The 110,658-nt window shown below is 70.9% G+C and carries 107 protein-coding genes, 3 tRNA genes and 2 pseudogenes (2 of these 112 running past the window's edge); 39 read left to right on the top strand and 73 right to left on the bottom strand.

The window, feature by feature from the left end:
* The 4 genes in view from nikE to FHX53_RS11510 are tightly spaced (at most 34 nt apart) and all read right to left on the bottom strand, a layout consistent with a single transcriptional unit that may run on beyond the window.
* Window positions 1-987: the 5' portion of a nickel ABC transporter ATP-binding protein NikE gene (nikE, locus tag FHX53_RS11525; RefSeq protein ID WP_182491480.1), read on the bottom strand. The gene continues 699 nt to the left of window position 1, outside the view; the window shows 987 of its 1,686 coding nt (coding positions 1-987); its start codon is at window positions 985-987; its stop codon lies off the left edge, out of view.
* Entirely contained in the window at window positions 984-1,847 is an 864-nt protein-coding gene (locus FHX53_RS11520; protein ID WP_182491479.1) for an ABC transporter permease, read from the bottom strand. The genes nikE and FHX53_RS11520 overlap by 4 nt, the downstream gene beginning before the upstream one ends.
* The gene (locus FHX53_RS11515) at window positions 1,844-2,803 is read right to left on the bottom strand and encodes an ABC transporter permease (protein ID WP_182491478.1); all 960 of its coding nucleotides are present in this window, start codon (window positions 2,801-2,803) and stop codon (window positions 1,844-1,846) included. The genes FHX53_RS11520 and FHX53_RS11515 overlap by 4 nt, the downstream gene beginning before the upstream one ends.
* Before the next feature lie 34 nt (window positions 2,804-2,837).
* Window positions 2,838-4,496, bottom strand: a complete 1,659-nt coding sequence (locus FHX53_RS11510; RefSeq protein WP_182491477.1) for an ABC transporter substrate-binding protein — start codon at window positions 4,494-4,496, stop codon at window positions 2,838-2,840.
* A 121-nt stretch (window positions 4,497-4,617) separates the two neighbouring features.
* Here FHX53_RS11510 and FHX53_RS11505 point away from each other — a divergent pair, with 121 nt between their 5' ends.
* A complete protein-coding gene (locus FHX53_RS11505; protein WP_182491476.1) occupies window positions 4,618-5,220 on the top strand; it encodes a TetR/AcrR family transcriptional regulator in 603 nt (200 codons plus the stop codon).
* On the opposite strand, the gene FHX53_RS11500 is transcribed toward FHX53_RS11505, so the two are convergent.
* Genes FHX53_RS11500 through FHX53_RS11490 form a run of 3 tightly spaced genes read right to left on the bottom strand, consistent with a single transcriptional unit; the run spans window position 5,178 to window position 8,937 of the window.
* Complete coding sequence (locus FHX53_RS11500; protein WP_220476397.1) at window positions 5,178-6,827, bottom strand: amidohydrolase; 1,650 nt, start codon at window positions 6,825-6,827, stop codon at window positions 5,178-5,180. The genes FHX53_RS11505 and FHX53_RS11500 overlap by 43 nt on opposite strands.
* Entirely contained in the window at window positions 6,827-7,282 is a 456-nt protein-coding gene (locus FHX53_RS11495) for a DUF3237 domain-containing protein (RefSeq protein WP_182491475.1), read from the bottom strand. Before FHX53_RS11495 ends, FHX53_RS11500 begins: the two co-directional genes overlap by 1 nt.
* Complete coding sequence (locus FHX53_RS11490) at window positions 7,279-8,937, bottom strand: CocE/NonD family hydrolase (RefSeq protein ID WP_182491474.1); 1,659 nt, start codon at window positions 8,935-8,937, stop codon at window positions 7,279-7,281. The genes FHX53_RS11495 and FHX53_RS11490 overlap by 4 nt, the downstream gene beginning before the upstream one ends.
* 97 nt (window positions 8,938-9,034) lie before the next feature.
* Between FHX53_RS11490 and FHX53_RS11485 the strand changes: the two genes are divergently transcribed.
* Window positions 9,035-9,679, top strand: coding sequence for a TetR family transcriptional regulator (locus tag FHX53_RS11485; RefSeq protein WP_182491473.1), 645 nt, complete (start codon window positions 9,035-9,037; stop codon window positions 9,677-9,679).
* On the opposite strand, the gene FHX53_RS11480 is transcribed toward FHX53_RS11485, so the two are convergent.
* Window positions 9,638-10,075, bottom strand: coding sequence for a MarR family winged helix-turn-helix transcriptional regulator (locus tag FHX53_RS11480; protein ID WP_182491472.1), 438 nt, complete (start codon window positions 10,073-10,075; stop codon window positions 9,638-9,640). The two genes, FHX53_RS11485 and FHX53_RS11480, sit on opposite strands and share 42 nt — an antisense overlap.
* Window positions 10,076-10,121: 46 nt before the next feature.
* Between FHX53_RS11480 and FHX53_RS11475 the strand changes: the two genes are divergently transcribed.
* Genes FHX53_RS11475 through FHX53_RS11455 form a run of 5 tightly spaced genes read left to right on the top strand, consistent with a single transcriptional unit; the run spans window position 10,122 to window position 15,163 of the window.
* On the top strand, window positions 10,122-11,087 hold the full coding sequence (locus tag FHX53_RS11475; protein ID WP_425488315.1) for an SDR family NAD(P)-dependent oxidoreductase: 966 nt from the start codon (window positions 10,122-10,124) through the stop codon (window positions 11,085-11,087).
* A gap of 2 nt (window positions 11,088-11,089) precedes the next feature.
* Window positions 11,090-11,977 carry an amidohydrolase family protein gene (locus tag FHX53_RS11470; protein ID WP_182491471.1) on the top strand — a complete coding sequence of 296 codons (888 nt, stop codon included), beginning with the start codon at window positions 11,090-11,092 and terminating at the stop codon, window positions 11,975-11,977.
* On the top strand, window positions 11,974-13,179 hold the full coding sequence (locus FHX53_RS11465; RefSeq protein ID WP_343050990.1) for an acyl-CoA dehydrogenase family protein: 1,206 nt from the start codon (window positions 11,974-11,976) through the stop codon (window positions 13,177-13,179). The genes FHX53_RS11470 and FHX53_RS11465 overlap by 4 nt, the downstream gene beginning before the upstream one ends.
* A 41-nt stretch (window positions 13,180-13,220) precedes the next feature.
* Window positions 13,221-13,637: a MaoC family dehydratase gene (locus tag FHX53_RS11460; protein WP_425488316.1), complete on the top strand. Its 417-nt coding sequence runs from the start codon at window positions 13,221-13,223 to the stop codon at window positions 13,635-13,637.
* Window positions 13,637-15,163: an acyl-CoA synthetase gene (locus FHX53_RS11455; RefSeq protein ID WP_246335672.1), complete on the top strand. Its 1,527-nt coding sequence runs from the start codon at window positions 13,637-13,639 to the stop codon at window positions 15,161-15,163. Before FHX53_RS11460 ends, FHX53_RS11455 begins: the two co-directional genes overlap by 1 nt.
* Window positions 15,164-15,392: 229 nt before the next feature.
* On the opposite strand, the gene FHX53_RS11450 is transcribed toward FHX53_RS11455, so the two are convergent.
* Window positions 15,393-15,465 (bottom strand) — tRNA-Arg (locus FHX53_RS11450).
* Between the two features lie 125 nt (window positions 15,466-15,590).
* Here FHX53_RS11450 and FHX53_RS11445 point away from each other — a divergent pair.
* Window positions 15,591-17,264: a sensor histidine kinase gene (locus FHX53_RS11445; protein ID WP_182491469.1), complete on the top strand. Its 1,674-nt coding sequence runs from the start codon at window positions 15,591-15,593 to the stop codon at window positions 17,262-17,264.
* A 23-nt stretch (window positions 17,265-17,287) separates the two neighbouring features.
* Here FHX53_RS11445 and FHX53_RS11440 read toward each other — a convergent pair whose 3' ends face one another.
* The 9 genes from FHX53_RS11440 to serS form a co-directional block, all read right to left on the bottom strand.
* Window positions 17,288-17,620 (bottom strand): helix-turn-helix domain-containing protein, encoded by a 333-nt coding sequence (locus FHX53_RS11440; protein ID WP_182491468.1) that lies wholly within the window; start codon window positions 17,618-17,620, stop codon window positions 17,288-17,290.
* The gene (locus FHX53_RS11435) at window positions 17,620-17,949 is read right to left on the bottom strand and encodes a type II toxin-antitoxin system RelE/ParE family toxin (RefSeq protein ID WP_182491467.1); all 330 of its coding nucleotides are present in this window, start codon (window positions 17,947-17,949) and stop codon (window positions 17,620-17,622) included. The genes FHX53_RS11440 and FHX53_RS11435 overlap by 1 nt, the downstream gene beginning before the upstream one ends.
* Before the next feature lie 75 nt (window positions 17,950-18,024).
* Window positions 18,025-18,546 (bottom strand): DUF1877 family protein, encoded by a 522-nt coding sequence (locus FHX53_RS11430; protein WP_182491466.1) that lies wholly within the window; start codon window positions 18,544-18,546, stop codon window positions 18,025-18,027.
* Window positions 18,547-18,750: 204 nt separating this feature from the next.
* Window positions 18,751-18,840 (bottom strand) — tRNA-Ser (locus tag FHX53_RS11425).
* Window positions 18,841-18,888: 48 nt separating this feature from the next.
* Window positions 18,889-20,160 carry an LCP family protein gene (locus FHX53_RS11420; protein WP_182491465.1) on the bottom strand — a complete coding sequence of 424 codons (1,272 nt, stop codon included), beginning with the start codon at window positions 20,158-20,160 and terminating at the stop codon, window positions 18,889-18,891.
* 13 nt (window positions 20,161-20,173) lie between these two features.
* Window positions 20,174-21,454 (bottom strand): LCP family protein, encoded by a 1,281-nt coding sequence (locus tag FHX53_RS11415; RefSeq protein WP_182491464.1) that lies wholly within the window; start codon window positions 21,452-21,454, stop codon window positions 20,174-20,176.
* A gap of 37 nt (window positions 21,455-21,491) precedes the next feature.
* A tRNA-Ser gene (locus tag FHX53_RS11410) sits at window positions 21,492-21,576 on the bottom strand.
* A 35-nt stretch (window positions 21,577-21,611) separates the two neighbouring features.
* The gene (locus FHX53_RS11405; protein WP_182491463.1) at window positions 21,612-22,478 is read right to left on the bottom strand and encodes an HAD family hydrolase; all 867 of its coding nucleotides are present in this window, start codon (window positions 22,476-22,478) and stop codon (window positions 21,612-21,614) included.
* Between the two features lie 20 nt (window positions 22,479-22,498).
* The gene (gene serS / locus FHX53_RS11400) at window positions 22,499-23,764 is read right to left on the bottom strand and encodes a serine--tRNA ligase (RefSeq protein WP_182491462.1); all 1,266 of its coding nucleotides are present in this window, start codon (window positions 23,762-23,764) and stop codon (window positions 22,499-22,501) included.
* Between the two features lie 72 nt (window positions 23,765-23,836).
* On the opposite strand from serS, the gene FHX53_RS11395 reads away from it, so the two are divergent.
* Together FHX53_RS11395 and FHX53_RS11390 are read left to right on the top strand one after the other, a co-directional pair.
* Entirely contained in the window at window positions 23,837-24,973 is a 1,137-nt protein-coding gene (locus FHX53_RS11395) for a diacylglycerol/lipid kinase family protein (protein ID WP_182491461.1), read from the top strand.
* Window positions 24,974-25,018: 45 nt separating this feature from the next.
* Window positions 25,019-25,916 (top strand): IS5 family transposase gene (locus FHX53_RS11390; RefSeq protein ID WP_425488290.1). Its coding sequence is split into 2 segments (ribosomal slippage): window positions 25,019-25,356 and window positions 25,355-25,916, totalling 900 coding nucleotides; the frame shifts between segments, so codons are not numbered across the junction.
* A gap of 101 nt (window positions 25,917-26,017) precedes the next feature.
* On the opposite strand, the gene FHX53_RS11385 is transcribed toward FHX53_RS11390, so the two are convergent.
* The 4 genes and pseudogenes from FHX53_RS11385 to FHX53_RS11365 all read right to left on the bottom strand — a co-directional run bounded on the left by FHX53_RS11385 (window position 26,018) and on the right by FHX53_RS11365 (window position 31,420).
* The gene (locus FHX53_RS11385; protein WP_182491538.1) at window positions 26,018-26,671 is read right to left on the bottom strand and encodes a sugar-binding protein; all 654 of its coding nucleotides are present in this window, start codon (window positions 26,669-26,671) and stop codon (window positions 26,018-26,020) included.
* A 21-nt stretch (window positions 26,672-26,692) separates the two neighbouring features.
* Window positions 26,693-29,116: pseudogene (locus FHX53_RS11375) on the bottom strand (endo-1,4-beta-xylanase).
* A 598-nt stretch (window positions 29,117-29,714) separates the two neighbouring features.
* On the bottom strand, window positions 29,715-30,665 hold the full coding sequence (pheA, locus tag FHX53_RS11370) for a prephenate dehydratase (protein WP_182491459.1): 951 nt from the start codon (window positions 30,663-30,665) through the stop codon (window positions 29,715-29,717).
* Window positions 30,666-30,760: 95 nt separating this feature from the next.
* On the bottom strand, window positions 30,761-31,420 hold the full coding sequence (locus FHX53_RS11365) for a pentapeptide repeat-containing protein (protein WP_182491458.1): 660 nt from the start codon (window positions 31,418-31,420) through the stop codon (window positions 30,761-30,763).
* A gap of 214 nt (window positions 31,421-31,634) precedes the next feature.
* On the opposite strand from FHX53_RS11365, the gene pgm reads away from it, so the two are divergent.
* Window positions 31,635-33,245: a phosphoglucomutase (alpha-D-glucose-1,6-bisphosphate-dependent) gene (pgm, locus tag FHX53_RS11360; protein ID WP_182491457.1), complete on the top strand. Its 1,611-nt coding sequence runs from the start codon at window positions 31,635-31,637 to the stop codon at window positions 33,243-33,245.
* The gene (locus tag FHX53_RS11355; RefSeq protein ID WP_182491456.1) at window positions 33,229-34,482 is read left to right on the top strand and encodes a MalY/PatB family protein; all 1,254 of its coding nucleotides are present in this window, start codon (window positions 33,229-33,231) and stop codon (window positions 34,480-34,482) included. The genes pgm and FHX53_RS11355 overlap by 17 nt, the downstream gene beginning before the upstream one ends.
* Window positions 34,483-34,504: 22 nt before the next feature.
* Here the strand turns inward: FHX53_RS11355 and FHX53_RS11350 are convergent, their stop codons facing one another.
* Window positions 34,505-35,449: an amidase domain-containing protein gene (locus FHX53_RS11350; RefSeq protein WP_182491455.1), complete on the bottom strand. Its 945-nt coding sequence runs from the start codon at window positions 35,447-35,449 to the stop codon at window positions 34,505-34,507.
* Window positions 35,450-35,681: 232 nt separating this feature from the next.
* Here FHX53_RS11350 and FHX53_RS11345 point away from each other — a divergent pair, with 232 nt between their 5' ends.
* From FHX53_RS11345 to FHX53_RS11335, 3 genes are read left to right on the top strand one after another with little or no spacing between them, the layout of a single operon-like run.
* A complete protein-coding gene (locus FHX53_RS11345) occupies window positions 35,682-35,828 on the top strand; it encodes a hypothetical protein (protein ID WP_182491454.1) in 147 nt (48 codons plus the stop codon).
* A gap of 32 nt (window positions 35,829-35,860) precedes the next feature.
* On the top strand, window positions 35,861-36,883 hold the full coding sequence (locus tag FHX53_RS11340; RefSeq protein WP_182491453.1) for a LacI family DNA-binding transcriptional regulator: 1,023 nt from the start codon (window positions 35,861-35,863) through the stop codon (window positions 36,881-36,883).
* A 55-nt stretch (window positions 36,884-36,938) separates the two neighbouring features.
* A complete protein-coding gene (locus tag FHX53_RS11335; RefSeq protein ID WP_182491452.1) occupies window positions 36,939-37,226 on the top strand; it encodes a GNAT family N-acetyltransferase in 288 nt (95 codons plus the stop codon).
* 121 nt (window positions 37,227-37,347) lie between these two features.
* On the opposite strand, the gene FHX53_RS11330 is transcribed toward FHX53_RS11335, so the two are convergent.
* From FHX53_RS11330 to FHX53_RS11320, 3 genes are read right to left on the bottom strand one after another with little or no spacing between them, the layout of a single operon-like run.
* On the bottom strand, window positions 37,348-37,749 hold the full coding sequence (locus tag FHX53_RS11330) for a hypothetical protein (RefSeq protein WP_182491451.1): 402 nt from the start codon (window positions 37,747-37,749) through the stop codon (window positions 37,348-37,350).
* Between the two features lie 12 nt (window positions 37,750-37,761).
* On the bottom strand, window positions 37,762-38,811 hold the full coding sequence (lplAB, locus tag FHX53_RS11325) for a lipoate-protein ligase LplAB (protein ID WP_182491450.1): 1,050 nt from the start codon (window positions 38,809-38,811) through the stop codon (window positions 37,762-37,764).
* Between the two features lie 9 nt (window positions 38,812-38,820).
* Window positions 38,821-39,711 (bottom strand): sulfurtransferase, encoded by an 891-nt coding sequence (locus FHX53_RS11320; RefSeq protein ID WP_182491449.1) that lies wholly within the window; start codon window positions 39,709-39,711, stop codon window positions 38,821-38,823.
* A 46-nt stretch (window positions 39,712-39,757) separates the two neighbouring features.
* Between FHX53_RS11320 and FHX53_RS11315 the strand changes: the two genes are divergently transcribed.
* Window positions 39,758-40,021 carry a cupin domain-containing protein gene (locus FHX53_RS11315; protein WP_182491448.1) on the top strand — a complete coding sequence of 88 codons (264 nt, stop codon included), beginning with the start codon at window positions 39,758-39,760 and terminating at the stop codon, window positions 40,019-40,021.
* Here the strand turns inward: FHX53_RS11315 and FHX53_RS11310 are convergent.
* The gene (locus FHX53_RS11310; protein WP_182491447.1) at window positions 40,018-40,890 is read right to left on the bottom strand and encodes an alpha/beta fold hydrolase; all 873 of its coding nucleotides are present in this window, start codon (window positions 40,888-40,890) and stop codon (window positions 40,018-40,020) included. The two genes, FHX53_RS11315 and FHX53_RS11310, sit on opposite strands and share 4 nt — an antisense overlap.
* 113 nt (window positions 40,891-41,003) lie before the next feature.
* Here FHX53_RS11310 and FHX53_RS11305 point away from each other — a divergent pair, with 113 nt between their 5' ends.
* The 3 genes from FHX53_RS11305 (at window position 41,004) to FHX53_RS11295 (ending at window position 43,060) form a co-directional block, all read left to right on the top strand.
* On the top strand, window positions 41,004-41,426 hold the full coding sequence (locus FHX53_RS11305; protein WP_246335670.1) for a MarR family winged helix-turn-helix transcriptional regulator: 423 nt from the start codon (window positions 41,004-41,006) through the stop codon (window positions 41,424-41,426).
* Between the two features lie 5 nt (window positions 41,427-41,431).
* On the top strand, window positions 41,432-42,748 hold the full coding sequence (locus FHX53_RS11300) for an MFS transporter (RefSeq protein ID WP_220476396.1): 1,317 nt from the start codon (window positions 41,432-41,434) through the stop codon (window positions 42,746-42,748).
* Window positions 42,749-42,820: 72 nt separating this feature from the next.
* Window positions 42,821-43,060, top strand: a complete 240-nt coding sequence (locus FHX53_RS11295; RefSeq protein WP_182491444.1) for a hypothetical protein — start codon at window positions 42,821-42,823, stop codon at window positions 43,058-43,060.
* A 7-nt stretch (window positions 43,061-43,067) separates the two neighbouring features.
* Here the strand turns inward: FHX53_RS11295 and FHX53_RS11290 are convergent, their stop codons facing one another.
* From FHX53_RS11290 to FHX53_RS11275, 4 genes are all read right to left on the bottom strand, one after another.
* On the bottom strand, window positions 43,068-44,003 hold the full coding sequence (locus FHX53_RS11290; RefSeq protein ID WP_182491443.1) for an alpha-E domain-containing protein: 936 nt from the start codon (window positions 44,001-44,003) through the stop codon (window positions 43,068-43,070).
* Between the two features lie 81 nt (window positions 44,004-44,084).
* A complete protein-coding gene (locus FHX53_RS11285) occupies window positions 44,085-44,930 on the bottom strand; it encodes a transglutaminase N-terminal domain-containing protein (protein ID WP_182491442.1) in 846 nt (281 codons plus the stop codon).
* Window positions 44,927-45,856 carry an alpha-E domain-containing protein gene (locus FHX53_RS11280; RefSeq protein ID WP_182491441.1) on the bottom strand — a complete coding sequence of 310 codons (930 nt, stop codon included), beginning with the start codon at window positions 45,854-45,856 and terminating at the stop codon, window positions 44,927-44,929. The genes FHX53_RS11285 and FHX53_RS11280 overlap by 4 nt, the downstream gene beginning before the upstream one ends.
* Window positions 45,850-47,493, bottom strand: a complete 1,644-nt coding sequence (locus tag FHX53_RS11275) for a circularly permuted type 2 ATP-grasp protein (RefSeq protein WP_182491440.1) — start codon at window positions 47,491-47,493, stop codon at window positions 45,850-45,852. Before FHX53_RS11275 ends, FHX53_RS11280 begins: the two co-directional genes overlap by 7 nt.
* A gap of 158 nt (window positions 47,494-47,651) precedes the next feature.
* On the opposite strand from FHX53_RS11275, the gene FHX53_RS11270 reads away from it, so the two are divergent.
* The gene (locus FHX53_RS11270) at window positions 47,652-48,365 is read left to right on the top strand and encodes a GntR family transcriptional regulator (protein ID WP_343050988.1); all 714 of its coding nucleotides are present in this window, start codon (window positions 47,652-47,654) and stop codon (window positions 48,363-48,365) included.
* On the opposite strand, the gene FHX53_RS11265 is transcribed toward FHX53_RS11270, so the two are convergent.
* From FHX53_RS11265 to xylA, 9 genes are all read right to left on the bottom strand, one after another.
* On the bottom strand, window positions 48,362-49,123 hold the full coding sequence (locus tag FHX53_RS11265; protein ID WP_182491439.1) for an SDR family NAD(P)-dependent oxidoreductase: 762 nt from the start codon (window positions 49,121-49,123) through the stop codon (window positions 48,362-48,364). The genes FHX53_RS11270 and FHX53_RS11265 overlap by 4 nt on opposite strands.
* A gap of 24 nt (window positions 49,124-49,147) precedes the next feature.
* Complete coding sequence (locus FHX53_RS11260) at window positions 49,148-49,717, bottom strand: acetate uptake transporter (protein ID WP_182491438.1); 570 nt, start codon at window positions 49,715-49,717, stop codon at window positions 49,148-49,150.
* A 79-nt stretch (window positions 49,718-49,796) separates the two neighbouring features.
* On the bottom strand, window positions 49,797-50,798 hold the full coding sequence (locus FHX53_RS11255; protein ID WP_182491437.1) for an acetamidase/formamidase family protein: 1,002 nt from the start codon (window positions 50,796-50,798) through the stop codon (window positions 49,797-49,799).
* Window positions 50,799-50,815: 17 nt separating this feature from the next.
* On the bottom strand, window positions 50,816-52,009 hold the full coding sequence (locus FHX53_RS11250) for an alpha-hydroxy acid oxidase (RefSeq protein ID WP_182491535.1): 1,194 nt from the start codon (window positions 52,007-52,009) through the stop codon (window positions 50,816-50,818).
* A 212-nt stretch (window positions 52,010-52,221) separates the two neighbouring features.
* Window positions 52,222-53,214: a 1-phosphofructokinase family hexose kinase gene (locus tag FHX53_RS11245; protein ID WP_182491436.1), complete on the bottom strand. Its 993-nt coding sequence runs from the start codon at window positions 53,212-53,214 to the stop codon at window positions 52,222-52,224.
* A gap of 10 nt (window positions 53,215-53,224) precedes the next feature.
* Window positions 53,225-53,740: a DedA family protein gene (locus FHX53_RS11240; protein ID WP_182491435.1), complete on the bottom strand. Its 516-nt coding sequence runs from the start codon at window positions 53,738-53,740 to the stop codon at window positions 53,225-53,227.
* A 92-nt stretch (window positions 53,741-53,832) separates the two neighbouring features.
* Window positions 53,833-55,395: an alpha-N-arabinofuranosidase gene (locus tag FHX53_RS11235; RefSeq protein ID WP_343050987.1), complete on the bottom strand. Its 1,563-nt coding sequence runs from the start codon at window positions 55,393-55,395 to the stop codon at window positions 53,833-53,835.
* Window positions 55,386-56,813: a xylulokinase gene (gene xylB / locus FHX53_RS11230; protein ID WP_182491434.1), complete on the bottom strand. Its 1,428-nt coding sequence runs from the start codon at window positions 56,811-56,813 to the stop codon at window positions 55,386-55,388. Before xylB ends, FHX53_RS11235 begins: the two co-directional genes overlap by 10 nt.
* A gap of 91 nt (window positions 56,814-56,904) precedes the next feature.
* Window positions 56,905-58,095 carry a xylose isomerase gene (gene xylA / locus FHX53_RS11225; protein WP_182491433.1) on the bottom strand — a complete coding sequence of 397 codons (1,191 nt, stop codon included), beginning with the start codon at window positions 58,093-58,095 and terminating at the stop codon, window positions 56,905-56,907.
* Window positions 58,096-58,187: 92 nt separating this feature from the next.
* On the opposite strand from xylA, the gene FHX53_RS11220 reads away from it, so the two are divergent.
* Window positions 58,188-59,420 (top strand): ROK family protein, encoded by a 1,233-nt coding sequence (locus FHX53_RS11220; RefSeq protein ID WP_246335669.1) that lies wholly within the window; start codon window positions 58,188-58,190, stop codon window positions 59,418-59,420.
* Between the two features lie 41 nt (window positions 59,421-59,461).
* Window positions 59,462-60,457 carry a LacI family DNA-binding transcriptional regulator gene (locus FHX53_RS11215; RefSeq protein ID WP_343050986.1) on the top strand — a complete coding sequence of 332 codons (996 nt, stop codon included), beginning with the start codon at window positions 59,462-59,464 and terminating at the stop codon, window positions 60,455-60,457.
* Window positions 60,458-60,625: 168 nt separating this feature from the next.
* Here FHX53_RS11215 and FHX53_RS11210 read toward each other — a convergent pair whose 3' ends face one another.
* From FHX53_RS11210 to FHX53_RS11180, 7 genes are all read right to left on the bottom strand, one after another.
* A complete protein-coding gene (locus FHX53_RS11210) occupies window positions 60,626-61,915 on the bottom strand; it encodes an endo-1,4-beta-xylanase (protein WP_182491431.1) in 1,290 nt (429 codons plus the stop codon).
* A complete protein-coding gene (locus FHX53_RS11205; RefSeq protein ID WP_182491430.1) occupies window positions 61,912-64,299 on the bottom strand; it encodes a beta-xylosidase/alpha-l-arabinosidase in 2,388 nt (795 codons plus the stop codon). Before FHX53_RS11205 ends, FHX53_RS11210 begins: the two co-directional genes overlap by 4 nt.
* Entirely contained in the window at window positions 64,296-65,207 is a 912-nt protein-coding gene (locus FHX53_RS11200) for a carbohydrate ABC transporter permease (protein ID WP_343050985.1), read from the bottom strand. The genes FHX53_RS11205 and FHX53_RS11200 overlap by 4 nt, the downstream gene beginning before the upstream one ends.
* Before the next feature lie 2 nt (window positions 65,208-65,209).
* On the bottom strand, window positions 65,210-66,196 hold the full coding sequence (locus tag FHX53_RS11195; RefSeq protein WP_246335668.1) for a carbohydrate ABC transporter permease: 987 nt from the start codon (window positions 66,194-66,196) through the stop codon (window positions 65,210-65,212).
* A 4-nt stretch (window positions 66,197-66,200) separates the two neighbouring features.
* Window positions 66,201-67,520, bottom strand: coding sequence for an ABC transporter substrate-binding protein (locus FHX53_RS11190; protein WP_182491429.1), 1,320 nt, complete (start codon window positions 67,518-67,520; stop codon window positions 66,201-66,203).
* Between the two features lie 165 nt (window positions 67,521-67,685).
* On the bottom strand, window positions 67,686-68,528 hold the full coding sequence (locus tag FHX53_RS11185) for an aldo/keto reductase (RefSeq protein ID WP_182491428.1): 843 nt from the start codon (window positions 68,526-68,528) through the stop codon (window positions 67,686-67,688).
* A 142-nt stretch (window positions 68,529-68,670) separates the two neighbouring features.
* On the bottom strand, window positions 68,671-69,666 hold the full coding sequence (locus tag FHX53_RS11180) for an SDR family NAD(P)-dependent oxidoreductase (protein WP_182491427.1): 996 nt from the start codon (window positions 69,664-69,666) through the stop codon (window positions 68,671-68,673).
* 50 nt (window positions 69,667-69,716) lie between these two features.
* Between FHX53_RS11180 and FHX53_RS11175 the strand changes: the two genes are divergently transcribed.
* From FHX53_RS11175 to FHX53_RS11160, 4 genes and pseudogenes are all read left to right on the top strand, one after another.
* Complete coding sequence (locus FHX53_RS11175) at window positions 69,717-70,289, top strand: TetR/AcrR family transcriptional regulator (RefSeq protein WP_182491426.1); 573 nt, start codon at window positions 69,717-69,719, stop codon at window positions 70,287-70,289.
* A 44-nt stretch (window positions 70,290-70,333) separates the two neighbouring features.
* Window positions 70,334-71,258 (top strand): annotated as a pseudogene (locus FHX53_RS11170) (LLM class F420-dependent oxidoreductase).
* Window positions 71,259-71,291: 33 nt separating this feature from the next.
* Entirely contained in the window at window positions 71,292-72,269 is a 978-nt protein-coding gene (locus FHX53_RS11165; protein WP_182491425.1) for a serine hydrolase domain-containing protein, read from the top strand.
* A complete protein-coding gene (locus FHX53_RS11160; protein WP_182491424.1) occupies window positions 72,266-72,937 on the top strand; it encodes a dienelactone hydrolase family protein in 672 nt (223 codons plus the stop codon). Before FHX53_RS11165 ends, FHX53_RS11160 begins: the two co-directional genes overlap by 4 nt.
* Before the next feature lie 28 nt (window positions 72,938-72,965).
* Here the strand turns inward: FHX53_RS11160 and FHX53_RS11155 are convergent, their stop codons facing one another.
* Window positions 72,966-73,550: a TetR/AcrR family transcriptional regulator gene (locus FHX53_RS11155; protein ID WP_182491423.1), complete on the bottom strand. Its 585-nt coding sequence runs from the start codon at window positions 73,548-73,550 to the stop codon at window positions 72,966-72,968.
* A gap of 65 nt (window positions 73,551-73,615) precedes the next feature.
* Between FHX53_RS11155 and FHX53_RS11150 the strand changes: the two genes are divergently transcribed.
* Window positions 73,616-73,972 (top strand): DsrE family protein, encoded by a 357-nt coding sequence (locus tag FHX53_RS11150; RefSeq protein WP_182491422.1) that lies wholly within the window; start codon window positions 73,616-73,618, stop codon window positions 73,970-73,972.
* Window positions 73,973-74,045: 73 nt separating this feature from the next.
* Here FHX53_RS11150 and FHX53_RS11145 read toward each other — a convergent pair whose 3' ends face one another.
* The 3 genes from FHX53_RS11145 to FHX53_RS11135 form a co-directional block, all read right to left on the bottom strand.
* Window positions 74,046-74,921: a hypothetical protein gene (locus tag FHX53_RS11145; RefSeq protein ID WP_182491421.1), complete on the bottom strand. Its 876-nt coding sequence runs from the start codon at window positions 74,919-74,921 to the stop codon at window positions 74,046-74,048.
* 181 nt (window positions 74,922-75,102) lie between these two features.
* On the bottom strand, window positions 75,103-75,429 hold the full coding sequence (locus FHX53_RS11140; RefSeq protein WP_220476395.1) for a thioredoxin domain-containing protein: 327 nt from the start codon (window positions 75,427-75,429) through the stop codon (window positions 75,103-75,105).
* Between the two features lie 93 nt (window positions 75,430-75,522).
* Entirely contained in the window at window positions 75,523-76,875 is a 1,353-nt protein-coding gene (locus tag FHX53_RS11135) for a dihydrolipoyl dehydrogenase family protein (protein ID WP_182491420.1), read from the bottom strand.
* Window positions 76,876-77,001: 126 nt separating this feature from the next.
* Between FHX53_RS11135 and FHX53_RS11130 the strand changes: the two genes are divergently transcribed.
* A complete protein-coding gene (locus FHX53_RS11130) occupies window positions 77,002-77,406 on the top strand; it encodes a heavy metal-responsive transcriptional regulator (protein WP_182491419.1) in 405 nt (134 codons plus the stop codon).
* Between the two features lie 29 nt (window positions 77,407-77,435).
* Here the strand turns inward: FHX53_RS11130 and FHX53_RS13895 are convergent, their stop codons facing one another.
* Together FHX53_RS13895 and FHX53_RS11125 are read right to left on the bottom strand one after the other, a co-directional pair.
* Window positions 77,436-77,558 carry a hypothetical protein gene (locus tag FHX53_RS13895; protein WP_281364408.1) on the bottom strand — a complete coding sequence of 41 codons (123 nt, stop codon included), beginning with the start codon at window positions 77,556-77,558 and terminating at the stop codon, window positions 77,436-77,438.
* Between the two features lie 141 nt (window positions 77,559-77,699).
* Window positions 77,700-78,890: an acyl-CoA dehydrogenase family protein gene (locus tag FHX53_RS11125; RefSeq protein ID WP_182491418.1), complete on the bottom strand. Its 1,191-nt coding sequence runs from the start codon at window positions 78,888-78,890 to the stop codon at window positions 77,700-77,702.
* Between the two features lie 96 nt (window positions 78,891-78,986).
* Here FHX53_RS11125 and FHX53_RS11120 point away from each other — a divergent pair, with 96 nt between their 5' ends.
* Window positions 78,987-79,970: an ATP-binding cassette domain-containing protein gene (locus tag FHX53_RS11120; protein WP_182491417.1), complete on the top strand. Its 984-nt coding sequence runs from the start codon at window positions 78,987-78,989 to the stop codon at window positions 79,968-79,970.
* The gene (locus tag FHX53_RS11115; RefSeq protein ID WP_182491416.1) at window positions 79,967-80,854 is read left to right on the top strand and encodes an ABC transporter permease; all 888 of its coding nucleotides are present in this window, start codon (window positions 79,967-79,969) and stop codon (window positions 80,852-80,854) included. Before FHX53_RS11120 ends, FHX53_RS11115 begins: the two co-directional genes overlap by 4 nt.
* Before the next feature lie 22 nt (window positions 80,855-80,876).
* On the opposite strand, the gene FHX53_RS11110 is transcribed toward FHX53_RS11115, so the two are convergent.
* The 8 genes from FHX53_RS11110 to FHX53_RS11075 form a co-directional block, all read right to left on the bottom strand.
* Window positions 80,877-82,016 carry a sensor histidine kinase gene (locus tag FHX53_RS11110; protein WP_182491415.1) on the bottom strand — a complete coding sequence of 380 codons (1,140 nt, stop codon included), beginning with the start codon at window positions 82,014-82,016 and terminating at the stop codon, window positions 80,877-80,879.
* Window positions 82,013-82,762, bottom strand: coding sequence for a response regulator transcription factor (locus tag FHX53_RS11105; RefSeq protein ID WP_182491414.1), 750 nt, complete (start codon window positions 82,760-82,762; stop codon window positions 82,013-82,015). The genes FHX53_RS11110 and FHX53_RS11105 overlap by 4 nt, the downstream gene beginning before the upstream one ends.
* Window positions 82,762-83,520 carry a cytochrome c biogenesis protein CcdA gene (locus tag FHX53_RS11100; RefSeq protein ID WP_182491413.1) on the bottom strand — a complete coding sequence of 253 codons (759 nt, stop codon included), beginning with the start codon at window positions 83,518-83,520 and terminating at the stop codon, window positions 82,762-82,764. Before FHX53_RS11100 ends, FHX53_RS11105 begins: the two co-directional genes overlap by 1 nt.
* Window positions 83,521-83,529: 9 nt before the next feature.
* Window positions 83,530-84,060: a thioredoxin family protein gene (locus tag FHX53_RS11095; RefSeq protein WP_182491412.1), complete on the bottom strand. Its 531-nt coding sequence runs from the start codon at window positions 84,058-84,060 to the stop codon at window positions 83,530-83,532.
* 104 nt (window positions 84,061-84,164) lie between these two features.
* Window positions 84,165-85,430, bottom strand: a complete 1,266-nt coding sequence (locus FHX53_RS11090; RefSeq protein WP_343050983.1) for a kynureninase — start codon at window positions 85,428-85,430, stop codon at window positions 84,165-84,167.
* A gap of 196 nt (window positions 85,431-85,626) precedes the next feature.
* Window positions 85,627-86,682 (bottom strand): ATP-binding cassette domain-containing protein, encoded by a 1,056-nt coding sequence (locus FHX53_RS11085; protein ID WP_220476394.1) that lies wholly within the window; start codon window positions 86,680-86,682, stop codon window positions 85,627-85,629.
* Entirely contained in the window at window positions 86,679-88,334 is a 1,656-nt protein-coding gene (locus tag FHX53_RS11080) for an ABC transporter permease (RefSeq protein ID WP_220476393.1), read from the bottom strand. The genes FHX53_RS11085 and FHX53_RS11080 overlap by 4 nt, the downstream gene beginning before the upstream one ends.
* Window positions 88,335-88,397: 63 nt before the next feature.
* Window positions 88,398-89,459, bottom strand: coding sequence for an iron ABC transporter substrate-binding protein (locus FHX53_RS11075; protein ID WP_182491411.1), 1,062 nt, complete (start codon window positions 89,457-89,459; stop codon window positions 88,398-88,400).
* Between the two features lie 129 nt (window positions 89,460-89,588).
* On the opposite strand from FHX53_RS11075, the gene FHX53_RS11070 reads away from it, so the two are divergent.
* A complete protein-coding gene (locus FHX53_RS11070) occupies window positions 89,589-90,026 on the top strand; it encodes an Lrp/AsnC family transcriptional regulator (protein WP_182491410.1) in 438 nt (145 codons plus the stop codon).
* 41 nt (window positions 90,027-90,067) lie between these two features.
* On the opposite strand, the gene aceB is transcribed toward FHX53_RS11070, so the two are convergent.
* Together aceB and aceA are read right to left on the bottom strand one after the other, a co-directional pair.
* Window positions 90,068-91,711 (bottom strand): malate synthase A, encoded by a 1,644-nt coding sequence (gene aceB, locus FHX53_RS11065; protein WP_182491409.1) that lies wholly within the window; start codon window positions 91,709-91,711, stop codon window positions 90,068-90,070.
* A gap of 142 nt (window positions 91,712-91,853) precedes the next feature.
* The gene (gene aceA, locus FHX53_RS11060; protein ID WP_182491408.1) at window positions 91,854-93,164 is read right to left on the bottom strand and encodes an isocitrate lyase; all 1,311 of its coding nucleotides are present in this window, start codon (window positions 93,162-93,164) and stop codon (window positions 91,854-91,856) included.
* A gap of 172 nt (window positions 93,165-93,336) precedes the next feature.
* Between aceA and FHX53_RS11055 the strand changes: the two genes are divergently transcribed.
* Complete coding sequence (locus tag FHX53_RS11055; protein ID WP_182491407.1) at window positions 93,337-94,803, top strand: helix-turn-helix domain-containing protein; 1,467 nt, start codon at window positions 93,337-93,339, stop codon at window positions 94,801-94,803.
* A 155-nt stretch (window positions 94,804-94,958) separates the two neighbouring features.
* Window positions 94,959-95,315: a GntR family transcriptional regulator gene (locus FHX53_RS11050; RefSeq protein WP_182491406.1), complete on the top strand. Its 357-nt coding sequence runs from the start codon at window positions 94,959-94,961 to the stop codon at window positions 95,313-95,315.
* Between the two features lie 277 nt (window positions 95,316-95,592).
* Here FHX53_RS11050 and FHX53_RS11045 read toward each other — a convergent pair whose 3' ends face one another.
* Window positions 95,593-99,153, bottom strand: a complete 3,561-nt coding sequence (locus FHX53_RS11045) for a proline dehydrogenase family protein (RefSeq protein WP_182491405.1) — start codon at window positions 99,151-99,153, stop codon at window positions 95,593-95,595.
* A gap of 161 nt (window positions 99,154-99,314) precedes the next feature.
* On the opposite strand from FHX53_RS11045, the gene FHX53_RS11040 reads away from it, so the two are divergent.
* Window positions 99,315-100,211, top strand: a complete 897-nt coding sequence (locus tag FHX53_RS11040) for a LysR substrate-binding domain-containing protein (protein ID WP_182491404.1) — start codon at window positions 99,315-99,317, stop codon at window positions 100,209-100,211.
* A 196-nt stretch (window positions 100,212-100,407) separates the two neighbouring features.
* A complete protein-coding gene (locus FHX53_RS11035; RefSeq protein WP_182491403.1) occupies window positions 100,408-102,030 on the top strand; it encodes an NAD(P)-binding protein in 1,623 nt (540 codons plus the stop codon).
* A gap of 41 nt (window positions 102,031-102,071) precedes the next feature.
* Here FHX53_RS11035 and FHX53_RS11030 read toward each other — a convergent pair whose 3' ends face one another.
* From FHX53_RS11030 to FHX53_RS11010, 5 genes are all read right to left on the bottom strand, one after another.
* Window positions 102,072-102,422, bottom strand: coding sequence for a hypothetical protein (locus tag FHX53_RS11030; protein WP_182491402.1), 351 nt, complete (start codon window positions 102,420-102,422; stop codon window positions 102,072-102,074).
* The gene (locus FHX53_RS11025; RefSeq protein ID WP_343050982.1) at window positions 102,422-102,838 is read right to left on the bottom strand and encodes a YidH family protein; all 417 of its coding nucleotides are present in this window, start codon (window positions 102,836-102,838) and stop codon (window positions 102,422-102,424) included. Before FHX53_RS11025 ends, FHX53_RS11030 begins: the two co-directional genes overlap by 1 nt.
* Before the next feature lie 55 nt (window positions 102,839-102,893).
* Window positions 102,894-103,436: an acyl-CoA thioesterase gene (locus FHX53_RS11020; protein WP_246335684.1), complete on the bottom strand. Its 543-nt coding sequence runs from the start codon at window positions 103,434-103,436 to the stop codon at window positions 102,894-102,896.
* Window positions 103,437-103,513: 77 nt separating this feature from the next.
* Window positions 103,514-104,545, bottom strand: coding sequence for a DNA-3-methyladenine glycosylase family protein (locus FHX53_RS11015; protein WP_182491400.1), 1,032 nt, complete (start codon window positions 104,543-104,545; stop codon window positions 103,514-103,516).
* 67 nt (window positions 104,546-104,612) lie between these two features.
* Window positions 104,613-105,065, bottom strand: coding sequence for a DUF4190 domain-containing protein (locus tag FHX53_RS11010; protein ID WP_182491546.1), 453 nt, complete (start codon window positions 105,063-105,065; stop codon window positions 104,613-104,615).
* A gap of 149 nt (window positions 105,066-105,214) precedes the next feature.
* On the opposite strand from FHX53_RS11010, the gene FHX53_RS11005 reads away from it, so the two are divergent.
* A complete protein-coding gene (locus FHX53_RS11005) occupies window positions 105,215-106,240 on the top strand; it encodes a 6-phosphofructokinase (RefSeq protein ID WP_182491399.1) in 1,026 nt (341 codons plus the stop codon).
* A gap of 10 nt (window positions 106,241-106,250) precedes the next feature.
* Window positions 106,251-106,649: a DUF1304 domain-containing protein gene (locus FHX53_RS11000; RefSeq protein ID WP_182491398.1), complete on the top strand. Its 399-nt coding sequence runs from the start codon at window positions 106,251-106,253 to the stop codon at window positions 106,647-106,649.
* 21 nt (window positions 106,650-106,670) lie between these two features.
* Here the strand turns inward: FHX53_RS11000 and FHX53_RS10995 are convergent, their stop codons facing one another.
* From FHX53_RS10995 to FHX53_RS10980, 4 genes are read right to left on the bottom strand one after another with little or no spacing between them, the layout of a single operon-like run.
* Window positions 106,671-107,507 carry a uroporphyrinogen-III synthase gene (locus tag FHX53_RS10995; RefSeq protein WP_182491397.1) on the bottom strand — a complete coding sequence of 279 codons (837 nt, stop codon included), beginning with the start codon at window positions 107,505-107,507 and terminating at the stop codon, window positions 106,671-106,673.
* Window positions 107,508-107,559: 52 nt separating this feature from the next.
* Window positions 107,560-107,886 (bottom strand): DUF3618 domain-containing protein, encoded by a 327-nt coding sequence (locus FHX53_RS10990; RefSeq protein ID WP_182491396.1) that lies wholly within the window; start codon window positions 107,884-107,886, stop codon window positions 107,560-107,562.
* 9 nt (window positions 107,887-107,895) lie between these two features.
* Entirely contained in the window at window positions 107,896-108,312 is a 417-nt protein-coding gene (locus tag FHX53_RS10985) for a phage holin family protein (RefSeq protein ID WP_182491395.1), read from the bottom strand.
* Window positions 108,313-108,332: 20 nt separating this feature from the next.
* On the bottom strand, window positions 108,333-108,653 hold the full coding sequence (locus tag FHX53_RS10980; RefSeq protein WP_182491394.1) for a YtxH domain-containing protein: 321 nt from the start codon (window positions 108,651-108,653) through the stop codon (window positions 108,333-108,335).
* A gap of 172 nt (window positions 108,654-108,825) precedes the next feature.
* On the opposite strand from FHX53_RS10980, the gene FHX53_RS10975 reads away from it, so the two are divergent.
* The gene (locus FHX53_RS10975; RefSeq protein WP_182491393.1) at window positions 108,826-109,839 is read left to right on the top strand and encodes a siderophore-interacting protein; all 1,014 of its coding nucleotides are present in this window, start codon (window positions 108,826-108,828) and stop codon (window positions 109,837-109,839) included.
* Window positions 109,836-110,658, top strand: partial view of a FecCD family ABC transporter permease gene (locus tag FHX53_RS10970; protein ID WP_343050980.1) — the 5' portion only. 194 nt of this gene lie beyond the right edge of the window; the window shows 823 of its 1,017 coding nt (coding positions 1-823); the start codon lies at window positions 109,836-109,838; its stop codon lies off the right edge, out of view. Before FHX53_RS10975 ends, FHX53_RS10970 begins: the two co-directional genes overlap by 4 nt.

The raw sequence follows: 110,658 nt of genomic DNA, 5'->3' as shown, positions 1-110,658 counted from the left end.
GAGGCCGCAAATGATTCGGGCTGTGGTCGACTTGCCAGAGCCGGACTCGCCGACGATGCCGAGTGACCCCCCAGGTGCGAGCGTGAAGCCAACCTCGTCAACGGCGACGAACTCCTCGCGATGTCCGCCGCTTGCCGATCTCACGGAGTACGTCTTGCGCAACCCGTCGACAACCAGTACCGGCTCGGTCGCAGGCTCCCCCTGCATAAGATCCGGAGGCAGGGTCGCGGAAAGGAGGCGCTGCGTGTACGGGTGCTGCGCGTCAGCACGCATTGTCTCCGCCTGCAGCGTCTCGACGATGCGGCCGCCTTGCATGACTGCAATCCGGTCGCACACTGCGCCCGCGAGCGCGAGATCGTGCGTGATGAAGAGCATCGCGAGGCCCCTACTGCGCCTGAGGTCGGCGAGTACGGCCATGACCTCCTCCTGTGTCGTCACGTCGAGGGCCGTGGTGATCTCGTCGGCGAGAAGTAGCGGCGGGTCCATAGCGAGTGTCGCCGCGATCATGACGCGCTGGAGGAGCCCGCCAGACAGTTCGCTGGGCCGTTGCCGAAGCCGACGCTCCGGATCCGCGATACCAACCTCCGCGAGAAGCTCGGCCGCGCGACTCTCCGCAGCCGCTGGTTTCTCCCCGCCCACCGCGACGAGTGCCTCGATCATGAAGTCGCCGATCGTGCGCAGCGGGTTCAGGTGAGCTCGCGGAGTCTGGAAGACCATGCCGAGACGGCGAGCACGCACTGCGCGCGCGTGTTGCTCGGGGAGCTCGGCGAGGTTCTCGCCGTCGACTCGGATCGTGCCGCTGGCAACGAGGCCGTCGGAAAGTAACCCGGCGACTGCCCGCACGGTGAGCGTCTTGCCTGAGCCCGACTCGCCGACAAGCCCGACGACCTCGCCCGCCGACACTGTCAGCGAGAGATCGGCGACAAGCGCCTGGCCATCTGGCCCGGTCACGGCGAGCTTGTCGATGTCTAGAACAGTGCGTGTCATGAGCTCTTCGCCTCCGCCCAGACGGTGACGCGGGCGCCGACAATGTTTACGGACAGTACGGTGAGCACAACCAGGAGTGCCGGGAACAGGGACTGCTCGGGAGCACCGTTGAGAAGGGACGGTTGGCCAGAGGCAATCATGACGCCCCAGTCGGAGGAGGGCGGCGGCGCTCCCAGTCCGAGGAAGGAGATGGCCGCAAGGTCGAGCATCGCATAGCCGAACCCCAGCGCTCCCTGCGCGAGGATCGTGGGTAGCAGCGCCGGGATGAGGTGTCGGAAGAGTATGGCTGTTGAGCTGACGCCTTGGATGCGTAGAGCTGCCATGTAGGGCTTGCCGAGCTCGGCCCGCGCTCCTGCCCGCACAAGTCGCGAGACGACCGGCAAGTAGGCGATCGACAATGCGATGACCGGCGCCACCAGTCCCTTGCCAAACATCGACACTGCGAGGACGGCGAGTACCAGGCCGGGGATCGCGAAGATCACCTCGATGACGCGGGTCAGGATCCCATCGACCCAACCGCCGAACCACGCTGAGAGAAGAGCGACCGTCGACCCGAGGGTCGTCGACAGAGCGACCACAACAAGTGGGCCGATCACACTCGCGGGACCCCCAGCGATGACCCGCGCGAGGATGTCACGCCCGAGGTCGTCGGTGCCCAGGGGGTGCGTAAGCGAGGGCCCGCCCGAGATAGGACCCGCGTACAGCTGGTTCGGATCAAATGCGCTGATCAATGGGCCTGCGATGACGACCAGGGCTATGGCGCAGAGCGTCACCAGAGCGGCTACGAGTAGCGGATCGCGCTTGGCAGCCCTACGTGAGATCGCTGGCACCCGGCCGGCGGCGATTTGACCGACACTCATGCGTCCCTCCTCGGGCGGGCTGAATCGGGATCGATGATGGCGATCACCACGTCGACCATTGCGTTGAGGACGACGAACAATGCGACGAGCATCAGGGACAGCGTCTGCACGACAGGGAGGTCCTTGCGTGCTGCGGCCTCCGTGAGGAGGACACCGATGCCACCCAATCCGAAAGCGTGCTCGGCAATAGCGGCGACCGCGAAGAGGCTCGCGATGGTCGTGCCCGCGACGGAGAGCAGCTGTGGTGAGGCATTGAGAAAAACATGGCGTCGGAAGATCCTGCTCGGCGGGATTCCCCGCACGCGCGCAGTCTCGACGTGCTCGGAACTCAGCTGGGCGACAACGGCGCCTCGGGTGATCCGGCTGATGTATGCGATGTAGAGAACGGCGAGGGAGACTGCGGGCAGGGTCAGGTGGTAGAGGTTGTCGAGAAGGCCCTCCCCGGGTCCGTAGACAGGGAACCAACCGAGCACCCTCCCGAAGATCCAAATCAGAACGATCGCGACGACGAATGTTGGCATTGCGACGCCCAGCGACGTCCCGACGAGCACAGCCTGCTCAACCCGGCCACGTCGCACTGCGGCCAGAATCCCCGAGCCGACGCCGAAGACGACGATGAGCACGAGCGTGTAAATAACGAGCAGGAAAGTGATGCCGAACCGGGGAGCAATGAGGTCAATGACTTCGGTCTTATAGACGAAGGAGGTGCCGAGGTCTCCTGTCAATACCGACCCGACCCACGAGAGGTACTGCACCCACACGGGCTGATCGAGCTGGTACTGCTCGCGGATCGCGTCGATCATTTCTGGAGTCGGGCGCACCCCGCCGGCGAGTGCTACTACGGGGTCCCCGGGGGTCAACAGCACTGCGGAGAAGATCACGACGCTGGACAGGAAGAGGGTCAGGAGTAGCGCGCCGATCTTCGAGAGCAGTCGCCTCACAGTTCGTGCGCCCATCATCCCTCTTCTCCCCTGTCCAGCGTCGTGCGCATCACTGACCGCCGAGGTGCAGCGCCCAGGGGCTCGAGTACGAGGCGACGGACGTCACCACGCCAGTGAGACGGTTATTCAAGAAGGTGGTGTGGTAAGCGCCGGCCAGTGTCACCTGGAGGAGCTCGGGAGCGAAGATTTCCTGCGCGGCGACGTAGGCCTCGGCCGCGCCGACAGGATCTGGAGTGGTCCGCGCGGCCTGCACGGCGCCCACCACCTCGGGATCCGCGTACGCAGTCCAGTTGAAGATGCCGCCGATCTCAGGCGGAAGCACGAAGAGCTGCGGATAGGTCAGCACCCCGGGCGTCTCCTGGTAGCCGGCGGTCGCCAGGAAGTCCACGCTCTCTCTGGCGGCGGGATCGGGCAGGAAGAGGGAGGCGAAATCGGCGGCCTGTCGCTCGTCGATCTCCACGGTCAGGCCGATCTGCTGCGCAGCCGCCTGCACGATAGCCGCGGTCTGGGAGAGCTCCTTGCTGCCGGCCGGAATCGCGATGCGGATCGGTACGGAGGGATCTTCGCCGGATTCCTCGACCAGGGCTCGGGCCGCTTCGAGATCGAAAGCAGGCTCCGGCAGCGCGTCGTATGCCGCCTGATACACGCTCGCGGCCTCCGAACCCTCCCAGGTGAAGGGGGCGACGAAGGTGCTCTGCGCTTCGCCCAGTCCGTTGAGGACGGTCTGGATGTACTGCTCCCGATCGATCGCCATGCTGAGAGCCTGCCGGATCTTCGGGTTTGCGCCCGGCCCGTCAGTCCGCGTGGGCCCGAATGAGAAGGATGCGGTCGATGGGCCCACGATCAGTCGGCCTTCATCCGAATCCTCGAACGCGGCTCGGCTGGCCGGCGGCACGTTGAAGGCGCCGTCGATCTCACCTGCAAGAAGCGCATTCGTGAGCGTCGTTCCATCAGGAATGAAAGAGAACACCAGCTTCTGGACCAGCGGGGCACCGTCCCAGTAACCATCATTCGCGACGAGGGTGATGTCGCTGCCGGGGGTCCAACTTTCCAGGGCGTACGGGCCGGCACAGAGAATCTCTCCGGCGGAAGTGCCGAGTGCCGGACCCTGCTGTTCGCTGAAGGTCTTGCTGAGGATGGCGCCAGGACCGCCCGTCATCGCCTCACGGAAGATCGAGTCAGGTGCTGTGAAGTTCACCGTCACCTGGTTTTCGCCGGTGACCTCGATGGTCGAGACGAGGACGAACGCGCCAAAGTACGGCGACATGACATCCTGACGGCTGCGCTCCAGACTGAAGACGACATCCTCGGGGGTCACGGCGCTACCGTCCGAGAACGTCACCCCCTGTCGGAGATTGATGACGAACGTGACCGGGTCGACGAACTCTGCGCGCTCGGCCAGACCCGGCTCGATACCGAAGTCCGGCGAGACGCGCAGCAGGCTGTCGCAGATGTTCGGCCACACGAAGTTGTAGTCGGCGCCGGGCACGAGTGAGCGGGGCTCCCCCTCGACGAGGCCCCAGCGGACCTCGTCGACGGCAGTGGTCGCCGCGGGAAGCGAAGACGTCAACTCAGTGATCGGCGCGGGCTCGTCGGTAGGAGCTGCTTCAGGAGCCGAGCATCCAGTGAGAAGAAGCGCGGCGACCGCGCTCAGAAGCGCGCCATTGCGCCAGCGCCGGGCGACGACGTCGCCGTCGGAGATTCTCATGCGTTTCCTCCAGGGGTACGGGTGTCCCGGCACGTCACCGGTGACGATGAAAAGGACTGTACTACAACAGCGTTGTACATCAATGTTGCATTTGCGTTACGGTCGCAGATAAGCTCGCGACATGCCCCGCCCGGTTGACTCCGATCAGCGCCTTGCTGACATCGCGGACGCGACGGTTCGAGTGGCGCGCGAGAACGGAGCGCAGGCCGTAACGGTCCGGTCTGTCGCTCGAGCTCTCGGGGGTTCCACCACACTCGTGACGAACTATCTGCCCACGCGGTCGGCGCTGATTATGAACGCGCTCGACAGGGCTCGGGACCGGTGGAAGACCGAGCGTGAGGGTGCCGCCCGCAACGCCGACAGCACGCCACTCGAGGCGATGCTCGACGCCGTCCTCACCTCCAACGCGGACGACCCGGCCCTCCGTACACTCATCCTCGAGATCGTCGCCGACGCCACTCTTGATCCTCAGCTCCGGGACCGGATGCGCCGCGAATCGGAGGATTTCCAGGTGGAGCTCGCGGACGCAGCGACGCGCTCCGGTCACCGCAATCCTCAGTTGGTCGCGGACATCCTTTATCTCGCGCTCCGCGGTTCGATCATCGCGAGCGCTGAGGACCCAGCGCTCTGGGGGGAGGCGCGGTTGAGAAGCATTCTGCTTGAAGCCGTAGACGCCTTGCCTCACGATGGCCCGTCTCCGAAAACGCACCGGCCCTCGAGGTAGGTGCGTCGAGCCTGCACCTTGTGGAGCAACTCGGGAGGCGCGGCGAACGGGTCGGTCGAGAGCACCACCAGATCGGCCGCTAGTCCTCGACGAAGAGCTCCGCTAAAGCCCGCCCGCCCGCCCGCTGCGGCTGACCCAGCCGTGTACGCACTGAGCGCAGTCGCCAGATCGATCGCTTGAGACGGATTGATCCGGGAGTCCGCACGCCGACCGGGCAGGGCACGGTTTACGGCCACGTGGATCGCTTCCCACGGATTCGCACTAGACACTGGCCAGTCAGATCCTGCTGCAAGGGACGCTCCGGCGTCGCGAAGCTCGCGGAACGGGTAGTGGCGATCGATAAGGGAAGGAGACAGGAAGGGGAATGTGAGCTCCTCCAGCTGATCGTCGACAGCGCCCCAGAGAAGCTGGAGGTTCGCGAACGCGCCGACCTGGGCGAATCGATCAACATCCGAGCCCTGGACGACTTGGAGATGCGCAAGCTGATGGCGTCGGGCGGAGGGGCCATTTGCGGCACGGGCGGCTTCGAGCGCATCGAGCGCAATCGTCACCGCCCTGTCGCCAAGCGCATGCATGTGCACCGAGAAGTCCGCAGCGTCTAAGGCGATCACAGCCTCGGTGAGCTCGGCAGCGTCGAGGAATGTCGTGCCGCAGCCATGGGAGCCATGCCCATGCGGGTCGGTGTAAGGCTGCGACATCGCCGCGCTGAAGTTCTCGGCCACCCCGTCCACCATGATCTTGACCGTGTCAGCGAGGAGCACGTCGGGTCGACCGAGCGATTCGACCCGCGCCCGCCGATCAAGCAGGTCTTCCAGTTGGCCGATCCCGACGCCCCGCTGCCACCAGAGTGCCGCCGTCACACGAGCACTCAGCTGTCCTTCGGACAGCGCACTCTGGTAGGTATCGAGCAGATCATCCAGGCCGGCTGTCGCTCCCACGTAAGCGTCTTGCCACCCGACGACGCCGAGCGCGAAGAACTCTTCGTGTGCGCGTCTGAGGGCGCGAAGCGCGAACCCCGACTCCACGCGTGGGCGCACAGTGTCGAGAAGGTGCATCGCTCCCTCGTGGAGAACTCCGGCGGGAGACCCGTCGGGCTCGCGCTCGATCCGACCATCCGTTGGGTCGAGGGTGTGGCGATCTATGCCGGCACGTTCGAGCGCACGGGAGTTGACCCAAACCCCATGATGGTCCCGATTGAGTAGGGCGACCGGGCGATCGGGAACGATCTCGTCGAGGGCCTTCCGCGTTGGCGTGCCGCCGGCGAAGTGGGGCATTGACCATCCGCCGCCTAGGATCCATTCCTCCTCAAGGTGTGACGACGCATACGCGGCTATCCGTCGGAGGGCGTCATCGGCGTCGAGTGCCTGGGAGAGATCGCACTGCATCAGCTCAATCGCCCCCGGAATCGGATGGGCGTGCGCGTCATGGAAGGCAGGCATGATGAGTCCGCCCTCTAGCTCTATGACATCGCGTGCGCCCGCCTTGCGCAGGACGTCGTCGGGCTCGACCGCGGCGATGCGGCCATTCAGGACTCCGACTCCGACGGCGCGAGACGTCGGCCAGCCTGCCGTGAAGGCGAGCCCGCCGACGAAGATCGAGTCGTACATCAGCGCACGACGAAAACTCGGACGCAGACCTGGCCGTCCTCGTCTCGCGCGAGACCGAGGAACTGGTGCTCGGCGAGCCACCGGTGCTGGGGCGCATCGGTCTGGAAGACCGGCGCGGTCCGGAAGTAGTACTCCTCCTCCGGCACGTTCTCGCCACTCTCCACGCGAGCCATGACATCCGCGGTAGCGCGATAGTAGCCACGGTTCAGGATGTCGATGACTACACCATCCTGGGCTTCCAGTAGATACCGGGCTTCTAGTTGCGCGGTACCGCTGCGCTCGACCGCCCAATCCCCTCCGCCCGGAAGCACCTTCCCGCTAAGAAGGGGACCTGCAACGGTGCCGCCAGTCACCGGTGTGAAAGAGAGGTTTTCGTCCGGGCCGCGACCGATCGGCAGATGCGGGGCGATGTCGACACGAATCTCGAACGCGAACTCCAGTTGAGGTTGCATCATGATGCGGTTCCTTTCGTGTCAAGCACGCTCAGTGTCAGCTCCAAGCCGTGCGGGCCGCCCACCGTGAGTCGCTGCCGGTTGACGCGGGTTTCACGGGCCGACCAGGGGTGCTCGCCCGTGCCGGGCTGAGCGAGGTATTCGGGGTGGTCACTGCTCGAGACATGCACCCGCAGCTGATGGCCGGGCGCGAGTCGATAGCTGACTTGGCCGAGATCGATCGTCACCTCGGTGGGACCGACGATGGGGGGCCGGTTCACTTGTGCCTGACCTCGAGCGATCCGAAGCGCGGAGCCGTCTGGAGCTACGTCGAGCAGCCGGACGAAGACATCCATGACTGGCCCGTCCGACTGCACTTCAACCCGCGCGCGTGCCGGACCCACGAGATCGACAGGCGTGGCCTGCGCTCCCGCTGTAAAGACGACGACGTCATGGCGCTCCCCAAGCGGTGCTTCGTCTGGTCGCTCCATGAGGAATCCAAATGCGTTCGCTGCGCTCGACGGTACGAGGTCATCTGGATCATGAACCCACTCCACGACGCTTTCCTCTGCCTGCGCCACGCCGAGCGAACCATCGGCGGCGGCGTACACCACCCACTCGCGAAGGCCCGACGGGGGCCACCGTTCCGCGACGCGCATCCCCGGGGTTCCAGCCAGAGACCACGCGACGCGAGGGATGTCGTCAGGACGGCCGTTCCCACGCACGAACACTTCGAAAAAGGCGATTGAAGGGTCGAGCATTCGAGGAAGCTCGCTACGGATCTGATCGTCGGTGCGACTCTCAGTCCGCCGCTCGGGTCCGTCCTCGAAGTAGTACGACTCGTGGTCCATTGCTTCGATCCGGAGGTAGTGATTCAGCGCCCACGCCGGACGGGACTCGAGCTCCGCGACGTCAGCCCACGAAAGTGGCGCACAGTTGTCCCACAGTCCAATGGTGTGCAGCACAGGAACCGGCCGCGCGTCGAAAGGACTTCCATCGACGAATCGCGGAAGATGCACGGCCGATGGGAACCATTGGTCATATGAGATCGAGCGGGCTCCGATCGCGGACATCACCTCCTCCGCTTGCGCACTGTAGGGGCGCCGACTCGAGTCGAGTTCCCACGCAAACCCATCCTGGGAGTGGAAGTACGTCAGCGGATACAGGTAGGTGACTGCCCACTCGACGGGTCGTATCGCGCCGGGGTCGCGCACGGGCTCGCCGAGCTGAGTGCCGGTGACCCGAGGCGCGATCGCCTTCAGAGCAGGGTGCTGCGTTGAGACTGCCGCCCACTGCGTGTATCCGTAGTAACTGTCGCCCCACATCGCCACACTGCCGTTGGACCAACCCTGCTGGACAATCCAATCGATCGTGTCGTACCCGTCACGCGCCTCGTTGACGAAGAGCAGCGCCTCTCCGTCGGAGCGGAACTTTCCCCGAACGTCCTGCGCGACGACCCGGTAACCGTGCTCCATGAAGTACTCCGCCACAAGCGGGATGAATGTGTACGGGCCGCATTTGTCATAAGGCAGCCGAATCAGGATCGTGTCGCCGGGGCTTTCGTCGCCGTCTGGCAGGTAGACGTCAGTAGCGAGTTGCACGCCGTCACGCATCCGAACGCGGCGCTCGCGGGCGAGCTCGCTGACCGGGGCGGGCCCGACCCTTACGATGTCCGTCACGTTGATCCTCTCGATACGCGCGTTCCGGTAGATGGCCACACGCTAGAGTGATGAACGGTTCTTAGTCAAGACTGACTATAAAAATGGGAGACGAGACGTGGGAAGACCCTCGGTCGCCGAAGCTCGACGGCGGCAGATTTTCGAGGCGACGATCCGATGCCTCGCCTCGAGCGGACTCACAGGGGCAACGCTCGACGGCATAGCCGCGGAGGCTGGCATGGCGCGCGGACACGTTCGACACTTTGCTGGCAATCGCGAGGACATCCTCACGGGCGCAGCGCGATTGCTGTATTTCGGTGAGATTCCGGGACCGACGGCTCAGCCCGCCGCCGCGGATAGAAGCAGCTCGTTCCTCCCGCCGGCCGTGACTACCATCGATGCCGCGCTCGACTGGCTGTTTGGCGCGTTCGCGGAACCGGGTCCGGAGAATATCGCTGCACTGGCCTTCGTGGATGCGGCACGGACGATCGAAAGCGTGCGCGACGTGATCGTGGCCGCCTACCGGAGTTCCGAGCTGGAGCTCCAAGAGCTCCTAGCGCGCGCTGCGCCCAGCGCATCGCGAGATGAGATCGCCCGAACCGCGTACAGCCTTCTGGCCATGGCACTCGGCAACGTGTTCCTCTCCGATGTAGAGGTCTCACCGGAGCGCACGGAACAGGCCCGGCGCACTGCGGAAGTCGCCGTCGCCGCGCTCGCGGCGTCAGTCGCTGGAAACCGAGAAGGCGATCACGCGCAAGAGTGAGGTCAGCTGACGACGTTGTTCTGCGCTCAAGCCTGCGGTGCGGCGCTTCTCCGCGTCACGAACGTCGGGCTCCGCCCTGCTGAGAAGCTCCGTTCCGGCCTCCGTGATGCCGACGACGCGGGTTCGCCGGTCGGATGGGTGAGGAGACCTGCGCACGAGGCCACGGCTTTCCAGCTCGTCCACGAGCGCGACGATTTGACTCGGGTCCAGGCGAAGGTGATCGGCGAGCTCTCGCTGTGTTGGCGGTTCTGCCCCCGCCGACAGGGCAAGCACCGCGTATGGCCGGACGCGAAGATCGTGCGGCGCAAGTGCCTCGTTCGCCGCGTGGACCGCAAGCGCACTGGCCCGAGCGAGGAGGAAGCTCGTATCTTCTTCCAGCGGCGTTGGGGCGGTCATGGTCCAATCGTATCGTCATGCCGAGGATCAATGATTGACAAGTTCAATGATTGTGTTCTTCAATGAGACTATGAATGCATCGCTCGTCGACCTCACTGATCGCGCTGTCATCGTCACAGGCTCGGGGCGGGGGCTCGGCCTCTCCTACGCTCAGGAACTCGCGCGCCGCGGCGCTGCGATTGTCATCAATGATGTGGATGACAAGGTCGCAGCAACAGCCTGCCAAACCATCATCGATGCCGGCGGGCGGGCGGTGGCGGTCGTATCGCCGGTGGGTAGCACCGAGACCGCGGACCAGTTAGTCGCGGCTGCGCTCGACTCCTTCGGGAGGCTGGACGCACTCGTCACGAACGCAGGAATCCTGCGTGATCGCTCACTCTTGAAGATGACCGATGACGACTTCGACCAGGTGATCGAAGTGCACCTTCGCGGAACATTCACCTGCGCGAGGGCCGCTTTCGCGCACTTCAAGTCCCGGGAAGTGCCGGGACGCATCGTCGCGATCGGATCGCCGACGGGCCAGCGAGGCAACTTCGGGCAGACCAACTATGCCGCCGCGAAAGCAGGCATTGTCGGAATGGTTCGAACCTGGGCGCTTGAGATGACGCGCTCGGGCGTGATGGTGAACGCGGTCGTGCCTGTGGCGGCGACCGCCATGACACGCACGGTTCCGTACTTCGCCGCCGCGATCGAGGCGGAGGACGCGGGTCGGCCAATGCCTCCGTTCTTCCGCGAACAGCTCGGATTTGGTACGGCGGATGACGTAGCGGGCCTCGTGGCGTTTCTCGTATCCGACGCAGCGGCAGGCATCTCCGGCCAGGTAATCGGCGTCGGAGGCGACCGCCTGCAACTCTGGTCGCACCCCGAACCTGTGCTCACGGAGCTGCATGCAGGGGGCTGGGGCGCCGACGATATCGCAAGCAAGCTCGCCCCAGTACTGAGGGAGAAACTGCAGTCCGTAGGAGAGCGCCTGCCGTCACTCCCCGCCGACCTCGATCGCACCAGCAACTGACCATGTATCGCCCCGAAGTCGACACCGCGCGCATCGACGCAGTTGACATGCACGTGCACATCGAGCTGGACGATCACGGGAACGCGTCTCTGCCGACTGATCTCGCTGCCGCCGCGGCCCGTTACTTCAGGACCGACGGCGTCACCCCTGACCTGGCGTCCATAGCGGAGTCATATCGGAGGCGGCACATGGCGGCGGTCGTCTTCAGCGTGGATGCCTCGACACAGCTCGGACATCCGGCGCTCTCCAGCGCGAGCATCGCCGAGCAAGCGGCCGACCAGGCCGATGTGCTCATCCCGTTCGGGTCGGTAGACCCGCGGCGAGGCGAGTCGGCCGTCGACGAGGCCCGCGCACTAGTCGCCGACCACGGGGTGCAGGGTTTCAAACTGCACCCCACTGTTCAGGGCTTCGACCCGTCCAGCGAGGAGGTGCGGCCACTCTGGGCAGCCCTCGAAGGCATCGGGGTGCCCGTGATTGTGCATAGCGGACAGACCGGTATCGGAGCAGGCACTCCCGGCGGCTCGGGGTTCAAGCTCCGATTCTCGAACCCGATGCTTCTCGACGACGTGGCTGCCGATTTTCCAGACCTGAAGATCGTGCTCGCTCACCCTTCGGTGCCCTGGCAGGACGAGGCCATCTCGATGGCCACGCATAAGTCGAATGTGTCGATCGACCTCTCCGGCTGGAGGCCAAAGTACTTCCCCGCGCAACTGGTGCAGGCCGCGAAGACCTATCTGCAGGATCGTGTCCTGTTCGGGACTGACTTCCCGCTCCTGACCCCTGAACGGTGGATTGAGGACTTCGACGCTCTCGATATCCCGGGCGAAGTGCGCGCGAAGATCATGAAGCAGAACGCAGTGCGCCTGCTCAAACTTGAAGAGATCGCGTGACAGCGCCTCTCGGCGACCTGCTCGAGTCGTGGACCCTGCTTCCCTCAGATGAGCAGCAGGTCATGTTGCGTCTGCGGGAAACACTGATGACGAGGATCGCGCCCGTGCTCGACGGCGCGTGGGAGAAAGGGGAGCTGCCAGACGCCGTCCTCGCCTCGCTCATCCCATTGAGGCTGATGGATCCGCCCGAGCTCAAGGGCCGGACTCTTTCCGCGCTTTACTCGGGCTTCCGGAACCTTGAGATTGCCCGCGTCGACGCGTCCGTGGCGACCGTGTACAACCTCCAGGCGGGTCTTTTTCGCACCGTTGTATCTCGAGGCGGCAGCGGTGATCAGTTTGCCCGTTGGGATCCGATGATTCGCTCGTTCGCCATGGCAGGCGCGTTCGCTCTGACGGAGCCGGACCACGGGTCCGACATTGCGCGGGGGCTTCGAAGCGAAGTCCGCCGTGACGGATCGGACTGGATCCTGAACGGGGCGAAGCGCTGGATCGGCGGCGCCGATCGAGCCGATCGCATCGCCGTCGTCGCTCGGGAGCGCTCGGGCGAAGTGCGCTGCCTCCTCGTGGACCCGCGTAGTCCCGGCGTTACGTTACGGCGTATCGAGCGGAAGACCTCGCTGCGAATCGTGCAGAACTTCGATATCACCTTCGAGAACGTCCGCGTGAGCGACGATTGGCGCCTGGCCGAGGTGTCTTCGTTCGGCGATATCGCCCGGTGTCTGCGTGAAATGCGCGCTGACGTGGGATGGATCGCTACCGGGACTGCCCTCGGCGCCTACGAGGCCGCGCTCGAGTACGCCCTCCGCCGCTCCCAGTTCGGTCGACCACTAACTTCATTCCAGCTAGTCCAGGAGAGGCTGACGACCATGCTCGGCCACGTCTCCGCCTCGTTAGCTTTGATGCTTCGCCTTACCCAGCGCCAGACCTCCGGAAAGGTTCTCGACGAGGACTCCGCACTCGCGAAGTCCTGGATCACTGCTCGACTTCGAGAGGTGGTGGCCCTTGCTCGCGAGACGTGCGGCGGAAATGGCATCACCCTCGAATCTCGCGTCGCTCGTTTCCACGCAGACGCTGAGGGGATCTACTCGTACGAAGGCACGTACGACATCAACTCGCTCATCGTCGGTCGGGCGATTACCGGCTACTCCGCATTCGGCGGCGCACCTCACGACGTCGCCTCACCTCTTGAAAGGAATCGATGATGATCCAGAAAACGACCGTCGCGCTCGCCGACCTCCCCGCGATGATTGGCGAGGAGTTCGGGCCCTCCGAGTGGATGTCAGTGCCCCAGGACCGGATCGATCTGTTTGCCGATGCAACTGACGACCACCAATGGATCCACGTTGACCCGGAGCGCGCTGCTGCCGGGCCATTCGGCGCACCGATTGCACACGGTTTCCTCGTCCTGTCCCTGCTCATCCCTCTGTGGACCAGCCTTTTCGATGTTGACGGAGTCACCACGAAGGTGAACTATGGGCTCAATCGCGTGCGGTTCGTCAGTCCGGTCGCCGCCGGATCCCGGGTCCGGCTGTCCTTCGTTCTTGCCGACGTCGAGGAGGTGAAGGGAGGAGCGCAGCTCACTCTTGCTATGACTATCGAGCTCGAAGGCAGCGAGCGCCCCGCCGTCGCCGCTGAGTTCCTCGCTCGCTTCTACGTCTGATGAACCAGTTCCGACCAGGCGCGACGATGCCCTCGGGAATCGGGACCTGGGTCCGTAACCGCCGGACCAAATCTGCCCGGCAACCCGCGATCCTGTTTTCTGGGGAAGTCCAGACATACGACGCGCTATCCGACCGGATCGACAGGCTTGCTAGCGGTCTGAGCTCGCAGGGAATCGCCAAGGGGGACCGCGTCGCGTATCTCGGAAGCAACCACCCCTCGCTCATTGAGACGATGCTCGCCTCGGCCCTTCTCGGCGCCGTATTCGTACCGCTCAACACTCGGCTCACGGAGATCGAGATCAGCTATCAGCTGGAGCACTCCAGTGCTCGGATGCTCATCCTGTCCCCCGAACATCGCGCAACGGGCGAGGCGGCGGCGAAGACTGCCGGCGTCCGTGATGTCGTCCCTCTCGCGGAAGAGTATGAGCGACTCCTCCACAACGGACGTGCACCAGCGCCCGTCGAGGTGGATCTCCACGATCCTGCGGTCATCATCTACACCTCGGGCACGACCGGGCACCCGAAGGGTGCTGTGCTCACCCACGGCAACCTCACTTGGAATGCGCTCAACGTCATCGTCGACTATGACGTAACCTCCAAGACTCGCGCGCTGATGATCTCGCCTCTCTTTCATGCCGCGGCCCTGGGGATGGGGGCGCTCCCTACTCTCCTGAAGGGCGGCCTCCTCCTCCTTGAGGAGCGATTCGATCCCTCCCAGGCGCTGCGCGCAATCGAAGAGCACCGCGTCACTTCGCTCAGCGGGGTGCCGACCACATTCCAGCTGCTCATGGAGGACCCGACGTGGGATGCGACCGATCTGTCGTCACTTCAAAGTCTGACGTGCGGGGGTTCGGCCGTGCCGTCGCGTGTCCGAGACGAATATGAGAGGCGAGGTTTGCAGTTCTCGAGTGGTTACGGCCTGACAGAGAGCTCGCCTGGGGTGACGTGCCTGCCATCGCAGTACTCCTCTACCCACGGGCAGAGCAGCGGATTGGCTCATTTCTTTACCGAAGTCCGCATTGGCGAATCCGCGCACGATGCTGCGGGAGAGATCGAGGTCCGGGGCCCGAATGTGTTCTCGGGCTACTGGCAAGACCCGATTGCGACGTCGTCAGCGTTCACGGATGACGGGTGGCTGCGTACGGGAGATGTCGGCATCATCGATGAGGCCGGCTTCCTGACCATTGTCGGGCGCTCGAAAGACATGATCATCTCGGGAGGCGAGAACATCTACTGCGCCGAGGTTGAGCACGCGATCCTGACTATCCCTGGCGTGACTGGCGCTGCTGTCATCGGCGTACCGCACGAGCGATGGGGAGAGGTCCCTCACGCCTTGGTCACGCTCGAGCCGGGAGCGCGCCTCGATCGCGACTGGTTCGTCGAGCAACTATCGTCCACTCTCGCCCGGTACAAAGTTCCTCGGACCGTCGATGTGCTCGAGGATCTCCCCCGGACGGCAACCGGGAAAGTGCGGAAACACGTCCTGCTCGCTCAAGTACTCAACGGCCAAGCACCCAACCTCTAAGTCGCCGTGAGGAGGGCGCATTGGTGAGCGTGAGGCTCGCGGGGGCCCACCCGTTATCGTCCGAAGAGCACCGCTTTAGGCACGCAGGCACGGGCATTTTTCGGGTTTCCCCAACAAGCTGGAGCGGCCAAAGTGTTGCGTAGACGTGACTCCACCGAGATGCTCAGCCGCATGCGGAAAGAACCGCAACGAAAAACCCCGGAAGATCAACGATCCTCCGGGGTATCTGCGCGCCCGAAGGGACTCGAACCCCTAACCTTCTGATCCGTAGTCAGATGCTCTATCCATTGAGCTACGGGCGCACTGTCACTTTCGCGACTGAGCGAGCATATCAGCGACGCAAGAGGGTCGCGAATCGCGGCAACACGACCGGCTCGCGACCATGCCGGTGCCTATGCTGGGTCCGATCGTTCACCAAGGGGGGACATTGTCGACCGCCGTCGATCCGCCGACCACTATGCGCCCGTTGCTGAGCCCCCGATTCACTGGTCGTCTGCTGCAGACGACGTTCTTCCTGCTCTTCCTCATCGCAACGTTGCTCTTACTCGCGATCTCACCCGAAGTCGTCATGAGTGCGCCCTACGGCGTCGGATTCGCGCTCATCGTGCTGTCGACGATCGTTCCCTACCTGCCCGTCTTCGACGACACCGCATATCGCCCGTGGATGCTCGCGATGCCAATCGCCGATTTCCTGGCGTTTGTCTCTCTTCGACTCGAGGCAACCGGTGGCGTGACGAATCCGATGATCATGATGCTCATGATCCCCGCCGCGTGGTTCGGCTTAGCCGCATCACGTCGAACCCTCCTGCTCATGGTCCCCGCGGTGCTCGCCGTCGTCACGCCCGACATCGCACTCATCATCGCGGGAGGTCTCACCGACACGATGGCGGAGCGAACGATAGTTGTGATCGTCGTCTTCCCCGCCGTCGCCTTCTTCGCCGCAGCCGCCGCTCTCGCCATGGCAGAACTCATCGGAAGTCGCCAGGCTTCGCTCATCGAAGAGCAGCACCGCCGTTCGGAAGCGGCCCATGAGACGGAACGCGCCCGGACGCTTCTCAGCGAAGTTCTGGACTCGCTCGACGCGGGCATCGTTGTGATGTCGCCGACTGGAGACCTTCTCTTGATGAACCGCGCGCTGAGGGACAGCCCGGTACTCACGTCGCGCGGACGCGACCCCTGGGAGACGTTCCAGTCGGTCCCCACGTTCGGGATGGACCGAGTCACGGAGATCAGCGTCGAAGACCGGATGCTCAACCGGGTATCGCGAGGCGAGTACACCACGGACCAGCTCATCTGGATCGGCGATCCCGGTACCAGGCAACGCGCGATCTCCGTGTCGTCCTGTGCCGTGAGAACGAAAGCCGACGAGCACATCGCAAACGTCATCCTGGTGAGCGATGTGACCGACCTCATCGAGGCGATCGACGCGAAGGACGCCTTCATTGGGACGGTCTCGCACGAGCTCAGAACACCCTTGACGACACTCGCCGGCTTCCTCGAGATCATCATGGAGCGGTCCGACCAGTTCGACCCCGAGGTGGTCAGCTGGCTCGGGGTGATGGAACGCAACATCCGTCGTCAGCAGCTCCTCGTGCACGACCTCCTGCTGGCGGCCAGCACCCGTTCGACGTCACTATCAGTCTCGCGCTCACGAACAGACCTGGGGATGATCGCCCGAGATGTTGTGGCTGCCCTCCGACCGGAGGCGGAGGAGAAAGGCGTCTCGCTAGACGTCGTCGGGGGGCCCGTCGAGGGGCGATTCGACCCCTTGAGGATGGCGCAGGTCGCGGAGAATCTCGTCACCAACGCCGTGCGGTACACGCCGGCGGGCGGGAGCGTGAGCGTCTCCGTCAGCGGTGACGCCGACCACCTCCACCTCGTCGTGAGCGACACGGGTGTCGGAATCGCCCCGGAGGATCAGGAGCGGCTGTTCGAGCAGTTCTTCCGCGCGGCCCAGGCCCGAGCATCCGCCATCAGGGGCATCGGACTCGGCCTCGCGATCGTCAAGGCGATCGTCGACGCGCACGGCGGCGAGGTCGCCCTCGAGAGCGAGCCGGGCCGCGGCACGACCGTGACGGTCTGCATCCCGCACTCAGCTTGACCCGCAGGAGCGGGGCGACTCGCTCAGGTGACCTGGACGGAGTCGGCGGTGTGCGCGGAGACCTTCTCCGGGAACGAGAGGACGAGGTGACGCCCGAGTGCCGTGGCGAGCCGGGCGAGTGTGTCGATCCTGTTTCGCGCTCCGCCGCCCTCCTCGAGTCGCGAGATCACTGACTGGGTCGTCTTCATGCGCGCGGCAAGCTCTCGCTGACTGAGCCCGGCCGAGGTTCGCAGGTCGTAGATCAACTGCCCGAGCGCGAGATCCTGTTCGACTTCGCCGCGGACTTCGTCGCCCACCGCACCCCGCCGCTGCTTCACATCTTCCCAACGGGAGTAGTTCGCCATCATGCCCTCCATCACGGGTACTCGATTGCGCATTGTGCGGCAACGCGCTTCGCGCGAGCAACCTCATGCCGCTCGTTACCACGCTGCTTGCGGAAGGTCGTCAGTAGGACGATCCGCCCATCTTTCGTGAACCGGTAGGTGATGCGTCTCGCGGTCTGCCGGAGCGTGAACCGGAGTTCGAACAGACCATCGCCGAGCGAGCGAGATAACGGCATGCGAACTGCCGCACCCGAGGTCGCCAGCCTGTCGATGATCACCGCGACCCGGTCCCAGTCGCGTTGACCCAGACGGCTGAGCCACGCTTCGATTTCGTCGTGCAACTCGACGTCAGTCGGGTTCATGATCGCACTGGCGAGATCATCGCACAACTGCGATATGAGGAGACGTGCACGCGCGAACCCCGCATTTTCGCCCGATCACCCGATGAGGTAGACCATCCCGCGGCCCTCAGCCGCGAGCGACTCGACGAACTCCCGTGCTCGCTCCAGATAGTGGAGGACGTAGCGGCGTTCCTCCTCGTCGGTCGCGCCGTGAGGGCTACGCCACGCTCGAGCCCAATCGTCGATCCGCTTCTCATCCACCTCGCGCAGCTGGTCGCGGATGCCGGGCACCTCCTCCGGCAGGATCACCCGCACCCACGGTTCCCAGCCCAGCCCGTGCATGGTCACATTGCCCTCGAACATCCGGTACGCGGATTCGGATGCGAGCCCCCCAGGGCCCGGCCTCGTGAGTGCTTGAAGGGCCGACCACGCCTTGTCGAGATAGAGCATGTCGCACCGCGGAGGGACCTGCTCGAACACCGCGACGCTCGATCTCGCGTGCGGCTCCAACCCCCAGGCGTCGGCGAGCGGATCGCTGGAGAGGATGCTGTGCGGATCGTTGATCGCCTGCTGTGCGAGCTCGGCATCGAAGGCGTAGGCGTAGTAGCGGATTCCCATGACGCGATCGTGGCGTCGTCGTCGCGTCTCGAAAGCCATGACCGGCGAACAGTGGGCGCGGTGGATGACCCGCGCTCATGTGGAGGAGCCGCCACGCGGCGGGAACACCGTTGAAGAGGTCAGGCCGGAGCAGCGCCGACGACAAGGTCGGCCCCGAGGGGAGGCGTTCCGCCGCAGAAGCGGCGGCGGAACCAATAAACGCAGCGGAGACGGAGGGATTTGAACCCTCGGTCCCCTAAACGGGGACTCCACCTTAGCAGGGTGGTGCACTCGGCCGGACTATGCGACGTCTCCTGGCGTGAGCCTCCACCACTATAGCCGGTGCGGGGCGGATGCTCGCGCTCAGCCGTTCGAGGCCGAGCAGCGCCGATCGGCTGCCGTCTGACCCGGCACGTTCTCGAGCACCTCGGGGCCAGGGGCCGCGCTCGGTGAGCCGGAGGGCGCCGCCGACGGGTCGGTCGACGCGGACGGAGCAGGCTCGGCCGTCGCCCCGCCGGGCGCGCTCGGCGCCGGAGCGGGCGCGCTCGGGTCGGCGACCGTCCCGCTCTGGGGCTCGTCGGGGATGAAGCGCTCGTCGCTCTCGATGAGGCGCATGAGCTCGGTCGCCTCGTCCTCGAGGGGCAGCACGCGGCCCTCGAGCTGACCGGACACCACGACCTCGCCCGGGTACTGCACGAAGACGATGTTCTCAGTCGGCATGTCGGCGAGCACGCGCGCCATCGCCACCATCGTGTCGAGGGGCTGGAGGCTCGTCGACAGCTGCATCGACTCGGTGGTGACCTTCGCGAGCCCGTAGAGCGCGCCGAGATCGGTGAGCACGCCCTCGCTCTGCACCTTCCTGATCATCGACGACAGGTAGACCTGCTGGTTGGAGATGCGGCCGAGGTCGCCGCCGTCGCCGATCGTGTAGCGCGTCCGGAGGAACGCGAGGGCCTCATACCCCTCGACCGTGTGGGCGCCCGCCGTCGGAAGGTCCAGCCCGGTGAACGGATCGGAGATGGGGGCGTCGATGCAGACCTCGACGCCGCCGACGGCGGAGGACATCCGCGCGACCCCGTCGAACGAGATCGTGCCGGCGTACGGCACCTCGAGCCCGGTCAGGAGCTCGATCGTGTCGACGACGCACGGCAGGCCGCCGAGGTCGTAGGCCTGGTTGATCTGCGCGAGCTCGATCGCCTCGGTACTCGTGCCATCCTCGGACTCGCAATCGGGGATGGGCACCATGAGGTCGCGCGGGATCGACACCGCGACGGCCGACTGCTGATCCTCCGCGACGTGAACCAGCATGTTCACATCGTTGAGGGTCGCCTCGCGCTCGGCCGTGTCGGCCTGGCCCTCGGCGTTGTCGATGCCGACGATGAGGACATTGAAGCCGCCCTCCCAGTCGCCGACGGCGGGCACCTCCCCGCCGAGGTCGACCGAGTCGATGCCGCTGCCCAGCTGGTAGGCCGCGATCGCGGCGACGGATGCTCCGCTCACGAGCACGACCGCGAGCACCCCGGCCACCGCCGACAGGGCCGTGCGCCACCCCGATGAGCGTTTCAGCCGGCCGTGCCGCACCTCCGCCGCCTCGGCGCGGAGCCCGGAGCGATTCCGACGTCTCGACTCGGCCATCGTCGCAGGCCGCCTAGTTCGCGACCGAGCAGGTCTGCTGCGCGGCGGTCTGACCGAGGACTCCGTCGAGGACCTCGGATTCGGTGGGCTCCTCGCCGGGCGGGGGCGGGACGGCGGGGGATGCGCTCGGCGCAGGGGCAGCCGTCGCCGTCTCGATCGGGGAGGGAACGGGCGCCGGCGCGTTCGGGTCGATCGTCGACCCGGTGCCGGTCGAGCCCTCGGCGAGCAGGATCGGCTCGTCGTTGCGGATCTTCTCGAACAGCGCGTCGGCGAGATCCTCGAGCGGTGCAGCCTTGCTCGCGTAGACCCCGCCGAGCCCCGTCGTCGCGGGGTACTGCACGAACGTGATGCGCTCGGTCGGGATGTCCTTGAGCACGAGCGCCATCGAGACCATCGTGTCGAGGCTCGCGAGGCTCGACGAGAGCGACATCGCCTTGGTCGCCACCTGGGCGAGACCGTAGAGCTTCGAAGGATCGGTGAGCGTTCCCTCCGCCTGCAGCGTGCGCATGAGCGACGACATGTACACCTGCTGGTTGGAGATGCGACTGAGGTCGGAGCCGTCGCCGATCCCGAAGCGCGTGCGCAGGAACGCGAGGGCGGTGTACCCCTCGACCGTGTGCGTGCCCGCGGTCGGCAGGTCGAGTCCGGCGAACGGGTCGCGGATGGGCGCGTCGATGCAGACATCGACGCCGCCGACGGCGGTCGACATCAACGCGACGCCGTCGAAGGAGATCGTGCCTGCGTAGGGGATCTCCAGCCCAGTGAGCGCCTCGGCCGCCAGGACGACGCAGTTGAGGCCGCCGACGCCGAATGCCGAGTTGAAGGGCTGGGCGCTCATCGCGAACGAGGTGCGGCCGTCGGGCAACGGGCACTCGGGGATGGGCACGACCAGGTCGCGCGGGATCGACACGGCGACCGCCGACTGCTGGTCCTCCGCGACGTGGATGAGGATGTTGACGTCGTTGAGCGTCGCCTCCCGCTGCCCGGCGTCCCGCTGCCCCTCGGCGTTGTCGACGCCGACGAGCAGGACGTTGAAGCCGCCCTCCCACTGGCCGACCTGCGGGATCTCGCGGGCCTCGCCGTCGGCTCCCGTGAGGACGACCTGGTCGATGTTGGCATCGAGCTGGCCGAGCGTGATCGCCGCGACTGAGGCGCCGCTCACGAGCACGACGGCGAGCGCCGAGGAGATGACGGAGAGCGCGGTGCGCCACGCCGATGCGCGGGGCAGTCGTCCGTGACGGACCTGCGCGGTCGGCAGGGAGCGGATCGACCGATCGCGCTTCTGCTCCGTCATTCGCACTCCTCCTGGCACGGCGGGACCGCCGTCGCAGCGGAGGGCGTGGGATTCGAACCCACGAGACATCTCTGCCCACTGGTTTTCAAGACCAGCTCCATCGGCCGCTCGGACAGCCCTCCTCGGACACCAAGGGTCGATTCTAGCCCGAGATCGGCTAAGAACGGCCTGATCGGTCTGCTCCCGAACGAGGGGCACCCGCCGTGCGCAGGCCGGCGAGGGCGAGGGCGAGCCCATCGGCCGTGTCTCGCTCCGTCGTCTCGGACGACGCGGCGACCACTTCGGGCGGCGCCTGACCCATCGCGACACCGCGGCCGCCGAGACTCGTCGCCCACGCGAGCATCTCGATGTCGTTGCGGCCGTCGCCCACGGCCATGACGCGCTCGCCGGGAATGCCGAGGGCATCCCGGACCCGCTCGAGAGCCGTCGACTTGTTCACGCCGTCGGGCGCGATGTCGAGCCAGGCCGTCCACCCGACGTTGTAGCTGACCTGATGCAGGCCCATGAGCTCGACGACGGCGAGGAACTCCTCCATCGCGTGGCCGGGCGAGATCACGACGACGCGCGTCGCGGGCTCGCGGCAGAGCTCCTCGAACGGCACCTCGTAGCTGATCGCGCCGAGAGCGCCGTCCGGGAACCAGCCGGTGTAGCGGTAGACGCCCGTCTCGTCCTCGACGGCGTAGTTCGCCTGGGTCAGATGCGGGCGGATGCGCGTGAGCACATCCGTCGGATCGAACGTCTCGACGTGGTGGCGCCGGTAGCCCATGGGCGCCTCCGGATCGCGCCGCAGCGTGATCGCCCCGTTCGAGCACACGAGGTAGTGGGGCGCGATGTCGAGCCGGTCGAGCACGGGCAGCGTCATCGCGACCGAGCGCCCGGTCGCGAGCATGATCTCGTGCCCCGCGTCGCGGACGCGCTGCACCTCGCGCAGCACGGCGTCCGACAGCGTGCCGTCCTCGTGGAGGACGGTGCCGTCGATGTCGAGCGCGACGAGCCAGCGGTCGCCGGCGGGGATGCTCGGCATCGGATCGCTCGTCGCCGCGCTCACGCGGTCGGCTCCAGCACGGCGAGGCCGCCGAGGTACGGCTGCAGCGCCACGGGCACGGCGACGGAGCCGTCGGCGCGCTGATGCGTCTCGAGGATGGCGACGATCCAGCGCGTGGTGGCGAGCGTGCCGTTGAGCGTCGCGACGGGAGCGGTGCGGCCGTCCTCCCCGCGGAAGCGGGTGTCGAGGCGGCGGGCCTGGAAGGTCGTGCAGTTGCTCGTGCTCGTGAGCTCGCGGAACGCGTCCTGCGTCGGCACCCACGCCTCGACGTCGAACTTGCGTGCGGCGCTCGTGCCGAGATCGCCGGCCGCGGTGTCGATGACGCGATAGGCGAGACCCAGCGATTGGAGCATCCCCTCTTGGAGCGCCAGCAGGCGCTCGTGCTCGGCCTCGGCGTCGGCAGGGTCGATGTAGGTGAACATCTCGAGCTTCTGGAACTGGTGCACGCGGATGATGCCTCGGGTGTCGCGACCGTAGCTGCCGGCCTCGCGGCGGTAGCACGTCGACCAGCCTGCGTAGCGCAGCGGTCCGTTCGCGACGTCGATGATCTCGGCCGCGTGATAGCCGGCGAGGGCGACCTCGCTCGTGCCGGTGAGGTAGAGGTCGTCGTCGGGCAGGTGGTAGATCTCGTCGGAGTGCGCGCCGAGGAAGCCGGTGCCGCTCATGATCTCCGGCTTCACGAGCGTGGGAGTGATGAGCGGGGTGAAGCCGGCCTCGAGCGCGCGGTCGAGAGCCATGGTCATGAGGGCGATCTCGAGGCGCGCGCCCACGCCCTTGAGGAAGTAGAAGCGCGACCCGGAGACCTTGACGCCGCGGGGGATGTCGATCGCGTCGAGCAGCTCGCCGAGCGCGAGGTGGTCGCGCGGCTCGAAGTCGAAGGAGGGCTTCTCGCCGACCTCGCGGAGGGTGACGAAATCGCTCTCGCCGCCCTCGGGCACGCCCGCCAGGACGACGTTCGGGATGGACCCGGCGATGCGCGTGAACGCCTCGTCGGCCTCGGTCGCGGCGAGCTGCGCGGCCTTGACGCGCGCCGAGAGCTCCTGCGCGGCGGCGACGAGCGCGGCCCTCTCCTCCTTCGGAGTCTGCGCGACGCGCTTGCCATGCGCGTTCTGCTCGGCACGGAGGGCCTCGAAGGCGGTGATCGCCTCGCGGCGGGCGCGGTCGGCGGCGACGGCCTCGTCCACGAGCTCGACCGACGCCCGTCTCGCCCGCTGGGAGGCCGAGACGACGTCGGGGTTCTCACGCAGCAGCTGGGGGTCGATCACTCCCCTAGTCTGTCACGCGCTCGCGTGGCGACCCCCTCCGCTCGCGGGCCCCGATGCTCTAGCCTGACGACCATGAGCACCCCTCGCGCCGATTCCGCGCGCCCCCGCGCCGCGATCGTCTACAACCCCATCAAGATCGATGTGGATGCTCTGCGCGAGGCGGTCGCCGCCGCCGAGGTCGAGCACGACTGGGCCGAGTCGCTGTGGATCGAGACGACCGTCGAGGACCCGGGCGAGGGGCAGGCGCGCTCCGCCGTGGAGGAGGGCGTCGACGTCGTGCTCGCCGCCGGCGGCGACGGCACCGTGCGCGCCGTGGCCGAGGGGCTGCGGGGCACAGGAACACCACTGACGCTGCTGCCCGCCGGCACGGGCAACCTGCTCGCACGCAACCTCGATCTCACGCTCAACGACATCCCCGGCTCGGTGGAGGCGGCCTTCACCGGCTCCGACCGCGCCATCGACGTCGGCATCGCCGACATCGTCGACGGGGGCGGCGCCGCCTCCACTCACGTCTTCGTCGTCATGGTCGGCGTGGGGCTCGACGCCAAGATGATCGCCGCGACCAACCCGGAGCTCAAGAAGAAGGTCGGGTGGCTCGCCTACGTCGAGGCCGTGGCGCGCATCTTCAAGGACGTCAACGCGCTGCGCGTGACCTACTCGCTCGACGGCGCGTCGAGCCGCTCGACCACCGTGAGCACGATCCTCATCGGCAACTGCGGCATCCTGCCGGGCAACGTGCCGATCCTCCCCGACGCGAAGGTCGACGACGGGCTCATCGACATCGTGGCGATGCGGCCGAAGAACGTGCTCGGCTGGATCCGCATCGGTACGACCGTGATCTGGGAGAACGGCGTCCTGCGCAAGACCCGGTTCGGTCGACGCCTGATCTCGGCAGACAAGCGCGTGCGCCCCCTGCGCTACTTCCAGGGCCGCCGCGGCGACCTGCGGTTCCGCGGGCCGGAGGAGTTCGAGATCGACGGCGAGGAGATGGGCACCATCGTCCAGCTCGCCGTCCGCGTCGACGCCGCCTCGCTCATCGTCCGGGTGCCGCGCGACGCCGACGTGCACTCGGTGAAGCCCGACGCGCAGGCGGAGGCCGAGGCGAAGCGCATCGAGGTCGAGCGGCAGGGCCGCGTCGCCGCCGCCGACATCGGCGAGCCGCAACGCTCGGGCTCCGGCGTGCCGGCGACGCTCGGCGAGGACGACTAGGGCGTGTCTCGTAACCTCTGCGGGATGTTGCGGCAGGCTGGGAGCGTGACGCGTACTCGTACTTTGTCGGATTCTGCTTGGGCTCGGATCGAGCCTTTGATGCCGATCGCTTCCCGCAAGGGCGGGCGACCGTTTCAGGAGCATCGTCGGGTGCTGGAGGGGATCGTGTGGCGGTATCGGACGGGTTCGCCGTGGCGTGATCTGCCCGCCGAGTTCGGGCCGTGGCAGACCGCGTGGAAGCGTCATCGCCGGTTCAGCGGAGACGGCACTTGGGATCGTATCTACGCCGAGATCCTCGCTGACGCGGACGCAGCGGGCGAGATCGAATGGGCCGTCAGCGTGGACTCCACCATCAACCGTGCGCATCAGCACGCAACGAACCTCCCGCGCGACACAGGGGGCTCTATCGAGTTACAAGAATTTGCGGGAGGAGCCGCCTGACCACGCGATTGGCAGGTCACGCGGAGGGTTGAGCACGAAGATCCACCACCTCGTCGACGGCCGCGGGCTACCGCTGGTCGTGCTGGTCGGCCCCGGGCAGGCCGGCGATGCCCCGATGTTCCCCGTGCTCATGGACCACCTCAAAGTTGGCCGGCGTGGCCCGGGCAGGCCCCGCTCGAGACCGGACCGCGTCCGCGGCGACAAGGCGTATTCCTCGCGTGCCATCCGCACCCGCCTGCGCGAACGCGGGATCGTCGCCGTGATCCCCGAGCCCTCCGACCAGCAGGGACACCGGCAGCGTCGCGGCTCCCGTGGCGGGCGACCAGTCAGCTACGACGTCGAGGACTACAAGGGTCGCAACGTTGTCGAACGCGGCTTCAACGAAGACAAGCAATGGCGTGGGCTCGCCACCAGATACGACAAACTCGCGCTCACCTACCGCGGCGGCGCGGTCCTGCGAGCCATCACACTCTGGCTCAAACGCTTAGGAGACACGCCCTAGGCGCTCACGGGCTGACGCACGACGCATGACGCCCGCCGACCGGGAATCCGGTCGGCGGGCGTCATGCGTCCCGCGTGCGTCGCGCAGTCCGCGCGCCCGCGTCAGGCCGCGCCCGCTCCGTTCCGTCGAGCGCGCATCGCCGCACCCGCCAGGAGGAGGAGCAGCGCGAGCGCCGCGAGCGGTCCCATCGAGGCGGCTCCTGTGGTCGGCAGCCCTCCGGCGCCGGGCGCCCCCTCGCGGGGATCGCCGGCGGCGGCGGTGACGGCGATCTGGGCAGAGGCCACGCTCTCGCCGTCGATCACGACGCTCAGCGTGTACGCGCCGGGAGCGGTTGCCGCCGGGATCCGGACGGCTCCCTCGACGAGACCGTCGGCGTCAGCGGTGAAGGAGCCGAGCTCGACGACTGCGGCGGTGCGCAGACGGGCGGCGGCGGACTCGAGCGTGAGCGTGAGCTCCTGACCCGGCTGCGAGCCCCTCACGGAGAACGGGACGGTCGCGCCGGCGGCCACGGCGGGTACGGCGAGCTCGACCGCGACCTCGCCCGGCTCGTCGGTCGGAGCGGCGACGAGCTGCCCCACCCCCCAGCGCGCGGTCGACTGGAAGCCTGCACCCGAAGGGTCGGCCCCGGTGCGGATCGAGGTACGGTCACGGCCGCTCGCATCGTTGACCTGGAAGTCAAGACCGTGGACGGTGCCGAGACCGCTGCTGTCGAGGAGGCTGATCGACGCCTCGACGACGTAGCCGCCGTCGACGATCGCGGTCGAGCTCGCCGTCGATCACGCCGTAGCAGGTGGGCTTCGCCTGCAGTCGGAGCGCCAGCTGCGGTTGTCGGTGAGGCCCCAGATCGTGACCGAGTAGAGCTCCTCGGCGCGCTCGCGGAAGTCGCGGAACGCGTCGCGGTAGTAATAGCCCTGGTCGACGAAGCGCGCCTCGCTCACGGGCGTGCCCATCGTGACATCGAGCTCGGTGACGGCCTGCGTGATGAGCAGGTCGGCGAACCGGTCGATCGCCGCTCCGAGCGCGTCGACGGGGAACGACAGGCTCACGTGGAACTGGTGCCCGAGGCCGTCGACCGCGACACCGCGCTCGATCATGCGCTCGAGCAGGGCGCGCATGCGGTTCTGCTTGCCCTCCTGCTCGGTGTTGTAGTCGTTGATGAACAGCGCCACCGGGCGGTCGGCGCCCTCGGCGGCGTAGACGTCGTTGAACGCCTCGTCCGCATACAGGAAGGCGAGATCGATGAACTCCTCGCCGAGGATGCGGTACCACTCGCTGCGGCGCAGGCCGTCCTCGTACTGCGCGCCGTCGTTGACGACCTCACTGACGACGTCAAAGGCGACGATCGGGTTCTCGGCGCCTTACAGGCCGTGCGTGCCCGCGTAGTAGCCGGCGACATCGAGGATGTGCTGGCGCATGCGGTCGCGCAGGATCTCCTTGTCGGCCTCCGACGTCGAGAGCGGGGTGCCCTCGGCGTTCTGGAAGAACCAGGCGGGGGACTGCGCGTGCCAGACGGGCATGTGCCCCCAGACGCGCAGGTCGTTCGCCGCGGCGAAGTCCATGAGCAGGTCGCCCCCGGCATTCGGCGTGAACTCACGAGCTGCGTCGTAGAACGCCTCCGGCTTCATGAAGTTCTCGCTCGACAGCTGCGTGAAGTGCCGAGTCACGAGCTCGGCCTGGGCTCCCGACATCTCGCGCGGTTCGATCGCGACGCCCATCGGGAAGGGCACGGTGTCCTGGATCGGCGTGAGGTCCTGGACGACGAGCTGCTCGGCCTGCGTGATCGACACGTCGTCGAGGTAGAAGGTGCTCGTGTTGCCGGTCGCGCCGCCGTCGTAGGCGGTCTCGAAGTAGAGCAGTCCTGTCTCGAGCTCGCCGGCGGGCATGGTGATCGAGGCGGAGATCTCGCGCCACTCGCCGTTCGACAGGCCCGTGACCTGCGCCTGCGTGAGGAACGGGCTGTCGGCCTGCAGGGTCACCCAGATGTCGCCGACGGGCTGGCCGACCGCCAAGCGCACCCATGCCGAGAGGTCGTACGTGATGCCGGGCAGGAGCGTGCCGACGACGGGGAAGCCGATGCCGTCGCCCTGATTTCCGCGGTTCTCCACGACCGCCGACTGGATGCCCGTGCGGGCCTGGTCAGTGGTCACCGACACGGTCGGCGCGACGTCGAGCCGGCTCGAGCGCCGTAGCACCCAGCCGTCCAGGCCCTCCTCGAAGCTCGTCTCGAGCACGACGGCGCCCGGGGTGCCGGGGTCGCTCGGGGTCTCGCCGCCTCCGTCGCCGCCGCCGCCTCCGCCGCCGCTCGCGGTCGTCGTCAGGAGCAGGTCGTCCACGAGGTACGTGTACGCGCCGTCGAGAGCGCCGGTGCCGAGGTAGATCTTCGGCGCGGTCGCGCCGGCGGGCAGCGTGAAGGTGCCCGTCACGGTCGTCCAGGCGTCGGCGCTCACGGCCGTGGTGCTGCCGGGGACCCAGACGAACTGGCTCGCGCCGCCCTGCGTGAAGTTCTGCACGCGGTCGGCGACCTGGAGGGCGGGATCGCCCTCGACGTCGACGATCGACAGGGTCGGGCCGCCGCTCTGCTGCCACGCGTCTCCGAGGGGTGTGCTGAAGTCGTCATCGCCGAGGATCGTCTCCGTCGGCGGCGCGGGCTGGGGGCTCGTGATGACGAGGTCGTCGACGAGGTAGGCGTACGCCGCTGCCGGGTCGGAGTTCGCCGTGCCGATGTAGATTCTCGGCGCGGTGGCGACCTCGGGCACGACGACCGTGCCCGTGATCGTCGTCCACTCGCTCGCCGAGATCGTGCGGTTCGAGTCGCCCACGTGGCCGTAGCGCGGGTCGGCGGTCGCCCCGAAGTCGTGCACGAAGCGCGCCTCGCGCGTGCCGGTGACATCGGCGGCGAGGCGGATGCGCGCGCTCACCGTGTACGTCTCGCCGGCGACGAGCGTGCCGGGCGCCGTCTCGATGCCGTCGAAGTCGTTCGCCCGATCCCGCACCTGGAGGGCCGGGTCGCCCTCGACGTCGAGGATCTCGAGCATCGGGCCGCCGCTCTGCTGCCACGCCGCGCAGAGCGGTGAGGATAAGTCGTCGCTCGCGACGACCGTGTCGGCGGCGGCAGCCGAGGTTGCGGTGAGAGGGGCGAGCAGGAGAGCCGCGACGGCCCCCCAGGTCGCGAAAGTTTCGGTTAGTCGCAACCGACGCATGGCGCTCCTTTGCGCGAGGGAATGGAGGAGTCACGCGCACAGCAAGGAGGTCGACGGCGGTTGCTCAACGAATATGTTGAGATGAACAACTGGTTGTCATCGAATCGATGATCGAAACATTGTCGCGAAGTTTCGTGCTGTCTGCGCCGCTCGGGGCGTGAGAGCCCGACCACCCCTGCTGGGTCGCGGCACGGGCGCGCACTGTCGGGCCGACGCCGGTGGTACGCGCTGCAGGTGGGCACGCCCGCCGCACCCTAGCACGATGCCGGGCCAACGCCGGTGGCGCCCGCCGCAGCGGGGACGCCCGAGGTGAGCGCGCCGGAGGCGGAGGAGGTGGGCACGCCCGAAGCGAGCGCGCCGCAGGCGGAGGCGCCAGTTCGGCGTGAAGGCGGCACATCGATGCGGCGCCTTCACACCGAACCCGCGCCTTCGCGAGCCGGTTGGCCCGACCGCGCGCCAGTTCGGTGACAGCGCGCCGGTTAGAAGTGCGGCGGCCTCACAGAAGTGGCGCGTTGTCGCGCGCCCAGGGTGCGGTGTCGGCGGCGGGCGCGGGGCGGCGCGGCTCGTACGGCTCGCGCGGCGGCGCGGCCCGTCTCGACTACGCGGGCGCGCCGCCGTCTAGGATGCCGCGCAGCCAAGCACGGGCATCCGTGAAGACGTCGTCGCCGTACTGCGAGACGACCTCGATCTGCTGCTGGTCCGCGCGCGGGTACGAGCCGAGGAACATCACGTTCGGGCTGAACCTCTTGAGGCCGAGCAGGGCGTCGGCGACGCGCTCGTCGCGCACGTGCCCATCGAGGTCGATGACGAAGCGGTAGCGGCCGAGAGCATCCCCGATGGGACGCGACTCGATGAGGCTCATGTTGACCCCGCGCGTGGCGAACTGCTCGAGCATCTCGAGCAGCCGGCCGGGCGCGTTGTCGGGCAGCTCGACGATGACGCTCGTCTTGTCGGCTCCCGTGCGCTCGGGCAGCCCGAGCGTTCGGCTCACGAGCACGAAGCGCGTCACCGCGTTCGGGTTGTCGCCGATGCCCTCAGCGAGCACCTCCAGCTCGTGGTGATCGGTGATGCCGGGCGGCGCGACGGCGGCCTCGGCGAGCGTCGACTCCAGCAGGCCGGCGGCCGCGGCGACGTTCGACGCCGCCGGGATGTGCCCGTGACTGGGGATGGCCGATTCGAGGAAGCGGCGGCACTGCGCGTAGGCGACCGGGTGCGCGGAGACGACCCGGACATCCTCGATGCGGGTGCCCGGCCGGGCGACCAGCACGAAGTTCACGGGGACCAGGAACTCGCCGATGATGCGCAGGCCCGGGATGGTCGCGAGGGCGTCCTGCGTGGCGCTCACCCCGCCCTCGACCGAGTTCTCGATCGCGATCATCGCCGCGACGCTGCGCCCGGTCATGACGTCGTCGAGCGCCTCGCCGACGTTCGCGACGCTGCGCCACACCGCGCCCTCGGCATCGGGCACCTGTCGCATGGCCTCCCAGGTGAAGGTGCCGACGGGGCCCAGGTAGCTGTAGGCGGGCGTGCTGTCGGGGGCGGCGCTCATGCTCCGCAGTCTAGAGGCGGCGCGGGGCGCGACCGGCCCGCCGGGTGAATGCCGCGCGGGTGGCATGCGCGCGTGCGCCGGGCTGGCGGGGCGCGTCAGTCGACCAGTCGGAGGCCGAGAGCCGCGGCGACCCTGCCCCGCAGAGCGACGAGCTGATCGCTGGCGAGCGTCGCCCCGCGCAGGCTCGCGATGTCGTCGACGTCATCGAGCTCGGCTCCCGAGAGGTCTACGTGGGCGAGGGTCGCGTCGCGCACCGACAGGGCGCGGATGCTCGATCCTGGCACCGCGAGGCGCGCGATCGTCGCCCCCGAGACATCGAGCTCGTCGATCGTGCAGTCGACGAGCGCCACGTCGGTGAGCGCGGCCCCTCGGAGGTTCGCGAAGCCGATGCGACATCGCTCGAACCTGACGACGTCGAGGTCGGCGTCGAACGCCGCGAGCGACCCCACGCGCGAGTCGGAGACGACGACTGTGCGCCAGCGGCTGCGGGCCGCATCGAGCACAGGCGCATCCAGTCGCTCGATCGTCACCTCGGAGAGCACCGCCGCACGGAGCACGGCGCCGTCGGCGCGCACGTCGGCGAGAGCGACCTCCGAGAGCTGGATGCCCGTGAGGTCGCGGTCGGCGAGGTCGACGCCGCTCACACTCACGCCGGCGACGTCGGCGCGGGCGACGAGCGCGGCACCGTCAGCGGCCTCGAGGTCATCGAGCCGCAGGTCGGGTTCGAGCGGAGGGCGCAGGTCGTCGCGGGCCATCCGGCGAGGGTACTGAAGTCCCGAGCGCCGCCGTGGAATCGACGAAATGAAGGGAGCTGGAGCCTCCGGAACGGCGTGTCGACATCGACACGCCGGGAGGAGGGGCCGCGCTCCCTTCATTCGGTCGACGGGCGGCGCGGATGCCCGAGGCCCCGACTGCGAGGAGCCCGCGAGACACTGTGCCCCGCGTCGCCCCCGGTGGTTGGATGGGCGCATGACTCGCGCAGGAACGCCCGCCCAGTCCTCCGACCTCATCGACGTGGACGCACTCATCGCCGCGTACCACGACCGCGTTCCGGACCTCGACGACCCGGCCCAGCGAGTGGCCTTCGGCACGAGCGGCCACCGCGGCTCGAGCCTCGACGGCGCCTTCACCGACACGCACATCGCCGCCATCACGCAGGCGATCGTCGAGTACCGCGCGAGCCAGGGCACGACCGGCCCGATCTTCGTCGGCGCCGACACGCACGCGCTGTCCTCCCCCGCCCAGCGCACCGCTCTCGAGGTGCTCACCGCCAACGGCGTCGCCGCCTTCGTCGACGCGCACGACGGCTACGTGCCGACGCCCGCCCTCAGTCACGCGATCATCACCCACAACCGCAGCGGCCTCGCCGACGCCGACGGCATCGTCATCACCCCGAGCCACAACCCTCCCCGCGACGGCGGCTTCAAGTACAACCCTCCGCACGGCGGCCCAGCCGACTCCGACGCGACGAACTGGATCGCGAACCGCGCGAACGACATCATCGCCAGCGGGTCGACCGAAGTGAAGCGCGGTGCCGCGATCGAGACGCACGCCTACGACTACCGGCTGCACTACGTGTCCGATCTGGCGTACATCCTCGACATGGAGGCGGTGCGCGACGCCGGACTGCACATCGGCGCCGACCCGCTCGGGGGCGCGAGCGTCGAGTACTGGCAGTTCATCGCCGAGCACTACGGCCTCGATCTCACGGTCGTGAACCCGTTCGTCGATCCGGCCTGGAGCTTCATGACGCTCGACTGGGACGAGAAGATCCGCATGGACCCGTCGAGCCCGAGCGCGATGGCGAGCGTGCTGACCCACCAGCACGAGTACGCCGTGGTCACCGGCAACGACGCCGACGCCGACCGTCACGGCATCGTCACCCCCGACGGCGGCCTCATGAACCCGAACCACTACCTCGCCGTCGCGATCGACTACCTCTACACGCACCGGCCAGAGTGGCGCGCCGACGCGGCCATCGGCAAGACCCTCGTGTCGAGCTCGATGATCGACCGCGTCGCCGAGGGTCTCGGCCGTCGCCTGCACGAGGTTCCCGTCGGCTTCAAGTGGTTCGTGCCCGGCCTCATCGACGGCTCCGTCGCGTTCGGCGGGGAGGAGAGCGCCGGGGCGAGCTTCGTCCGCCGCGACGGCAGCGTCTGGACGACCGACAAGGACGGCATCCTGCTCGCCCTCCTCGCGAGCGAGATCACCGCCGTGACCGGGTCGACGCCGTCGCAGCTCTACACCGGGCTCACCTCGACGTACGGCGCGCCCGCCTACCAGCGGGTGGATGCCGCGGCTACTCCCGAGCAGAAGGCGAAGCTCTCGAAGCTGTCGGGCGACGCGATCGCGGCCGACGAGCTGGCCGGTGAGCCCATCACGGCCCGCCTGTCGGAGGCCCCGGGCAACGGTGCCGCGATCGGCGGCGTCAAGGTCGTGACCGAGAACGCGTGGTTCGCGGCCCGACCGAGCGGCACCGAGGACGTCTACAAGATTTACGCCGAGTCGTTCCGCGGCGGGGACCACCTGCGGCAGGTGCAGAGCGAGGCGAAGGCGATCGTGGATGCCGCCCTCCGCTGAGCCGGCCGGTGCGGGCGTCGACCGCGCGTCGGCCCCCGAGCCGCCGGCGATCGACCCTCGGCTCACGGCCGAGCGCGCGGAGCTCTTCGCGCAGTGGGACGCCCTGACGCCCGACGAGCTCTCCGCGCGCGGCGGACTCAAGTGGACGATGCACCCCGGCACGGTCGGCGCGTGGGTCGCCGAGTCGGATCTCGGAACGGCCCCGGCCGTGGCATCCGCCCTGCACGCCGCGATCGACGCCGGCCACCTCGGATACCTGCCGCCCGCGATCGCCCGCGAGATGTCGCGCGAGACGGCGAGACTGCTGCGCGAGCGCTTCGACTGGGCGGTGCCGTCGAGCCGCGTGCACCCGATCGCCGACGTCATCCGCGGTCTCGAGCTCACGATCGAGCACTACTCGCGGCCCGGCTCCGCGATCATCGTGCCCACTCCCGCCTACATGCCGTTCCTCACGGTGCCGGTCGCGATGGGCCGCGAGGTCGTCGAGGTGCCGCTCGCGACGCACGCCGGACGGCAGACGCTCGACCTCGTCGCCATCGAGGAGGCGCTCGCCGCGGGCGCGGGCGTCGTCGTGCTGTGCAACCCGCTGAACCCGGGCGGTCGCGTGTTCGACCGCGCCGAGCTCGAGGCGCTCAGCGAGGTCGTCGAGCGGCACGGGGCGACGGTGTTCGCCGACGAGATCCACGCGCCGATCGTCTTCGATGCCGCGCGCCACGTGCCGTACGCGAGCATCTCGGAGGTCGCCGCCGGGCACGCCATCACGGCGGTCTCGGCATCGAAGGCATGGAATCTCCCCGGCCTCAAGACCGCTCAGCTCATCACGTCGAGCGACGCCGCCGAGAAGACGTGGGAGGCCCTCGGCCCACTCGCGAGCCACGGAGCAAGCACCCTCGGGGTCATCGCGAACACGGTGGCCTACCGCGACGGCCTCGACTGGCTCGACCACACCGTCGCCTACTACGACCGCAACCGGCGCGTGCTCGGCGACCGCCTCGCCGCGCTCCTGCCCGAGGTCGGCTACCGCGCCCCCGAGGGCACGTACATCGCGTGGCTGGACGTGCGCGGGCTGGGTCTCGGAGAGGATCCGGCGACTCGGCTGCGCGGCCGGGCGGGCATCGCCCTGACCGACGGCCGCGCGTGCGGAGCGGCCGGCACAGGCCATGTGCGCATGATCCTCGCGACGCCGACCCCGATCGTCGAGCTCATCGTCGAGCGCATCGCTGGGGCCGTGCGCTGAGTTCGTGATCGCCAGGCGGGGCTCAGTCCGCCGGCAGGCTCCAGAAGTAGCCGGTGGCCCCCGGGTGGTCGACCGTGATGGTCTCGTCGAGGTCGCGGAGGTCGCTGTCGAGATTGTGGCCGACCATCTTGACGACGGTGCGGCCGTCGACCTGCTCGATGGCGGAGACGATCTGGATGTGATCGAGCGCGTTGTTGTTGTTCCAGTCGAAGACGACGAGGTCACCGACTTTCGCCTGGTCTCGCTGGTCGAGGCCGAGCTGGACGGCACCGAGCTGCGGGTTGTCTCGCAGGAACGCGTCGAACGACGGGACGTAGATCCACGGGCTCGTGTAGTCGGCGCCCACGTCGTAGCTGTGCCACTCCGGAGTCATCTCCCAGCCGCGCTCGATGAGCGTTTGACTCACGAAGTTCATGCAATCGCCGCCGACGGGGTTGAACGTGCCCCATTCGGCGAGGTTGTAGTCCTTCCAGTACCGGAAGGCGTACTCGAGCTGGCGGTCGACCGCGGTGCGCCTCTCATAGGTGTACTCGAGCGGACTCGCCATGTCGATCGTGGCCTCGGAGGCGACGATCTCGACGGGGACGGCGCCGGGGAGGTAGCGCTCGGAGCGCGGCATCTCGAATGTGAGCGACGTATCGGTCGCGATGAAGTCGGCGACGAGCATCGAGCCGATGCGGATCGCGGAGACCGCCTTGAGGCCCGAGCCCGTGATCGTCTGCTGCTCTCCCCCGACGAGCGAGCCCGCCGCCGCAGACAGGCCTGTGACAGCGATGACCGGGTCGGCGGTCGGCGGCTGGGGGGCGGCGGCAGGCGCCGAGACCCCGCCGGCTGCGGGCATCTGCTGCCGCGCTGACGCGAGGCCGAGGGTGCCGACCGTCACGCCCACGAGAGCCGTGATCACGATGACGGTCAGGGTCGTCCGCCGTCGCTCGCTCGAGCGTGGGAGGAATCCGTCTCGAGCCATGGACCCATGGTACGCGACTCTCGGCGCTCCGGCCGGGGGCCCGCCGGGCTCGATCGAAGCACGCATTCTGTCCAGCACCTGCCGTCTGACCTGCGGTTTCACATCCGTACCAGATCCGTTGTCGACAAGGCGGCAGCAGCTCGCCTACCGTTGCCGCAAGTGTGAGAGCACTCTCATGCCTTGCGATTGAGCGCGCTCTCACAAGCCGACCCCCACGCACAAAGAAGTGACCGTGACGCTTTCACGACGCCGCAGCACAGCAGCCGCCGCCCTCGCCGGCGCGACCGCACAGACCCTCTTCGCCACCGATTGCGCGAGCACCGGCGACGACGCACCCGCCGGCAGCGGGGGCGACGGCGAGATCCCGCGGGGTGCGTGAGAGCGACGGCGCGCCTCAATAGACTGCGGAGCATGACGATCGAGGCGGGTCAGGCACGCTCGGCGCCGACCCTCGAGATGGTGGCCGCCGCGGCCGGCGTCTCGCGCGCGACGGTGTCGCGCGTCGTGAACGCCTCGCCGAAGGTCAGCCCGTGTGTCGTGGAGGCCGTGCAGGCCGCCATCCTCCGACTCGGCTACACCCCCAATCGCGCCGCGAGGTCGCTCGCGAACCGACGCTCGATGGTCATCGCGCTCGTCGTCCCGGAGGACACCACGCGCCTGTTCGGCGACCCGTACTTCGCCGCGATCGTGAAGGGCATCACCGACGAGCTCGACGCCTCCGACTACGTGCTCAACCTGCACCTCGCCCGCTCGGAGTCGGCCCAGAAGACGCTCGCCTACCTCACCGGCGGCAACGTCGACGGGGCGCTCGTGGTCTCGCACCACAGCGGCGACGAGTTCCTCTCGACCCTCGGCCGGCACCTGCCCGTCGTGTTCGGCGGCCGCCCGGTCGACCCCGAGGCCGTCGACAGCATCTACATCGACATCGACAACGTCGCCGCCGCCTACGACGGCACGCGCTACCTCATCGACGCCGGCTGCACGCGCATCGCGACGGTCACAGGCTCCGGCGACATGCCCGCCGGCATCGACCGCCTCGAGGGGTTCCGTCGCGCGCTCGCCGAGGCGGGGATGCCCGCCGACCTCGTGGCGGACGGCGACTTCACGATGACGGGCGGCGCCCGCGCGGCGCGCGAGCTGCTCGATCGAGGCGAGAGCTTCGACGGCCTGTTCGTCGCGAGCGACCTGATGGCGGTCGGAGCCGTGACGGCCCTGCGCGAGCGCGGCCTCCGCGTGCCCGACGACGTCAAGGTCATGGGGTTCGACGACAGCCCCGCCGCCCTCACGGGCGAGGTCGCGCTGACGACGGTGCGCCAGCCGTCGGAGGAGCAGGGCCGCCTGCTCGCCCGCACCCTCCTGCAGCTGCTGGGCGGCGAGGACGCCGCGCGCCGCACGATCATGCCGACCGACATCGTGGTGCGCCAGAGCGCCTGAGCGGCCCCTGCACGCGCCCCGACTCCGCTCACCGAGCCTCGGTAGGGTGCCCGTCATGAGTCTCACCGTCACGCACGAGCCCGACGCCGACCGCTACGTGGTGCACGACGCCGCGGGCGAGCTCCAGGGCTTCATCGTCTACGACTCCTCCCCCGGGCAGCTGCGGCTGATCCACGCCGAGGTGCCGCCGTTCCTGCGCAGCAAGGGCGTCGGCGGTGAGATGGTGCAGGCGATCCTCGACCACCTGCGCGCCGAGAGCACCGACCGGATCGTGCCGTCGTGCCCGTTCGTGGTCATGTGGATGCGCCGCCACCCCGAGTATGCGGACCTCACGACCCGCTGACTCCCATCGCCCGCCCAGCCGCGGTTGAGGCCATCCGTCGCAGTTAGAGGTCGAAAGTTCGGCCGCGAGTGCGACGAACGCACTCACTCGTGCGTGGGATAACCGCGCGCGGGCCGGCGCGCTAGCGGTCGGCGGGGACGTCGATGCGAAGGCGACCCGCGTATCCGGTGGCGTCGGCGGGAGCATCCACGATGCCCAGGGGGCCGTCGCCGGGGGTCGGAGCGGGGGCGGGGAGGATGGTCTGCCGATCGAGCTCGACCTGCGCCTCGTGACGGGTCGGGTGGAAGACCTCGTCGCCGATGCCGAGCACCCCGGGGCCGGAGCCGCCGCGTCGCGACTTGTCGCTCAGATCGATCCATCCGCGGGCGTGCGCGAGGACGGCCACGGCCACGGCCGCGCCCACGAGAAGAATCCAACCCCACACCGGCACGAGGGTCAGGATACCCGGGTGGCCTGGGAGGGCCGCTGAACGCTCGGTGAACGCGGAGGCGGGCGCGCCGCGAACGGCGAGGCGGGAGGACACCGCGGGTGCCGCTCAGGGCACGCGGTAGAGCCACTCCTCGGTCGAGAACTTCTCGGCCACGAGGGCGTCGATGCGCTCCATCTCCTCGGGCGTGATGGCGCTCTCGGCCAGGCCGTTGCGGGCGCGGAAGGTCGCGACGAGGCGGTCGATGATCTCCTCGCGCGGCAGGCCCGTCTGGCTGCGCAGCGGGTCGACGCGCTTGTTGGCGCTCTTCACGCCCTTGTCGCTGAGCTTCTCGCGGCCGATGCGCAGCACCTCGACCATGCGGTCGCCGTCCATGTCGTAGCTCATCGTCACGTGGTGCAGCACCGCGCCCGAGCCGAGCCGCTTCTGCGCGGCCCCGCCGATCTTCCCCTTCGTGCTCGTGATGTCGTTGAGCGGCTGGTAGCTGGCCTCGATGCCAAGCCCCTTGAGTCCCTCGATCACCCACTCGTCGAGGAAGGCGTACGACTCGGCGAAGCTCATGCCCTGCACGAGGGCGACGGGCGCGTAGAGCGAGTAGGTGATGACGCTCCCCGCCTCCATGAACATCGCGCCGCCGCCCGAGATGCGGCGCACGACCTCGAAGCCGTAGCGGTGCGCGTTGTCGATGTCGACCTCGTTCCTCACCGACTGGAACGAGCCGATCACGACGGCGGGGCGCTCCCACTCCCAGATGCGGAGGGTCGGACCGCGGCGGCCGTCACCGACCTCCTCGGCGAGAACCTGGTCGGCGGCCATCTGCTGCTGCGGGGTGAGCGGCGGGCCGACGACGAGGCTCCACTCGTAGTCGGTGAACGCCGTCGCCTCGGCGAGCGCGCGGCGGATGGTCGTCGCGACGGCGTCGGCGCTGAATCCGAGCAGCACGGCGCCGGGAGGGAGCGCCGCGGAGATCGCGCGCGCGAAGGCGGCGTGATCGGAGTCGGCGGGCATCCCGATCACGGCCGCCTCGATGGCGGGGATGGCTTCGTCTGGCTCGACGAAGAAGTCGCCCGCGAGGCGGAAGGAGCCGATCAGGCCGCCGTCGACCTCGAGATCGACGACGACGAGCTTGCCTCCTGGCACCTTGTATTCGCCATGCATGGCCCCAGCCTAGGCACCCGTCGCAAGGGGGCGCTGGGCGTCGGCGGCGTACTGCGACCACGAGCCCGCGAAGAGCCGACCGCGGCCGAGGCCCGCGTGCTCGAGGACGAGCAGCTCGTGGCACGCCGTGACGCCCGAGCCGCAGTACGCGATGACGTCGGAGCCCGGTGCGGCGCCGCCGGGGGCGAGACCGAACTGCGCGAACCGGGCGCGCAGCTCGTCGAGGTCGCGCAGACGGCCGTCGCCGCCGATGTGATCGCGCACCGAGAGGTTGCGCGCGCCCGGGATGTGGCCCGCACGGGCATCCACCGGCTCGGTCTCGCCGGCGAAGCGATCGGCGGTGCGGGCGTCGAGCACGAGGGCGCTGCCGTCGGCGGCGCGGGCCTGGGTCTCGTCGATCGAGGCGAGCGCGGATGCCGGCCACGCGGCCGCCGTGAAGGTCGCGTCGGCGCGCGGCGCCGCTCGCCGCCCGGCGACGGCCGCGCCGGCTCCGAGCTCGCCCTGCCACGCCGTGATGCCGCCGTCGAGCACGGCGGCGTCGCGGCCGAGCACGCGGAGCATCCAGGCCAGACGCGCCGCGATCACCCCGCCGGCGTCGTCGTAGGCGACGACGGTCGAGTCATCGCCGACGCCGGCCTCGGTCATGCCGCGGGCGAAGCGCTCGGGGTCGGGCAGCGGGTGGCGGCCCTCGGTGGGGCTCGGCGGGCCCGCGAGCCACTCGTCGAGGTCGACGAAGACCGCGCCCGCGATGTGGTCCGCGTGGTAGGCGTCGCGCCCCGAGCGGCCGTCGAGGTACCAGCGCACGTCGGCAATGACGAGACGGCGCTCGCGGCGCCCCGCCTCGGCGATGAGCGACTCGAGGTCGGCGGAGGAGACGAAGGGAGGCAGGGTCGTCGGCATCAGGCCAGGCTACCCAGCGCATGCGGCGCGGCGTAGGGTGCGGGGCATGGACCCCCTCGCGCACGACCTCGACCGTCTCGCCGACCACCTGCTCGAGCAGGCGCTCGCCGCGCCCGACAAGCGCGCGACGCTGAAGCTCGAGCTCGGCCGGGTGCGGCTGTCGTGGGCGAGCGACAAGGGCGACCACGAGATCGAGGCGCTGCCCGGGATGCTGGTGCGCATCCCCGACGCGAAGCACCGGGTGGAAGCGCTCGAGCCGAGCGTCATGCTGCTGACCGCCGTATCGCTGCCGGGCAGCCACGCGCACTAGTCGCTCGGGAAGAGCCGGTCGTCCATCCACTCGATGAGGTCGCGCCGGACATCCTCCTGATTGAGCTCGTTGAAGACCTCGTGGCGCGCTTCGGCGTAGACGGCGAGCTCGATGTCGGTGAGGCCGCCGCGGCGCGCGTACTCCTCGACGAGCTTCACGGCGCTGGGCTCGCCGCCGAGCGGGTCGTCGTCGCCGACCATGACGAGCAGGGGGATGTCCCGCGCGAGCCGCTTCGGGCGGCCGTAGAGCCGCAGCCCGTCGCGCACCCCGAAGAGCTGGAGGATCTTCGCGTCGAAGGTGAGCGGGTCGGACCGGAAGAGCGCGTGCACCTCCGGGTCGCGGCTCAGCCACTCGACGCCCGTGTCGCCGAGGTGCGCGTGCTTGGCGTTGAGGTCGCCGGAGTTCATGTAACCGGGCATTCGGTAGCTCGTGCCCGTGAGCACCGCGGCGTCGTAGTCGGCGGCGTGGTCGTTGAGGATGATCTGCGCCATGAGCGAGCCCCACGAGTGACCGAGCAGGACGAGCGGGAGCTCGGGGTGGTCAGTGCGGATGATCGCGCTGAGGTCGCGGAGATCCTGGATCGTCGCGCGCAACCCACCCGGCCCGAGCTTGCCCATCTTCGAGGAGTCGCCGTCGGTCATCTCGACGCCCGTGATGCCGTGGCCGCGGTGGTCGTCGGCGTAGACGGCGTAGCCGGCGTTGACGAGCTCCTGCGCGAGGACCTCGTAGCGCAGCGCGTGCTCGCCGACGCCGTGAGCGAGCTGCACGACGGCCTTGGGCCGGCCGGGCGCCCACACGAAGTAGTGGATCGTCACCCCCTGGGCGTCGACGAAGGTGCGGTGGTCGCGCTCGGCGATGAACTTCACCATGGGTGGGCCTCCCTGCGTTCATCGTAGAGCTCGAAGGGGCCTCCGCGGAGCCTGGTGGAATGCTCCGCGACCCGAAGTCGTTAGCCAGGGTAATGATCTACGCTGACGATGATATGACGACTGCGAGCGACCCCGACGAAGAGCTGCGCGTGCTCATCCAGAAGGTGGCGCGGCGCATCCGTGCCGAGCGCGGCGGCGAAGGCATCACCGACACGCAGCTCGGGGTGCTGTGGCAGCTGGAGACGCACGGCCGCACCTCCCCCGGCGTGCTCGCCGAGCGCGAGCGCGTGAGTCCGCCGTCGATGAACCGCTCCATCAACGCCCTCGAGGCCGCGGGCCTCGTGCGCCGTGAACCGAGCGAGACGGATGCGCGCCAGGTCTGGGTGAGCCTCACCCCGGCGGGCGACGACCTGATCGCGGAGACCCGACGACTGCGCACCGCCTGGTTCCACCGCCAGCTGGACGCGCTCGAGCCCGACGAGCGCGCCGCGCTCGAGGCCGTGCGCCCCGTGCTGCGGAAGCTCGCCGACTCGTGAGGACGATGTTCCGCAGCCTCGGGCTCCTGAACTACCGGATCTGGTTCGTCGGGGCGATGGTGTCGAATATCGGCGCCTGGATGAACCGCACCGCACAGGACTGGCTCATCCTCACCGAGCTCACGAACGACGACGCCGCCGCCGTCGGGGTCGCCATGGCGCTGCAGTTCGGGCCCGCACTGGTCATCGGCCCCTACGCGGGCATCATCGCCGACCGCTTCGCCGGGCGAAGGCTGCTCGCCGCGACGCAGGCGCTGCAGGGTCTGCTCGCGCTCGGCCTCGGGCTCATCGTCATCCTCGATGTCGCCGAGCTCTGGATGGTCTACCTCTTCGCCCTCGGCCTCGGCATCGCGACGGCGCTCGACGCGCCCGTGCGCCAGACGTTCGTCGGCGAGCTCGTGGGCCCGACGCAGCTGCCGAACGCGGTCGCGCTCAACTCGGCGTCGTTCAACGTGGCCAGGCTCGTCGGCCCCGCCGTCGCCGGCCTCCTCGTCGCGACGATCGGCGCGGGCTGGGTCATCGCGATCAACGGCGCGACCTACGCCGCGACGCTGCTGGCGCTCGCGCTGCTGCGCGGCGATCAGCTGCACCCGCTGAAGAAGGAGAAGAAGGGGCGAGGCCAGCTCAAGGCGGGCATCCTGTACGTGCGCCGCCGCGGCGACCTCGTCGTCGTCTTCACGATGGTCTTCCTCGTCGGCACGTTCGGCTTCAACTTCGGCATCTTCACCGCGACGATGGCCAGGGTCGAGTTCGGTCGAGACGCCACGGCGTTCGGACTGCTGTCGAGCATCCTCGCGATCGGATCGGTGGCCGGCGCGCTCATGTCGGCCAGGCGGGAGCGCCCGAGGCTGCGAGTCATCGCGCTCGCCGCGCTCGGGTTCTCGTTCAGCGCGGCCGCCGCCGCCCTCATGCCGACGTTCGAAACCTTCGCGGTCGCTCTCGTGCTCGTCGGATTCACCTCGCTCACGATGATCACCTCGTCGAACGCGTACGTGCAGACGACCACGAGGCCCGCGATCCGCGGGCGGGTCACGGCGCTCTACCTCACGATCTTCATGGGAGGGACGCCCCTGGGCGCGCCGCTGCTCGGCTTCATCGCGAACGAGGCGGGGCCGCGCTGGGCGCTCGGCGTCGCCGCGCTCTCCGGGCTCGCTGCGGCGGCCGTCGCCGCACTGTGGATGCGCTCGACGCGCAACCTGCGCCTCGGGCGCGACGGCGGGCCGTGGTGGCGCGTGCGCGTGCGGTACGACGGGGACGACTACGACCTCGAGACCGCGACGCGCGAGATCGCGATCATAGAGGCGTCGGCGCGCAAGGGCTGATGCGCGCAGCTCGCGCCGAGCACAGGTTGTTCGGCCGCTGGCGGCACGCAGGACGGGTGGGAGGATCGGAGCATGGTGTCGAGGCTTCCGAACCCGTGGGCGGGTCAGCCCGGGTTCTGGGCCGCCGTGAACCGGTTCTTCTACCCGATCGCCGGGCCCGCCGCCGTCGGCATCGGCCGGCCGGAGGACCCGTACGTCGCTCCGCTCGACCCGACGTGCCCGCTCTGCGCGGCTCCGATGGCCGACCACGTGATCGAGCGCGGCGTCGGCACGACGGCCACGCGACTGCACTGCCCGCCCGCCGCGGTCTGAGCTCGGGCTAGTCGAGCACGAGGAGGATCTCGCGCGTCGCCTGCTCGACGGCTCCGTGCAGCGAGCGGAGGGCGGATGCCCGGCGCGGCAGGACGCGGTCGGCGTCGGCGGCCGCGGCCGCCTCGACGAGGCGGCTCAGCGTGGCTGCCGCCCGGCGGCTCTCGGCGAGCCCCGTCGCGCCGCCCTCCACCCCGAGCGCGCGGAGACTCTGCTCGGCGTGGACGAGTCCGTGCGCGACCGAGCGCGGGAACCGCTCGTCGAGGGCGAGGAGCTCGATCGCGGCCGAAGCGGTCGGCGCACCGCGATGGGCGCGCACGTGCGCCTCGTGCGCTCCGGCGCTGCGGAGCACGAACATCCACCCTGGGCCCGCCTCCGCGTCGTCGGCGTGCGCCGTCAGGAGACGGGCGGTCGCCGCAGCGCGCTCCAGCCGCCGGCCGAGGGCGATCAGCTCGAACGCGCCGTCGCGAGCGACCGCCGACTCGACGAGCCCGACGGCGAGCGCTGATCGCTCGCGCACCCAGGCGAGGAAGTCGCCGACGCGCGGCTCGACGACCTTGCGCGGCAGGCGAGCGCGGGTCGCGACGAGCATGTCGTAGAGCTCAGCGGGAAGCGCGTCGCGCGCGAGTCGCGCGGCGTCGCGGGCCTCGACGAGCGCGTGAGGGATCGAGGCGGGATGCGCGCGGTCGGCGGTGAGCAGATCGATCGCGGCTCTCCGGGAGAGCCCGTCATCGGCCGCGCGATCGACTCCGCAGGCGCGAAGGACGACCCCCGCGTCGGCCATGTCCGGCAGCGGATGCTCCTGCGCGAGCAGCAGATGCGCCTCCAGGATGCGCGCGGTCGCGTCAGCCCGCTCGATGCCTCGACCGAGGGCGACAAGGTGCGCGTGCGCGCTCGCGGAGACTCCCGCAGCGCCCCGCAGGAGGGGCTCGCCGATGCCCGTCATGCGGGGGAGCCTAAGCGGCGAGTGTTGCGCGAGTGTTACGCGCGCGTGGCCGGCGTCGACGCCCCCCGCGGGCGGGATGCGTCAGGACTCGCGGGTGATCTCGACGCGCACGAAGAGCTCCGAGCCGGAGCTGCCGGCGTAGACGCCGCGCAGTGGAGGCACGTCGCCGTATTCGCGTCCGCGGCCGACGACGACGTGGCTCTCCGCGATCTCGAGCGCGTTCGTGGGGTCGTAGCCCCGCCACTCGCCGTCGAACCACTCGACCCAGGCGTGCGACTCGCCGACGATCGGCTCGCCGAGCTCGGCATCGCGCCGCGGGTGCAGGTAGCCGCTCACGTACCGGGCGGGGATGCCCACCGCACGCAGCGCCCCGAGGGCGAGGTGGGCGATGTCCTGGCAGACGCCCGCGCGCTGCGCCCACGCCTCGGCCGCCGTCGTCTGCACGCCCGTGACGCCCGGCACGTAGCTGACCTCCTCGTGCAGGAACTCGCTGATCCGGAGGGCCGCGACGCCGGGATGCGAGGCATCGCGGGCGATGGCGCGTGCGCGCTCGACGACCTCCGCGGGCGGCGTCGTGTACCGGGTCTGGCGCGTCGCTTCGATGAGGCCGACGCCCCTGCTGACGACGCCGGGCAGGGCATCCCACGTCAGCGTCGCCGCTCCGACGTCGCGGCGGCGGACCTCGACGAGGCTCTCGGACGTGATCGTGAGCTCCCGGTGCGAGTGCAGCTGCTCGAAGAACACGACCCGCGTGCCCCAGTAGTCGAGGTACGGGTGCTGGTGCGAGCTCGGCGAGATGGAGAGGTGGGCCTGCAGGACGAGCTGACCGTTCGAGCTCGCGGGGAGCATCCTCGCCTCGTTGTAGGAGGCGGAGACGTCGCCGGCGTACGTGAACCCGGTCGTGTGGACGATGCGCAGTCTGCTCACGAGCGCTCGGCCACCCAGCTGGGCGCGGTGCTCGTCGGGAAGTAGCGCAGGCGCACCGCGTCGCTCGTGGCGCTCGTGGCCGACTGCACGGCGTCCATGAAGTGCGGCAGGTCGTCGATGATCTCGGTGATGGGCCGGTACTCGAGCTCGCTGCGGATCTGCCCGAGCCGGCGCAGAGCGAGATCGGCGACACCCGCACGGTCGGTGCGGGGCTCGATGTCGCGCAGGCAGCGCTCGGCCCGCAGGACGGAGTAGAGGATCGAGCGCGGGAAGAGCCGATCGAGGAGGAGGAACTCGGCGGCATTCTGCGCGCTCGGCACGCCCCGGTAGGTGCGCAGGTAGGCCTCGTACGCGCCGACGCTGCGCAGGATGGTCGTCCAGGCCGGACCGCTCGCCTCGGTGAGCGCGCGCGTGGCGAGCAGGCGGGCGGTCATGTCGGCGCGCTCGACCGATCGGCCGAGCGTGAAGAAGCCGTACACCTCGTCGCGGCTGCTCGAGCTCTCGACGATCCCGACGGCGAGCGCCGATCGCTCACGCACCCAGCCGAAGAACTCGGCGATCTTCTCGTCGCTCACCCGGCGCGGCATGCGGGCGGACGACGCGTTGAGGACCTCCCACAGCTCGGTGCTGACGATCTCGCGCGCGCGGCGGGCGCTCTCGCGCGCGGCGCTGATCGAGTAGGCGATCGATGCGGGATGGGTGCGGTCGATCGCGAGGATGCTGAGCACGTCGTGCCGCGTGAGGCGGGTCTCCTCCTCGATGTCGGAGCCCATGACGCTCAGCAGCGAGCGGCATGCGGTGTTCTCGTCGATCCACGGATCCTCCAGCAGCAGCTGGAGGTGCACGTCGAGGATGCGCGCGGTGCCGTCGGTGCGCTCGACGTACCGCCCGATCCAGTAGAGGCTCTCGGCGATGCGGCTCAGCATGGGCGGGCTCCCGTCGTCGAGTCGGGGGCGCGCGACTGCTGCTGCTGGCCCTGCTGGTCGCGGCGGGGATCGTCGAGCTCGCTCGTGTCCGGCGGGGGGAATCCGGCGACGATCGGGAGGCCGCTGGTCGCGGTGGACTGCTCGTCGACGATGCCGCGCACGTCGCGCCCGTGACTCATCACGGCGTCGCTGCCCACGACCCAGGTGTCCTTCGAGCCGCCGCCCTGGCTGGAGTTCACGACGAGCTCGCCCTCGGGGAGCGCAACGCGAGTCAGACCGCCAGGGAGGACCCACACGTCGGTGCCGTCGTTGACCGCGAAGGGCCGCAGATCGGTGTGTCGCGGCCGCATGCCGTCCTCGACGAGGGTCGGGATCGTGGACAGCTGGACGACGGGCTGCGCGATCCAGCCGCGCGGGTCGGCGATGAGGCGGGCTCGCAGCTCGTCGAGCTCCGCCGGGGTCGCCGCCGGCCCCACGACGAGGCCCTTGCCCCCGGAGCCGTCGACCGGTTTGACGACGAGCTCGTCGAGCCGATCGAGAACCTCGGCGAGCGCCGCCGGCTCCTCGAGCCTCCACGTGTCGACACTGGCGAGGATCGGATCCTCGCCGAGGTAGTAGCGGGTGAGGTCGGGCATGTAGGTGTAGACGAGCTTGTCGTCGGCGACCCCGTTGCCGACGGCGTTCGCGATCGTCACGTTGCCCAGACGGGCTGCGATCATCAGGCCGGGCGTGCCGAGCATCGAGTCGGCGCGGAAGCTCAGCGGGTCGAGGAACTCGTCGTCGACCCTGCGGTAGATGACGTCGACGCGCTGCGGGCCGGAGGTCGTGTGCATGTACACGCGCCCGCCCGAGCAGAACAAGTCGCGGCCCTCGACGAGCTCGACGCCCATGAGGCGGGCGAGGAGGGTGTGCTCGAAGTACGCCGAGTTGAACACCCCTGGGGTGAGTACGACGATCGTCGGCTCGTCGATGCCGGCCGGCGCCGAGGCGCGCAGGGCCGATAGCAGCCGCTGCGGGTACTCGCCGACGGGCCGCACGCGCATCGAGACGAAGAGTTCGGGGAGCGTCTGCGCCATCACTCGGCGGTTGGAGATGACGTAGCTGACCCCGCTCGGAACACGAACGTTGTCCTCCAGGACGCGCCAGCCGCCCGACTCGTCGCGGATCAGGTCGATGCCCGAGACCTGGATCCGCACGCCGTTGGACGCCTCGATGTCGTGAGCCTGCCGGTGGAAGTGGGAGGACGACGAGATGAGGCCAGCCGGGATGACGCCGTCGGCGATCGCGCGCTGCGGGCCGTAGACGTCGGCGAGGAAGGCCTCGAGCGCCCGCACGCGCTGGGCGATGCCGAGCTCGAGGGTCGCCCACTCGGAACGGCCGATCACGCGGGGCACCGCGTCGAGCGGGAACGGACGCTCCTCGCCGGCGAAGTCGAAGGTCACGCCCTGCGCGAGGTACGAGCGCGCCAGCGCGTCGGTACGGCCGCGCAGCTCGTCGGTGCTGAGCCGAGCGAGAGCCGCGTGAAGGTCTCGGTAGGGCAGCCGGACGGAGCTGTCGGGCGCGAACATCTCATCGATCGCGCGAGTCGACCCGCCGGTGGATCTGCGAGCGCCGTACTCGTGGAAGAGGTCGGCCATCCCCCGAGCATAGGCACCTCACGTTGCCGGGGTGTTTCCGAACTCCGCGCCTGCTTCACGTCGTGCTCGGATCGAGTGTCTGACAATGCTGTTAGGCTCCCCGCGCGCGGATCCACGGAGAGCTCCGGAGGCCGCTTGGAGACATCGAGAGGAGGGCTGTGGACGAGTCCCTGTCGGTGACGACCCTGCCCCACGCCGTCTACGAGGCGATGCGCGAGAGCATCCTGGCCCAGCGCGAGCCGCCGGGCGCGACCGTGACGGAGAAGGCGGTCGCCGACCGTTTCGGCGTGGCCCGACCGACCGCGAAGGCCGCCCTCGAGCGGTTGGTCGCCGAGGGATTGCTCCGTCGCAGCACCCACAAGACGGCCCGCGTGCCGCAACTCGATCGCGACGACATCGTCGACCTCTACGCGAACCGCGCCGTCATCGAGGAGGCCGCGCTGCGGCTGCTCGCCGTGACCGCCGCCGCCCCCTCCGAGGCCATCGACGCGCAGCGGATCATCGTCTCCGCAGCCGCGAGCGACGCCGAGGGGGCTGACACGGGTTCGCTCGCGCGCGCCGACATCGCCTTTCACCGCGCTCTCGTCGAGGCGCAGCCATCCCCTCGACTGGCGCGTCTGCACGCGCTGCTGATGGGCGAGATCGAGCTGTGCATCGGGCAGGTCCTCGCGCACCGGCTCCTCGCGCTCGACGACGTCATCGCCCAGCACCAGGGCATTCTCGACGCCGTCGCGCAGGGCGACTCCGATCTCGCGGGCCGGTTGACTCGCACGCACATCGAGGGGGCGCGCGATCGCCTGCTCGGCTACTTCGACGCGCAGCGCGATGCCCCGCCCGCCACGCTCAGCGACGGACGGGGCACCGACGCCTAGAACTGGATGCCGCGGGTCAGGGCGCCGTCGATGAGGAGGTTCGCCCCGCTGATGCGGCTCGCACGCGGGCTCGAGAGGAACACGACGCCCGCCGCGATCTCCTCCGCCGTTCCCATGCGACCGGTCGGGTTGAGGCCCATGGCGAACGAGAACAGGTCGGGGTTGCCCCCCTCGATGCTCTGCCAGACGCCGCCGGGAAAGTATGTGTTGCCCGGCGACACGGTGTTCGCGCGGATCCCCTTCTCGGCGACCTGGAGGGCGACGCCGGCCATATAGCCGATGATCGCCGTCTTGATCGTTCCGTAGGGGCCCGACGCGAAGTCCGCCTCGCGGCCGGACACGCTCGAGATCGCCACCGCCGACTTCACATCGCTCGCCTCGAGGTGCGGCAAAGCCGCCTTCACAAGGTTCACTGTGCCCATGAGGTCGACGCGGAACGACGCCTCCCAGTTCTCATCCGTGTCGGGGATGGCGAGGGCGCTGACGTTGGCGACGACCATGTCGATGCCGCCGAGGGCCGAGGCGGTGGCCTCCACCCACGATCGGATGCCCTCCGCGTCCCCGACGTCGAGCACGGTGCCGACGGCCCTGACGCCCGTGGCCTCGATCGCCGCCTGCGTGCTCTCCACCTCGGCGGCGTCCCGCGCGCAGAAGGCGACGTTCGCGCCCTCCGCGGCGAAGCCCTCCACGATCGCGCGGCCGATTCCCTTCGTGCCGCCGGTGACGATGGCGGTCTTGCCGGTGATTCCCAGATCCATGACGTTCTCCTTCGATTCGATCGATCAGGCGCGCAGGGGCGCGCCGACGGGCAGGACGGCCTTCGCGTACATCTCGTTGATGAGGAACGCGAACGCGAGGTAGATGGCGAGAGCGCCGGTGACGACTCCTTCGATCCCGCCGAACAGGCTGATGGCGGCGTTTCCCGTGAGCGCGCCGACGCCGAGGGAGCCGAGGAGGACTGCGGTGAGCGCGAGGATGATCGTGAGCATCCGCGGGGCGACCGCCGAGGCGACGACGAGGCCGATCGTGAAGACCATCCAGAGGAGCAGGTACCACCCGATGGCGACCGACGACACCGTCCACCACCCGTTGATGGCCCCGATGTTCAGGAAGGCGAACGACAGCCAGAGGAAGGAGTACCCGCCGAAGGCGGTCACGCCGAATGTGTCGCCCAGTCGGAAGGCCATGACGGCGACGATGGTCTGAGCGATGCCGCCGAAGAAGACGCCCATGACGAGCACCATCCCATCGACGGCGTACAGACCACTGTTGGCGAGACTCAGGAGCACGGTCGATACGCCGTAGCCCAGGAGCCCGAGGACGGCCGGGTTGGCGGACTTCTGTTCGTTCATGTGGTTCTCCACTTCATTGTGGGTCGGGGTGGATGGAGGGGTGGATCAAGGGGTGGTCCGCCGCAGTGCGCGGCCATCGCTAGCGCAGCTGACGAGCTGCCTGGCGAAGTTCGTGATGGATGCCGTCGTACGCAACGCCGCCCGGCATGAGCGACTTCGCGACCTTGACGACGACGCTGTAGTTGGCGTCGACGGCGTTGGCGATCGGGGCGAGGGAGGTCTGGGTCAGGAGCTGGTAGGCATCCATCGCGTGCAGCCCGAACATCTCGGTGAACCAGGTCACCATTTCGAGCTGGGCGATGCGCCACGAGTCCTCCATCGGCCGGGAGGAGCCGACGACCATCCAGTAGTCGTCGTTCTCGAGCCGCGGCCAGAGCGGCGCGGAGCCCTTGATGAGCTCGACGATGATGACGGAGTTCATCGCGCCTTCGACGGCGGTGCCGCACGCCTCGCCCTCTCCCTGGCGGTAGTGGCCGTCACCGATGGAGAACAGGGCGCCCTCGACGTTGACGCCGAGGTAGGCGGTCGTGCCGATCGTCATCTCGGGGGTGTCCATGTTCCCGCCGAAGCGCTCCGGCACGAGGCTCGTGCGCACCTCGCTCGCTCCGGGCGCGAGCCCGACCGTCCCGAGCATCGGCTCGAGCGGCAAGGACACCTCGAAGTCGCCGAACCGAGCCTGGAAGCCGACGGTCTGGCGAGCCGTGTCGACCTCGTAGATCCACGTGGCCTCGGGGAGAGCATCCTGCAGCAGAGCGGTGCGGTCGGTGCCGGTGAGCCCGCCGAAGAACGGGATCGTCGACGAGGCCCCGAAGCTGCGGGCGGGGGTGAGGTCGACGATGTGGAGGGCGAGTGTGTCGCCCGGTTCGGCGCCCTCGACGTAGAAGGGGCCCGTCTGCGGGTTCACGTAGCGGATGTCGATGTGCTGGCTCGGCAGGTGGTCGACGGAGGTGAGGGCGAAGTTGAAGGCGTCCTCCGACCAGAGCCGCATCGCGGTGCCTGGTTCGATGCGCATCGCCGGCTCGGCGCCGCCGAAGGTGTAGACGTACTGAGAGCGCTCCGGGGTGAACTCGATCTCGCGCATGAAGGCGGTCCTTCCGATCAGTCGGCGTGGTGGGAGGTGTAGGGGCTCAGTAGGGTGACGTGCTGCGGGCCGAGCTCGTCGAGGCTCGTGACGCCGAGCAGGCGCATGGTGCGCGTGATCTGATCCGAGAGGATGCTCAGCGCGCGCTCGACGCCCTCCTGGCCGCCCGCCATGAGCCCGTAGAGGTAGGCGCGGCCGATGAGAGTGCTGCGCGCACCCAGCGCGACCGCGGCGACGACGTCGGCGCCCGACATGATGCCCGTGTCGAGGAGGATCTCGAGGTCGGAGCCGACCTCCTTCGCGACCGAGGGCAGGAGCTGCAGGGGCACCGGCGCGCGGTCGAGCTGGCGGCCGCCGTGGTTCGAGAGCACGATCCCGTCGACGCCGAGGGCGGTGAGCGCAACCGCGTCGTCGAGCGACTGAACGCCCTTGACGACGAGCTTCCCCTTCCACATCTCGCGGATCCAGCGCAGGTCGTCGAAGGTCACGCTCGGGTCGAACATCGTGTCGATGAGCTCGGCGACCGTGCCGTCCCACTCCGACAGGCTCGCGAAGGCGAGCGGCTCGGTCGTGAGGAAGTCGATCCACCAGGCCGGCCTCGGGATGGCGTTGACGATCGTGCCGAGGGTGAGCGCGGGCGGGATGGACATGCCGTTGCGCTTGTCGCGCAGGCGCGCCCCGGCGACGGGCACGTCAACGGTCACCAGCAGGGTGTCGTAGCCGGACTGCGCCGCGCGCTCGACGAGCGCCATCGATCGCTCACGATCCCGCCATAGGTAGAGCTGGAACCACGCGCGCCCCTCGGGGATCGCCTCGCGCACCGCCTCGATCGAGGCCGTGCCCATCGTCGACAGGCTGAAGGGGATGCCGAACGCGGCAGCGGCGCGGGCGCCGGCGATCTCGCCCTCGGTCTGCATCATCCGGGTGAAGCCGGTCGGGGCGATCGCGAGCGGGAGCACGCTCGGCCCGCCGAGCACTGTGCGGTCGGTGCTGACCTCGGAGACGTCGCGGAGGATCGACGGGTGGAACTCGATGTCGAGGTACGCCTGGCGCGCGCGGGCGAGCGAGATCTCGGCCTCGGCGGCGCCGTCGGTGTAGTCGAACGGCGCCTTCGGCGTGCGCCGCTTGGCGATGGTGCGGAGGTCGTCGATCGTCAGGGCGCCGTTGAGCCGGCGGCGGCGGCCGTTGAGTTCGGGCCGCCGGAAGCGCATCAGGGGGGCGAGCTCTCGGGGGTTGGGCAACTGGCGCCGCACTGCGCACCGCCTTTCGCTGTCGAGGGGGTGATCAGCACAGTACGTCTATTCGGTACATTTGTCTAACACTTTCTGGCGGCCCCGATGAAGTGGGCAGGCGGATGCCCGGATCGGGCTCGGGGCTCGGGGCTCGGGGCTCGGGGCTCGGGGCTCGGGGCTCGGGCGGGATCTCAGCCCTGCGCGGCAAGCAGCTGCGCCTCGAGACGCTCGACGTCGTCGCGGTGGCAGAGCTCGGTCGCCTCCGTCATCGCGGTCGCGGTGCCGGCTGCGACGCCCGCGCGAAAGGCGGCGTCGAGGTCGCGGCCCTGCGCGAGCCGCAGGACGAGCGCGGCGAGGAACGAGTCGCCTGCCCCGACGGTCGAGCGCACCTCGACCGGCGGCACCTCGAGCCGCGTGACCCCGTCGGCCGTGACGAGAACGGCGCCGTCGCCGCCGAGGGTGAGCGCAACGACCTCGGCCGCGCCGCGGTCGACGAGCTCGCGGGCGGCATCCACGCGCGACTCGAGGTCGGGCAGCGCGCGCCCGACGAGCTCGCCGAGCTCGCGCGCCGATGGCTTCACGAGGTGCACGCCCTCGCGGAGGGCGGCGGCGAGCGCCGGTCCGGAGGCATCCACGATGCACCGCGCCCCGCGGGCCTTCGCCGATCGGGCGACGCGGGCGTAGAAGTCGTCCGGCATGCCCGGCGAGAGGGATCCGCTCGCGACGACGTAGCCGCCGGGCGACATGAGGCGCTGCGTCGCGGCGAGGCACTCGCTCCACTCATCGGTCGTCAGGTGCGGGCCCTGCAGCACGAAGCGGAACTGGCGGCCGGTCGCGAGCTCGTCGATCGTGACGTTCTCGCGCGTCGACCCGTCGATGGGGATGGCGCGGCCGATGATGCCATCGGCCTCCAGAAGTTGCCTGTATGCCTGCCCGGTCGGGCCGCCGACGGCGTAGATCGCGATCGACTGCCCGCCGAGGCGGTGGATGACGCGGCTGACGTTGACCCCGCCGCCGCCGGCATCGGTGCGGCTCGGCCCGCACCGGAGCTTGTGCTCGGGCTCGACGCGCTCGGTCGACGTCGACACGTCGAGGGCCGGGTTAACGGTGAGCGTCACGACGGGCGATGACTGCGCGGTGTGGGAGGCGGAGTCGGAGGGCGAGCGGTCGGCGGTCGCTGTCATGCCGCAGAGCCTAGGCCTCGGCGGCGGCCTGCAGGAGGGAGACCTCGTCGCGACGCGTCTGCCTGCGGTGGTTGAGCACCTCGATGAGCACGAGCGTGCCGACGACAAGCACGACGAAGACCGCGGCCTCGAGCGGGCTGCGCATCGCGAGCTCGGCGATCGCTTCGTAGGTCGCGACGCCCACGACGCCCCAGATGAGAGCCCAGGCGAAGCCGCCTACGGCGAGCGCCGGGAGGTACGCGATGAGGGGCATCCTCAGCGCGCCCGCGGCGAGGTTGGCGAGCGTCTGGAAGCCGACCGTCAGGAAGGAGGCGGCGACCACGGGCGCACCCCAGCGCTCGACGATGCGCTCGGCGCGGCTGAAGCGCGGCGTCTCGAGCCGGGCCTTCAGCCGCGTGCGGCGCGCACCGCCGCGCACCCCGCGCCCGAGCGCGTAGGTCGCCCCGCCGCGCAGCAGCACGACGACGTAGAACAGGCCGACGGCGAGCGGAAGCGACAGGCCGAACGCGGTGTCGAACGGCTCCATGGCCTCAGCCTAATGAGGCGTGCCCGCGGATGCCCGGGGCGAAGGTCCCGGATTCCGCGGGCGTTCCGGCGCGGTCGCCCTCCAGCCTCGGCTCATCGGCCGAGTCGGACCATGCTCCACGACGCTGCGGGCAGAATGAGGCGGACGCCGTCGCCGTGCGCCGCCGCCGTGTGGTTCGGGCGCGGGGCCGCGGCGTCGCCGGTCTCGGCCGTAGCGTCGCCGGTCGCACCTGCAGAGTGGCCGGCGCTCATCGTGACCGCGTCGAGCACCCGCAGCCCTCCGAGGCCGCGCCCGAACTCGCCGCGCAGGTCTATCGTCGCCTCGACCGCTCGGTCGGGCAGGCGATTGACGACGTACACGACGACTCCCCCGGTCTCGCCGCGCACCGCCGCCGCGCTGATGGCGGGCACCTCGCCGTGCTGCGCGGTGACGGAGACCGGCCCGTCGACGCTGGTGGAGAGGCTCGTGCCGCGCGCGTGCCGGGCTGTGAGCCTGAACGGGTGGAAGGTCGCGCGGCGCCGGGCGGGCCCGTCGGCGGGCGCCGCGATCGGCGCGATGACGTTGACGACCTGGGCCATGCACGCGGTCGTCACCCGGTCGGCGCGGCCGAGCATGGTGATGAGCATGTCGCCCACGACGACCGCGTCGGCTGCGGTGTACTCGTCCTCGCTGAGCGGGGGCGCCTCGGGCCAGTCGTCGCCCGTGGGCAGGGTCGCGGCCATGCGCGACTGGTACCAGACGTTCCACTCGTCGACTGAGATCGCCAGGGTCTTGTCGCTTCCGCGCTCGTCGCGCACGGCATCCGCGTGGTCGATGACGTCGCCGAGGTAAGCATCCATGACGGCACCTGCTGCGAGGAAGGAGGCGAGATCGTCGCCCGCGGGCTCGGCGTAGAAGTGGGCGGAGATCACGTCGGCGTCGTCGTAGGCGTACCGCAGCACCGTGCGCTCCCACTCGCCGAACGTCGGCATGAGCGGGCCGGACGAGCCGCACGCGACGAGCTCGAGGTCGGGCTCGAGCATGCGCATGGCCTTCGCCGTGCGGGCGGCGAGGCTGCCGTACTCGTCCGCGGTCAGCTGGCCCAGCTGCCAGGGGCCGTCGAGCTCGTTGCCGAGGCACCACATGCGCACGTCGAACGGCTGATCGCGCCCGTTGCGGCGCCGCTGCTCGGCGCGCTCGGTGCCGTGCGGGATGCGGGCGTACTCGAGCAGGTCGACCGCCTCGAGTACGCCCCGGGTTCCGAGATTCGTCGCGAGCATGAGCTCGCCTCCGACCTTCTCGACCCACTCGGCGAACTCGTGCAGGCCGACGTCGTTGGTCTCGGTGCTGTGCCACGCGAGGTTGAGGCGGCGCGGGCGGGATTCGCGGGGGCCGACGCCGTCCTCCCACCGATAGCCGGAGACGAAGTTGCCCCCCGGGTAGCGGAAGACCGTCATGCCGAGCTCGCACACGAGCTCGACGACGTCGCTGCGGAACCCCTCGGCGTCGGCCGTCGGGTGCGCGGGGTCGTAGATGCCGCCGTAGACGCCGCGGCCCATGTGCTCGACGAAGCCGCCGAACAAGCGCCGGTTCACGGGGCCGATCGGGTTCGCCCCGTCGACCGAGATCGTGACCGTCGCGGGCTGCGTCGCCGGCCCGCCCTCTGTCACGCCCACGTCCGGCGCGCCGCCTCCGCCGCGTAGGCGGCCCGCACGTGCGGTGCGGCGGGATGCTCGACCGAGGCATGCTCCGTGAGCGGCCACTCGGGCATCGCCCCGACGAGCATTCCCGCCGCCTGCCGCGCGGCCCCGCGGGCGACGTACTCCCCCGGCTCGGGCACCACGACGGGGAGGCCGAGCACCTCGGAGGCGATGCCGGGCACCGCGCGCGAGCGCGCGGCGCCCCCGACGAGGAGCAGGCGCCGCGGTCGCAGGCCCTGGCGCACGATCGCGTCGAGGCCGTCGGCGAGGCCGCAGAGCATCCCCTCGATCGCGGCGCGCGCGAGGTTTTCGCGCGTCGTCGAGGCGAGCGTCATGCCGCCGAGGGAGGCGGTCGCGTCGGGCAGGTTGGGGGTGCGCTCGCCCTCGAAGTAGGGCAGGAGAACGAGCCCGTCGGCGCCGGGGGCGGCGGCGCGCGCGAGGTCGGCGAGGCCGTCGTGGTTGACCCCGAGGAGGGCGGCGGTGACGTCGAGGACGCGCGCGGCGTTGAGCGTCGCGACGAGCGGGAGGAAGGCGCCGTCGGCGGAGGCGAAGCCCGCGACCGTGCCGCTCGCGTCGCGCACGGGCTCGGGGGTGACGGCGAACACCGTGCCGCTCGTGCCGAGCGAGATGACGACGTCGCCCTCCGCGGCGCCGAGCCCGAGGGCGGCGGCGGCGTTGTCGCCCGCGCCCGCTCCGATCGGGATGCCCGCGGGGAGCTCCGAAGCGCCCGTCGCGCCGACCGTCTCGAGCGGCTCGAGCACGCGCGGCACCCGCACGCGGCGGCCGAGAGCGCGCTCGAGCAGCTCGAGGTCGTACTGCCCGGTGGTGGGCGACCAGTATGCGGTGCCGCTCGCATCCGAGCGGTCGGTCGTGAGGGCATCGAGGTCGGGGCCGAGCGGGCTCTCGCCCGCAGGCCCGTGGCCGCGCAGCCGCCACGTGAGCCAGTCGTGCGGGAGGCAGACGGCGGCGACGCGGTCGGCGCTCTCGGGCTCGTGGTCGCGCATCCAGCGCAGCTTCGTGGCCGTGAACGACGCCACGGGCACGACGCCCGTGCGGCGCGCGTACTCGTCGGCGCCGACCTCGTCGACGAGTGCTGCGGCCGCGGCGGCCGAGCGGGTGTCGTTCCAGAGGAGGGCGTCGCGGACGACCCGGCCGTCGGCGTCGAGGGCGACCATGCCGTGCTGCTGGCCCGCGACCGCGATCGCGGCGACGTCGCCGAGACCGCCGGCGTCCGCGATCGCGGCGAGGAGGGCATCCCACCACGCCGTCGGGTCGACGGAGGTGCCGTCGGGGTGCGGAGCGCGGCCCTCGCGGACGACCGCGCCGGTGTCGGCGTCGACGACGACGACCTTGCAGCTCTGCGTCGAGGAGTCGACGCCGGCGACGAGGGTCATGACAGCTCCTGTGCTGAGAGGGGTCGGCCGGGGCGCGCGGCGAAACGGCGTCGCGCGCCCCGACCGAGTCGGGGGGTCTCGTGGGCTCCGGCTAGCGGGCGCCCATGAGGTGCTCGGTCGCGAGCTGCTGCAGACGGACGAAACCGAAGCCCTTTCCGTCGAAGTACGCGCCGGAATCGAACTGCTCGAAGGCGCTCGCGTCATCGAGCAGGTCGCGGATGCTCTCGCCCTCGCCGAGCGTCGGCTGCGACAGCTCGGCGACGCGGGCCGCCGCGAGGGCCTCCTGCACCTCCGGGTCGGCGCGGAAGGCGGCCGCGCGCTCCTTGAGCAGGAGGTAGGTGCGCATGTTGGCCTTCGCGCTCTCCCACACCCCGGTCTCGTCCTCGGTGCGGCTCGGCTTGTAGTCGAAGTGGCGGGGGCCGTCGTAGGCGCTGCCACCGCCGGGCCCGCCGTTCTCGAGTAGGTCGACGAGCGAGAACGCGTTGTGGAGGTCGCCGTGGCCGAAGACGAGATCCTGGTCGTACTTGATGCCGCGCTGGCCGTTGAGGTCGATGTGGAAGAGCTTGCCCGCCTCGAGCGCCTGCGCGATGCCCGCCGTGAAGTTGAGGCCCGCCATCTGCTCGTGCCCGACCTCGGGGTTGAGGCCGACGAGCTCGGGGTGCTCGAGCGTCTCGATGAACGCCATGGCGTGCCCGAGGGTCGGCAGCAGGATGTCGCCGCGCGGCTCGTTGGGCTTGGGCTCGATCGCGAAGCGGATGCCGTAGCCCTGCTCGGTGACGTACTGCGTGAGCAGGTTGACGGCCTCGCGGTAGCGCTCGATCGCGGCGCCCACGTTCTTGGCCGAGTCGTACTCGGCGCCCTCGCGCCCACCCCACATGACGAAGGTGTGCGCGCCGAGCTCGGCGGCGAGGTCGAGGTTGCGCAGCGCCTTGCGCAGCGCGAAGCGGCGCACGGCGCGGTCGTTGGAGGTGAACCCGCCGTCCTTGAACACGGGAGCGCTGAAGAGGTTCGTCGTGATCATCGGGACCTCCAGGCCCGTCGACTCGGTCGCGGCGATGAGGCGGTCGATCTGCGTGCGGCGCTCGGCGTCGCTCGAGCCGAAGGCGAAGAGGTCGTCGTCGTGGAGGGTCAGGCCGTAGGCGCCGAGCTCGGTGAGCGTCTCGACGACGTGCACGACGTCGAGGGGCGCGCGGGTCGGTCCGCCGAAGGGATCGGCGCCGTTGTACCCGACGGTCCAGAGGCCGAAGGTGAACTTGTCGGCGGGGGTGGGCGTCGTTGCCATGGGGTGTCTCCTCGCGGGGCGCCATGCTGCGCGCCTGATTTGTTGGTGTGCACAACGTATCATGGGCCCGGCGGACACGCCAGACTGGACGCATGGCGACGAGAAGGCCGACGACGATGGACGCAGGAGCGGTGCGGAGACGCAATCTCTCCGCGGTGCTCGAGCTCGTCCACCTGCGCCGCGGTGTCACGCGCGCCGACCTGACGCGCGCCCTCGGCCTCAACCGCTCGACCATCGGCGACCTCGTCGCGGTGCTCGCCGAGAACGGCTGGGTCGACGAGCGCGACGACGCCCCGCGATCGGGCGTCGGTCGCCCGAGCCCCCGGGTGCTGCCGCGGGATGCCCGGCTCGTCGCCGCGATCAACCCCGAGCTCGACGTGATCGACGTCGCGCTCGTGTCGCTCGGCGCAGAGATCGTCGCGCGTCGCCGAGTGCCGCTGTCGGAGCCGCCGACCGTCGCCGCGACCGTCGAGCGCGCCGCCCGCACGGTCGCCGAGCTCGCCGCCGACCACCCCGAGAGTACCGTCGTCGCCGCGGGCGTCGCCGTGCCGGGCCTCGTGCGGCACGAGGACGGCCTCGTGCGGCTCGCGCCGCGATTGGGGTGGCGGGAGGAGCCGCTCGCGGCTCCGCTCGCGGCGGCCATGGGCATCCCCGTCGCCGCCGCGAACGACGCGCACCTCGGGTGCCGGGCCGAGCAGTCGTTCGGCGCCGGGCAGGGCGCCCGCACGATGCTCTACCTCAACGGCGGGCCGAGCGGCATCGGCGGCGGGCTCGTCGTCGACGGCCGCCCGATGGACGGCGCCGCCGGATACGCCGGCGAGCTCGGGCACGCGAGCGTCGACCCGAACGGTCCGCTGTGCGCGTGCGGCGCGATCGGATGCCTCGAGGCGCTCGTGCCGCGCGCCGCGCTCGCGGCGGCCGTCGGGCTCGAGCACCCCGACGACGACACGCTCGAGAGCGCGCTGCTCACCGCGATCGTCGCGGAGGACACCGGCGGGCCCGTGCACGAGGAGGTCGCGCGTCAGCTGCGCTGGCTCGCGATCGCCCTGCGCGGCGCCGTCAACCTGCTGAACCCCGAGCGGATCGTGCTCGGCGGGCACCTGGCGGCCCTGTGGCGGGCGGCGGATCGCGACCAGCGGGCATCCCTTCTCGGTCAGGCGCTGCCGGTCAACGCGGCCGACGCGACGATCGAGGTCGCGGCGCTCGGCGGTCAGCGGCTGCTCATCGGGGCGGCCGAGCTCGCGTGGGACGGCCTCATCGCCGACCCGCTCTCCGCCGGCGAGAGCGACGCGGCGCGCGCGGACGCGCTGCCCGTCGTGTCGTAACTTTCGGCGCTAGGCTTCGAAACATGTCGACGGAAGCGCGCGTGACCCTTTCCGACGTCGCCGTCGAGGCGGGCGTCTCGCTCGCGACGATCTCGAAAGTGCTCAACGGGCGGCCGGATGTCTCGGCCGCGACCCGCTCGCGCGTGGAGGACCTGCTCGCGCGGCACGGCTACCAGCGCCGCACCGGGCCCACGACAGCGAAGCCCGAGCTGCTCGAGCTCGTCTTCCACGAGCTCGACCGCATCTGGTCGATGGAGCTCATCGACGGCGTCGAGGCCGTCGCGAAGGAGCACGGCCTGAGCGTCGTGCTCACCGTCACGGGCGACCGCCACTCGCCCGGGAGCGAGTGGCTCGAGGGCGTACTGCGGCGGCGGCCGGCGGGCGTCATCCTCGTGTTCTCCGACCTGGCGCCCGCGCTGCGCGAGCGGTTGCGCTCGCGCGCGATCCCCTTCGCGATCGTCGACCCCGCCGGAGACCCCTCGCCGGATGTGCCCTCCGTCGGGTCGGCGAACTGGTCGGGCGGGCTCGCCGCGACGCGCCACCTCATCGAGCTCGGGCACACGCGCATCGCCGCGATCACCGGCCCCGCCGACATGATGTGCTCGCTCGCGCGCCTCGACGGCTATCGCTCGGCCATGAACTCGGCCGGGCTCGCGATCGACCCGGCGTGGGTGCGCTACGGCGACTTCCACGTCGAGGGCGGGCGCGCCGAGGCGATGCGCCTGCTCGACCGGCCCGACCGGCCGACCGCGATCTTCGCCGGCAGCGACCTGCAGGCGCTCGGCACGCTCGAGGCGGCGCGCGCGCTCGGGCTCCGCGTGCCGGAGGACCTCTCGATCGTCGGCTACGACGACATCCCGCTCAGCCGCTGGGTGAGCCCGCGCCTGACCACGGTGCATCAGCCGCTGCGGCAGATGGGCGTCGAGGCGGCGCGGCTCGTGCTCGCCGTCGCCGCGGGCGGCGCGATCGCGACCCAGCGCATGGACCTCGCGACGAGCCTCGTGGTGCGCGACTCGACGGCGCCGCCGCGGACGTAGCCCTGCTCGCCCCCCTCCCTTCCTCCGTCGTCGTCGTCGTCGACCAAATGAAGGGAGCCGGGCGGCGGTGCTCGGCGTGTCGGGTGCGACACGCCGTTGGAGCGCGCCCGGCTCCCTTCATTCGGTCACGGGTGGAGGCGAGCACGGGAGCGAGTGGGCGGGGCGCGGCTAGGGGTGGGCGAGCTCGACGACCTGCGCCGACGAACCTGCGGGCAGAGCGACCTCGGCGCGAGCATCCGCCGCCCGGATCGTGTAGTCGCCCGCGAAGCCGGACACGCGCACGCGACCGGCGGCGTCGGTGCGCAGCGTCGTCGCGGGCAGCCACCACTCGTCGCGCACGAGAGAGCGCAGACGGTCGAACGAGGGCTTGCGCGAGCCGTCGGCGCGGACGAGGCCGACGGGGGCGCCGAGCCAGGCTCCGCGGTCGGTGATGCCCCAGTAGGTGACCGAGGCGACCGCCGGGTGGCCGACGAGCATCCGGTAGTGCTGCTCGAGCTCATCGGCCTGGCGCGCCTCGCCCTCGGGCGTCGACGGCCACGACTCGGGCTGGAAGTCGTTGAGGTCGACGATGTCGGGCGGCATGAGGTCGCCCGAGACGATCGTCGTCTCGGTGAAGTGCACAGGCAGGCCGAAGCGCCAGAAGCGGTCGGCGAGCTCGAGCAGCTGCGCTCCGCGGAAGCCCTGGTGCATGTGCGTCTGAACGCCGATGCCGTCGAGCCGGATTCCGGCCTCGAGCACGCCCTCGATGAGCCGCTCGTAGTCGGCCGAGAGGTCGAAGTCGTTGAGCAGCAGGCGCGCTCCCGGGTCGGCGGCGCGCGCCTCGTCGACCGCGAGCCGCACCATCTCGACACGGCCGAGGTGGCGGGCGAGGCGCGAGATCGCGTTCGGCACGCCGTCGGGCTCGTTGACGAAGTCGGGCATGATGACGACCTCGTTGATGGCGTCCCACTCGTCGACGAGGCCAGCGAAGTCGCTCGCCTCGCGGCGTACCCGGGCGCGCACGATCGCCTCGATCTCGGCGTCGGGGAGCGCGTCGAGCCAGCGCGCCTTGACGGTGTGCCACACGAGCGGGTGCCCCTTGACGCGCACGCCGCGCTCACGGAACCAGCGCGCCGCGGCCTGCAACGACGCGGTGCGAGGATGCCCGCGCGCGGGCTCGAACTCCCCCCAGTAGAACGGCAGGACGGCGAGGGTGAACAGCTCCAGCCAGTCGGCGGCGAGCGCTCTCTCGTCGGCACCGCCGTTGGCGTGCTCGATGAGGTCGAAGCCGATGCAGCCGAACGCGAAGGCGTGCCGCACCTGCTCGACGATGACGTCGCGGTCGGCGAGCGGCCGGCCCCCGAAGTCGAGCAGCGTCAGCTCGGCCTCGCCGCGCCGGTGCGCGAACGCGTCGGTGGCGACGCCCGCGCGGGCGTCTCCGTCGGTCGCGCCACGCGCTCGGGCAGACCCGTCGCTCACGCGCCCGCCAGCACCTGGAATCGCGCGTGCACGGCCCGGTCGGCGCCGAGCTCGCGCGGCGCCCCTGTCACCTCGACGCGGTGCACGAGCGGGATGTCGGCGCTCGATCGGCCGAAGCCGAGCTCGATCGCGCCCGGCTCGACGATGCGCTGGCCGTCGCGACCGGTGAAGCCCGCGAGGTCGACGGGCACGGTCGCGACGACGCGCGCGCTCGACCCGGCGGGCACGACGACGCGCTGGTAGCCGATGAGCCGCTGCACGGGGCGCACGATCGACGCGACCGGGTCGTGCAGGTAGAGCTGAACGACCTCGACGGCGTGGCGGTCGCCCGTGTTGACGAGGCGCATCGACAGCACGACCTCGCCGTCGGTCGTCGCTGTGGTGTCGGGGCTCTCGAGATCGGTCCAGGTGGCCGAGCCGTAGCCGAGCCCGTGCCCGAACGGGTAGGCCGCGGTCGGGTCGATGTTCGAGACCCCGCTCTTGCGGGCGAGCGGCGCCGCGAGGTAGGTCGACGGCTGAACGCCGCGATGAGCGGGGATGCTCACGGGCAGTCGACCGGACGGCTCGATGCGCCCGCTCAGCACGCCCGCGATCGCGGCCGCTCCTTCCTCGCCGGGGAAGAACGCCTGCACGATCGCCGCAGCCCGCGTCGTCGCGGAGCCGAGTGCGTACGGCCGGCCCGCGAGCATCACGAGCACGACGGGCGTGCCGGTGTCGAGCACGGCGTCGAGCAGCTGCTGCTGCGCGCCGGGCAGGGCGAGGTCGTCGGCGTCGCAGCCCTCGCCGCTCGTGCCGCGGCCGAAGAGTCCGGCCCGGTCCCCGAGCACGACGAACGCGACGTCGGACTCGCGGGCGGCCGCGACGGCGGCGGCGATGCCCTCCGTCGAGCCGTCGTCGATGCCGGTGCCGTGGACGTGCGCGACGGTCGCGTGCGCGAATTCGGCGCGCACGGCATCCAGGACGGTCGCGATGTCGATGCCGAGCTCGACGCCCGGATGCTGCGAGACGACGTGCGTCGGGAAGGAGTAGCAGCCGAGCATCGCGTAGCGCTCGTCGGCGTTGGGGCCGATGACGGCGATGCGCGCGGCCGCGCCTCCGCCGACGGCGAGCGGCAGGACGCCGTCATTGCGGACGAGGACGATTGAGCGCTCGGCGAGCGCGCGCGCGAGGGCGCGGTTCGCCGGCGGGTCGAGGTCGATCGTGCCTCGGACGGCGGCGAGGTCGAGGTCGACGCCGCGCAGGGCGGGCGGTACGGCATCCCACCCGTCGTCGAGGAGACCGAGCTCGAGCTTCTGGGCGAGCACGCGGCGCAGGGCCGTGTCGACGAGAGCCTCGTCGATCGCACCCTCCTCGACGGCGCGGCGCAGCGGCTCGCCGAAGGTCTTCACGGTCGGCAGCTCGACGTCGATGCCCGCGGAGAGCGCGGCGCCCGCCGCCTCTGCCCACGAGCCGGCCGTGCCGTGCAGGAGCTTGAGGAACGCGATGGCGAAGTAGTCGGCGACGACCGTGCCGGTGAAGCCCCACTCCTCGCGCAGCAGCTCGGTGAGCAGGCTGCGGTCGGCCGCGCTGGGCACCCCGTCGAGGTCCGTGTAGGAGTTCATGACGCTGCGCGCGCCGCCCTCGCGGATCGCCATCTCGAACGGCGGAAGGAGAACGTCGGCGAGCTCGCGCGCCCCGATCGACACCGGAGCGAGGTTGCGGCCCGCGCGCGAGGCCGAGTAGCCGACGAAGTGCTTGAGCGTCGCGACGACGCCCGAGGACTCGAGGCCGCGCACGTACGCGCTTCCCACCGTCGCGACGAGGTACGGATCCTCGCCGATGGTCTCCTCCACGCGCCCCCAGCGGGCGTCGCGGACGACGTCGAGCACGGGCGCGAGACCCTGGTGCACGCCGACCGAGCGCATGTCGGCGCCGATGCGCTCCGCCATGCGCTCGACGAGCTCGGGGTCGAAGCTCGCGCCCCACGACAGCGGCACGGGGTACGCCGTCGCGCCCCACGCGGCGAAGCCCGCGAGGCACTCCTCGTGTGCGACGGCCGGGATGCCGAAGCGGCTCTGCGCGGTGATGCGCCTCTGGGTCGTGAGGAGCGAGAGGGCGCCGACCCCGGCATCCACCGGAGCGGTGCCGAAGGGCCGCGTCAGCTGCCCGAGGCCCTCCGCCAGGATCTCGTCGAGGTCGATCGCGTCGTCGAGGTCGTGCTGGTGGGGGGCGACGTCGCCGCCGTCGGCACCGGCGCCGACCCACACGCCGTAGAGCTGCGCGACCTTCTCGGGCAGCGTCATCGCCGCGACGAGGGCATCGACGCGATGGTCGGCGGGGAGGCCGCGATCGCGCCAGGGGGCGTGGCCGTCGGTCGTGACGGCGGGGGCGGGGTGGTTGGTCATCCCTTGACGGCTCCTGTCAGACCGCCGACGATGCGGCGCTGGGCGAGGGTGAAGAACAGAAGGGCGGGCAGCATCGCGATCGATGTGAAGGCGAGCACCCCCGCGGTGTCCTGCGAGTAGGCGGTCGAGAAGTACTGCACGCCGACGGGCAGCGTCGCGGTGGCGGGGTTGCCGAGCAGCAGCAGCGGCAGCAGGTAGGCGTTCCAGCTCGCGACGAAGGCGAGCACGCCGACGGTGATGAGCCCCGGCCACGACAGCGGCAGCAGCACGCGCCAGAAGAAGGTGAAGCGCCCGGCGCCGTCGATGAGCGCGGCGTCCTCGAGCTCGGCCGGGATCGCCCGGAGGAACGGCACGAGGATGATGATCGTCGTCGGCAGGGCGAATGCGATCTGCGGGCCGATGACGGCGAGCAGGTTCCCGAGCAGGCCGAACGAGCGCAGCATCGTGAAGAGGGGCAGCACCGCGACCGTGAGGGGGAAGAGCAGACCCGCGGTGAAGAGCGAGAACAGGAACGTGCGCCCCCGGAACTCGTACCGGGCGATGACGAACGCAGCCATGACGCCGAGGAGCACGACGCCCGCGGTCGTCGCGACGGCGACGATCGTCGAGTTGGTGAACTGCGTCCAGAAGTTCGGGTCCTGGAAGACGGCGCCGTACTTGTCGAACACCCACGGGTCGGGGAAGCCGCCGGGGTCGCGATTGATCTGCGCCGTCGTGCGGAACCCGCCGAGGATCACGTAGATCACCGGCGCGACGGTGATGCCGCAGATGACGAGCGCGATGATGTACGCCACCGGGGTGCCCCAGCGTCCCGTGCCGGGGCGGCCCGAGCTGCGGGGGGCTGATGCCCGGCGCGAGCTCGATCGGTCGGCCTCCGTCGTGCGGTCGGGTGCGGTCGTGATGGCCACGGTCAGCCCCTCGTGATGGCGCCGCGGAGGTCGCGACGGAGGACGAAGCGCTGGTAGACCAGCGCGATGACGAGCGAGACGACGAAGAGGATGACGGCGACGGCGCTGCCGTAGCCGACCTGCGAGCGGCCGTTGCCGTACTCGACCATGTAGGTCGCCATCGTCTCGGTGGCGTTGAGCGGGCCGCCTCCCGTGAGGATCCAGACCATGTCGAACAGCTGGAGAGAGCCGATGACCGACAGGAAGGCCCAGATGCGGATGGTCGGCCCGAGCAGCGGGAGGGTGATGTAGCGCTGCGTCTGCCACCAGGTCGCGCCGTCGATCGACGCGGCCTCCGAGAGCTCCTCCGGCACGCCCTGGAGCCCGGCGAGCATGAGGATGATCGCGAAGCCGAGGTACTTCCAGGTGATGACGGCGAAGAGGGTCCAGAACGCGACCGACGGGTCGGCGAGCCAGAGCGGCTTCTCGCCCGACCAGCCGAGCGAGGTGAGCGCGGAGTCGACGGGCCCGCCCGGGGGGAGCATGAGGCGGAAGGCGAGACCGGCGACGACCTCGCTCAGCACGTACGGAACGAAGATGAGGGTGCGGATCAGGGCGCGGCCGCGCAGGTTGCGGTTGAGCAGCAGCGCGATGCCGATCGCGAGCGGGCCCTGGACGGCGAGCGAGAGCCCGACGATGGCGAAGTTGTTGCCCATCGCGCCGAGGAAGATCGGGTCCTGCAGGGCGCGGGCGTAGTTGTCGACGCCGATGAAGCGGTCGAGTGCGCCGAGGCCGTTCCAGTTGAAGAAACTGTAGACGGCGGCGAGGGCCACGGGCACGAGCACGAACGTCGTGTAGACGACGAGCGCCGGCAGGGCGAAGGCCCAGATGAGGAGGGCGCCGCCGGAGCGCTGGCTGCGCCGGCGCGCGGTGGCGGAGGAGCGGGTCGGGGTGGGCGCCGGGCCCGCGGCGGAGACCGCGGGCCCGGCGTTCATCGTGGAGAGGGGCATGGGATTACAGCGTCGCCGCGGCGTTCCTCATGCTGTCGACGATGCTGTCGGGCGAGCCCTGACCGCCGAAGAGCGAGACGATGCCCTCGTTCATGGCGCCGCCGACGGTCGGGCCGTAGGCGGTGTCGAGCCAGAGCTGCACGTAGGTCGACGACTGCAGGCCGGCGAGCACCTGCTGGAGGTTGACGTCCGCGATGCCGGCCTCGGAGCCCGGCGTGACGGGGATGCCGGCGCCGATCTCGCCGAAGCGGGTCTGCACCTCGACGCTCGTGATGTAGTTCAGCAGGTCGGTGCACTCCGGCGGCGACCACGCCGAGCAGGAGAATCCGTCGCCGCCGCCGAGGGCCGCGGTCGGGTCGCCCTGCGCGCCGTCGATGGCCGGGAAGTTGAACCAGCCGAGGAACTCGGGCGGCGTCGCGTTCTCGTCGCCCGACTCCTCCTGGAGGATGCCGCCCATGACGCCCGGGTTCCAGTGGCCCATGAGCTCCATGGCCGCGGCACCCGTGGCGAGCTGACCGGCGGAGCTGCCTGCGCCCTGCTGGGCGCTCGTGGCGAGGAAGCCGTCGTTGAAGGGCTCGGAGCCGATGAACTCCTCGAGGAGCTCGCCGGCCTCGAGGAAGCAGGGGTCGTCGAAGGTGTAGTCGACCTGCGCCTGCTGGAGGACCTCGGGCGCGCACGACTTGAGAGCGAAGTGGTACCAGTAGTGCGCGGCCGGCCAGCCGTCGCCCGCGCCGACGGCGATGGGCGTGATGTTCGCGGCCTTGAGCGCCTCGATGGCCTCGTACAGGTCGTCGAGGGTCTCGGGAGTGTCCTCGATGCCCGCCTGCTCGAACAGCTCGGTGTTGTACCAGAAGCCCGAGATGCCGAAGTTGAACGGCAGGCCGTAGGTGGCCCCGTCGTACTGCCACGGGGCGACGACGCCGCCGAGGGCGTCGACCTGCTCGGACACGTCCTCGCTGATGTCCTTCACGAAGCCGGCCTCGACCTGGGCGGCGAGCTCGCCCGCGCCCCACTGCTGGTAGAGGTCGAGCCCGCTGCCGGTGCGCAGCTGGTTCGGGATGAGCGTGCGCTGCAGCTCCTCGTTCTGGTAGGCGGTGACCTCGACGTTGACGCCGGGGTTGGCGTCCTCGAACTCCTCCGCGACGTCCTCCCAGAAGCCGAGGAGGGGTTCGCCGGTTCCGTTGTGCCACCAGGTGAGCGTGACCTCGTCGCCGCTCCCGGATCCGCCCGTTCCGTTCTCCGCCGGCGCGCAGGCGGCGAGGGCGCCGACCGTGATGCCGGTCAGAGCGATCGCGGCCAGGCGCCGCGCTGCTCGTCTGTTCATCGTTGAACCTCTCGAAAGTTTCGACTTCTACGTCGAAAGTGTGTGGACGGTCTGAATATACGTCGGCCCGGGAATGTGGTCAAGCACAACATATTTCGAGGGGGTAACGATGGCGCGGTCGTACGGGCCGACCGCGGTCGACCTCGAGACGGTGAGGCAGCGCGGCTAGAGCCCGACCCCGCGCGAGCGCAGGTCCTCCGCGAACGCGCGACGGAGGTCGTCCTCGACCTCGTGCGCCGCGGCGGCGATCGAGTCGAGCACCGACTCGACCCGCGTCGAGCCGATGACCGGCCATGCCCCGGGCATCGCGTCGAGCATCGCGGCGAGCGCCGCGCGGTGCACCGAGATGCCGTGCGCCATCGCCGACGCGGCGACGCGCGGCACCCGGGTCGCGAGCGGTTCGGCCTTGGGCCCGCCGAAGGGGGCGTAGGCGAGGAACGGGATGCCCGCCTCGAGGCAGTAGCGATACTCGGCTGCCGGGTCGAGCCCGAAGGCGAAGCGGTTCTCGACGGCGTCGATCTCGGTGATCGCCCGCGCCCGGTCGAGCAGCTCGACGGAGGCGTTCGACAGCCCGATCGCCTCGACGACCCCCCTCTCCCTCAGCGACGCGAGCTCGCGCACCGAGGCGTCGATTTCGTCGACGCGGTCAGCGCGATGCAGCAGCAGCAGGGAGGGCGGGGCGCCGAGCACCTCGCGGCTCCGGACGGCGTCGGCGCGCACGCGCTCGGGCGAGCCGTCGACATCCCACGCCGCTCGTCCGACGCGGAAGTGGCCGGCCTTCGTGATGATGGGGATGCCCGGGGCCTGCGCGCGCGCCGCCTGCGCGATGCGCTCTCCCGCGGCATCGTCGTCGACCGTGGCGTAGGCGCGCGCCGTGTCGATCGCGAGGACCCCGGCGTCGACGGCCGCGCGGACGACCGCGAGCGCGCCGTCGATCGTCGCGCCCTCCTTGAGCACGAGGGAGGCGACGCCGAGCACGACGCCGCGGGGCGGGAGGACGAAGCCCATCAGCGGATGCTCCGCCCGCTCGCCCGGCCGCATCGACGCGTGGTCGTGGTCATGCCTCCACCGTAGGGCTCGGAGGGGCATCCCGTCGCCCCTGCGTGGCGGTCTCGTGCGCGCGTCGTGCCCGGACGCGGCATCCGCCGACCTAGGCGGTCGTGTCCGCGCTCGAGCGCTCGGTGCGACCCGACCGGAGGAACGGCGCCACCGCGTCCTCGAGCCATGTCCACAGCTCCTGCTGGCGCTCGCCATCGAAGGTCACCTCTTCGGCCTTCGTGAGCCTCCCGATCTCCACGTACCCGTCGTGCAGGTCGGCATTCGCGTCGCCGAGGGCGAGCGCGACGGCATGCCGGCCCGTGATGCGCGAGGTGGTCGCCTTCGGGTGGATCGCCAGGACGGGGAGGATCCGCCGCCACACCCAGTACCGGAATGGCGACAGCTCGCGCACGAGGCCCGTGCCCACTGTCAGGCCCGGGTCGTAGACGTTCAGTCGTCGGCCAGCCTCCCCGAGCCGCGCCGCCCACCGATGGGCGACGGTCACGAGTGCGAGCTTGCTCGAGGCGTAGGCGATGCCGCCGCGCTCGCGACCCGCCGCGGTCGTGGGCGCATCCGTCTCGTCGATGCGTGCGAGCGCGGCGGGCTCCTGCCACTGCGGGTCGGGCACGAGGTTGAACGACTGCCTCTTCCCTCGATGGGAGGACGAGCCCATCACGACGACGTGCCCGCCGGGCGCGAGGAGCGGCTCGAGCCCCCGGACGAGGAGGTGCTGAGCGATGACATTGACCGTGAACGTGAGCTCGTGGCCCTGGGCGCCGACGTGGCGGCGATCCATGTAGTGCGTGCCGGCGTTGAGGAGCGCGGCGTCGATGCCTCCGAGGCGGTCGGTCGCCTGGAGGGAGGCGAGCTCGTCGAGCGCGCGCCGCACGCTCTCGAGGTCGCCGAGATCGCACAGGATGCCTCGGGCGCCGAGCCCCGCCGCCCGCGCCTGCCCGACGGCGGCCTCCAATCGCTGCGCATCCCGCGCGATGAGCACGAGGTTCGGGCGCCGGGGGTGCCGGATGAGGGCCTGCAGCATGCCGCCGCCGATGCCGCTCGTGGGCCCGGTGAGGAGTGCGGTGGGACGCGTGATGTCATGAACTGTCATGAGAGCACGGTACGTGATGTCACGAACTGACACAAGAGTAGAGTGGCCGCATGCCCCGCTGGCCCGAGGACTCCCGTCGCCGTCTCGTCGACGCGGCGACCGCGCTCTTCGCCGAGCAGGGCTTCGCCGCGACGACCGTCGACGAGATCGCGGCGAGCGCCGGCGTCACCGCCCGCACCTTCTTCCGGCACTTCCGCGACAAGGAGGAGGTGCTCTTCGCCGAGGACGACACCCTCCTCCCCGTGCTCGTCGCCTCGATCACCGAGAGCCCGCACGGCTTGAGCGCGGAGCAGCACATGCACCACGTCCTCGCCTCCCTCGCCGACCGGCTCGAGCCGCAGCGCGCGGCGATGCGGCAGCGCCAGCGGGTCATCGAGACGGATGTCGCGCTCGCCGGCCGCGAGCTCGCCAAGCAGGTGCGCTGGCAGCAGGCGATCGCCGAGGCGCTGCGCGGACGCGGCTTCGCGCCGGCCGACGCCGAGCTGCTCGCCGCGATCGGCTTCGCCCTGTTCCGCGGCGCGATGCTGTCGTGGATGAGCGACGAGATCGGGCCGCCGCTGCGCGAGCGCGTGCTCGCGGCCCTCCCCCGCGTCCGCTCGGTGCTCGACGCGACGGCGGGCTGAGCCGCCTAGGCTCGATCCACCGCCGCACTCCAGGAGGAGCATCCATGCAGTTCTGCGCGTTCACCGAGCCCCAGCAGGGCGCCGACTACGACACGCAGCTCGCCCACGCGCAGCGCGCCGACGCGCTCGGGTTCGACGGCTGGTTCCGCTCGGACCACTACCACGTCATGGGCGACGGCGACGGCCTGCCCGGCCCGACCGACGCCTGGACGACCCTCGCCGGCCTCGCCCGCGAGACCTCCCGCGTGCGGCTCGGCACGCTCGTGTCGTCGGCGACGTACCGGGTGCCGGGCATCCTCTCCATCCAGGTCGCGCAGGTCGACCGCATGTCGGGGGGGCCGCGTCGAGCTCGGCCTCGGCACCGGCTGGTTCGCGAAGGAGCACGCGGCCTACGGCATCCCCTTCCCCGAGAAGCGGTTCGGGATGCTCGAGGAGCAGCTCGCGATCGTGACGGGCCTCTGGGCCACCCCCGACGGCGCCACGTTCTCGTTCGAGGGCGACCACTACTCGCTGCTCGACGCGCCCGCGCTGCCGAAGCCCGCGCAGAGCACGATCCCCGTGATCGTGGGAGGCGGCGGCCCACGCCGCACCCCCCAGCTCGCCGCGCGCTACGCGACCGAGTTCAACATCGGCTTCGTCGACGAGGCGACGGTCGCTGACAAGTTCGCGAACGTGCGCGCCGTGTGCCTCGAGGAGGAGCGCGACCCCGACACCCTGTCGCTGTCGGTCGCGCTGCCGACGGTCGTCGCGGAGGACGCGGCGACGCTCCGCCGGCGCTGCGAGGCCGTGGGCATCGACCCCGATTCTCCGCACGACGCCCGCCTCGTCGGCACGCCCGATAAGGCCACCGCGAAGATCGAGCGGCTGCGCGCCTCGGGCGCATCCCGCATCTACCTGCAGACCATCGACTTGACCGACCTCGACCACCTCGACCTCATCGCACGCGACGTCATCGCGCGCGTGCGCTGACCCCGCCACCACGACCGCCACCACAGGAGCCCCATGACCCGCACCTTCGGCCACGCCATCGACTGGATGCGCGCCCGCGTCGATTCCGGCCAGCTGCCCACGGGCGTACTCGGCGTGTGCTCCGCCGACGGCGTGCTCGCGCTCGAGGCGTTCGGCACCGACGGCGGCCGCCCCGCGACCGTCGACGACCGGTACGCGCTCTACTCGGTGACCAAGCCGCTCACGGGCCTCGTGATCGCGCGCGCGATCGAGCGCGGACTGCTGACGAGCGAGACCCCGCTGCGGGTTGCCCTGCCTCAGGCCCCCGCGGGCGCGGCGACCCTCGGCCAGCTGCTGAGCCACACCTCCGGCATCGTCGACCACGAGCTCGACGGGGGCGAGTCCCTGCGGGAGTCGCTCGCGACCGCGCTGCTCGAATCCGCGCCGGGCACCGTGCGCCGATACAACAACCTCGCCTATGAGGGCGCCGTCGCGATCCTCGAGCACGCGACGGGCGAGGAGTTCATCGACCTGTTCACCGAGCTGACGGATGCGGCTGGCGCCGGCACGCTCTCGTTCGACCCGGCGGACGCGCACGAGATCCACGACGCCGACCTCGCCGGCCACGACCCGTCGCTCGTGTTCGCCGCTCGGCACCCCGCCGCCGGAGCGGTCGGCTCCGTGCACGACCTGCTCGCGATCGGGCAGTCGCTGCTCGCGGGCGACAGCCGCATCGTCGCCCCCACGACGCTCGCCGCGATGCAGCGATCACGCACGACGGGACTGCCGGTCCTCGACGAGGACCTGATCAAGCGCTTCGAGGACTTCGGGCTAGCCTGGAACCTGCCGCACCGACCCGGGCTGCTCGACCACTCGCTCTTCGGCCACACGGGCTGGACGGGCACCCAGTTCTGGATCTCGCGCGACTCGGGCCTGTGCGTCGTCGCTCTCACCAACCGCCTCGACTCGTGGCGGCCGGAGGTGGGCGTCGACTGGGATCAGCTGCTCAACGCGGCGATGAGCGCGCGGTGACCGGCGCGCCGGGTGCCGACCGGCCGCGAACGCACGTCGTCGTGCTGCCCGGCGGCGGCTACGCGCGCCTCGCCGAGCACGAGGGCGAGCCGGTCGTCGAGTGGCTGCGCGGCTTCGGGCTCGAGGCGGACGTGCTGCGGTACCCGGTCGCGACCCGGCATCCCGGCCCCTTCCACGCGGTGCGGCGCCACATCGGCGAGCTGCGGGCGCACGGGGTCGAGCGAGTCGGCATCGTCGGTTTCTCCGCAGGCGGCCACCTCGCCGGTCACGCCGCCGTGAGCGGGCTCGTCGACGCGGCCGTGCTCGGCTACCCCGTCGTGTCGATGGAACTGCCCACGCACCGCGGCTCGCGCGAGAATCTCATCGGCCTGCGCGCCTGGCCGTGGACGCGCCGCGCGCTCTCGATCGACCGGCTCGTCACGCGGGGCGCGCCGCCGATGTTCATCTGGCATACCGCGGAGGACGCGGCCGTACCCGTCGAGCACGCGTACGCACTGGGCCGCGCGCTCGCCGAGCACGAGGTGCCGCACGCGCTGCACGTCTACCCGCGCGGCCGGCACGGGCTCGGGCTCGTCGACGGCGTCTTCGGCGGCGAGGAGGCGGGGGTAGCCCGTCACTGGACGCGCGATTGCGTGGAGTGGCTGCGCGAGCTCGACTGGATCGACTAGCTCAGCGCGCGGCTCGGTCGTCGCGCGCTCACGCCCCACCGACGAGGTCGAGGGCGAGCTCACGTGCGCAGAGGACGGGAACCGCGTCCGCAGAGATCTTGGCGCCCATGATCGCGCCCTCGTAGAGGATCACAATCCGCATCACGAGGTCATCGCTCGCACCGCGCCCGAGGAGTCGACCCACGTGCTCGTGCAGCTCCTGCCGATAGCGGCGCGCGATCTCGCGCACGGGAGCCCAGTCCGGCTGCTCCACGACGGCGTTGGTGAAGGGGCACCCCACGAACGTCCTGTCCTCGATGGACCGCGCGAGCGCGTCGAAGAAGGCTCCGACTCTCACATCGGCTCCCGCGCTCTGCGAGTCCGCATCAGCAGCAGCCTCGCGCCACCGATCGAGCTCGGTCTCCAGGTACGCCGCGACGATGGCCGTCTTCCCGTCGAAGTTGTAGTACACGCTCCCCTTGGCCGCGCCCGCTCCCGCCACGATCGCGTCGATCCCCGTCGCGTTGATGCCTTGAGCCCGAAAGAGGTCGCGCGCGCTCGCAAGGATCCTCTCGCGCGCCCCGGCTCTCCTGCCACGGTCAGCAGCCGCGGCAGGCGGGAAGGTTTCGGTCATGTTGACAGCGTACTCGCGATGTGTCATTTTTGTTTAGACCGTTCTGTCTAATAAGGAGTCTTCGCATGACCCAGCTCAAGATCGCCATCCTCGTTCTCAACAACATCGAGCACGACCTCGCGCGCACCTATCGCGCGCTCAAGACCGCATCCGAGTTCGTGAACGCCGGCGACGACGTCACCATCGTCTTCGACGGCTCGGGAGTCGACTCGCTCGCGGCGGTGTCCGCCGACGACAGCAAGCTCAAGCCGCTCATCGAGTCGCTGCGCCCGCACGTGCGCGGCGCCTGCTCCTTCTGCGCGAAGGCGCACGGGGTCGTCGACCCGATCACCGCGGCCGGGTGGCCGCTGCTCACGGACAACGAGGGCGAGGCCTCGGTCCGTCAGCTCGCGCTCGAGGGCCGTCAGATCATCACTTTCTGATGACGAGGCGGGGCGGGCAGGGCGGGCAGGTCGCGCCCTGCCCGCCCCCGGTCATCGAGCGGGCGCCCGATCGTCAGCGACGGCGCGCGGTGCCGGGCGCCGTCGGGGTCGGGTGGCGGGCATCCGTCGCCCTGATGACGACGACCGACGCCCAGACGAAGCTCACCCCCACCCCGCACGCGACCACCAGAAGGGCGAGGCCAGCCGCACCCGCGCTGATGCCGACGCCGATGAGCGCATAGGTGACGGTCGCGGCGTAGACGATCGACGCGCGCGAGCCGAGGACGAACGCGACCGCGAGGCCGCTCGCGGCGAGCAGCACGAGCACCTGCCAGGTCTGACCCCACGCGGTGTCGACCGGCGCGCCCGACCCCTGCACGACGGTACCGATCTGCACGAAGAACGCCATCGAGGTCCAGCCCGAGTACGTGCCGAGGAGGCCGTAGAGCAAGCCGCGCTCGAGCGGGTTCCACGTCGCGAGCTCGTCGCGGGCGCGCACGACGCGGGTCCAGGCGACGACGTGCGCGCTGATGATGACGACGAAGACGACGAGGCCGAGGGGGTTGTCCTGCCCCAGCGAAGCGGTCGCGAGCCACAGGCCGAAGCACGCGAACACCACGCTCAGCGGACCGGCGACGCGATCGCGGATGCTCGGCAGGGGGGTGAGCGTCGACGGCCGGGCCTGCGCGAGCGCATAGCCGAGGCTGAGCAGGATGATCACGCCCCAGATGGCGAACCACGCGCCGGGCGGGACGAGGGGCGAGAACTCCGCCCCCGACTGCAGCGTCGTCGGTGAGAGCCGGTCGAACACGAGCGACGACACGGGCTGGCCGACCGCGAGCACGACGAGCACGGAGCGGAGGAGCATTCGCCGCTTCTCATCGGTTCCGCGCGTGGTGCGGGGCGGGATCGACACCGATCCGGTGTCGGTCAGGGATGCTGTGCGCACGGTCCAGGGACCTCCTCCACGACCGCGCGGGAGCCTCGCGCGCCTCGCACGAGCTGCTCGCTCCGCGGCGCGCGGTCGTTGCACGGCCAGGGTAGACCCGTGCGGCGGCGCGCAGGGAGGTCTGGGCGGGGTGTCGGCGGGTCGGGCGCGGGCGGTGTCGGGGTGCCGGTGCCGGCGTCGCTCAGGCGCCGAGGTGCTCGGCGAGCAGCGCCCGCAGCTGCTCACGGCTCGGCCGGCCACGCAGCCCGGCCTCGGTGACGTAGACCCGGCAGGCGAGCTCGCCGGTCGGCTCCCCGTGCGGGAAGGGGTCATCGCCGTCGATGAGGATCGTCGGCGAGCCGGCGAAGCCCGCGGCGAGCGCCTCATTCCCCGTCGTCACGCGGCGGACGTCGACGTCGAGGTCGTCGCGGCCGAGCTCGGCGAGCAAGCCGCGAAGGTCCTCCGCGGTCTCCGCCCAGTTCGGGCACTCGTCGATGTGCACGACCTCGATGGTGATCTGCTCAGGCATGGCGTCCTCTCTTCACGGTGATGGTCGTCCCGGTGCTGCACAACTGGTTCTCGATCTATGCGAGCGCCGGGTCCTCGCGGCGGAGGCGAGCGGTCACAGCATTGACCCGACATCAGAGCCGACCGACGGGTATGTTGCCGTCGCGGACTTCAGCTGCCGTGTCGTGAGACCCAGCTTGATCGCGAGTGCGAAGGTGTTGATCACTTCCGAGTAGCCGGGGCCGAGGAGGTGAGCGCCGAGGATCTGATCGGTCGCGGGGTCGATGATCACCTTGGTGGCGGCCGTCGTCTCGCCGACTCGATAGTTGCTGTACCAGCCGCTCGTGTCGTGAAATCGCACGTCGACATCGCGGCCGTCTCGAACCGCATCCTCCTCGAGCATGCCTACTCTGTTGAGCTCGGGGATCGTGAAGACTGTGCTCGGCACGCCGCTGTAGTCAGGCACCGTTCTGGAACCCTTGATCATGTTGGATGCCGCAACCTTGCCCTCGAACACCGCGACCGGGGTGAGCCGTTCGCCCAGCGTGTCTGCCGAGTCTCCGGCAGCGAACACCCGCGGATTGCTCCGACTCTGCAGGTGCCCGAAGACATCGACGCCCCGCGGTCCCGATGCGACGTCCGCGGCTTCAAGATCGAGAGTGTCGAGATCGGGAACGCGGCCCGCGCCATGAACGAGCAGGTCCGTCTCGATACTGGTCACCACGTCACCCCAATGGATGTCGACCTGAAGACCTGTCGCCGAGCGGTTGACAGCACCGATCGAGCTCCGGTTATGCACGTGAATGCCGACCTGCTCGCTGCGACGAACGAGGAGGTCGACGAGATCGGGGTCGAACGCGCGCAGCGGCCGTTCCCCGTGATCGACGATCACGCAGTCGGCACCAGCGCGAGCCGCAATGTGCGCGAACTCGAACGAGACGAGCCCGCCGCCGACGAAGACGATCCGAGGAGGCAGGTCGGGCAGGCTGAGGAACTCAGTGCTGTCGATCATGTGCTCGCGTCCCGGAAACTCGAGCGATCGCGGGCGGGCTCCCGTCGCGATGAGGAAGCGGTTCGCTGCAAAACTTTCGCCGTCGATCTGCAGCGCGTCAGCATTGACGAATCGAGCGCTGCCGTGGAATGTGCGGACCCCGTTCTTCCTCAGCCTGGCCTCTACATCGTGGGGAACGTCGTTGGTGAAGCCTCTCTTGTGCCTCATCAGACCTGACCAGTCGAGTGCCAGCCCGGTTGCGTCCACGCCCCTGCCCTGCAGGAGGCGGGCGTCATCGATGATCTCGGCTCCGCGACGAAGGATCTTCTTCGGGTCGCACCCCCTCAGCGCGCACGTGCCGCCGTAGGGAAGGGGGTCGACGATCCCGACGCGCCAGCCATGTGCCGCGCACCGGTTGGCCGCGGCGATGCCCGCCATCCCGGCGCCGATGACCATCAGATCGTACGGGGCGTTCATCGCGTGAACCTCGATGCGGGCGCACTCGAGACGGTCGGATGCTCCCCGACGAGTCGCAGCGTGATCTCCATGCTCGCACCGTAGACCTTCTCCTGCGCTATAAGGTCAAGGGGGGGAGGAGACGACATGAGGATCAGCGACCTGTCTGCAGCGAGCGGCGTGTCAGCGCAGGCCATCCGTTTCTACGAGCGTCGCGGTCTGCTCACGCCCAGCGCCCGGGAGGACAACGGCTACCGCCGATACGACGACTCGGCCATCGCGCGGTTGACCTTCATTCGAACCGCCCAGAGCGCGGGGCTCACTCTTGCCGAGATCGGCAGCATCATCAGCATCCGAGAGGCCGGCGAGGCGCCGTGCAAGCACGTGACCCTTCTGCTGGCGTCGAAGCGTGACGAGATACAGCGGCGGCAACGCGAGCTCGCGCTGCTCGAATCCGAGCTGATCCGCCTGATCGACGCGAGTCACGCCGTCGATCCGGCCACCTGCGCGACCGGTGGCGTCTGCGACGTCATCGCGATGACGTCGCACTGATCACGTCGAGTGCGATCCCGTACTCGCCGCTACGACCAGGCCGGCGGGAGGCCGGCGTCGGTGGGCAGTGCGAGGCCCGCGTAGCGGAGACCGTCGGCGACGAGCTCGACGCGCTCGAGCTGTGCGACCTCGTCGAGGGCGAACCAGCGCACGTCGTCGGTCGTGCCCTCCTGCTGTCTGCTCGAGATGCTCGCCGTGGACGATGCCGTAGCAGCTGACGCGCAGGTCGACGCCGGCGAGGGCGGGGGGCGGGAGGTCGGTGGGCTCGGCGTCGGGGGTGACGAGGCCGGCGCTCACGGCAGCGGCCCCAGCAGGTCGGCGGCGACTGTCGCGTGCACGCTCTCCGGGTCGCTCGGGTGGTAGATGCCGGCGAGGACGTCGCGCTGCAGGCGGCTGAGCTCGTCGCTCGCGCGATACGCCCCTCCCCCGGCGATGTGCATGCACTCGTCGACGACCTCGCGCGCGGTGACGACGGCGCGCTGCTTGAGCCCCGCCAGGTCGCGGAACCACCGCGCACCCCTGTCGACACTCGCGTCGCGATCGCGGCAGACGGCCTCGATCTGCGGGGTCAGCGCGTCGAGGGCGATCGCGGCATCCGCCACCCGCCATCGGATGTCGGGGTCGGCCGACTGGGGAGCCCCGCCGTTCTTGAGGCTCGTGCGCCGGTGGGCCGACTCGACGGCGAGTTCGAGGGCGCGGTCGGCGAGTCCGGTGTAGACGGCGGCCATGAGGGTGAGGAAGTTGGCGGAGATCGCGAGGAGGAACGGGTCGAGGGTCGGTCCGACGGGCAGGATGCGCGAGACGCGCTCGTCGGGGATGAACGCCGCGTCGAGGCGGGTCGTCCAGCTCTGGGTGGCGCGCATGCCGAGCGAGTCCCAGTCGGGGGCGAGCGCGATGCCGGGCGCGGGGTGGAGCTCGAGGCGGTCGGAGGTCGAGACCGGGGATTCGCGCAGGAGGAAGCCGTGGACGATCTGCGGGGCCGCGCCGTCGGCGGGGTCGTGGCGGCCGAGCACGCCGAGGCGCGTCCACGCGGGGCTCAGGCTCGTGATGATCTTCGTGCCGGTGAACGACCATCCGTCGCCGTCGCCGTCACCGCCGGGGCCGGCGTCGACGCGATCGACGCGCGTCACCGAGTCGGTCATGACGCGGTCGTTGCCGGCCTCGCTGATCGCGAAGGCGAAGAGCTCGCCGGCCTCGCAGTCGCGCGTGACCCACGCGAAGCTGTCGTCGCCGGCGGAGGCGAGGTCACGGGCGACGCCCATCCAGACGAGGTGCATGGTCATGCCGAGCGCCGTCGCCGGAGCGTGCGCCGCGAGCAGCCGCTGGTCGCGCGCCGCCACGGTGAGGCTGCGGTGGCGGAGGTACCCGGCCTCGCGCAGCGCGGCGAGGTCGTCGAAGAAGAAGGAGTTGCGGGCGTCGTACCCGGCGGCGCGATCGCGGATGCCCTGCAGGAGCTCGGGGGTCAGCACGGTCTGCTCGCTCACCCCGCCAGGCTACGCCCGACCTCCGACGGCGAGCCGGGTGCGCTGGGGAGAACGACGAGACCTCAGGATGTCGCCGGCCAGGAGTAGCATCCGCGCATGCCGTTCATCGAGGCGAGCGAGCTCGTCAAGACCTACACCCCGAAGGGCGCTCCCGTCGTGCGGGCGCTCGACGGGCTGTCGCTGCAGGTGCCGCAGGGCACCGTCACCGCCCTGCTCGGCCCCAACGGCGCCGGCAAGACGACGACCGTCAAGGTGCTCACGACCCTCATCAGCCCCGACTCGGGCGCGGCCGTGATCGACGGCGTCGACGTGCTCGCCGAGCCCGAGCGGGTCCGGCGCATGATCGGGGCCAGCGGCCAGTACGCCGCGGTCGACGAGAACCTCACGGGCTTCGAGAACCTCGAGATGGTCGGGCGGCTCTACCACCTGGGCGCGAAGCGGGCGAAGGCGCGGGCCCGCGAGCTCATCGAGCTCTTCGACCTCGTCGAGGCGCAGAACCGGGTCGTCAAGGGCTTCTCGGGCGGCATGCGCCGACGCATCGATCTCGCGGGCGCGCTCGTCATCAACCCGCCCGTGCTCTTCCTCGACGAGCCGACCACGGGCCTCGACCCGCGCAGCCGCCTGGCGCTGTGGGATGTCATCGAGAGCCTCGTGAGCGGCGGCACGACGGTGCTCCTCACGACGCAGTATCTGGAGGAGGCCGATCGTCTCGCCGACTCGATCTCGGTCATCGACGGCGGCCGCGTGATCGCCGAGGGCACGGCCGACGAGCTCAAGGCGTCCGTCGGCGGGCAGCGCGTCGCCCTCACTCTCGTCGACGCCGACGAGACGGAGGTCGTGCGCGGCATCCTGCAGCGCTACGGCTCGGGCGAGGCCGTTCCCTCGAACGAGGGCAAGACCTGGGTCGTGCCCGTCGACGACGGCCCGACCGCCCTCGGTCGCATCGTGGGCGAGGTCACCGCCGCCGGCCTCCAGCTGCACGACGCGGGCATGCGTCGGCCGACGCTCGACGACGTGTTCCTGCAGCTCACCGGGCACGCGGCGGCAGACGCCGGCACGGACGAGAAGGGCGCGGCATGAGCACCGTCGGCTCGAGCGGAACGCGAGGCGCCGGCGGCGGCCTCGACGCGCGCGGAGCATCCGCGACCCTCGAGCCGGATCCGGGAACCGCGATCGGGAGGTTCCTCAGCGACGGGTGGATCGCCACGCGCCGCAACCTCATGAAGATCATCCGGGTGCCCGACATCCTCGTGTTCACGCTCCTGCAGCCGATAATGTTCGTGCTGCTCTTCACCTACGTCTTCGGCGCGGCGATCGACGTGCCCGGCGGGTACACCTCGTTCCTCATGGCGGGCATCTTCGCCCAGACCGTCGTGTTCGGATCGACCTACTCGGGCTCCGCGATGGCGCAGGACCTCAAGGACGGCATCATCGACCGCTTCCGCACGCTGCCGATGAACGGCGCGGCCGTGCTCGTGGGGCGGACGAACGGCGACCTCGTCATCAACGGGCTCTCGATGCTCGTCATGATGGGCACAGGCTGGCTCGTCGGGTGGCGGGTGGAGTCGTCAGTCGGCGGGTTCCTCGCCGGAGTCGTCCTGCTGCTGCTGTTCGCCTACGCGTTCTCGTGGCTCATGGCGTTCCTCGGCATGAGCGTGCGCAGCCCCGAGATCATCAACAACGTGTCGTTCCTCGTGCTCTTCCCGCTCACGTTCATCTCGAACGCCTTCGTGCCGACCGAGAACCTGCCCACTCCGCTGCGCATCTTCTCGGAGTGGAACCCGGTCTCGGCGCTCGTGCAGTCGGCGCGCGAGCTGTTCGGCAACGTGCCCGCGGGCACGCCCGTCGGCGACGCGTGGACGGCGCAGAACCCCATCCTCACCGTGCTCATCGGCATCTCGGCGCTTCTGATCGTGTTCGTGCCGCTGTCGATCGCGAAGTTCGCGGCGCTCGGCAAGAAGTAGGCCGGCTCCGTCGGCGCGCGGCTCACTCGCCGGGCGCACCCGTTAGCGGCAGCCGCAGCTCGACGCGACCCCCGGCCGGGTCGGCGCGGAGGCGGGCGGTGCCGCCGTGCTCCTCGACGATCGCACGCGTGATCGCGAGGCCCAGCCCCGCGCCGCCCGCGAGCTCCAGGGCGGGCGCCTGCCGGGCATCCGAGCCTCGCCAGCCGGTCTCGAAGGCGTGCTCGAGCGCCTCGGGAGAGAAGCCGGGCCCCGAGTCGGCGACCTCGATGATCGCCTCGCCGTCGCGCGCATCGACCGAGAGCGTGACGATGCCGCCCGCCGGCGAGTGCTCGAGCGCGTTCACGAGCACGTTGACGATCGCCCGGCTGAGCGCCGAGGCATCCGCATCGATGAGCGCATCCTGTCGAACGTCAGTGGCCATGCTCCGGTCGAGGCGGTGCGCGAGGGCGGCGTGCTCGGCCGCCAGGTCGCTCACGAGGTCGCCGAGGCTCAGCCGCTCTCGCTGCAACCGCAGCCGGCCGGCGTCGATGCGCGAGAGCTCGAAGAGGTCGCCGACGAGCCGCTGCAGCCGACTGACGTGGCCGCCGAGCTGCCCGAGGTGGCGCTGGGGGTCGGGCGAGAGTCCGTCGCCGAGCGTCTCCGCGATCGCCTGCATGCTCGCGAGCGGCGCCATGAGGTCATGGGCGATGCGCGCCACGAGCTCGCGGCGCGCCCCCTCGCTGCGCTCCGACTCCTCCCGCGCCGCCTGCAGCTGCGCGCTCGAGCCGACGAGGTCGGCCTGCACGGCGTCGAGCTCGGCGGTCGTCCGGCGGGCCGCCGCGACCGACAGCCCTGCACCCAGCCTTCGCGCATCCGCCCCGAGCGCCCGTGCGTCGCGCGCGAGGCGAAGGCCCAGCCCGACCGCGACGAGCGTCGAGACGATGCCCGCGACGACGACCACGACGAGCGCCACGAGGGTGTCCTCGTCGCTGATGAACATCGCCTGAGCGCTCAGCGCGATGCCACCGGCGACGCCGGCGACCGCCGCGACGACGATCACGGCGAGATGCACCGAGATGGAGGCGCGCGGCAGGGCGCGGAGGACGAGCGCCGCGATGAGGCCCGCGCCGATCGCCGATCCTGCCCCGAGCGCGAGGCACTGCAGCAGGATGAGCGCCGTCATGACTGAGCCCCGAGCGCGAGCGGGGTCGGTTCGAGCCGGTACCCGATGCCCCACACCGTGAGCAGGATGCGCGGCTCGCCCGGGTCGACCTCGAGCTTCTCGCGCAGACGGCGCACGTGCACGGTGACGGTCGAGGCATCGCCCACGCTCCAGCCCCACACCTCGTCGCGCAGCGTCTCGCGGCTGATCGTGCGCCCGGGTCGCCGCATGAGGTACGCGAGCAGGTCGTACTCCCGACCGGTGAGGGCGAGGGGCGCGCCGTCGAGCGCGATCGTCGTCGACGACGCATCGAGGCGCAGCCGCCCGAGCACGACATCCTGCGGCGCGATCGCGTCGTCCCGTCGCCGCAGGACGGCCACGATGCGGAGGACGAGCTCGCGCGGAGAGAAGGGCTTCGCGAGGTAGTCGTCGACTCCGGCCTCGAGACCCTCGATGCGGTGCTCGGTCTCCCCGAGCGCGGTGAGCATGACGATCGGCACCGGTCCGGCGGCGCGCAGGCGCCGGGCGACCTCGATGCCGCTCACGCCCGGGATCATCCGGTCGAGGACGACGAGGTCGGGCGGGGTCGCCTCCGCGATCCGCAGGGCCGCGACCGAGTCGGCCGCCTGATCCACGGTCGCGCCGGCAGCGCTCACATAGGCGGCGACGATCTCTCGCAGGGTGTCGTCGTCGTCGACGACGAGGACGCGGCGGCCGTCGAGCGGCACCGCACGCCGCGCATCCGTCGCCCCGCTCACGTCGCCCATCATCCTCCGCCGGTGGCCAGGCGACGCACCCACTCCTCGATGTCGGCGATCGGCTGGTACCAGCCGAGGTCGAGGATCGCCGACTGGAGCGCCTTGTCGGCGCCGACGATGACGACGACGCCCACGACGATGAAGAGAACCCCCGTCACGCGGCGGAACCAGCCGCGCGGGTCGGCCAGCCAGCCCAGCCGACGGGCGGCGCTGCGGCCGGCGAGGCCGATGAGGAGGAGCGGGATGGCGAGCCCGATCGCGTAGAGGACGATGTAGAGGACCCCTTCCGCGACCGAGACGGGCAGCACGGTCGCGATGATGAGCGCGTACGTCGGGCTGCAGCTCGTGAACACGGGGCCGAGCGCGGCGCCCGTGAGGATGTCGCCGCCGAGCGACTGCCTCTGCACCGAGCTGTCGAGCGCACGATTGCTGCGATCGCCGAGGCCGAGGCGGGTCAAGACCGACTCCCAGACGCGCGGCACGAGCAGGTTGAGCCCCAGCAGGATCACGATGACGCCCGAGACGATCTGCCACACCTGCGGCGGCACGCCGAGGAGCGCCGTCGTCACCTTGAGCAGGAGCGTGAAGAGGATCACGCTGACGGCGAGCGAGCCCGCGATGACGTACGGGCGCGCGGCCGCCCGGCGGGGGTCGGCACCATCGGCGACGATCGACCCGCCGACGATGATCGGCAGCAGCGGCAGCACGCACGGCGCGGCGACCGTCAGCACGCCCGCGACGAGGGCGACGAGCGCGAGCCCTTCCACGGCCGGGGCCTACGGCGCGGCCGCGACGAGCGCGTCGAGAGTCGTGTCGTCGTACAGGACGGTGCTGCCGAGCGACTCGCCCTCGTCGCCCACGTACACGATCGTCGTCTGCAGCGTCACGCCGTACTGCTGGCGCAGCGCGGTCTCGGAGTCGAAGTCGGCCTTGATGATCGTGAGCCCGACGGGGATCTCGCCCTCGAGGATGCTCTGCTCGAGCGCTCGGCACTGCGTGCACCACGGGGCGTGGAAGAACAGCGCCTTCGTGCCCGGTGTCTCGCCGATGACGCCGTCGCGGTAATCGACGTAGGCGCCGGGCTGCGCAGTGCCGGGGTCGACCGCGTCGCCGCCGTCGCCGCCGCCCTCGCTCTCGCTCTCGGCCGAGGGCGACTCGGTCGCTTCCCCGCCTCCGCTCGTCGTGGGGCTGCTCGACGCGGCCGGCTCGGGAGCAGCGGACGGGTCGCCGGCGGCGCAGCCAGCGAGCAGCAGTCCGGCGGCGAGGGCGAGCGCGGCCGCGGCGGCCGGGCGAGGGAGGGCTGACATGGTGCGAGCGTACGGCGGCGCCCCGCACGCGCACCCGGCGCGAACCTTACGAAGTGCTTACGGGTGCGGCGCGGTGCGAGACGGCAGCGCGCGGGCGGCGCGGCTCAGCCGGCGAGCGCCGCCGCGAGCGCCCGGATGCCCCGCTCGACCTCCGCGAAGCTCGTGCTCAGCGGAGACAGCCCGATGCGCGCCCCGCTCGGGTGCCGGAAGTCGGGGACGACGCCTTCGCCCCAGAGCCGCTCGACGGCCGCGCGAGCCTTCGGATGGTCGACCGTGATGTGGCCCCCGCGACGCGCCGAATCGCGCGGCGAGGCGACCACGGCATCCGGGATGAGGGCATCGACGAGCGCGATCGCGTACTCGGTCAGCGCGACCGACTTCGCGCGGATCGCCGACATGCCCGCGGCCTCGATCTCGTCGAGCATGTGAGCGATCGGCTGCATGCCGATGATGGGCGGGGTTCCGCTGACGAGGCGACGGATGCCCGGCGCGGGCTCGAACCCGGCCGTCATGCTGAACGGCTCGGCAGCGCCCAGCCACCCGGGGATCGGGTTGCGCAGCTGCGCCTGGTGCCGCGCGGCGACGTAGGCCCAGGCGGGGGCGCCCGGGCCTCCGTTCAAGTACTTGTACGAGCATCCGACCGCCATGTCGACGCGCCACGCGTCGAGCTCGAGCGGGACGGAGCCGACCGCGTGCGAGCAGTCCCAGATGACGAGCGCGCCGTGCGCCTGCACGATGCCCGTGACGGCGGGGATGTCGGCGAACCACGCGCTGCGGTACGCGACGCCGCCGAGGAGCGCGGCGATCGTGCGCTCGCTCACGACCTCGGCCGCGAGCTCGGGCGAGATGCCGCCGTCGTGCGGGGTATCGACCCAGCGCACCGTGAGCCCGTGATCATCGGCGAGGCGCTCGACGATGAAGCGATCGGTCGGGAACTCGTCGCGCGCGATCACGAGCTCCGTCCGGCCGGGACGGGCGGCGATCGCGGCGCGCAGCAGCTTGAAGATGAGCACCGTCGTCGAATCGGCGACGACCGTCTGACCGGATGCCGCGCCCAGGCACGCGGCGCCGATGCGGTCGCCGAGGCGCTCGCCCAGAGAGAGCCAGCCCTCGTCCCAGCCGCGGATGAGTCGCTCGGCCCACTGCGTGCGCACGAAGTCGGGCAGCGCGTCGACCGTCGCCCGCAGCGGCCGTCCGAGCGAGTTGCCGTCGAGGTAGGCGACGAGGTCGTCGCTCGGCACGAAGCGGTCGACGAGGGGCGCGAGCGGGTCGGCGACGTCGAGCGCGGCCGGGTTCGGCAGGTGCGCGGCGTCGGCAGCCGGGTCCGGGAGGTGCGCGGCGTCGGCAGCCGGCGTGCGAGGGTCGGTCACCCGGTCAGCCTAGGCTCGCGCCCCGTGCGTCGCGATCAATCGCTGGGGCGCTACTTCGATGACAAGGCGTCAGATCGATGTGCAGCCCTGTCACCGGAGTGGCGCCCCCGTCCTCGGGGCGGGCGCGCCGCGGCGCGGAGGCCGGGGCGGGCGCACCGCGGCTCAGCGGCCAGGGCGGGCGCACCGCGGCGCGCGGCTACGCCGGCACCGGGTACGCGAGCCCCGGCCGCTGCACCGCGAGCCGCAGATCCTCCCCCACCGCCGGCAGGTCGACGGCCGCCATGCGCATGCGCACCGTGAGACCCGCGGTGAGATCGCAGCTCAGCATCGCGTCGTGGCCGGCGTACGAGATCGAGGCGACGCGGGCATCCGCACCTGCCGCGGCGTGCGCGAGCAGGTCAGGCCGCGGGACGATCCACTCGGGGCGCAGCATGAGGCGCACGGTGTCGCCGTCGGCGGGCGTGAATCCGACCGCCGCGGCCTCGACCGCGCCGAGGGCGCACGTGACGCGGCCGCCGCGCCAGGCACCGTCGAGCTCGACGACGTCGCCGACGAACCGGGCGACCCAGTCGCTCGCGGGCTGCTGGTAGATCTCCTCCGGAGTGCCGAACTGCTCGAGATGCCCGTCGCGCAGCACGGCGACGCGGTCGGCGAGAGTGAGAGCCTCCTCCTGGTCGTGCGTGACGAGGATCGAGGTCGTGCCCTGCGCACGCAGCAGCTCGGCGACCTCGCGTCGGAGGCCCGTGCGCAGCTGCGTGTCGAGCGCGGCGAACGGCTCGTCGAGCAGCAGCACCTCCGGGCGCGGCGCGAGAGCGCGGGCGAGGGCGACGCGCTGCGCCTGTCCGCCCGAGAGCTGGTTGGGGGCCCGGTTGGTGAGGGCGCCCAGGCCGACGAGCTCGGCGAGCTCCCGGATGCGCGCCGCGCGACCGCGACCGCGCGGCACCGCGAAGCCGATGTTCTCGGCCACGCTCAGGTGCGGGAAGAGCGACGCCTCCTGCGGCACCCAGCCGATCCCGCGCTTCTCGGGAGGCACGACGCGGCCGGGGCGCGACAGCTCGCGCGACCCGATCGCGATCGACCCCTCCCGCACGGGCAGGAGCCCCGCGATCGCCAGCAGCAGAGACGTTTTGCCGCACCCCGACGGGCCGAGCACCGCCACGAGCTCGCCGGAGCGGATCGTCATCGACACGTCGTCGACCGCGAGCGTCGACCCGTGGATCACGCTCGCGCCGCTGACGACGAGGTCGCTCACAACTCCTCCTTGGCCGTGCTGCGGATGCCCGAGAGCACCATCGCGGGAACCGCCGCGATCAGGACGAGCACCGCGGCGTACGGGGCGGCGGCGCCGAACTCGAACACGACCGTCCTGTTCCACAACTCGGTGGCGAGGGTCTGGATTCCCGTCGGCCGCAGCAGCAGCGTCGCCGGCAATTCTTTCATGGTCGCGATGGCCACCAGCAGTGCGCCGATGCCGACGCTCGGCAGCGCGAGCGGCACCGTCACCCGCCACCACGCGCGCAGCGGCGAGTCGCCCAGCGTGCGCGCGACCGCGACGAGCGACACCGGCACGTCGGCGAGGCCCGAGCGCATCGTGCCGATCGCCTTCGGCATGAACAGCACCGCGTAGGCGAAAACGAGCACCACCACGCTCTGGTACAGCGCCGGCAGCACCGCGAGCGAGAAGAACACGAGCGACAGACCCACCACGATGCCGGGCAGCGCGTGGCCGAGGAAGCCCACCGACTCGATCGCCGAGACGAGCCGGCCGCGGAAGCGGGCGGCGAGCGCCGCGATGGGCAGCGCGAGCACGACCGCGAGCGCGGCAGCGGCGAGCGCGACCCCCACCGTCGATCCGACCGCCGCGAGCAGGCGCGGCACATCGAGCTCGCGCAGCGTCTCCGCCTGCACCAGGCGCGTCGCAAGACCCAGGAGCGGGATCGCGACGCCCACCACCGGAGCGGCCGCGACGACCGGGAGCAGCGACAGGAGCATCCCCCGCCCGATCGTGCGCGGCGCGACGGCGCGGGCGGCCGCGCGCGGAACGCGACCGCGCGCGGTGCGCTCTCCGAGCACCACGAGCAGCGCGAGCACGACGAGCAGGAGCGCGAGGATGGCCGCCTGCGCCCGGTCGAAGCTCGCCGAGTACGCCGCGTTGATGCCCCATGTCAGCGTCGGGAAGCGCATCATCGCCACGAGCCCGAAGTCGCTCAGCGCGTAGAGCGCCACGAGGAGCCCACCCGCGATCGCCGCGGGGCGCACCTGCGGCCACGTCGCGACCAGGAAGGCCGGGAACGGACCGCGGCCGAGCGTGCGGGCGACCCCCTCGAGGTCGCCCGACGCGCCGCGCAGCGCCGCCGCCACCGGCAGCGCGACGTACGGCATGGTCACCGCCGACAGCAGCAGCCAGCTGGGCACGAAGCCGTCGATGCCCGGCGCGAGGACGAGCCAGCCGTACCCGGCGAGGAACGACGGCACCGCGAGCGGCAATGCAGACGCCAGCAGCCACAACCGCGGGAACGGCACGCGCAGCCGCGACAGCGTGAACGCCACCGCCGTGCCGAGCACGAGCGCAGTCGCCGTCGTCGCGGCGGCGAGACCGAGGGAGTTCGCCGCGTACTCGAGCACGCGCCCGCGCGACAGGGTCTCGACGATGCGGTCGAGCCCCGACTCGCCACCGCGCACCACGAGATAGACGAGGGGGATGCTCGCGGCCAGTGCGGCGAGCGACGCCAGCACCACGAGCCAGAGCGGCGGGCGGGCGACGCGCGACGCGTCGCGGGCATCCACCCCCTGAGCCCGGCCGCCCTCACGACCGACGGCCGCACCGGATCCGCCCGAGCGCGACGACGCCGCGCCGGCAGCCGGTTCGCCCGGTGCCGACGCGGCGTGCGTCGCGATCGTCATGCAGCTATTCGATCATCCGAAGCGTGGGAGCGAGCAGGGCCGAGAGCCCCGCAGGCGCCACCGCTAAATGAGGCCGACGCGGGCGAGGAGCTCCTGCGTCTCCTCGATCGTCTCGAGGTCGCTGAGGTCGAGCTCGGGGTTCACGAGGCTCTCGAGGCTCGGAAGCCCCTCGGGCGCGTCGATACCGACGACGAGCGGGTACTCGAAGGTCTGCTCGACGAAGTAGGTCTGACCCTCCTCCGAGACGAGGTACTCGACGAAGGCGAGCGCGTCCGCGTCGGCGGCCGACCCGTTGAGAACCCCGGCGCCCGTGACATTGACGATCGAGCCGGGGTCACCGGCGTCGAGGAACTTCAACTGCGCGCGCATGTTCTCGGCTCCGACCTCGGAGGCCTGCGCGAACCAGTAGTAGTGGTTGATCAGACCCACGTCGAGCACGCCCTCGTTGACCGCGGTGAGGATGGCGCTGTTGCCCTCGAAGATCTGCGGCTCGTTGCCCGCGAGAGCGGTGAGGTAGGCCTCGGCCGCCTCCTCTCCCTCGAGGACCCGGTAGGCGGTGACGAACGACTGGAAGCTCGCGTTCGTCGGCGCGAAGCCGAGGAGCCCGCGCCACTCGTCCTCGGTGTATGCGTCGATGTCGGAGGGCAGTTCGTCGGCGGAGTACTTCTCGCCGTCGAAGGCGACCACTCGGGCACGACCGGTCACGCCGACCCAGTTGCCGTCGGTCGAGCTGAAGCCGGCCGGGACGGCGTCGGCGATGTCATCCGGGAGGATGCTGAAGAGGCCCGCGTTCGCGAGGGCGCCGAGAGCACCGGCATCCTGCGAGAGGAAGACGTCTGCAGGGGTCGCGTCGCCCTCCTCGAGCAGCAGCGCGCCGAGCTCGGCGGTGTTTCCGTAGCGCACCTCGACATCGATGCCCGTCTCCGCCTCGAACGCGTCGATGAGGGGCTGCACGAGATCCTCGTCGCGGCCGGAGTAGAGCGTGAACGCGTTGTCGCTCTCGGCGGCCGGAGCGCTCGCGCCGGGATCGGCGGGGGCGCCGGGATCGGCGGGAGCGGCGCAACCGGCCAGGAGGAGACCGGCGGTGCTGAGCGCGAGGACGGAGACGGCAGGATGCAGTCGCATGGGAATGATGCTCCAAAGGAGTCGAGCGGATGGGAGTCGGCGAGAGCGCCATAGGTAAGGATAGCCTTACCGAAGCAAAAGCGCCACTCGGATACTCCCTCTTCGCACGAACTCCCGTACAGTTCCGGCATGGACGCCATCGACTCGCGCATCATCGATCAGCTGCGTCAGAACGCCCGCGCCGGGTACGGCGACATCGGCGACGTCGTCGGACTCAGCGCCTCGGCCGTGAAGCGGCGAGTGGACAAGCTCGTGGCCGAGCGCGTCATCCGCGGCTTCACCGTGCAGGTCGACCCGGCCGTCGATGGTCTCGCCGTCGAGGCGTACGTCGAACTGTTCTGCCGCGGCACGGTCGCGCCCGACGAGCTGCGGCGCCTCCTGCTCGCCGTGCCCGAGGTCGTCGAGGCCGGCACCGTGACGGGCGACGCCGACGCGATCGTGCGGCTGCGGTCGCGCGACATCCCCAGCATGGAGGAGGCGCTCGAGCGCGTGCGGTCGGCGCCGAACGTCGACCACACGCGCAGCGCGATCGTCTTCTCGCGGCTCGTCGACCGCGCGCACGAGTAGCGCACGCCCCTCGCCGCCGCGCGGCGCGGTGCGCGGCGCGGCTACGCGGCGCGCACGTCCTCGGCCTGCGTGACCTCGGTCGGCTCGACCAGATAGCGCGTGTACCCCGGCACCGTGAGGAAGGTCGGGAAGTCCTCGTGGAGGGTGACCGTGCGGAAGAGCTCTTCGGCCTCGGCGAGGCGGCTGCTCGGCGCGTGCGGCAGCGAGGCGAGCACCTCGGCGAGCATCCCCTCGACTAGGCCGCGCGTGATCGTCTCGCCCTCGACGGTGACGTGGTCATGGTGGATCCACTGCCACAGCTGCGAGCGGCTGATCTCGGCCGTCGCGGCATCCTCCATGAGGTTGTCGATCGCGGCGGCGCCGATGCCCCGCAGCCACGAGTCGAGGTAGCGCACGGTGATCGCGATGTTCGCGCGAACGCCCGCGAGCGTCACCTCGCCGCCGGCCGATCGCACGTCGAGAAGGTCGCGCGCCGTGACGTGCACGTCGTCGCGCCGCCGGTCGAGCTGGTTCGGGCGGTCGCCGAGCACGGCGTCGAACTCGGCGCGCGCGACCGGGATGAGGTCGGGGTGCGCGACCCACGATCCGTCGAAGCCGTCGCCGGCCTCACGGCGCTTGTCGGCGGCGACGCGCTCGAGCGCGCGCTCCGTGACCTCGGGGTCGCGACGGTTCGGGATGAACGCGCTCATTCCCCCGATCGCGTGGGCCCCGCGCTGGTGGCACGTCTTGACGAGCAGCTCGGTGTAGGCGCGCATGAACGGAAGGGTCATGAGGATGCGGTCGCGGTCGGGCAGCACGAACCACTGGCCCCGGCCGCGGTAGTTCTTGATGATCGAGAAGACGTAGTCCCAGCGGCCGGCGTTGAGGCCGGCGCAGTGGTCGCGGAGCTCGAACAGGATCTCCTCCATCTCGAACGCCGCGGGGAAGGTCTCGATCAGCACGGTCGCGCGGATGGTGCCGTGGTCGAGCCCGAGTCGCTGCTCGGTGAAGGTGAAGATGTCGTTCCACAGCCGAGCCTCGCGATGGTTCTCGAGCTTCGGCAGGTAGAAGTACGGGCCCCGGCCGCGGGCGACGAGCTCAGCGGCGTTGTGGAACGCGTACAGCCCGAAGTCGACGAGGCTCGCGCTCGCGGCGAGGCGCAGCCCCGAGCGATCGGTGTACTCGATGTGCTTCTCGACCAGGTGCCAGCCGCGCGGGCGCATCACGATCGTGGGCGTGCGCTCGGCGGTGACGCGGTACTCCTTGCCCTCCGGCGAGGTGAACTCGAGCCGCTCGCGGATCGCGTCGAACAGCGACAACTGCCCCTCGATGATGTTCGCCCACGTGGGGCTCGTGGCGTCCTCCAGGTCGGCGAGCCAGACGTTGGCGCCCGAATTGAGCGCGTTGATGGTCATCTTCGGGTCGGTGGGGCCCGTGATCTCGATGCGGCGATCGTCGAGGCCGGGGCCTGCTCCCGCGACGCGCCAGGAATCGTCCTCACGGACATCCGCCGTCTCGGGCAGGAAGCGCAGGTCGCGCCCGTTGCCCAGGTCGTACCGGGCGCGCATGCGGTCGGCGAGGCGCTCGTGCCGCGTGCCGGCGAAGCGGCGGTGCAGCTCGGCGACGAACGCGAGCGCATCGGGCGTGAGGATCTCGTCGTACCGGCGGCGCATCGGCCCCGCGATGGTCAGCTGGTGCGTGTTCATGGTGTTCTCCGTTCGAGGGGGTCGACCGAATGAAGGGAGCGGCGGGTCCGGCCACGGCGTGTCGCGACGACACGCCGTCCCGGGCGGCCCGGCTCCCTTCATCTGGTCGACTGGGTTCGTTGGGGGGATGCCCGGCGCAGGCCTAGTGGAACTGCTGGGCCTCGGTCGAGCCGACGAGCGCGAGCGTCGCGCTGTCGGGGTTGAGCGCCGTCGCGATGCGGTCGAAGTAGCCCGTGCCGACTTCGCGCTGGTGCTTCGTCGCCGTGTAGCCGTTCACCTCGGAGGCGAACTCGGCCTCCTGCAGCTCGACGTAGGCGCTCATCTGGCGCTCCTTGTAGCCGCGCGCGAGCTCGAACATCGAGTGGTTGAGCGAGTGGAACCCGGCGAGGGTGATGAACTGGAACGCGTAGCCCATCGCGCCGAGCTCGTTCTGGAACTTCGCAATGGTGTCGTCGTCGAGGTGGCGCTTCCAGTTGAAGCTCGGCGAGCAGTTGTAGGCGAGCTTCTTGCCGGGGAACTCCTTGTGGATGCTCTCGGCGAAGGTGCGCGCGAGCTCGAGGTCGGGCTCGCTCGACTCGACCCACAGCAGGTCGGCGTACGGGGCGTAGGCGTGGCCGCGGGCGAGCACCGTCTCGATGCCCGGACGGGTGCGGAAGAAGCCCTCCTCGGTGCGGTCGCCGGTGAGGAAGGGGCGGTCGCGCTCGTCGATGTCGCTCGTGACGAGGTCGGCGGCGAGCGAGTCGGTGCGCGCGACGATGATGCTCGGCACGCCGGCGACGTCGGCGGCGAGGCGTGCGGCGTTGAGCGTGCGGATGTGCTGCTGCGTCGGCACGAGCACCTTGCCGCCCATGTGGCCGCACTTCTTCTCGCTCGCGAGCTGGTCCTCCCAGTGCACACCCGCGGCACCCGCCTCGATCATCGCGGTCATGAGCTCGTAGGCGTTGAGGGGGCCGCCGAAGCCGGCCTCGGCGTCGGCGACGATCGGGGCGAGCCAGTCGATGCCGCCGTCACGACCCGACGCGTCGCCCTCGGCGGCGGCGATCTGGTCGGCGCGGAGCAGTGCGTTGTTGATGCGCTTGACGACCGCGGGCACCGAGTTCGCCGGGTAGAGGCTCTGGTCGGGGTACGTCTGACCGGAGAGGTTGGCGTCGGCGGCGACCTGCCAGCCGCTCAGGTAGATGGCCTTGAGACCGGCGCGGATCTGCTGCACGGCCTGGTTGCCGGTGAGGGCGCCGAGCGCATTGACGTAGTCCTCGGTGTGGATGAGATCCCACAGGTTCTCGGCGCCGCGGCGCGCGATGGTGTGCTCGACCTGAACGCGGCCGCGCAGCGCGATGACGTCCTCAGCGGAGTAGTCGCGCTGAACGCCCGACCAGCGGGCCTCCGTCTTCCACGCGGTCTCGAGCTCGGCGGCGTTCTGCGTCTGGTCGCCGGTGCGGTGCTGGGTGTTCATCTGGGCTGCTCCTTCGGTGTGCCCGCGTGTCGTGCGGGGCTGGCTGCGACGCGCTCTCGTGGCGCCGTGCCTCAACATTCCTCGAAGAATGAGCCCGCGCATCCCGAAAGATCGACTGAAATTTCGCTGTTTTTCACTTGGTCCGAAAAGCGAAGCGTGGAATGCTCGTCGCATGCTCGACCGCGCTCCGACCCCCGACCACGCTGAAGAGGTGCTCGACTCCCTGACGCTCGGCCGCCGAATCCGCCAGCTCCGCTCCGACGCGGGGCTGACCCTCGCCGAGCTCGGCGAGCGCATCGGCGTCGCGACCTCGCACGTCTCGGTGCTCGAGAACGGCAAGCGCGAGGCGAAGCTCGGCGAGCTGCAGTCGATCGCGCGGGCGCTCGGCGTGCCGCTCGAGCGGCTGCTGAGCTCGGAGGCGCCCACGGGGCGGGCCGCGCTGGAGATCGCGCTGACCCGGGTGCAGGAGGGTCCGCTGTTCGCGGCCCTGGGCATCCCGTCTCTGCCGGTGCGGAAGTCGCTGTCGGACGACGCGATCCGCACGATCCTGTCGCTGCACGCCGAGCTCGAGCGCGTGCACCGCGAGCGCGCGGCGACCCCCGAGGAGGCGCGGCGCGCGAACGCCGAGCTGCGCGGCGAGATGCGCGCGCGCGGCAACCACTACGGCGAGCTCGAGCAGACGGCGGCCGGGCTGCTCAAGGCGATCAAGCACGAGGGCGGGCCGCTGTCTCAGCGACTCGCGGCCGAGCTCGCGGCGCACCTGGGCTTCTCGCTGCACTACGTCACCGACCTGCCGAGCTCGACGCGCACGATCACCGACCTCGAGCACGGCCGCATCTACCTGCCGGTGCAGAACGCCCCGGGGCGCGACCCGCGCACGAACCTGCTGCAGGCGCTCGCCGGGCACGTGCTGCAGCGGCCCGAGCCGACCTCGTACGCGGAGTTCCTGCGGCAGCGGGTGGAGACGAACTACCTCGCGGCGGCGCTTCTCGTGCCGGAGGGCGACGCGGTCGAGTTCCTGCAGGCGGCGAAGGCGAAGCGCGAGCTCGCCGTCGAGGATCTGCGCGACCGGTTCGCCGTGTCGTACGAGACGGCGGCCCATCGGTTCACGAACCTCGCGACCGAGCACCTGGCAATCCCCGTGCACTTCCTCAAGGTGTCGGCGGCGGGCGTGCTGTCGAAGGCGTACGAGAACGACTCGGTGAAGTTCCCGACCGATGCCCTCGGCGCGGTCGAGGGCCAGAGCGTGTGCCGGAAGTGGTCGGCGCGGCAGGTGTTCGACGAGCCCGACCGGTTCAGCCCGTTCCACCAATACACGGACAAGCCGACCGGCACCTACTGGTGCACCTCGCGCATCGAATCGGGGTCGGCCGGCGAGTTCTCGATCTCGGTCGGTACGCCCTTCGCCCACGTGAAGTGGTTCCGCGGGCGCGAGACGCAGCGGCGCGGTTCGTCGACCTGCCCCGACCCGTCCTGCTGCCAGGATGCTCCGCCGGAGCTCGCCGCCCGCTGGGCCGGCGCCGCCCGCCCGCAGGCGCGAATCAACTCGTCGCTGCTCGCCGCGATGCCGCGCGAAACCCTGCCGGGGGTCGATCGCACCGAGGTGTTCGCGTTCCTCGAGCGTCACGCCGGGGTGTAGCCGGCGCACGCGTCGCGCCTGCACCCCGCGCCCGGGTCCCGCACCCCGCCCAGCACCCCGCGCGTGAGCCCGAAAGTGGCATGTGAGCCCGAAGGTTCGGGCCCACTCGCGACTTTCGGGCTCCATCGGGAGCTGCGCGCGGGTAGCCTCGGCCCATGCGCTTCGCGATCGACGCCTCCGTCTCGACCCCGCCGTTCGAGCAGCTGCGCGTGCAGGTGCGCGACGCGGTCGCGGGAGGCGCACTCGTCGCCGGTGCGAAGCTGCCGACTGTGCGCGCCCTCGCCGAGGAGCTCGGCCTCGCCGTCAACACCGTTGCACGCGCCTACCGCGAGCTCGAGGCCGACGGCATCATCGACACCCGGGGCCGCGCCGGCTCGTTCGTCGCCCCTCAGGGCGACCCGACCGAGCGCCAGGCGCAGGATGCTGCGCACGAGTTCGTCGCCCGCTCGCGCCGCCTCGGCCTCGCCGACGACGCCGCTCTCGCGCTCGTGCGCGCCGCGCTGCGAGCGTGAGCCGCCGCAGCACGCGCGCCGGAGCCGATCACGGCGGGGCGCAGGCGATGCGCCGCAGGCTTCTGAAAGTGCGGAGCGGGCGAACTCGATTCACCCCGTGCGCACTTCCCGAAGAGCGCGTGCTCTAACTCCGGAGTTCCGGTTCGCCGGGCCCGGGACGCCGGAGAACGGGCGGCGGGGCGGCCCCAGATCTCCGGAGTTCGTGGACAGGGGTGCGGCGACCCTACCCGCAGCCGAGCGGGTGCCGCGGCGCGAGCGCCGAGCCCGCGCAAGCGCCCTACAGCGGCAGCTCGGCGAGCGCCGGGTACGGGTTGCCGAACCGGTGCGCCGTGACTGTCACCGACTGCTCGCGCAGGAACGGCAGCAGCTCGACGCGACCCGCGGCAGTGACGGGCCCCGACCAGATCGTGACGTCCGGGTCTCCGTCGAGGGCGGCGAACAGCTCGCGCGCCACCTCCGACGCGGGGCGAGCATCCGCGCCTCCGTCACCGCCGATGAGGCGGATGCGCGACGGGCGCTCCGCGACGACCCGCGCCGTGAACGCCGCATCGCTCTCGATCACGATCGAGGCGGCACGCAGCGGCGAGCCGAACTCCTCCGCGAGCGACAGCAGCGCCGATGGCAGTGGAACGGGCGTCGACACCGCGACGGGCGCCCCTGCCCGCACCGCCGCGAGCAGCACGCGAACGAGCGCGCCGGTCGACCCGCCCGACGCGAGCCGCACCACCACCGGCTCCGAGGTCACGCGGTACCGGAGCACGTTGCGCTCGACGCCGAGGTCGCTCACGTCGCGCGCGACGCCGAACTCGTCGGCCCACGCCCGCTCGTCCGAGAGTGCCCCCGCCCGCGCCGTGTCGAAGCCGGCGAAGTCGAGGCCGGGCTGAGCCGCCTCGAGCACGCGGCGCACTTCGGCGCTCAACCCGCGCAGACTGAGGTTCTGCTTCGGCGAGCGCTCGACCGGCTCCCACGAGCCGAAGCCGAAGAGGTACGACGGCCCGCCCGCCTTCGTCGAGCCGCCGACGCTCGAGCGCTTCCACCCGCCGAACGGCTGCCGGCGCACGATCGCGCCCGTGATGCCGCGATTGACGTAGAGGTTGCCCGCCTCGACGCGGTCGACCCAGTGCTCGACCTCCGACGCGTCGAGCGAGTGCAGCCCCGCCGTCAGCCCGTAGGGGGTCGCGTTCTGAAGCGCGAGCGCCTCGTCGAGGTCGGCGGCGCGGATGAGCCCGAGCACGGGTCCGAAGTACTCCGTCGTGTGGAACTCGCTGCCCGGCGCGACGTCGAGCCGCACGCCCGGCGACCACAGCCGACCTGCATCGTCGAGCTGGCGCGGCTGGATGAGCCACGACTCCCCGCGCGAGAGATCGCGCAGCGCGCGCAGGAGCTTGCCCGCGGCGGGCTCGATGAGCGGGCCGACGACCGTCGTCGGGTCCCCCGGCCATCCGACGCGCATGGTCGACACGGCGTCGACGAGCTGACGGCGGAAGGCCGGCGAGTCGGCGACCGACCCGACGAGGATCCCGAGCGAGGCCGCCGAGCACTTCTGCCCCGCGTGCCCGAACGCCGAGCGCGCGAGGTCGGCGGCGGCGAGGTCGTAGTCGGCCGACGGCGTCACGACGATCGCGTTCTTGCCGCTCGTCTCCGCCAGCAGCGGCAGGTCGGGCCGCCACGAGCGGAACAGCGCCGCCGTCTCGAACGCCCCCGTGAGCACGACGCGGTCGACCGCCGGGTGGCTCACGAGCTGCTGCCCGAGCTCGTTCTCGGGCACGTCGACGAAGCGCAGGACCTCGCGCGGCACCCCGGCATCCCACAGCGCCTGCACCATGACGGCCGCGCAGCGGCGCACCTGCGGCGCGGGCTTGATGATGACCGCGCTGCCCGCGGCGAGCGCCGCGAGCACGCCCCCGGCCGGAATCGCGACGGGGAAGTTCCACGGCGGCACGACGAGCGTGAGCCGCACCGGCGCGAAGCGCGCCCCCTCGACGCGCTCCAGCTCGCGCGCGCTTTCGGCGTAGTAGTGGGCGAAGTCGATCGCCTCGCTGACCTCGGGGTCGCCCTCCGCGAGGGTCTTGCCGGCCTCGGCGGCCATGATCTCGAGGAGGTCCGCGCGGCGGGCGGCGAGCATCCGCCCCGCCGCGTGCAGGACTCCGGCGCGATCGTCGACCGAACGCGAAGCCCAGGCGGATGCGGCGGCGCGCGAATCCGCGACGGCGCGCTCGATCTCGCCGGGCGTCGCGATCGCGGCGGCGGCCACGGCGTCGGCTCCGAGCACGGTCGCGCGCGACCGCTCGAGGATCGCGCGGCCCCACTCCCGGTTGGCGGGCAGAGCCGGGTCGGTGTCGGGCTCGTTGTCGAAGTTCTCCCGCACGCCGAGCGAGTCGGCCGTCGCGCCGAGGGGCAGCTCGCGCGGAGCATCCGCCCCCGTCTGCCGGTTCTGCACGCGGTGCGGAGCCGGCGCGCCCGGATGGTCGATGATGTCGACGAGCGAGGCGAGGAAGCGGCCCTGCTCGCGCGCGAACATCTGGTGCGAGTTCGCGAGCTCGAAGGCTCCGGATAGGAAGTTCTCGGTGCTCGCGTTCTCCTCCAGGCGGCGGATGAGGTAACTGATCGCCGACTCGAAGTCGTCCGGGTGCACGACGGGCGTGTAGAGCAGCAGGGAGCCGACCGTGCCGCGCACCGCCTCGGTCTGGTCAGGCGCCATGCCGAGCAGCATCTCGAACTCGACGCGGTCGGCGACGCCGCGCGAGCCGGCGAGCAGGTGCGCCCACGCGATGTCGAACAGGTTGTGGCCCGCGACGCCGATGCGCACGGCGTCGACGCGGTCGGGGCGCAGGGCGAGCTCGAGCACGCGCTTGTAGTTGGCGTCGCTCGCCTGCTTGCTCGGCAGCACAGCGACGGGCCAGCCGTGCACGGCGGCATCGACGCGCTCCATCGCGAGGTTCGCGCCCTTCACGACGCGCACCTTGATGCCGGTGCCGCCCGCGGCCCGGCGGCGCTGCGCCCACGCGGTGAGTCGCTCGAGCGCGGGGACGGCTTCGGGCAGGTACGCCTGCAGCACGATGCCGGCATCGAAGCCGTGCAGCGTCGGGCGGTCGAGCAGCTTCTCGAAGACCGCGATCGTGAGGTCGAGGTCGCGGAACTCCTCCATGTCGAGGTTGAGGAACGTGCCCGTGCGCGCCGCCTCCTCGTACAGCGGCACGAGGCGATCGACGACGCGGTCGACGGTCTCGTCGAACGCCCACATCGACAGCTGACTGACGATCGACGAGACCTTCACCGAGACGTAGTCGACGTCGTCGCGCGCGACGAGAGCGTGGATGCCCGCGAGTCGCTTGTCCGCCTCCGCGTCGCCCAGCACGGCCTCGCCGAGCAGGTTGATGTTGAGCCGGTCGCCGTTCTCGCGCAGGGTCGCGAGCGTCGCCCCGAGCTTCTCGGGCGTCGCGTCGACGATGAGGTGACCGACCATGCCGCGCAGCACGCGCCGCGCGATCGGGATGATCGGGTTCGGCAGGAACCGCGCGAAGCCGCCGCCGAGCGCGATGAGCCCGCGCAGCGGGGCGGGCAGGAACCGCGGGATGCGCTCGCTGAGCTCTTCGAGGTTGCGTGCCGCGACGCGCAGGTCCTCCGGCCGGGCGACGCGGTCGACGAAGCCGATGGCGAAGTGCAGGCCGTCCGGGTCCTTCAGGAGGCCCGCGAGACGGGCGGCGGCGGCGTCGGGCTTCGCGTCAACCGCCTCGTCGAGCCAGCGGCGCACGAGATGGACGGCCTCGTCGCCGAGCGGCTCGAGGGCGGCGAGGTCGGCCTCGCGCGGGCGATCGATCGGGGTGCTCATGGTCATCAGCCTGTCAGCCTCCGCGGAGAGGGGCCCGGTCGCGCGCACACCGCGCGGCCCGCTCGGCCCGCCTGGATCCCAGTGTGCGCACGGCGGGCCGTCACGAAAAGCGAGCATTCACGCACAGTATTGTTCGGTATGCTCGAACAATCATCGAGGAGGCCCCCGTGCTCGATCTCCGCCGCCTGAGCCTCCTGCGCGAGGTGCACCGACGCGGCACCCTGCACGCCGTCGCGCGCGCCCTCGCCTACAGCCCGTCGACGATCTCGCAGCAGCTCGCGCAGCTCGAGGTCGAGGCGGGCGTGCCGCTGCTCGAGCGCTCCGGCCGGCGGGTGCAGCTGACTCCGCAGGGCGAGCTCCTGGTCGAGGGCGCAGGCCGTCTCCTCGACGAGATGGAGCGCCTCGAGTCGGCGCTCGGGGCATCCCTCGCCGCGACGGAGGGCGAGCCGCTGCGGGGCACCGTGCGGCTCGCGGTGTTCCAGTCGGCGGCGCTCGGCATCGTGCCGCGGGCGCTGTCGCTGCTCGAGGTCGAGCATCCGTCGCTGCGGGTCGAGCTGACGCAGCGCGAGCCCGAGAGCGCGCTCGACGAGGTGTGGGCGCGCGAGTTCGACCTCGTGATCGCCGAGCAGTACCCCGCGCACGCCGCCCCGCTGCGGCGCGAGCTCGACCGCGTGCCGCTGCACCGCGACGCGCTGCGGCTCGGGGTGCCGCGCGGCTGGCGCGGGCGCGCGCTCGCCGACGCGGCCGACGCGGCGTGGGTCATGGAGCCGCGCGGCACCGCGAGCCGCCACTGGGCCGAGCAGCAGTGCCGGCTCGCGGGCTTCGAGCCCGACGTGCGCTTCGAGACCGCCGACCTGCAGGCGCACGTGCGCTTCATCGAGGCCGGGCACGCGGTCGCGCTGCTGCCCGACCTGCTGTGGATGGGCGGCCGCGCGACGGTGCGGCTCGTCGGTCTGCCGGGCGCACCGTCGCGCGAGGTGTTCACGGCCGCGCGCCGCACGTCGGCCTCGCGCCCCGCGATCGTCGCCGTGCGCGCGGTGCTCGCCCGCGCGGTCGCCGGCTGAACCGGTGCGGTCGACGAAATGAAGGGAGCGAGGCGACCCGCGGCGGTGTGCCGCCCCGACACGCCGTGGATTCCATCTCCGCTCCCTTCATTTCGTCGACACGGGGACGTCGGGCCCTGCCAGGCGTCGCGGTCGTAGGCTGACGGTACCCACCCGCGACGCCGCGGGCCCGCACCGCCGCGAAGGAGCCCCGCCCGTGACCCCGCCCACCGAGCGCCGCGACGTCGTCATCATCGGCGGAGGCCACAACGCCCTCGCCGCCGCCGCCTACCTGAGCCGCGCCGGCCTCGAGGTCGAGGTGCTCGAGCGCCTCGACGTGCTCGGCGGCGCCGCGATCTCGGCCCAGGCCTTTCCCGGCGTGGCTGCCCGGCTCAGCCGCTACTCGTACCTCGTGAGCATGCTCCCCCCGCGCATCATCGACGACCTCGGGCTGAGCATCCGCCTCGCGCCGCGCCGCTACTCGTCCTACACGCCGCTGCCCGGAACCGATCGCGGCCTCCTCGTCGACAACCACGACGCCGCCGCGACCGCCGCCTCGTTCGCGGCCCTCGGGGCGAGCACCGACGCCGAGGCGTGGGGCGGCTTCTACGAAGGCACCCAGCGCCTCGCGCGCGGCCTCTTCCCGACCGTGACCGACCCGCTGCTGACGCGCTCCGAGGCGCGCGCGGCCGTCGCCGACGACGCGGTGTGGGATGCGCTCATCGAGCAGCCCGTGGGCACCGCGATCGCGCAGACCTTCGCCGACGATCTCGTGCGCGGGGTCGTCTACACCGACGCGCTCATCGGCACCTTCGCCCCCAACGTGGATGCCACCCTCAACGCCAACCGCTGCTTCCTGTACCACGTGATCGGCGGGGGCACGGGCGACTGGAACGTCCCCGTCGGCGGCATGGGCGCCGTGAGCGGCGAGCTCGCGCGGGCCGCGCGACTGGCCGGGAGCATCCTCACCACGAGCGCCGACGTGACCGCGCTGAGCCCCGACCGCGTCGTGACGGTGCGGCAGAGCGGGCCCGGCGGCAGCGCCCACGGCAGCAACGCCGACGTGACCGAACGCCGCATCGCCGCCGACCACGTGCTCGTCGGCTGCTCGCCGCAGGAGCTCGCGCGCCTGCTCGCCGCGGGCGACGCCGACGACGAGTTCGGCGCCGCGGCCCCCGACGCCGAGGGCGCGCAGGTCAAGGTCAACATGCTGCTCACGCGACTCCCCCGCCTGCGCGATGCGAGCATGGACCCCGCGGCCGCGTTCGGCGGCACCTTCCACATCAACGAGACGTGGTCGCAGCTGCAGTCGGCCTACGACGCCGCCGTTGAGCACCGCATCCCCGACCCGATCCCCGCCGAGATCTACTGCCACTCGCTCACCGACCCGTCGATCCTGTCGCCCGAGCTGCAGGCGGCGGGAGCCCAGACCCTCACGGTCTTCGCCCTCCACACCCCCGACCGGCTGCTGACCGAGCGCACGAACGACGCCATGCGCGCGCGATTCGAGCGCGGCGTGCTCGAATCGCTGAACTCGGTGCTCGCCGAGCCGATCGAGAGCCTGCTCATGACCGACGGCGATGGCAACCCGTGCCTCGAGACGAAGACCACGCGCGACCTCGAGCACGCCCTGCGCCTGCCCGCCGGCAGCATCTTCCACGGCGACCTCGCCTGGCCGTGGGCGGAGGACGGCACCGACCTGTCGACCCCGGCCGCGCGCTGGGGCGTCGAGACGGGACTGCCGGGCATCCTCTTCTGCGGCTCGGGCGCGCAGCGCGGCGGCGCGGTCTCCGCGATCGGCGGACACAATGCGGCGATGGCGGTGCTCGAGAGCCGCTAGCGCTCCTGCCGAATCGCGAGCAGGCGGATGCCCCGCGCGCGCTATCCGTCGATGATCGCGTACACGGCGAGCGCGACCCCGAGCAGCCCGGTCATCGCGAGCACGGTGGCGCCCCTCACGATGAAGGCGTAGGGGTGGCGGTCCTCCGGGCGATGGCGCGAGACGCGCGGAGTCGTCGCGCCGAGCAGCAGCCCGACGACGGCCACGACGCCGGCCGCGATCGCGACGCCCGGCTCTCCCAGCCGGAAGGCGGTGAACGCCGCGAACATCGCGACGAGCGCGGCGGCCGCCGACGTGCGCTGCCACGACAGCGAGGTGCGATTGGCCGGGCCAGGTCGGCGGATGAGCCCGGTGTCGGTCGGGGGCTCGCGCCGAGCATCCGCCGCCGTCATCAGACGCCCGTGAGCGCCTGGTAGGCCGCGAACCCGGCGAGGAAGATCGCGACCGCGACGACGGCGCCGACGAGCCACGGCAGCGCCGAGGGCGGGGGCAGGGGTTCCCTCAAGCGCATCGCGATCTCGGTGCGACGCCAGCCGATGAGCGACCAGATGGCGAGGAGGCCTCCGCCGAGGCTCGCGAGACCCGCGATGACGATGATGACGACGGGCAGCTCGCCGAAGCTCGCGAGCGTCGCGAGGGCGACGCCGCCGGCGACGAGCGCGAGGCCCGTGCGGATCCACGACAGGGCGGTGCGCTCGTTCGCGAGGCTCGCCTGCACGTCGGGCTCCGATCCGACGCCGTACACGGCGCGCGGCCTGCGGTCGTCGGGAGGGCCGGCGCCGACGCTGCTCTTCTCGGGTTCGCTCACCCCCGAACGGTAACGAGGCGGTCGCGCTCGAGCCACCCCCTTGATCCGCGGCCGGTCAGTCCCAGACGCTCGGCGTCGGCTCACGACGCGGCGGCAGGCTCGCGTGCTCGCTCCAGTGCGCGAGCCACGGGTGAAGCGGGTGGTCGTCGGGGTCGAGGCCGAAGAGCTCGGCGAGCTCGGGGATGGGCACGATGCCCCCCGACCTCTTCAGGAACCGCGCCTTGATGACGCCGCGCGCGCACACCTCGCCGTCGCGCACGAAGCGCTGCTCGACGTAGCCGGCGACGTCGTCGAGCCCGACGATGCGACTCTCGACGGTGAACCTCTGCCACGGCTCGAGCGAGCGGCGGTAGGTGATCGTCGAGCTCACGACGACGGGGTAGTAGCCGCGGCGCTGCAGCTCGGGCCACACGCCCGACCGGGCCATGAGGTCGATGCGGCCGAGATCCATGATCGACAGGTATACCCCGTTGTTCATGTGGTTGAGCACGTCGAGGTCGGTCGGCAGCACCCGGAAAGTCGTGCGCGCCACATCGGTCGGGTCGATGCGGGGCCCGAATCGCGAACGGATGCTCAGCAGCAGCAGGCGGAAGATCATGTTCACCCGGCCGAGGCTAGACCTCTCTCGCCCGCGCGTCGCTCCCGCTGTCGGCCTCCTCCAATCCGCACCCGGCATCAGTGCCCGCGGTGGTTCTGGATCGTCATGCGCGCCCCCTGCCGCGGCGCGGTCGAGCCGAGCGTCGCGATGAGCCGCACGACCCGCTGCCGGTGACCGGAGAACGGGGCGAGCAGCCGCACCATGCCGGGGTCGTCCGTGCGCTCGCCCGTGAGGGCGTACCCGACGAGCCCCGCGAGGTGGAAGTCGCCGACGCTGATCGCGTCCGCGTCGCCGTGGGCGCGCTGGGTGATCTCGGCGGCCGTCCACTCCCCCACGCCCGGGATCGACGTGAGCGCCGCCGCGACCGCGGGCCCGCCGCGGCCGAGGGCGAGGGTGCGCTCGAGCGCGGGGGCGACGGCCGTCACGCGGCGGATGGTGCGCATCCGCTGCGGGCCCACCCCCGCGGCGTGCCAGTCGTGGTCCGGGATGCTCCGCCACCGCTCGGCGTCCGGGATGACCCGCATGCCCTCCGGCGCAGGCCCCGGCGCCGCCTCGCCGTGCCGCCGGATGAGCGTGCGCCACGCGCGCCGGGCCTCGACCCCCGTCACCTTCTGCTCGAGCACGGCCGCGACGGCCGAGTCGAGCACGATGCCCGTGCGCAGCAGCCGCAGCCCCGCGTGGCGGCGCCGCACGCGCGCGAGCCCGGCCACGACCTCCGGATCGATCGCGCTCGGGTCGGCACCCGCGCTACCCGCGAGCTCCCCGGGCTCGAGCAGGGAGTCGAGCGCGCTCCAGTCGTCGCCCTCGCCGAGCAGCTCCGGCGCCTGCCGGATCGACCACGCGGCGCCCGGGCCCCACGCCGCGAGCTCGACCTCGGTGGATGCTGCGCCCGGCTCTGGGCCGGCGCCGTCGGGCGCGGTCGAGCGGCGGGCGAGCATCCGGATCAGAGCGATGCCCTCGGGAGTGCGCTGGGTGCGCCAGGCGGCGCCGTCGGGCGTCCATTGGAGGGTCGGGTCGGCGTGGCCGCGGCGCAGCGGGAAGAGCGTCTGCCGCAGGTCGACCGGGCGGCCCGGCGCGTAGAGGCCGGTCGCGTCGGGGGCCGCGGTCATGGAGCGAAAACTAGCGGGGGCGGCTGAGCGCGCGATGCGCCCCGCCGCCCCCGAAGGTCAGAGAGCCTTACGGGCACTCGTACGTGACGCCATCGACCTCGAACGTGCCGGAGCCGAGCTCAGTGCACGTCTCGGTGATGCCGCTGAAGAGCGCCGCGCCGCCCGCGATGAGCGCGATCGCGAGGAGGAGGCCGAGGACCATGAGCACGATGCTGATCCAGATCGCGGCGGTCGCGAAGCCGTTGGAGTAGCCGGCCTCCTTCGACTTCTTGCGCGCGATGATGCCGACGATGAGACCGGCGATCTGCACGAGGAAGGCGAGGATGAGCGCGACGATGCCGAGCATGCGCCCCGGGTCCTCGTCGGTCGCGGCGCCGGGCGTCGAGTACGGGGCCGCGGCGGGCGCGGGCGGCGCCGGCGGGTACGACGCGGGGTCAGTCGGCGCAGGGTTCGTCGGCCCAGGGTTCGTCGGCCCAGGGTTCGTCGATTCGGGAGTGCCGGGGTTCGTGGGGTCGGTCATGCTCGTCTCCTGTCGCAGGCGGGGTCGCGGGCCGGAGCGCTGAGGCTCCCTCAGCGCGAACCCTAGCGGGGCATCCGCTCATCGCGACAGAGGCTGTCGGCCCGTGCTCGTTTTCGCACGCGACCCACTGACGCACTTAGATAGAACCCATGCGCATTGGAATGCTGACCTCCGGCGGCGACGCTCCCGGACTCAACGCCGTCATCCGCGGCGCGGTGCTGACCGGGACGACCGTGCACACGCACGAGTTCGTCGGCTTCAAGGACGGCTGGAAGGGCCTCGTCGAGAACGACACCCTCCCCCTCTCGCGCCACGAGGTCAAGGGCATCAGCAAGCAGGGCGGCACGATCCTCGGCACGAGCCGCACGAATCCGTTCGAGGGCCGCGGCGGCGTCGACCGCATCAATGAGGTCATGGCCGAGAACGGCCTCGACGCTCTCATCGCGATCGGCGGCGAGGGCACCCTCGCGGCCGCGAAGCGGCTGACGGATGCGGGGGTCAAGATCGTGGGCGTGCCCAAGACGGTCGACAACGACCTCGACGCCACCGACTACACCTTCGGCTTCGACACGGCCGTCGGCATCGCGACCGAGGCCATGGACCGCCTGCGCACCACCGGCGACGCCCACAACCGCTGCATGGTCGCCGAGGTCATGGGCCGCCACGTCGGCTGGATCGCCCTGCACTCGGGCATGGCCGCGGGTGCCCATGCGATCCTGATCCCCGAGCAGAAGACGACCCTCGACCAGGTCGCCGAGTGGGTGCAGAGCGCCTACGACCGCGGCCGCGCGCCCCTCGTCGTCGTCGCCGAGGGCTTCACGCTCCCCGAGGACGACGAGCCGCACTCCGAGCGCGGCCTCGACGCGTTCGGCCGCCCGCGCCTCGGCGGAATCGGCGAGCGCATCGCCCCGCTCATCGAGGAGCGCACGGGCATCGAGACCCGCGCTACGACGCTCGGTCACATCCAGCGCGGCGGCACGCCGAGCGCGTTCGACCGCGTGCTCGCGACCCGGCTTGGCATGGCGTCGATCAGCGCCGTGAACGAGCAGCACTGGGGTCGCATGGTCGCCCTCCGCGGCACCGAGATCGTGCACGTACCGTTCGCGGAGGCGCTCGGGAAGCTCAAGACCGTGCCGCAGTCGCGCTACGACGAGGCCGCGCTGCTCTTCGGCTAGCCTCGCGGGCATGACCCCCTTCGGCACCGCCGGACTCGTCGCGGCGGTGCTCGCTGCCGCCCTGCACGTCGGCTTCTTCGCGCTCGAATCGCTGGCGTTCTCGCGGCCGCGGGTCCGGCGGATGTTCGGAGTGCGCGCCGAGGACGACTCGCGCCCGCTACGACTCTTCGCCGCCAACCAGGGCGTCTACAACCTCGCGCTCGCGATCGCCGTGATCATCGGCATCGCCCTGGCATGGAGCGGCGAGCTCGCGCTCGGCATCGGCATCGCCGCGTGCGCCCTCGCCGTCATGGTCGTGGCCGCTCTCGCGCTCGCGATCTCGGCGCCGCGATTGCGGGCCGGCTCCCTCGTCCAGGGCGCGCCGGCCCTCGTAGGCCTAGCGGGCATACTCACGCTGCTGCCCGCCTGAACGAGCGCCGCGCCGGGGCCACTACGGGATGACGGGCGGACGGCGGTCGTCCGGGTCCATGGCGTACTCGGCGAGCGCCCTGATGAGCGCCGGCGCCGAGCGATCCTCGGCGATGCGGTCGACGCGCAGGCCCGCGGCGCGCGCGTCGAAGGCCGTGCGGGGTCCGATGCAGACGACGACCGTCGACTCCGGCAGCGGGGCGAACTGCTCCGCGATCTGGCGCGCGATGCTACCGGAGCTCACGAGGAGGGCGCGGATGCGGCCCTCGGCGACATCCTCGGCCACGGATGCCGGGGCCGAGACCCCGACGGTGCGGTAGGCGCTCACAAATCGAGCGGCGATCCCGCGCTCGCGCAGCCCGCTGACGAGGGTCGGCTCGGCGATCTCGGACTGCGGCACGAGCACGTCGCCGTCGGCCGGGGCGCCGGGCCATTCCTTCACGAGTCCGCGCGCGGAGTGATCGCTCGGCACGAAGTGCACCGGATACCCGGCGAGCTGAAGCGCATTGGCGGTCGTCTCGCCGACCGCGGCGACGCGCGTGCGGTCGGGCAGCCGGACGCCCTGGCTCATGAGGACGTCGACCGTCGTCGCGCTCGTGACCACGAGCCAGCCGTAGGCGCCGTCGCGCAGTCGATCGAGCTCGGCCGCGAGCTCCTCGGGGTGCTCCGTCCCCGCGAAGTTGATGAGCGGGGCGATGACCGGGGCCGCACCGAGGGCGCGCAGGCCGGCCGCGATGCCGTCGCCCCACTTGCCGCCGCGGGGGACGAGGACCCGCCAGCCGAGCAGGGGTTTGATCACCGGCAGCGCACCGGTGGGGGTGCGGTCGATGATCGTCGCATCTCGGGTTGAGGAGGACATCTCATTCATTGTCACCCCAACCCGCGATGCGGCCTAATCGACCACGGCGCGATCAGTCGTCCGAGAAGATCGCCCACGCGACGAGGCCGATGACGCCGACGGCGACGGCCGTCGCGCCGATGATCCACGGCACGGGGTTCTCCTCGTACGAGCGCTGGACGCGCTCGGCGACCTCATCGGTGCGCTTCTTGACGTCGAACTTGTCCTCGATCGCATCGAGGGTTTGCTCGAGCTTGAGGCGCGTCGCCTCGACGGAATCGGTCACAACGGTCTTCGCATTCTCGAGCGCGGTCGGGTCGAAGCCAACGGGAGCCGTGCTCGCGGGGGCAGTGTACGGAGTGGTGGGGGTCGTGCCGGTGGGGTTCGTGGAATCAGTCATGATGCTCCTCTACTTCCTCTGTCCGCGCACGGCGCGGACGTCGTCCTTGACACTCTCGATGGTGTCGGTGGGGGTCGGGGGCATGCCCCGCTTGAGACTGCGGATGCCCGCCGCGGCGATGATGCCCGCGATGATGAGCAGCACGACGCCGATGATGAGCGACGCCGCCCAGGGGGGCAGCACGAGCGAGAGCGCGAGGACTCCCGCCGCGATGAGCACGAGCGCCGCGAAGAACGCGACGACGCCCGCGCCGACGAGCAGGCCCGCACCGATGCCGGCGGCCTTGAGCTTGCCGGCGATCTCGGCCTTGAGCGACGCGATCTCCGCGCGGACGAGGTCGCCGATGAGGCGCGGGACGTCCGCGATGAGAGCGAACAGCCCTCGTCGCTCGGCGGCGGGGGACGGAGTCGTGCGGGGGGTCGTCATGGGCGCACCTCCGCCGGGGATCAGGACGAGCTCGACGAGCCCGAGCTCGAGCTGGTCGAGGCGGTCGAGCCGCTCTTGGCACCGGAGCCGGTGGTGCTCGAGCTCTTGCGGCCGGTGACGGTCGATGCCGCCTTCTTGGCGTTGCCGCTGACGAACTCGGCGACCTCGGGAGCCTTGTCCTTGACGAAGCCCTCAACCTGGTCGACGCGCTCCTGCACGCGGGGGTCGTTCCAGAACTTCGCCGCGGCGCGAGAGATCTGCTCGTACTTCTCGCGCCCCGCCTTGGTTCCGAACACATAGCCGACGCCGAGGCCGGTCAGGAACAGGATCTTTCCGCGCATAGTCGTACTCCTCTTTCTCCACTGGGCCTGCGAGCCGGAATCGGGGCTCGCGGGACCTCCTCAGAGTAGTGGCGGGGGTGCGAGGCGTGAAGGAGACGTGGAGGCCATTCCCAGACGAGCGGTCCGCGCCTCGCGCTAGCGCGACCGACGCACATCGGGTAATACTTAGGTAATGCTTACCTCACAGCGCGTGGCCGTCGTGGCGCCGATCGCCGCCGTCTGGCCGGCCTACCGACCCTTCGCGGTGGTCGTGCAGCGCATCCTGCCGCTCTCGCCCCACCTCGTGCGCGTGACGTTCGCCGGCGACGACCTCGAGGTCTTCGGCACGACGGGGCTCGATCAGCGCATCAAGCTCGTCCTTCCGTTCGCCAACGGCTCGCTGTGCGACGTCGGGCAGGATGACCCCGCAGAGATCCTCGCGGGCACCTGGTACGCCCGCTGGCGGGCCCTGCCGGAGGCCGAGCGCAACCCGTTCCGCACCTACACGGTCCGCGCGATCCGGCCGGAGCGGCGCGAGCTCGACATCGACATGGTGCGCCATGACTCCGAGCCCGGCGTGCCGGACGGCCCCGCCGCGACGTGGCTGCGCCGGGCCTCCGTCGGCGATCGCCTCATCGTGATCGGACCGGACGCACGCACGGCCGATCCGACCGTCGGCTGCGACTGGCGGCCGGGAGCCGCGCGCCACGTGCTCCTCGTGGGCGACGAGACGGCCGCCCCCGCCATCTGCTCGATCATGGAGTCGCTCGACCCGGCGATCACGGCGCAGGCGTTCATCGAGGTGCCGTCGAGCGCCGACATCCAGAACGTCGTCGCACGCGGAGCCTCCCGCATCGCGTGGCTCGCGCGCGACGCCGGGTGCGAGACCGCGACCGGCTTCGAGGCCGTCGCCCCGCACGGCGAGCTGCTGCAGCGCGCCGTGCGGGCGTGGCTGCCGCGGCACATGGCCGAGCTCGAGAGCGTCGTCCGGGCGACTCCCGATGTGCTCGATGAGGTCGACGTCGACGCCGAGCTGCTGTGGGACTCCCCCGTCGACCCGACGACCGGCGACTTCTACGCCTGGATCGCGGGCGAGGCGGCGACGGTCAAGGCGCTGCGGCGGCACCTCGTCAGCGACCTCGGCGTCGCCCGCTCGAACGTCGCCTTCATGGGCTACTGGCGACGCGGGCGCTCCGAAGCGCAGTGACCCGGCAGCAGTGCCCGAGGCCGCCACTCGCCCTCCTGCTCATGGCGCTCCTCGTGCTGACGGTCGCGGCGAGCCTCGCCGTCGGGGCGCGGGCCACCGATCCCGCCGCCGTCCTCTCGGTGCTCATCGATCCGCTCGCCCTCGGCGCCGGCTCCGTGGACGCCGTCGTCGTGCGCGAGCTGCGCGTGCCGCGGACGGTGATCGGGCTCCTCGCCGGCGCGGCACTCGGCGTCGCCGGGGTCGTCATGCAGGGCGTGACGCGCAACCCCATCGCCGACCCCGGACTGCTCGGCGTGACCGCGGGCTCCTCGTTCGCGGTCGTCGTGGGGATCGCCGTGGCGGGGGTCACCTCGGTCGTCGGCCTCGCCGGCTTCGCGCTCGTCGGCGCCCTCGCCGCGGCGACGGTCATCGCGCTCGTCGCCTCGAGCGCGCGCGTCGGCACGAGCCCCGCGCTGCTGGTCGTCGCCGGAGCCGCCGTGACGGCCGCGCTCTCCTCGCTCACGACCCTCGTGCTGCTCAGCGACCCCCAGACGCTCGACCGCTACCGGTTCTGGACGGTGGGATCCCTCACCGGCCGCGAGCTCGACGCCGGGCTCGCCCTCGCCCCGCTCGTCGCGGCGGGCCTCGTCGGCGCCCTGATCGTCGGCCGGTCGCTCGACGCCCTCGCGCTCGGCGACGACGTCGCGCGCGGGCTCGGCTTCCGACTCGCCCCGACGCGAGCCGCGGCGATCGCCGTCGTCGTCGTCCTCGCCGGCACCGCGACCGCGCTCGCCGGCCCCATCGTGTTCGTCGGACTCGTCGGAGCCCACGCCGCGCGCG

The sequence above is a fragment of the Microcella alkalica genome (genome assembly GCF_014137945.1).
GTDB lineage: Bacteria > Actinomycetota > Actinomycetes > Actinomycetales > Microbacteriaceae > Microcella > Microcella alkalica.
The sequence above is the reverse complement of the archived record's forward strand: the minus strand, read 5'-3'. Positions and strand labels throughout refer to the sequence as shown.

What these genes read in the sequence shown, in the direction of transcription:
- FHX53_RS11520 (WP_182491479.1), bottom strand. Translation starts at nt 1,847, where the DNA reads ATGAGTGTCGGTCAAATCGCCGCCGGCCGGGTGCCAGCGATCTCACGT.
- FHX53_RS11515 (WP_182491478.1), bottom strand. Translation starts at nt 2,803, where the DNA reads ATGGGCGCACGAACTGTGAGGCGACTGCTCTCGAAGATCGGCGCGCTA.
- FHX53_RS11510 (WP_182491477.1), bottom strand. Translation starts at nt 4,496, where the DNA reads ATGAGAATCTCCGACGGCGACGTCGTCGCCCGGCGCTGGCGCAATGGC.
- FHX53_RS11505 (WP_182491476.1), top strand. Translation starts at nt 4,618, where the DNA reads ATGCCCCGCCCGGTTGACTCCGATCAGCGCCTTGCTGACATCGCGGAC.
- FHX53_RS11500 (WP_220476397.1), bottom strand. Translation starts at nt 6,827, where the DNA reads ATGTACGACTCGATCTTCGTCGGCGGGCTCGCCTTCACGGCAGGCTGG.
- FHX53_RS11495 (WP_182491475.1), bottom strand. Translation starts at nt 7,282, where the DNA reads ATGATGCAACCTCAACTGGAGTTCGCGTTCGAGATTCGTGTCGACATC.
- FHX53_RS11480 (WP_182491472.1), bottom strand. Translation starts at nt 10,075, where the DNA reads ATGACCGCCCCAACGCCGCTGGAAGAAGATACGAGCTTCCTCCTCGCT.
- FHX53_RS11475 (WP_425488315.1), top strand. Translation starts at nt 10,122, where the DNA reads ATGATTGTGTTCTTCAATGAGACTATGAATGCATCGCTCGTCGACCTC.
- FHX53_RS11470 (WP_182491471.1), top strand. Translation starts at nt 11,090, where the DNA reads ATGTATCGCCCCGAAGTCGACACCGCGCGCATCGACGCAGTTGACATG.
- FHX53_RS11460 (WP_425488316.1), top strand. Translation starts at nt 13,221, where the DNA reads ATGATTGGCGAGGAGTTCGGGCCCTCCGAGTGGATGTCAGTGCCCCAG.
- FHX53_RS11455 (WP_246335672.1), top strand. Translation starts at nt 13,637, where the DNA reads ATGAACCAGTTCCGACCAGGCGCGACGATGCCCTCGGGAATCGGGACC.
- FHX53_RS11440 (WP_182491468.1), bottom strand. Translation starts at nt 17,620, where the DNA reads ATGGAGGGCATGATGGCGAACTACTCCCGTTGGGAAGATGTGAAGCAG.
- FHX53_RS11435 (WP_182491467.1), bottom strand. Translation starts at nt 17,949, where the DNA reads ATGAACCCGACTGACGTCGAGTTGCACGACGAAATCGAAGCGTGGCTC.
- FHX53_RS11430 (WP_182491466.1), bottom strand. Translation starts at nt 18,546, where the DNA reads ATGGGAATCCGCTACTACGCCTACGCCTTCGATGCCGAGCTCGCACAG.
- FHX53_RS11420 (WP_182491465.1), bottom strand. Translation starts at nt 20,160, where the DNA reads ATGGCCGAGTCGAGACGTCGGAATCGCTCCGGGCTCCGCGCCGAGGCG.
- FHX53_RS11415 (WP_182491464.1), bottom strand. Translation starts at nt 21,454, where the DNA reads ATGACGGAGCAGAAGCGCGATCGGTCGATCCGCTCCCTGCCGACCGCG.
- FHX53_RS11405 (WP_182491463.1), bottom strand. Translation starts at nt 22,478, where the DNA reads ATGCCGAGCATCCCCGCCGGCGACCGCTGGCTCGTCGCGCTCGACATC.
- FHX53_RS11395 (WP_182491461.1), top strand. Translation starts at nt 23,837, where the DNA reads ATGAGCACCCCTCGCGCCGATTCCGCGCGCCCCCGCGCCGCGATCGTC.
- pheA (WP_182491459.1), bottom strand. Translation starts at nt 30,665, where the DNA reads ATGAGCGCCGCCCCCGACAGCACGCCCGCCTACAGCTACCTGGGCCCC.
- FHX53_RS11365 (WP_182491458.1), bottom strand. Translation starts at nt 31,420, where the DNA reads ATGGCCCGCGACGACCTGCGCCCTCCGCTCGAACCCGACCTGCGGCTC.
- pgm (WP_182491457.1), top strand. Translation starts at nt 31,635, where the DNA reads ATGACTCGCGCAGGAACGCCCGCCCAGTCCTCCGACCTCATCGACGTG.
- FHX53_RS11355 (WP_182491456.1), top strand. Translation starts at nt 33,229, where the DNA reads ATGCCGCCCTCCGCTGAGCCGGCCGGTGCGGGCGTCGACCGCGCGTCG.
- FHX53_RS11350 (WP_182491455.1), bottom strand. Translation starts at nt 35,449, where the DNA reads ATGGCTCGAGACGGATTCCTCCCACGCTCGAGCGAGCGACGGCGGACG.
- FHX53_RS11340 (WP_182491453.1), top strand. Translation starts at nt 35,861, where the DNA reads ATGACGATCGAGGCGGGTCAGGCACGCTCGGCGCCGACCCTCGAGATG.
- FHX53_RS11335 (WP_182491452.1), top strand. Translation starts at nt 36,939, where the DNA reads ATGAGTCTCACCGTCACGCACGAGCCCGACGCCGACCGCTACGTGGTG.
- lplAB (WP_182491450.1), bottom strand. Translation starts at nt 38,811, where the DNA reads ATGCATGGCGAATACAAGGTGCCAGGAGGCAAGCTCGTCGTCGTCGAT.
- FHX53_RS11320 (WP_182491449.1), bottom strand. Translation starts at nt 39,711, where the DNA reads ATGCCGACGACCCTGCCTCCCTTCGTCTCCTCCGCCGACCTCGAGTCG.
- FHX53_RS11315 (WP_182491448.1), top strand. Translation starts at nt 39,758, where the DNA reads ATGGACCCCCTCGCGCACGACCTCGACCGTCTCGCCGACCACCTGCTC.
- FHX53_RS11310 (WP_182491447.1), bottom strand. Translation starts at nt 40,890, where the DNA reads ATGGTGAAGTTCATCGCCGAGCGCGACCACCGCACCTTCGTCGACGCC.
- FHX53_RS11305 (WP_246335670.1), top strand. Translation starts at nt 41,004, where the DNA reads ATGACGACTGCGAGCGACCCCGACGAAGAGCTGCGCGTGCTCATCCAG.
- FHX53_RS11300 (WP_220476396.1), top strand. Translation starts at nt 41,432, where the DNA reads ATGTTCCGCAGCCTCGGGCTCCTGAACTACCGGATCTGGTTCGTCGGG.
- FHX53_RS11295 (WP_182491444.1), top strand. Translation starts at nt 42,821, where the DNA reads ATGGTGTCGAGGCTTCCGAACCCGTGGGCGGGTCAGCCCGGGTTCTGG.
- FHX53_RS11290 (WP_182491443.1), bottom strand. Translation starts at nt 44,003, where the DNA reads ATGACGGGCATCGGCGAGCCCCTCCTGCGGGGCGCTGCGGGAGTCTCC.
- FHX53_RS11280 (WP_182491441.1), bottom strand. Translation starts at nt 45,856, where the DNA reads ATGCTGAGCCGCATCGCCGAGAGCCTCTACTGGATCGGGCGGTACGTC.
- FHX53_RS11275 (WP_182491440.1), bottom strand. Translation starts at nt 47,493, where the DNA reads ATGGCCGACCTCTTCCACGAGTACGGCGCTCGCAGATCCACCGGCGGG.
- FHX53_RS11265 (WP_182491439.1), bottom strand. Translation starts at nt 49,123, where the DNA reads ATGGATCTGGGAATCACCGGCAAGACCGCCATCGTCACCGGCGGCACG.
- FHX53_RS11260 (WP_182491438.1), bottom strand. Translation starts at nt 49,717, where the DNA reads ATGAACGAACAGAAGTCCGCCAACCCGGCCGTCCTCGGGCTCCTGGGC.
- FHX53_RS11255 (WP_182491437.1), bottom strand. Translation starts at nt 50,798, where the DNA reads ATGCGCGAGATCGAGTTCACCCCGGAGCGCTCTCAGTACGTCTACACC.
- FHX53_RS11250 (WP_182491535.1), bottom strand. Translation starts at nt 52,009, where the DNA reads ATGCGCTTCCGGCGGCCCGAACTCAACGGCCGCCGCCGCCGGCTCAAC.
- FHX53_RS11245 (WP_182491436.1), bottom strand. Translation starts at nt 53,214, where the DNA reads ATGACAGCGACCGCCGACCGCTCGCCCTCCGACTCCGCCTCCCACACC.
- FHX53_RS11240 (WP_182491435.1), bottom strand. Translation starts at nt 53,740, where the DNA reads ATGGAGCCGTTCGACACCGCGTTCGGCCTGTCGCTTCCGCTCGCCGTC.
- xylB (WP_182491434.1), bottom strand. Translation starts at nt 56,813, where the DNA reads ATGACCCTCGTCGCCGGCGTCGACTCCTCGACGCAGAGCTGCAAGGTC.
- xylA (WP_182491433.1), bottom strand. Translation starts at nt 58,095, where the DNA reads ATGGCAACGACGCCCACCCCCGCCGACAAGTTCACCTTCGGCCTCTGG.
- FHX53_RS11220 (WP_246335669.1), top strand. Translation starts at nt 58,188, where the DNA reads ATGGCGACGAGAAGGCCGACGACGATGGACGCAGGAGCGGTGCGGAGA.
- FHX53_RS11205 (WP_182491430.1), bottom strand. Translation starts at nt 64,299, where the DNA reads ATGACCAACCACCCCGCCCCCGCCGTCACGACCGACGGCCACGCCCCC.
- FHX53_RS11195 (WP_246335668.1), bottom strand. Translation starts at nt 66,196, where the DNA reads ATGCCCCTCTCCACGATGAACGCCGGGCCCGCGGTCTCCGCCGCGGGC.
- FHX53_RS11190 (WP_182491429.1), bottom strand. Translation starts at nt 67,520, where the DNA reads ATGAACAGACGAGCAGCGCGGCGCCTGGCCGCGATCGCTCTGACCGGC.
- FHX53_RS11185 (WP_182491428.1), bottom strand. Translation starts at nt 68,528, where the DNA reads ATGGGCTTCGTCCTCCCGCCCCGCGGCGTCGTGCTCGGCGTCGCCTCC.
- FHX53_RS11180 (WP_182491427.1), bottom strand. Translation starts at nt 69,666, where the DNA reads ATGACAGTTCATGACATCACGCGTCCCACCGCACTCCTCACCGGGCCC.
- FHX53_RS11175 (WP_182491426.1), top strand. Translation starts at nt 69,717, where the DNA reads ATGCCCCGCTGGCCCGAGGACTCCCGTCGCCGTCTCGTCGACGCGGCG.
- FHX53_RS11165 (WP_182491425.1), top strand. Translation starts at nt 71,292, where the DNA reads ATGACCCGCACCTTCGGCCACGCCATCGACTGGATGCGCGCCCGCGTC.
- FHX53_RS11155 (WP_182491423.1), bottom strand. Translation starts at nt 73,550, where the DNA reads ATGACCGAAACCTTCCCGCCTGCCGCGGCTGCTGACCGTGGCAGGAGA.
- FHX53_RS11150 (WP_182491422.1), top strand. Translation starts at nt 73,616, where the DNA reads ATGACCCAGCTCAAGATCGCCATCCTCGTTCTCAACAACATCGAGCAC.
- FHX53_RS11140 (WP_220476395.1), bottom strand. Translation starts at nt 75,429, where the DNA reads ATGCCTGAGCAGATCACCATCGAGGTCGTGCACATCGACGAGTGCCCG.
- FHX53_RS11135 (WP_182491420.1), bottom strand. Translation starts at nt 76,875, where the DNA reads ATGAACGCCCCGTACGATCTGATGGTCATCGGCGCCGGGATGGCGGGC.
- FHX53_RS11130 (WP_182491419.1), top strand. Translation starts at nt 77,002, where the DNA reads ATGAGGATCAGCGACCTGTCTGCAGCGAGCGGCGTGTCAGCGCAGGCC.
- FHX53_RS11120 (WP_182491417.1), top strand. Translation starts at nt 78,987, where the DNA reads ATGCCGTTCATCGAGGCGAGCGAGCTCGTCAAGACCTACACCCCGAAG.
- FHX53_RS11115 (WP_182491416.1), top strand. Translation starts at nt 79,967, where the DNA reads ATGAGCACCGTCGGCTCGAGCGGAACGCGAGGCGCCGGCGGCGGCCTC.
- FHX53_RS11110 (WP_182491415.1), bottom strand. Translation starts at nt 82,016, where the DNA reads ATGACGGCGCTCATCCTGCTGCAGTGCCTCGCGCTCGGGGCAGGATCG.
- FHX53_RS11105 (WP_182491414.1), bottom strand. Translation starts at nt 82,762, where the DNA reads ATGGGCGACGTGAGCGGGGCGACGGATGCGCGGCGTGCGGTGCCGCTC.
- FHX53_RS11095 (WP_182491412.1), bottom strand. Translation starts at nt 84,060, where the DNA reads ATGTCAGCCCTCCCTCGCCCGGCCGCCGCGGCCGCGCTCGCCCTCGCC.
- FHX53_RS11080 (WP_220476393.1), bottom strand. Translation starts at nt 88,334, where the DNA reads ATGACGATCGCGACGCACGCCGCGTCGGCACCGGGCGAACCGGCTGCC.
- FHX53_RS11075 (WP_182491411.1), bottom strand. Translation starts at nt 89,459, where the DNA reads ATGCGACTGCATCCTGCCGTCTCCGTCCTCGCGCTCAGCACCGCCGGT.
- FHX53_RS11070 (WP_182491410.1), top strand. Translation starts at nt 89,589, where the DNA reads ATGGACGCCATCGACTCGCGCATCATCGATCAGCTGCGTCAGAACGCC.
- aceB (WP_182491409.1), bottom strand. Translation starts at nt 91,711, where the DNA reads ATGAACACGCACCAGCTGACCATCGCGGGGCCGATGCGCCGCCGGTAC.
- aceA (WP_182491408.1), bottom strand. Translation starts at nt 93,164, where the DNA reads ATGAACACCCAGCACCGCACCGGCGACCAGACGCAGAACGCCGCCGAG.
- FHX53_RS11055 (WP_182491407.1), top strand. Translation starts at nt 93,337, where the DNA reads ATGCTCGACCGCGCTCCGACCCCCGACCACGCTGAAGAGGTGCTCGAC.
- FHX53_RS11050 (WP_182491406.1), top strand. Translation starts at nt 94,959, where the DNA reads ATGCGCTTCGCGATCGACGCCTCCGTCTCGACCCCGCCGTTCGAGCAG.
- FHX53_RS11045 (WP_182491405.1), bottom strand. Translation starts at nt 99,153, where the DNA reads ATGACCATGAGCACCCCGATCGATCGCCCGCGCGAGGCCGACCTCGCC.
- FHX53_RS11030 (WP_182491402.1), bottom strand. Translation starts at nt 102,422, where the DNA reads ATGACGGCGGCGGATGCTCGGCGCGAGCCCCCGACCGACACCGGGCTC.
- FHX53_RS11020 (WP_246335684.1), bottom strand. Translation starts at nt 103,436, where the DNA reads ATGATCTTCCGCCTGCTGCTGCTGAGCATCCGTTCGCGATTCGGGCCC.
- FHX53_RS11015 (WP_182491400.1), bottom strand. Translation starts at nt 104,545, where the DNA reads ATGACCGCGGCCCCCGACGCGACCGGCCTCTACGCGCCGGGCCGCCCG.
- FHX53_RS11010 (WP_182491546.1), bottom strand. Translation starts at nt 105,065, where the DNA reads ATGACCGACCCCACGAACCCCGGCACTCCCGAATCGACGAACCCTGGG.
- FHX53_RS11005 (WP_182491399.1), top strand. Translation starts at nt 105,215, where the DNA reads ATGCGCATTGGAATGCTGACCTCCGGCGGCGACGCTCCCGGACTCAAC.
- FHX53_RS11000 (WP_182491398.1), top strand. Translation starts at nt 106,251, where the DNA reads ATGACCCCCTTCGGCACCGCCGGACTCGTCGCGGCGGTGCTCGCTGCC.
- FHX53_RS10995 (WP_182491397.1), bottom strand. Translation starts at nt 107,507, where the DNA reads ATGTCCTCCTCAACCCGAGATGCGACGATCATCGACCGCACCCCCACC.
- FHX53_RS10990 (WP_182491396.1), bottom strand. Translation starts at nt 107,886, where the DNA reads ATGACTGATTCCACGAACCCCACCGGCACGACCCCCACCACTCCGTAC.
- FHX53_RS10985 (WP_182491395.1), bottom strand. Translation starts at nt 108,312, where the DNA reads ATGACGACCCCCCGCACGACTCCGTCCCCCGCCGCCGAGCGACGAGGG.
- FHX53_RS10980 (WP_182491394.1), bottom strand. Translation starts at nt 108,653, where the DNA reads ATGCGCGGAAAGATCCTGTTCCTGACCGGCCTCGGCGTCGGCTATGTG.
- FHX53_RS10975 (WP_182491393.1), top strand. Translation starts at nt 108,826, where the DNA reads ATGCTTACCTCACAGCGCGTGGCCGTCGTGGCGCCGATCGCCGCCGTC.